The 112,918-nt window shown below is 62.7% G+C and carries 103 protein-coding genes and 2 tRNA genes (2 of these 105 only partly in view); 31 read left to right on the top strand and 74 right to left on the bottom strand.

The genetic code is table 11. From position 1 onward, the window contains the following. The 7 genes from iolB to ACPJXG_RS16765 form a co-directional block, all read right to left on the bottom strand. Positions 1 to 166: the 5' portion of a 5-deoxy-glucuronate isomerase gene (gene iolB, locus ACPJXG_RS16735; RefSeq protein WP_425251735.1), read on the bottom strand. The gene continues 635 nt to the left of window position 1, outside the view; the window shows 166 of its 801 coding nt (coding positions 1-166); the start codon lies at positions 164 to 166; its stop codon lies beyond the left edge, outside the window. Further along, positions 163 to 1,083, bottom strand: coding sequence for a myo-inosose-2 dehydratase (gene iolE, locus ACPJXG_RS16740; RefSeq protein ID WP_425251736.1), 921 nt, complete (start codon positions 1,081 to 1,083; stop codon positions 163 to 165). The genes iolB and iolE overlap by 4 nt, the downstream gene beginning before the upstream one ends. After that, the gene (gene iolD / locus ACPJXG_RS16745) at positions 1,080 to 2,909 is read right to left on the bottom strand and encodes a 3D-(3,5/4)-trihydroxycyclohexane-1,2-dione acylhydrolase (decyclizing) (protein ID WP_425251737.1); all 1,830 of its coding nucleotides are present in this window, start codon (positions 2,907 to 2,909) and stop codon (positions 1,080 to 1,082) included. Before iolD ends, iolE begins: the two co-directional genes overlap by 4 nt. Continuing rightward, positions 2,906 to 4,852, bottom strand: a complete 1,947-nt coding sequence (locus tag ACPJXG_RS16750; protein WP_425251738.1) for a bifunctional 5-dehydro-2-deoxygluconokinase/5-dehydro-2-deoxyphosphogluconate aldolase — start codon at positions 4,850 to 4,852, stop codon at positions 2,906 to 2,908. Before ACPJXG_RS16750 ends, iolD begins: the two co-directional genes overlap by 4 nt. An 8-nt stretch (positions 4,853 to 4,860) precedes the next feature. Further along, positions 4,861 to 5,646: an ATP-binding cassette domain-containing protein gene (locus ACPJXG_RS16755; protein WP_035817902.1), complete on the bottom strand. Its 786-nt coding sequence runs from the start codon at positions 5,644 to 5,646 to the stop codon at positions 4,861 to 4,863. Positions 5,647 to 5,649: 3 nt separating this feature from the next. After that, positions 5,650 to 6,783: an ABC transporter permease gene (locus ACPJXG_RS16760; RefSeq protein WP_051959538.1), complete on the bottom strand. Its 1,134-nt coding sequence runs from the start codon at positions 6,781 to 6,783 to the stop codon at positions 5,650 to 5,652. 173 nt (positions 6,784 to 6,956) lie between these two features. Then, entirely contained in the window at positions 6,957 to 8,006 is a 1,050-nt protein-coding gene (locus tag ACPJXG_RS16765) for a sugar ABC transporter substrate-binding protein (RefSeq protein ID WP_035817894.1), read from the bottom strand. A gap of 219 nt (positions 8,007 to 8,225) precedes the next feature. Here ACPJXG_RS16765 and ACPJXG_RS16770 point away from each other — a divergent pair, with 219 nt between their 5' ends. Genes ACPJXG_RS16770 through ACPJXG_RS16780 form a run of 3 tightly spaced genes read left to right on the top strand, consistent with a single transcriptional unit; the run spans position 8,226 to position 11,134 of the window. Continuing rightward, positions 8,226 to 9,092 (top strand): MurR/RpiR family transcriptional regulator, encoded by an 867-nt coding sequence (locus tag ACPJXG_RS16770; RefSeq protein WP_034757651.1) that lies wholly within the window; start codon positions 8,226 to 8,228, stop codon positions 9,090 to 9,092. Next, entirely contained in the window at positions 9,085 to 10,077 is a 993-nt protein-coding gene (gene iolG, locus ACPJXG_RS16775) for an inositol 2-dehydrogenase (protein WP_425254756.1), read from the top strand. Before ACPJXG_RS16770 ends, iolG begins: the two co-directional genes overlap by 8 nt. 34 nt (positions 10,078 to 10,111) lie before the next feature. After that, the gene (locus ACPJXG_RS16780) at positions 10,112 to 11,134 is read left to right on the top strand and encodes a Gfo/Idh/MocA family oxidoreductase (protein WP_176388726.1); all 1,023 of its coding nucleotides are present in this window, start codon (positions 10,112 to 10,114) and stop codon (positions 11,132 to 11,134) included. 15 nt (positions 11,135 to 11,149) lie between these two features. On the opposite strand, the gene ACPJXG_RS16785 is transcribed toward ACPJXG_RS16780, so the two are convergent. Continuing rightward, the gene (locus ACPJXG_RS16785; protein ID WP_035826871.1) at positions 11,150 to 11,485 is read right to left on the bottom strand and encodes a DNA-binding protein; all 336 of its coding nucleotides are present in this window, start codon (positions 11,483 to 11,485) and stop codon (positions 11,150 to 11,152) included. After that, complete coding sequence (locus ACPJXG_RS16790; RefSeq protein ID WP_081922771.1) at positions 11,454 to 11,828, bottom strand: type II toxin-antitoxin system RelE/ParE family toxin; 375 nt, start codon at positions 11,826 to 11,828, stop codon at positions 11,454 to 11,456. The genes ACPJXG_RS16785 and ACPJXG_RS16790 overlap by 32 nt, the downstream gene beginning before the upstream one ends. A gap of 238 nt (positions 11,829 to 12,066) precedes the next feature. Here ACPJXG_RS16790 and ACPJXG_RS16795 point away from each other — a divergent pair, with 238 nt between their 5' ends. After that, a complete protein-coding gene (locus ACPJXG_RS16795; RefSeq protein ID WP_425251739.1) occupies positions 12,067 to 13,284 on the top strand; it encodes a hypothetical protein in 1,218 nt (405 codons plus the stop codon). Here ACPJXG_RS16795 and ACPJXG_RS16800 read toward each other — a convergent pair. Beyond that, on the bottom strand, positions 13,281 to 14,654 hold the full coding sequence (locus ACPJXG_RS16800) for an MFS transporter (protein ID WP_425251740.1): 1,374 nt from the start codon (positions 14,652 to 14,654) through the stop codon (positions 13,281 to 13,283). The two genes, ACPJXG_RS16795 and ACPJXG_RS16800, sit on opposite strands and share 4 nt — an antisense overlap. Before the next feature lie 122 nt (positions 14,655 to 14,776). Between ACPJXG_RS16800 and ACPJXG_RS16805 the strand changes: the two genes are divergently transcribed. Continuing rightward, positions 14,777 to 15,418: a TetR/AcrR family transcriptional regulator gene (locus ACPJXG_RS16805; RefSeq protein ID WP_425251741.1), complete on the top strand. Its 642-nt coding sequence runs from the start codon at positions 14,777 to 14,779 to the stop codon at positions 15,416 to 15,418. Between the two features lie 89 nt (positions 15,419 to 15,507). Then, positions 15,508 to 16,545, top strand: a complete 1,038-nt coding sequence (locus tag ACPJXG_RS16810; RefSeq protein ID WP_425251742.1) for a ParB/Srx family N-terminal domain-containing protein — start codon at positions 15,508 to 15,510, stop codon at positions 16,543 to 16,545. Positions 16,546 to 16,613: 68 nt separating this feature from the next. Here the strand turns inward: ACPJXG_RS16810 and ACPJXG_RS16815 are convergent, their stop codons facing one another. The 5 genes from ACPJXG_RS16815 to ACPJXG_RS16835 all read right to left on the bottom strand — a co-directional run bounded on the left by ACPJXG_RS16815 (position 16,614) and on the right by ACPJXG_RS16835 (position 22,502). Next, positions 16,614 to 17,723, bottom strand: coding sequence for an ABC transporter ATP-binding protein (locus ACPJXG_RS16815; RefSeq protein ID WP_035817885.1), 1,110 nt, complete (start codon positions 17,721 to 17,723; stop codon positions 16,614 to 16,616). A 9-nt stretch (positions 17,724 to 17,732) separates the two neighbouring features. Then, positions 17,733 to 18,608: a carbohydrate ABC transporter permease gene (locus ACPJXG_RS16820; RefSeq protein WP_034757607.1), complete on the bottom strand. Its 876-nt coding sequence runs from the start codon at positions 18,606 to 18,608 to the stop codon at positions 17,733 to 17,735. After that, complete coding sequence (locus ACPJXG_RS16825; RefSeq protein ID WP_034777935.1) at positions 18,605 to 19,489, bottom strand: carbohydrate ABC transporter permease; 885 nt, start codon at positions 19,487 to 19,489, stop codon at positions 18,605 to 18,607. The genes ACPJXG_RS16820 and ACPJXG_RS16825 overlap by 4 nt, the downstream gene beginning before the upstream one ends. Before the next feature lie 112 nt (positions 19,490 to 19,601). Next, complete coding sequence (locus tag ACPJXG_RS16830; RefSeq protein ID WP_035817882.1) at positions 19,602 to 20,855, bottom strand: ABC transporter substrate-binding protein; 1,254 nt, start codon at positions 20,853 to 20,855, stop codon at positions 19,602 to 19,604. Between the two features lie 357 nt (positions 20,856 to 21,212). Beyond that, entirely contained in the window at positions 21,213 to 22,502 is a 1,290-nt protein-coding gene (locus ACPJXG_RS16835) for a maltoporin (RefSeq protein ID WP_425251743.1), read from the bottom strand. Between the two features lie 345 nt (positions 22,503 to 22,847). Here ACPJXG_RS16835 and ACPJXG_RS16840 point away from each other — a divergent pair, with 345 nt between their 5' ends. Both ACPJXG_RS16840 and ACPJXG_RS16845 read left to right on the top strand, forming a co-directional pair. Next, positions 22,848 to 24,761, top strand: a complete 1,914-nt coding sequence (locus ACPJXG_RS16840; RefSeq protein WP_035817879.1) for a glucokinase — start codon at positions 22,848 to 22,850, stop codon at positions 24,759 to 24,761. Continuing rightward, positions 24,745 to 25,833 (top strand): LacI family DNA-binding transcriptional regulator, encoded by a 1,089-nt coding sequence (locus ACPJXG_RS16845; RefSeq protein WP_425251744.1) that lies wholly within the window; start codon positions 24,745 to 24,747, stop codon positions 25,831 to 25,833. Before ACPJXG_RS16840 ends, ACPJXG_RS16845 begins: the two co-directional genes overlap by 17 nt. Before the next feature lie 51 nt (positions 25,834 to 25,884). Here ACPJXG_RS16845 and ACPJXG_RS16850 read toward each other — a convergent pair whose 3' ends face one another. The 7 genes from ACPJXG_RS16850 to ACPJXG_RS16880 form a co-directional block, all read right to left on the bottom strand. Then, positions 25,885 to 27,525, bottom strand: a complete 1,641-nt coding sequence (locus tag ACPJXG_RS16850; protein WP_425251745.1) for a diguanylate cyclase domain-containing protein — start codon at positions 27,523 to 27,525, stop codon at positions 25,885 to 25,887. A gap of 222 nt (positions 27,526 to 27,747) precedes the next feature. Continuing rightward, the gene (locus ACPJXG_RS16855; RefSeq protein ID WP_425251746.1) at positions 27,748 to 28,017 is read right to left on the bottom strand and encodes a PfkB family carbohydrate kinase; all 270 of its coding nucleotides are present in this window, start codon (positions 28,015 to 28,017) and stop codon (positions 27,748 to 27,750) included. A gap of 123 nt (positions 28,018 to 28,140) precedes the next feature. Continuing rightward, positions 28,141 to 28,593, bottom strand: a complete 453-nt coding sequence (locus tag ACPJXG_RS16860) for a hemerythrin domain-containing protein (protein WP_425254757.1) — start codon at positions 28,591 to 28,593, stop codon at positions 28,141 to 28,143. 199 nt (positions 28,594 to 28,792) lie between these two features. Then, entirely contained in the window at positions 28,793 to 29,716 is a 924-nt protein-coding gene (locus tag ACPJXG_RS16865) for a carbohydrate kinase family protein (protein ID WP_425251747.1), read from the bottom strand. After that, a complete protein-coding gene (locus ACPJXG_RS16870; protein WP_176391016.1) occupies positions 29,713 to 30,927 on the bottom strand; it encodes an AGE family epimerase/isomerase in 1,215 nt (404 codons plus the stop codon). Before ACPJXG_RS16870 ends, ACPJXG_RS16865 begins: the two co-directional genes overlap by 4 nt. 68 nt (positions 30,928 to 30,995) lie before the next feature. Next, entirely contained in the window at positions 30,996 to 31,997 is a 1,002-nt protein-coding gene (locus ACPJXG_RS16875; RefSeq protein ID WP_425251748.1) for a tetratricopeptide repeat protein, read from the bottom strand. Then, positions 31,994 to 32,836, bottom strand: a complete 843-nt coding sequence (locus tag ACPJXG_RS16880) for a tetratricopeptide repeat protein (protein ID WP_176391014.1) — start codon at positions 32,834 to 32,836, stop codon at positions 31,994 to 31,996. Before ACPJXG_RS16880 ends, ACPJXG_RS16875 begins: the two co-directional genes overlap by 4 nt. Positions 32,837 to 32,970: 134 nt before the next feature. Between ACPJXG_RS16880 and ACPJXG_RS16885 the strand changes: the two genes are divergently transcribed. Beyond that, complete coding sequence (locus ACPJXG_RS16885) at positions 32,971 to 33,360, top strand: DUF1090 family protein (RefSeq protein ID WP_425251749.1); 390 nt, start codon at positions 32,971 to 32,973, stop codon at positions 33,358 to 33,360. Here ACPJXG_RS16885 and mmsB read toward each other — a convergent pair. From mmsB to ACPJXG_RS16900, 3 genes are all read right to left on the bottom strand, one after another. After that, positions 33,357 to 34,250: a 3-hydroxyisobutyrate dehydrogenase gene (gene mmsB / locus ACPJXG_RS16890; protein WP_425251750.1), complete on the bottom strand. Its 894-nt coding sequence runs from the start codon at positions 34,248 to 34,250 to the stop codon at positions 33,357 to 33,359. The two genes, ACPJXG_RS16885 and mmsB, sit on opposite strands and share 4 nt — an antisense overlap. Before the next feature lie 9 nt (positions 34,251 to 34,259). Next, on the bottom strand, positions 34,260 to 35,774 hold the full coding sequence (locus ACPJXG_RS16895; RefSeq protein WP_425251751.1) for a CoA-acylating methylmalonate-semialdehyde dehydrogenase: 1,515 nt from the start codon (positions 35,772 to 35,774) through the stop codon (positions 34,260 to 34,262). A gap of 97 nt (positions 35,775 to 35,871) precedes the next feature. Continuing rightward, entirely contained in the window at positions 35,872 to 37,086 is a 1,215-nt protein-coding gene (locus tag ACPJXG_RS16900) for an ABC transporter substrate-binding protein (protein ID WP_425251752.1), read from the bottom strand. 124 nt (positions 37,087 to 37,210) lie between these two features. Here ACPJXG_RS16900 and ACPJXG_RS16905 point away from each other — a divergent pair, with 124 nt between their 5' ends. The 3 genes from ACPJXG_RS16905 to ACPJXG_RS16915 all read left to right on the top strand — a co-directional run bounded on the left by ACPJXG_RS16905 (position 37,211) and on the right by ACPJXG_RS16915 (position 40,708). Beyond that, the gene (locus ACPJXG_RS16905; RefSeq protein WP_099402356.1) at positions 37,211 to 38,128 is read left to right on the top strand and encodes a LysR family transcriptional regulator; all 918 of its coding nucleotides are present in this window, start codon (positions 37,211 to 37,213) and stop codon (positions 38,126 to 38,128) included. A gap of 69 nt (positions 38,129 to 38,197) precedes the next feature. Beyond that, positions 38,198 to 38,728 (top strand): isochorismatase family protein, encoded by a 531-nt coding sequence (locus ACPJXG_RS16910; protein WP_099402357.1) that lies wholly within the window; start codon positions 38,198 to 38,200, stop codon positions 38,726 to 38,728. A gap of 108 nt (positions 38,729 to 38,836) precedes the next feature. Continuing rightward, complete coding sequence (locus ACPJXG_RS16915) at positions 38,837 to 40,708, top strand: hypothetical protein (protein WP_425251753.1); 1,872 nt, start codon at positions 38,837 to 38,839, stop codon at positions 40,706 to 40,708. A 6-nt stretch (positions 40,709 to 40,714) separates the two neighbouring features. On the opposite strand, the gene ACPJXG_RS16920 is transcribed toward ACPJXG_RS16915, so the two are convergent. The 3 genes from ACPJXG_RS16920 to ACPJXG_RS16930 all read right to left on the bottom strand — a co-directional run bounded on the left by ACPJXG_RS16920 (position 40,715) and on the right by ACPJXG_RS16930 (position 45,138). Continuing rightward, a complete protein-coding gene (locus ACPJXG_RS16920) occupies positions 40,715 to 41,884 on the bottom strand; it encodes a DUF1624 domain-containing protein (RefSeq protein WP_425251754.1) in 1,170 nt (389 codons plus the stop codon). A gap of 188 nt (positions 41,885 to 42,072) precedes the next feature. Next, on the bottom strand, positions 42,073 to 44,163 hold the full coding sequence (locus ACPJXG_RS16925; protein ID WP_425251756.1) for a TonB-dependent siderophore receptor: 2,091 nt from the start codon (positions 44,161 to 44,163) through the stop codon (positions 42,073 to 42,075). Positions 44,164 to 44,217: 54 nt separating this feature from the next. Further along, positions 44,218 to 45,138 (bottom strand): LysR substrate-binding domain-containing protein, encoded by a 921-nt coding sequence (locus ACPJXG_RS16930; RefSeq protein ID WP_425251757.1) that lies wholly within the window; start codon positions 45,136 to 45,138, stop codon positions 44,218 to 44,220. A 119-nt stretch (positions 45,139 to 45,257) separates the two neighbouring features. On the opposite strand from ACPJXG_RS16930, the gene ACPJXG_RS16935 reads away from it, so the two are divergent. Further along, a complete protein-coding gene (locus ACPJXG_RS16935; RefSeq protein ID WP_425251758.1) occupies positions 45,258 to 46,244 on the top strand; it encodes a zinc-dependent alcohol dehydrogenase family protein in 987 nt (328 codons plus the stop codon). A 70-nt stretch (positions 46,245 to 46,314) separates the two neighbouring features. Next, positions 46,315 to 46,524, top strand: a complete 210-nt coding sequence (locus tag ACPJXG_RS16940) for a tetratricopeptide repeat protein (protein ID WP_425251759.1) — start codon at positions 46,315 to 46,317, stop codon at positions 46,522 to 46,524. Between the two features lie 119 nt (positions 46,525 to 46,643). On the opposite strand, the gene bla is transcribed toward ACPJXG_RS16940, so the two are convergent. The 12 genes from bla to ACPJXG_RS17000 form a co-directional block, all read right to left on the bottom strand. Continuing rightward, a complete protein-coding gene (bla, locus tag ACPJXG_RS16945; protein WP_425251760.1) occupies positions 46,644 to 47,585 on the bottom strand; it encodes a subclass B3 metallo-beta-lactamase in 942 nt (313 codons plus the stop codon). Positions 47,586 to 47,664: 79 nt separating this feature from the next. Further along, positions 47,665 to 49,422 (bottom strand): M56 family metallopeptidase, encoded by a 1,758-nt coding sequence (locus ACPJXG_RS16950; RefSeq protein ID WP_425251761.1) that lies wholly within the window; start codon positions 49,420 to 49,422, stop codon positions 47,665 to 47,667. Further along, complete coding sequence (locus ACPJXG_RS16955) at positions 49,419 to 49,811, bottom strand: BlaI/MecI/CopY family transcriptional regulator (RefSeq protein ID WP_425251762.1); 393 nt, start codon at positions 49,809 to 49,811, stop codon at positions 49,419 to 49,421. Before ACPJXG_RS16955 ends, ACPJXG_RS16950 begins: the two co-directional genes overlap by 4 nt. Positions 49,812 to 49,878: 67 nt before the next feature. Next, positions 49,879 to 51,390: a hypothetical protein gene (locus ACPJXG_RS16960; protein ID WP_425251763.1), complete on the bottom strand. Its 1,512-nt coding sequence runs from the start codon at positions 51,388 to 51,390 to the stop codon at positions 49,879 to 49,881. A 73-nt stretch (positions 51,391 to 51,463) separates the two neighbouring features. Then, on the bottom strand, positions 51,464 to 52,810 hold the full coding sequence (locus tag ACPJXG_RS16965; protein WP_425251764.1) for a DUF3422 family protein: 1,347 nt from the start codon (positions 52,808 to 52,810) through the stop codon (positions 51,464 to 51,466). A gap of 99 nt (positions 52,811 to 52,909) precedes the next feature. Next, positions 52,910 to 54,118 (bottom strand): multidrug effflux MFS transporter, encoded by a 1,209-nt coding sequence (locus ACPJXG_RS16970; protein WP_425251765.1) that lies wholly within the window; start codon positions 54,116 to 54,118, stop codon positions 52,910 to 52,912. Then, on the bottom strand, positions 54,115 to 54,789 hold the full coding sequence (locus tag ACPJXG_RS16975; RefSeq protein WP_425251766.1) for a CerR family C-terminal domain-containing protein: 675 nt from the start codon (positions 54,787 to 54,789) through the stop codon (positions 54,115 to 54,117). Before ACPJXG_RS16975 ends, ACPJXG_RS16970 begins: the two co-directional genes overlap by 4 nt. 121 nt (positions 54,790 to 54,910) lie before the next feature. Beyond that, on the bottom strand, positions 54,911 to 55,381 hold the full coding sequence (locus ACPJXG_RS16980) for a copper chaperone PCu(A)C (RefSeq protein WP_402720994.1): 471 nt from the start codon (positions 55,379 to 55,381) through the stop codon (positions 54,911 to 54,913). A gap of 19 nt (positions 55,382 to 55,400) precedes the next feature. Further along, a complete protein-coding gene (locus tag ACPJXG_RS16985; protein ID WP_035817840.1) occupies positions 55,401 to 55,997 on the bottom strand; it encodes an SCO family protein in 597 nt (198 codons plus the stop codon). A 61-nt stretch (positions 55,998 to 56,058) separates the two neighbouring features. Further along, positions 56,059 to 56,457, bottom strand: coding sequence for a DUF2946 domain-containing protein (locus ACPJXG_RS16990; RefSeq protein WP_425251767.1), 399 nt, complete (start codon positions 56,455 to 56,457; stop codon positions 56,059 to 56,061). Positions 56,458 to 56,481: 24 nt separating this feature from the next. Further along, positions 56,482 to 57,075: a hypothetical protein gene (locus ACPJXG_RS16995; RefSeq protein WP_278318613.1), complete on the bottom strand. Its 594-nt coding sequence runs from the start codon at positions 57,073 to 57,075 to the stop codon at positions 56,482 to 56,484. Between the two features lie 62 nt (positions 57,076 to 57,137). Beyond that, complete coding sequence (locus tag ACPJXG_RS17000; protein ID WP_425251768.1) at positions 57,138 to 57,839, bottom strand: Crp/Fnr family transcriptional regulator; 702 nt, start codon at positions 57,837 to 57,839, stop codon at positions 57,138 to 57,140. Positions 57,840 to 57,953: 114 nt separating this feature from the next. On the opposite strand from ACPJXG_RS17000, the gene ACPJXG_RS17005 reads away from it, so the two are divergent. Continuing rightward, positions 57,954 to 59,588 (top strand): acyl-CoA synthetase, encoded by a 1,635-nt coding sequence (locus ACPJXG_RS17005; RefSeq protein WP_425251769.1) that lies wholly within the window; start codon positions 57,954 to 57,956, stop codon positions 59,586 to 59,588. A gap of 14 nt (positions 59,589 to 59,602) precedes the next feature. On the opposite strand, the gene ACPJXG_RS17010 is transcribed toward ACPJXG_RS17005, so the two are convergent. From ACPJXG_RS17010 to ACPJXG_RS17045, 8 genes are all read right to left on the bottom strand, one after another. After that, positions 59,603 to 61,018 carry an MFS transporter gene (locus ACPJXG_RS17010; protein ID WP_425251770.1) on the bottom strand — a complete coding sequence of 472 codons (1,416 nt, stop codon included), beginning with the start codon at positions 61,016 to 61,018 and terminating at the stop codon, positions 59,603 to 59,605. A gap of 77 nt (positions 61,019 to 61,095) precedes the next feature. Then, the gene (locus tag ACPJXG_RS17015) at positions 61,096 to 61,812 is read right to left on the bottom strand and encodes a ribonuclease T2 family protein (protein WP_425251771.1); all 717 of its coding nucleotides are present in this window, start codon (positions 61,810 to 61,812) and stop codon (positions 61,096 to 61,098) included. 69 nt (positions 61,813 to 61,881) lie between these two features. Continuing rightward, positions 61,882 to 62,982, bottom strand: coding sequence for a branched-chain amino acid aminotransferase (locus tag ACPJXG_RS17020; protein WP_425251772.1), 1,101 nt, complete (start codon positions 62,980 to 62,982; stop codon positions 61,882 to 61,884). 95 nt (positions 62,983 to 63,077) lie between these two features. Further along, positions 63,078 to 63,578 (bottom strand): Fur family transcriptional regulator, encoded by a 501-nt coding sequence (locus ACPJXG_RS17025; RefSeq protein WP_425251773.1) that lies wholly within the window; start codon positions 63,576 to 63,578, stop codon positions 63,078 to 63,080. A 132-nt stretch (positions 63,579 to 63,710) separates the two neighbouring features. Next, positions 63,711 to 66,044 carry a TonB-dependent receptor gene (locus tag ACPJXG_RS17030; RefSeq protein WP_425251774.1) on the bottom strand — a complete coding sequence of 778 codons (2,334 nt, stop codon included), beginning with the start codon at positions 66,042 to 66,044 and terminating at the stop codon, positions 63,711 to 63,713. Positions 66,045 to 66,149: 105 nt separating this feature from the next. Then, entirely contained in the window at positions 66,150 to 68,546 is a 2,397-nt protein-coding gene (locus ACPJXG_RS17035; RefSeq protein WP_425251775.1) for a TonB-dependent siderophore receptor, read from the bottom strand. A 94-nt stretch (positions 68,547 to 68,640) separates the two neighbouring features. Beyond that, positions 68,641 to 69,657: a FecR domain-containing protein gene (locus ACPJXG_RS17040; protein ID WP_425251776.1), complete on the bottom strand. Its 1,017-nt coding sequence runs from the start codon at positions 69,655 to 69,657 to the stop codon at positions 68,641 to 68,643. After that, positions 69,647 to 70,159 (bottom strand): sigma-70 family RNA polymerase sigma factor, encoded by a 513-nt coding sequence (locus ACPJXG_RS17045; protein ID WP_425254758.1) that lies wholly within the window; start codon positions 70,157 to 70,159, stop codon positions 69,647 to 69,649. The genes ACPJXG_RS17040 and ACPJXG_RS17045 overlap by 11 nt, the downstream gene beginning before the upstream one ends. 267 nt (positions 70,160 to 70,426) lie before the next feature. On the opposite strand from ACPJXG_RS17045, the gene ACPJXG_RS17050 reads away from it, so the two are divergent. The 4 genes from ACPJXG_RS17050 (at position 70,427) to ACPJXG_RS17065 (ending at position 74,187) form a co-directional block, all read left to right on the top strand. Further along, complete coding sequence (locus ACPJXG_RS17050; RefSeq protein ID WP_425251777.1) at positions 70,427 to 72,943, top strand: PepSY domain-containing protein; 2,517 nt, start codon at positions 70,427 to 70,429, stop codon at positions 72,941 to 72,943. Between the two features lie 110 nt (positions 72,944 to 73,053). Beyond that, positions 73,054 to 73,239 (top strand): hypothetical protein, encoded by a 186-nt coding sequence (locus ACPJXG_RS17055; RefSeq protein WP_100872551.1) that lies wholly within the window; start codon positions 73,054 to 73,056, stop codon positions 73,237 to 73,239. 151 nt (positions 73,240 to 73,390) lie between these two features. Further along, positions 73,391 to 73,546, top strand: a complete 156-nt coding sequence (locus tag ACPJXG_RS17060; protein WP_158300157.1) for a hypothetical protein — start codon at positions 73,391 to 73,393, stop codon at positions 73,544 to 73,546. Positions 73,547 to 73,788: 242 nt separating this feature from the next. Continuing rightward, positions 73,789 to 74,187, top strand: coding sequence for a bacteriohemerythrin (locus ACPJXG_RS17065; RefSeq protein ID WP_034757497.1), 399 nt, complete (start codon positions 73,789 to 73,791; stop codon positions 74,185 to 74,187). Positions 74,188 to 74,190: 3 nt separating this feature from the next. On the opposite strand, the gene ACPJXG_RS17070 is transcribed toward ACPJXG_RS17065, so the two are convergent. Next, entirely contained in the window at positions 74,191 to 75,057 is an 867-nt protein-coding gene (locus ACPJXG_RS17070; RefSeq protein WP_425251778.1) for a hypothetical protein, read from the bottom strand. A 311-nt stretch (positions 75,058 to 75,368) separates the two neighbouring features. Between ACPJXG_RS17070 and ACPJXG_RS17075 the strand changes: the two genes are divergently transcribed. Beyond that, a complete protein-coding gene (locus ACPJXG_RS17075; protein WP_425251779.1) occupies positions 75,369 to 77,603 on the top strand; it encodes a TonB-dependent siderophore receptor in 2,235 nt (744 codons plus the stop codon). Here the strand turns inward: ACPJXG_RS17075 and ACPJXG_RS17080 are convergent. Continuing rightward, a complete protein-coding gene (locus ACPJXG_RS17080) occupies positions 77,600 to 78,349 on the bottom strand; it encodes a nucleotidyltransferase domain-containing protein (RefSeq protein WP_425251780.1) in 750 nt (249 codons plus the stop codon). The two genes, ACPJXG_RS17075 and ACPJXG_RS17080, sit on opposite strands and share 4 nt — an antisense overlap. A gap of 94 nt (positions 78,350 to 78,443) precedes the next feature. Between ACPJXG_RS17080 and ACPJXG_RS17085 the strand changes: the two genes are divergently transcribed. The 3 genes from ACPJXG_RS17085 (at position 78,444) to ACPJXG_RS17095 (ending at position 79,957) form a co-directional block, all read left to right on the top strand. Further along, complete coding sequence (locus tag ACPJXG_RS17085; RefSeq protein WP_425251781.1) at positions 78,444 to 79,010, top strand: methylated-DNA--[protein]-cysteine S-methyltransferase; 567 nt, start codon at positions 78,444 to 78,446, stop codon at positions 79,008 to 79,010. Between the two features lie 58 nt (positions 79,011 to 79,068). After that, a complete protein-coding gene (locus tag ACPJXG_RS17090) occupies positions 79,069 to 79,443 on the top strand; it encodes a DUF1294 domain-containing protein (RefSeq protein WP_035817813.1) in 375 nt (124 codons plus the stop codon). A gap of 124 nt (positions 79,444 to 79,567) precedes the next feature. Beyond that, positions 79,568 to 79,957 carry a hypothetical protein gene (locus ACPJXG_RS17095; protein ID WP_219311326.1) on the top strand — a complete coding sequence of 130 codons (390 nt, stop codon included), beginning with the start codon at positions 79,568 to 79,570 and terminating at the stop codon, positions 79,955 to 79,957. A 60-nt stretch (positions 79,958 to 80,017) separates the two neighbouring features. Here ACPJXG_RS17095 and ACPJXG_RS17100 read toward each other — a convergent pair whose 3' ends face one another. Next, entirely contained in the window at positions 80,018 to 80,737 is a 720-nt protein-coding gene (locus tag ACPJXG_RS17100) for a hypothetical protein (protein WP_425251782.1), read from the bottom strand. A 164-nt stretch (positions 80,738 to 80,901) separates the two neighbouring features. Here ACPJXG_RS17100 and ACPJXG_RS17105 point away from each other — a divergent pair, with 164 nt between their 5' ends. After that, complete coding sequence (locus ACPJXG_RS17105) at positions 80,902 to 81,081, top strand: hypothetical protein (RefSeq protein WP_099379565.1); 180 nt, start codon at positions 80,902 to 80,904, stop codon at positions 81,079 to 81,081. 125 nt (positions 81,082 to 81,206) lie between these two features. After that, a complete protein-coding gene (locus tag ACPJXG_RS17110; RefSeq protein ID WP_425251783.1) occupies positions 81,207 to 81,419 on the top strand; it encodes a hypothetical protein in 213 nt (70 codons plus the stop codon). 67 nt (positions 81,420 to 81,486) lie between these two features. Here the strand turns inward: ACPJXG_RS17110 and cydX are convergent, their stop codons facing one another. The 5 genes from cydX to cydD form a co-directional block, all read right to left on the bottom strand. Further along, positions 81,487 to 81,603 (bottom strand): cytochrome bd-I oxidase subunit CydX, encoded by a 117-nt coding sequence (cydX, locus tag ACPJXG_RS17115; protein ID WP_034757467.1) that lies wholly within the window; start codon positions 81,601 to 81,603, stop codon positions 81,487 to 81,489. A gap of 22 nt (positions 81,604 to 81,625) precedes the next feature. Then, complete coding sequence (gene cydB / locus ACPJXG_RS17120; RefSeq protein ID WP_425251784.1) at positions 81,626 to 82,780, bottom strand: cytochrome d ubiquinol oxidase subunit II; 1,155 nt, start codon at positions 82,778 to 82,780, stop codon at positions 81,626 to 81,628. Positions 82,781 to 82,793: 13 nt separating this feature from the next. Beyond that, complete coding sequence (locus ACPJXG_RS17125; RefSeq protein WP_176388337.1) at positions 82,794 to 84,371, bottom strand: cytochrome ubiquinol oxidase subunit I; 1,578 nt, start codon at positions 84,369 to 84,371, stop codon at positions 82,794 to 82,796. A gap of 67 nt (positions 84,372 to 84,438) precedes the next feature. After that, on the bottom strand, positions 84,439 to 86,118 hold the full coding sequence (gene cydC / locus ACPJXG_RS17130) for a thiol reductant ABC exporter subunit CydC (protein WP_425251785.1): 1,680 nt from the start codon (positions 86,116 to 86,118) through the stop codon (positions 84,439 to 84,441). Then, on the bottom strand, positions 86,115 to 87,803 hold the full coding sequence (cydD, locus tag ACPJXG_RS17135) for a thiol reductant ABC exporter subunit CydD (RefSeq protein ID WP_425251786.1): 1,689 nt from the start codon (positions 87,801 to 87,803) through the stop codon (positions 86,115 to 86,117). The genes cydC and cydD overlap by 4 nt, the downstream gene beginning before the upstream one ends. Before the next feature lie 138 nt (positions 87,804 to 87,941). On the opposite strand from cydD, the gene ACPJXG_RS17140 reads away from it, so the two are divergent. The 3 genes from ACPJXG_RS17140 (at position 87,942) to ACPJXG_RS17150 (ending at position 89,673) form a co-directional block, all read left to right on the top strand. Next, positions 87,942 to 88,493: a GbsR/MarR family transcriptional regulator gene (locus ACPJXG_RS17140; RefSeq protein ID WP_170909696.1), complete on the top strand. Its 552-nt coding sequence runs from the start codon at positions 87,942 to 87,944 to the stop codon at positions 88,491 to 88,493. A 288-nt stretch (positions 88,494 to 88,781) separates the two neighbouring features. After that, positions 88,782 to 89,348, top strand: a complete 567-nt coding sequence (locus tag ACPJXG_RS17145) for a PEP-CTERM sorting domain-containing protein (RefSeq protein WP_425251787.1) — start codon at positions 88,782 to 88,784, stop codon at positions 89,346 to 89,348. A gap of 145 nt (positions 89,349 to 89,493) precedes the next feature. Then, complete coding sequence (locus tag ACPJXG_RS17150; RefSeq protein ID WP_176388334.1) at positions 89,494 to 89,673, top strand: hypothetical protein; 180 nt, start codon at positions 89,494 to 89,496, stop codon at positions 89,671 to 89,673. A gap of 70 nt (positions 89,674 to 89,743) precedes the next feature. Here ACPJXG_RS17150 and ACPJXG_RS17155 read toward each other — a convergent pair. From ACPJXG_RS17155 to ACPJXG_RS17180, 6 genes are all read right to left on the bottom strand, one after another. Beyond that, positions 89,744 to 89,818 (bottom strand) — tRNA-Arg (locus ACPJXG_RS17155). Between the two features lie 94 nt (positions 89,819 to 89,912). Continuing rightward, positions 89,913 to 89,989: transfer RNA gene (locus tag ACPJXG_RS17160), tRNA-Pro, on the bottom strand. A gap of 81 nt (positions 89,990 to 90,070) precedes the next feature. Further along, a complete protein-coding gene (gene glmM / locus ACPJXG_RS17165; protein WP_278318593.1) occupies positions 90,071 to 91,408 on the bottom strand; it encodes a phosphoglucosamine mutase in 1,338 nt (445 codons plus the stop codon). Between the two features lie 40 nt (positions 91,409 to 91,448). After that, positions 91,449 to 92,282 (bottom strand): dihydropteroate synthase, encoded by an 834-nt coding sequence (gene folP / locus ACPJXG_RS17170; protein WP_425251788.1) that lies wholly within the window; start codon positions 92,280 to 92,282, stop codon positions 91,449 to 91,451. 115 nt (positions 92,283 to 92,397) lie between these two features. Beyond that, a complete protein-coding gene (gene ftsH, locus ACPJXG_RS17175) occupies positions 92,398 to 94,278 on the bottom strand; it encodes an ATP-dependent zinc metalloprotease FtsH (RefSeq protein ID WP_035817778.1) in 1,881 nt (626 codons plus the stop codon). Positions 94,279 to 94,480: 202 nt separating this feature from the next. Further along, the gene (locus tag ACPJXG_RS17180; RefSeq protein WP_034757436.1) at positions 94,481 to 95,164 is read right to left on the bottom strand and encodes an RlmE family RNA methyltransferase; all 684 of its coding nucleotides are present in this window, start codon (positions 95,162 to 95,164) and stop codon (positions 94,481 to 94,483) included. A 42-nt stretch (positions 95,165 to 95,206) separates the two neighbouring features. Here ACPJXG_RS17180 and ACPJXG_RS17185 point away from each other — a divergent pair, with 42 nt between their 5' ends. Further along, on the top strand, positions 95,207 to 95,677 hold the full coding sequence (locus ACPJXG_RS17185) for a YhbY family RNA-binding protein (protein ID WP_010397237.1): 471 nt from the start codon (positions 95,207 to 95,209) through the stop codon (positions 95,675 to 95,677). A 155-nt stretch (positions 95,678 to 95,832) separates the two neighbouring features. On the opposite strand, the gene ACPJXG_RS17190 is transcribed toward ACPJXG_RS17185, so the two are convergent. The 6 genes from ACPJXG_RS17190 to ACPJXG_RS17215 all read right to left on the bottom strand — a co-directional run bounded on the left by ACPJXG_RS17190 (position 95,833) and on the right by ACPJXG_RS17215 (position 102,999). Continuing rightward, a complete protein-coding gene (locus ACPJXG_RS17190) occupies positions 95,833 to 96,276 on the bottom strand; it encodes a DUF4149 domain-containing protein (protein ID WP_176388331.1) in 444 nt (147 codons plus the stop codon). Next, positions 96,276 to 96,752 (bottom strand): transcription elongation factor GreA, encoded by a 477-nt coding sequence (greA, locus tag ACPJXG_RS17195; protein ID WP_010397233.1) that lies wholly within the window; start codon positions 96,750 to 96,752, stop codon positions 96,276 to 96,278. The genes ACPJXG_RS17190 and greA overlap by 1 nt, the downstream gene beginning before the upstream one ends. A gap of 168 nt (positions 96,753 to 96,920) precedes the next feature. Continuing rightward, positions 96,921 to 100,157, bottom strand: coding sequence for a carbamoyl-phosphate synthase large subunit (carB, locus tag ACPJXG_RS17200; RefSeq protein WP_176388330.1), 3,237 nt, complete (start codon positions 100,155 to 100,157; stop codon positions 96,921 to 96,923). Continuing rightward, positions 100,150 to 101,328: a glutamine-hydrolyzing carbamoyl-phosphate synthase small subunit gene (gene carA / locus ACPJXG_RS17205; protein WP_176388329.1), complete on the bottom strand. Its 1,179-nt coding sequence runs from the start codon at positions 101,326 to 101,328 to the stop codon at positions 100,150 to 100,152. Before carA ends, carB begins: the two co-directional genes overlap by 8 nt. Positions 101,329 to 101,623: 295 nt before the next feature. Then, the gene (locus ACPJXG_RS17210; RefSeq protein ID WP_034757420.1) at positions 101,624 to 102,028 is read right to left on the bottom strand and encodes a GlcG/HbpS family heme-binding protein; all 405 of its coding nucleotides are present in this window, start codon (positions 102,026 to 102,028) and stop codon (positions 101,624 to 101,626) included. Positions 102,029 to 102,087: 59 nt separating this feature from the next. Further along, positions 102,088 to 102,999 carry a patatin-like phospholipase family protein gene (locus ACPJXG_RS17215; RefSeq protein WP_425251789.1) on the bottom strand — a complete coding sequence of 304 codons (912 nt, stop codon included), beginning with the start codon at positions 102,997 to 102,999 and terminating at the stop codon, positions 102,088 to 102,090. Positions 103,000 to 103,185: 186 nt separating this feature from the next. On the opposite strand from ACPJXG_RS17215, the gene ACPJXG_RS17220 reads away from it, so the two are divergent. Beyond that, on the top strand, positions 103,186 to 103,635 hold the full coding sequence (locus tag ACPJXG_RS17220; protein ID WP_099402393.1) for a hypothetical protein: 450 nt from the start codon (positions 103,186 to 103,188) through the stop codon (positions 103,633 to 103,635). Between the two features lie 72 nt (positions 103,636 to 103,707). Beyond that, positions 103,708 to 103,995 carry a barstar family protein gene (locus tag ACPJXG_RS17225; protein WP_425251790.1) on the top strand — a complete coding sequence of 96 codons (288 nt, stop codon included), beginning with the start codon at positions 103,708 to 103,710 and terminating at the stop codon, positions 103,993 to 103,995. A 14-nt stretch (positions 103,996 to 104,009) separates the two neighbouring features. On the opposite strand, the gene ACPJXG_RS17230 is transcribed toward ACPJXG_RS17225, so the two are convergent. The 6 genes from ACPJXG_RS17230 to tssF form a co-directional block, all read right to left on the bottom strand. Further along, positions 104,010 to 105,356: a virulence factor gene (locus ACPJXG_RS17230; protein ID WP_425251791.1), complete on the bottom strand. Its 1,347-nt coding sequence runs from the start codon at positions 105,354 to 105,356 to the stop codon at positions 104,010 to 104,012. A gap of 54 nt (positions 105,357 to 105,410) precedes the next feature. Next, positions 105,411 to 106,244 carry a hypothetical protein gene (locus ACPJXG_RS17235; RefSeq protein ID WP_425251792.1) on the bottom strand — a complete coding sequence of 278 codons (834 nt, stop codon included), beginning with the start codon at positions 106,242 to 106,244 and terminating at the stop codon, positions 105,411 to 105,413. A gap of 552 nt (positions 106,245 to 106,796) precedes the next feature. Beyond that, positions 106,797 to 109,019, bottom strand: coding sequence for a T6SS effector phospholipase Tle3 domain-containing protein (locus tag ACPJXG_RS17240; protein WP_425251793.1), 2,223 nt, complete (start codon positions 109,017 to 109,019; stop codon positions 106,797 to 106,799). A gap of 42 nt (positions 109,020 to 109,061) precedes the next feature. Beyond that, positions 109,062 to 111,797, bottom strand: a complete 2,736-nt coding sequence (locus ACPJXG_RS17245; protein WP_425251794.1) for a type VI secretion system Vgr family protein — start codon at positions 111,795 to 111,797, stop codon at positions 109,062 to 109,064. A gap of 79 nt (positions 111,798 to 111,876) precedes the next feature. Continuing rightward, positions 111,877 to 112,908, bottom strand: a complete 1,032-nt coding sequence (gene tssG / locus ACPJXG_RS17250; RefSeq protein WP_425251795.1) for a type VI secretion system baseplate subunit TssG — start codon at positions 112,906 to 112,908, stop codon at positions 111,877 to 111,879. Then, positions 112,872 to 112,918, bottom strand: the end of a protein-coding gene (gene tssF / locus ACPJXG_RS17255; protein WP_425251796.1) for a type VI secretion system baseplate subunit TssF. 1,795 nt of this gene lie beyond the right edge of the window; only the last 47 of its 1,842 coding nucleotides appear in the window; its start codon lies beyond the right edge, outside the window — the gene reads right to left on this strand; its stop codon occupies positions 112,872 to 112,874. The genes tssG and tssF overlap by 37 nt, the downstream gene beginning before the upstream one ends.

Below are 112,918 nucleotides of genomic sequence, written 5' to 3' on the forward strand. Positions count from 1 at the left end.
TCAGCACGACGATGCACAGTTCGCGGCTACCCGTCTCCAGCTTCAGGGACTCGCCGGCGGCCAGCCGGTGCGCGGCGAAACCGACATGCGTCCAGCCGGCCGACTCGGGCGTCACCTCGACGATCTTGCCGCCGGCCTTGTTCGCTTTGACCAATAGCGGGCTCATGCCGCCTCCCGGCCCAGGCGCGGAATGGCCTCGACGAGCTTGGCCAGGTAGTCATGGCCCATCTTCGCGTATTCGTAGCTGGGGGCCACGGCCGGATCCTGCTCCGCTTCCACCACGAGCCAGCCTTCGTAGCCGTGCAGATATAAACGCGTGAGGATGGCCGGAAAGTCGATGCTGCCGTCGCCAGGCACGCTGAAAGCGCCATTGATGACTGCCTGCAGGAAACTCCAGTGGCCATTGCGCGCCAGTTTCACGACGTTCGGGCGCACGTCCTTGCAATGCACGTGGCAAATCCGTTCGATGTGTTTGTTGAGCACCGCCAGCGCGTCGCCGCCGGCAAACGTGATGTGGCCCGTGTCGAACAGCAAGCCGACCTCGGCTCCCGTCAAGGCCATCAATTGATCCACGTCGGCCGGCGTTTCCACGTAAGCGCCCATATGATGGTGGTAGGCCAGGCGCACGCCGTGCGCCAGCAGGTGGGCGGCAAAGGCCGTCAATTTGTTGGCGTATTCCTGCCATTGCTGCTGCGACTGGAAACGGGGGCGCTTATATAAAGGACGCGCTTCGCCCTGGATGGCGTCAGCCACTTCGCCGTAGACCATGACGGTGGCGCCGCTGTCGGCCAGCAAGCGCAAGTGCGATGCCACGGCGGCGATTTCCTCTTCCACCGAGCGATGGGCCAGGCGGCCCGAATACCAGCCGGAGACACACGCGAGGCCATACTTGCCCAGCACGGCGTTCAGGGCCGGGGCATCTTTTGGAAACTTGTTGCCCAGTTCAAAGCCCACATAGCCGATCTCGGCGCCCTCTTTCAACGCCGTTTCCAAAGGTGTTTCGCCGCCCAGGCTGGGCAAGTCATCGTTCATCCACGAGATCGGGTTGATGCCGATCTTCACATTCCATGTCGGTGCGTTCATTGTATTTGTCCTTGGCGGTCAAGTTCATAACGGGCGCGCGCAGCTTGCACGCCGGCTTGCGTGGAGACCTCGGGCACGGCCACTTCCCACCAGCAACCGCCCTCTTCGGTCGTGCGCGTGTCATCCGTATTGATGCAGATCAGGTAGGTGCGCGAAGCTGCCCGGGCGCGCAGCATCGCCTGTTCCAGCTCGGCAATCGAGTCCACGTGCTCGGACTGCGCGCCCAAGGATTGCGCATGCAGGGCGAAGTCGATACGGGGTGCGCTATCGGGCAACATATTGTTGAACGAAGGATTACCGCACGCCTGCTGCAGACGGTTGATGCAGCCATAGCCACGGTTGTCGAGCACGACGATGATGAGTTTTTTATCGAGCATGACGGAAGTGGCGATTTCCGAATTCATCATCAAGTAACTGCCATCGCCGACCATGACGATGACCTCTGCATCGGGCTTGGCCATCTTGACGCCGAGGCCGCCGGCGATTTCATAGCCCATGCACGAGTAGCCGTATTCCATGTGGTAGCCACCCGGCGTTGACGTGCGCCACAGCTTGTGCAGTTCGGCCGGCAGAGTCCCTGCCGCGCAGACGACGATGTCGTTGCAGGTGGAATCCTTGGATGAGCGTTGCACGGCGCCGATGACTTCGCCGTCGTACGGCAAGCCGGCCACCTCGCGTTTGCCGGTGATGCTTGCGACTGTCGCGCGCCACGCGTGGCCCGCCTGCTGTGCCCGGTTCATCCACTGGCCCGCGCTGTTCCAGCTGCCCAGCAGGCGCGACAGGCCTTGCAAGCCCAGCGTCGCGTCCGCCTGCACACCGAGGCCACGGCGTTTCAGGGCGTCAAAATGGTTGACGTTCAGGCTCACCAGTTGTGCTTGCGCAAACAGGGAATTGGAGCCCGTCGTGAAATCCTGCAGGCGCGTGCCGACGGCCAGCACCACGTCCGCCTCCGCCGCCAGCGCGTTCGCCGCAGGCGAGCCCGTCACGCCGATGGCGCCCAGCTGCAAAGGGTGGTCCCATGGCAAGGAACTTTTGCCGGCCTGGGTTTCCGCCACGGGAATGCCATGGTGCTCGGCAAACGCCTGCAAGGCGGCGCTGGCCTGGCCGTACAGCACGCCGCCACCGGCCAGTATCAGCGGCTGTTTCGCGTTTTTCAACAACGCTGCCGCCTCTTCCAGTTCCTGCTCGACGGGCGGCAAGGCGCGGAAACGCACGATGCGCGGCTCAAAAAAGTCGGCCGGATAGTCATACGCCATCGTTTGTACGTCTTGCGGCAAGGATAAAGTCACGGGACCGCAGGCGGCCGGGTCCGTCAAGGCGGCAATGGCACGCGGCAAGGCGGTCAGTAGCTGTTCCGGATAGACGATGCGGTCGAAATAACGCGATAAAGGTTTGAATGCATCGTTGACGGACACGCTGCCATCCGTGCCGTCTTCCAGCTGTTGCAGCACGGGATCGGGCGCGCGCGAGACGAACACGTCGCCCGGCAGCAGCAATACCGGCAGGCGGTTCACGTGGGCCAGCGCGGCCGCCGTCAGCAAGTTGGTGGCGCCTGGGCCGATGGAACTGGTGACGGCCATCATGCGGCGGCGCATGTGGGCTTTCGCATAGGCGATGGCCGAGTGCGCCATTGCCTGTTCGTTGTGGGCGCGGTAAGTCGGGAAGCTGTCGCGGTACTGGTACAGCGCCTCGCCCAGCCCCGCCACGTTGCCGTGGCCAAAGATGGCGAAGGCGCCGCCGAATAGCGGCTGTCCATCGTCCGTGCGCAAGGCAGCCAGGTAGCGCACGAGAGCCTGGGCCATGGTCAAGCGGATGGTGGCGCTCATGCTGCACGCTCCAGGCGGTTGCGCGTGCGTTGCCACAAGCTAATGAGCTGCTCGAAGTTGGCGCGCACTGCGGCGATCAGGCCCGCATCGTCGAGTTCCCCGGCCAGCCAGCGGCGGCTCGGTTCCTGGAAGATGGTGCGGCCGACCATGAAACCCTTGCAAGTACGGCTGGCACTGGCTTGCTCGAAACTGGCGGCCAGGGCGGCAATCGGTGCGTTCAAACCCAGCAACACGACGCCACGGCAATGCGGATCGCGCTCGTGCACGAGGGCATCGATGGCTTGCCATTGCTGGGCTGACATGCTTTCCAGCTTCCACCATTCCGGGTAAATGCCCAGGTTGTACAGGCGCTTGACGGCGCGCAAGACCGTATCGTCGCTTTGCGGCAAGGCTTCCGACGGTATGACTTCCAGCAACAGTTCGTGACCGCTCACTTGCGCCGCATCGTACAGGGCCTTGATCTGCGCTTCCTGCTCCAGACGGTTTTCCACGGCGTCGTCCGGATGCAGTTGCACCAGGCACTTGATCACGTGTTCCTTCGGCCAGCTGAGCAGGTGCGAACCGATGGAACGGCCCCAGTCGAATTGCAGCGGGTTCGATCCCGGCAACTCCACGGGGCGGCCGATCCACCAGCCCCGCCCCGTCGCATCGTTGAGCGCATCAACGCCATAGCGGCCATCGATCAGCACGCCCGTCTTGCCGGCCAGCTGCAAGGCTGTTTCCGTCTGCGCCACGGCTTGCACCATCAATTGCTTCAAGGCCGCAATGGCGGACTCGGGCGCGCCCGTCTGTTGCGCCAGCTCAAAGAATTGCGTGCGGTGGTCAAAGGCAAATACGCACAACTCATCCCACTGCTTGCGCGCCACCGTCGTGCGGTGCAAGCGCGACAAGGTCGCGTCCTGGTCCGGCTGCGTCAGTTTCGCCGCATTGGCGAGGAAATAGTCGAGCTCGACGGGCGATGGCATGGCCGGCGCGCAGCCGTGGCGCGACACGACCAGGGCGCCGCAGCCGTTCGCATAGCGGCAGCACGCCTCGTAATCCTCGCCGCGCAGCCAGCCTTTCAGGAAGCCGGACAGAAAAGCGTCGCCCGCGCCCAGCACGTTCAGCACTTCCACGCGCACCCCGCGGTAATTATAGGCGTCGTCGAGACTGGCCGGCACCACATTGTCGATGACGGCGCTGCCCAACGGCCCGCGCTTGACGACCAGGGTGGCCAGGGTGGCGGCCCGCACGGCGCGCAAGGACGCCATGATGTCGGCGCCACCGCCGGCGATCATGAATTCCTCTTCCGTGCCGACGATCAGGTCGAACTGCGGCAGGATGCTTTGCAGATGTTTGGTGACGCCTTCGTTCGAAACGAAACGCGTTTCGCCATCGGCCTTGCCCGACAGGCCCCACAGCACGGGCCGGTAATCGATGTCGAGCACGGTGCGCACATTGTTCGCGCGGGCCAGTTGCAAGGCTTGCGTGCTGACGGCGTGCATGGCAGACGTGGAGAAATGCGTGCCGGTGATCAACAACGCCTTGCTGGATGCAATGAAGGCCGCATCCACCGACGACGCGTCGATGGCCATGTCGGCGCAATTTTCACGGTAGAAAATCAGGGGAAAGGTGTTTTTATCCTTGATACCCAGCATGACTAAAGCCGTCAGGCGGTCGCGGTCGATGCCGACGTGGCTGACGTCGCAGCCTTCCTTCGACAAAGTGTCGGTGAGGAAACGGCCCATGTGGTCGTCGCCCACTTTCGACAGCATGGCGGACTTGAGGCCCAGGCGCGCCGTGCCGAAGGCGATATTCGCCGACGAGCCGCCCAGGTATTTGGCGAAACTGGTGGCGTCTTCCAGGGTGCTGCCGATCTGCTGCGCGTACAGGTCCACCGCCAGACGGCCCAGGCAGATGACGTCCAGCGCGCGGCCCTGGGCAAATTGTGTGGAATTATTCATGGCTATCCTTAAATCGTGACACCGTCGAGTTCACTCATCAGCGTTTGCATTTCCGCACCGCCCGCCATCATGTCAAGCAAGGCTTCCTTGGTCACCGTTTCCTTGGTGAAGGTGCCCAGCGACTTGCCCCGGTTCAGCAAGGTAAACGAGTCGCCGACCGGATACGCATGGTGCACATTGTGCGTGATAAAGATCACGGAAATGCCCCGTTCGCGCGCCTTGTAAATCAGTTTCAATACATTGAACGATTGCTTGACGCCCAGCGCCGCCGTCGGCTCGTCGAGGATCAGCACGCGGGCGCCGAAGTGGATGGCGCGGGCGATGGCCAGGCACTGCTTCTCTCCGCCCGACATGGTGCCGATGGCCTGGTGCGGGTCGCGCACCATGATGCCCATTTCTGCCAGCTTGGCGCGCGCCGTGTCAGCCGCATAATCGATATCCATCACGGGCACCAGGCCCAGCAGCTTTTTCATCGGCTCGCGGCCCATGAAGAAATTGCGCGCCACGGACAGCAATGGCACCAGCGCCAGGTCCTGGTAGACGGTGGCCACGCCCATGTCCAGCGCTTCGCTGGGCGAATTGAAGACGACGGGCTTGCCATCGACCAGGTATTGGCCATCGGTCGGCTTGTGCACGCCGGCCAGGGTCTTGATCAACGTCGACTTGCCGGCGCCGTTGTCGCCCAGCAAACAATGAACCTCCCCCTCGCGCAAGCGCATGGTGATGTTTTGCAGGGCCAGCACGGAGCCGAAACGCTTGCTGACATTTTCCAGGGCAAGAATATGCTCGCTCATGATTTATCTCGCTTCCGTGACGCGTGAGCGTACAAAGTTATTGAACAGCACCGCGATCAGCAGCATCACGCCGAGGAACACGCGGAACCAGTCCGAATTGATGTTGGTGTAGGTGATGCCGATCTGAACCACGCCGAAGATCAGCGCGCCGAAGCAGGCACCGACGACGGAACCGTAGCCGCCCGTCAACAAGGCGCCACCGATGACGGCCGCGATGATGGCTTCAAATTCCTTTTGCATGCCGCGGTCGGCGGCGGCCGAACCTACGTCGCATACTTGCAAGGTGGCAAACAGGCAGGCGCAGAAGGCCGTGAAGACGAACAGGGAAATTTTCACCTTGCGCACCGGCACGCCCACATTCTTGGCCGCGTTGGCGTCGCCGCCCACGGCGAACATCCAGTTGCCGAAGCGGGTACGCGACAGAACAAAAGCGGCACCGGCGGCCAGCACCAGCCACCAGGCGATGACTTTCGGAATGCCTTTCACCAGCGGCGAGCCGTCGTCGAGCACGGCAATCCAGCCATGCGCGCCCATCCACTGGAACAGGCCAGTGGCCACATTGCCGTGGAACAGCAGGCTGGCCAGCCAGTCCTGCGCCGCCAGGTCGCCCACGCCGCTGACGATGGTGCGGTTGGCGAACATGATCGACAGGGCCAATGTCAGGCCGCGCAGGATGAACAGGAATGCCAGGGTAACGATGAACGATGGCAAGCGCGTCTTGATGACGATGTAGCCGTTGAGCCAGCCGAGCGCCATGGAACCGGCGAAGGCGAACAGGATGGCGGCCCACAATGGCCATTGGAAATAGATCGTCGGAATGGCGATCATCATGCCGGCAAAGCCGATCATGGAACCGATCGACAGGTCGAATTCACCGGCGATCATCAACAGGCAGGCGCCGATGGCGATGATGCCCAGGTAGGACGCCACTTGCATCCAGTTGACGACGCCATCGAGGTTGAACATGCCGGAATCGCCGGCCGTGATGACGAAGAAGGCAAATACGAGCACCGCGCCGGAAATCGAGGCGAACTCGGGGCGGCCAAAAACCCGTTTGACCCAGCTGGTCGTGCCCACGCGCTCGTCGGCGGCGGCAACTGGCTTGCTGGCGGCGCCGGGAGGCGGAGGAGGATTCATGCCGGGGCTAGCCAGGCTGGATTTGAGCGCAGTCATACAAAGTCCTTTCAGTGATACTTGTACCAATTTCAATTACTTTCCTGCCAGCATCGCTGGCGCCAGGCGTGTTCCTCCCATGCGCCGCCCGCGGGAGGCGGTGCGGCGCTGGGCAAACCCGGTGGCGACTGTGTGGATTAGCGGTATTGGCCGGCGTATTTTTCGACCTTGGCGATGTTGTCCTTGGTCACGAAACCGGGGCCGGAGCTGATGTGGCGCGGGCCATAGATGGGCGTCAGGCCGTATTCCGCCAGGCGCGCCTGGTATTTCGGATTGGCGATCAGGATTTCCTTGACCTTGGCCAGGTCAGTGATCTTTTGCTGTTTCATGATGGCCATCACGGCGACAGGAATGTAGCCTTGCAGGTAGGGTTGCTGGTCGATGGCGAACTGGATGCTGCCATCCTTGATGCCCTTGGCGATTTCTTCCGACAAGTCGAAGCTGGCGAAGTACATCTTGCCTTTCAGCCCCAGCTTCTCGACGGCGCGCATGGCGGCTGGCGCCGAATCCGGTCCCAGCGCCAGCACGGCCTGGGTCTTCGGATTGCTGCGCAGATAAGCGCTGACCTTGCTTTCGATCACGCCAGGGTCGACGCCATTGGTATCGAGCGTGGACGATTTGAAGTCAACGCCGAGCGCATCGGCAAAACCGCGGCAGCGTTCGAACGACGAGGCATTCATCGCATAGTGATTCACGCACACGAAGGACTTGATGCCCGCTTCCTTGGCGCGCTTGCCGGCGCCCAGGCCCGCGTCATACTCGGGCTGGCCCACGTGCATGATGGCTTTCAACTGTTCGCTTTGCGCGATGGTGCCCGAATTGATGGTCACGAGCATGATTTTCTTGGCCACTACCGTGCCCAGCGGTTTTTGCAGCACGCTGAAGTCGGCGATATCGGCGATCAAGCCATCGTAATTGCGCGCGGCCGACTGCTCTATCAGGCGCGCCATGTCGGCCAGGTCGCCATTGGGCGGATTGCGGTAGTCGACGGACACGTTGAAGTCTTCACCGGCTTGCTTGATGGCGTTCTTGATGGTGTTCCACCAGGAATCGGAGTCCGGCGCGTGGCTGACCATGACGAATTTCTCGCCGGCAGCATGGCTGGCGCCCGTGCTCAAACCCAGGCTCAGGCCCAGGCTGGCGATGGCCAGGCACTTCATCAAACCCTTGCTTTTATTGCTATGCATGAATGTCTCCTAGACGGATTAATTTTTATAGTTGCGAGCTTTTATGAAGGGTGTCACCGGCCTGGCCTTGCGGCACACGAACCGATGCACTGCGCACAGCTTAGGCCACAAAAAAGACAAATGCAATAAAATTTTCAAAATAAATTTAAATAGAAAATCATTTCTATTTTCTGGATTCACTCCTATAATTCTCGCCAGAACCAGCCCAAAGGAAACAACATGGCAGCCACCGCCCCCATCGAACAGCTGATGCAGCACATTGCCGCCGAGTACGACAACCTGTCGCGCCAGCTGAAAGTCATCGCCCAATACATTGAAAAGCACCGCGCCAGCCTGATGCTCGAGCGCATCAGCGACATCGCCGCCGCCTGCGACGTGCAGCCGTCGGCCATCGTGCGCTTCGCGCAGCGCTTCGGCTACACGGGTTTCAGTGAAATGCAGGATGTCTTCCGCCAGGCTTATACGGACCAGGCCGGCGCCACGCCTGACTACCAGCAGCGCATCCGCAAGCTCATTTCCACGCGCGACGCGGCGCTGAGCGCGGGCGACCTGACGCGCGAATTCGTCGGCGCCAGCCGCGCCGGCCTCGACGATCTGGCCGCAGGCCTCGACGACGCGCAGCTGGAAGCGGCCGTCAACCTGCTGCTGAAAGCGGAAAACATCTATGTGATCGGCGTGCGCCGGTCCTTCCCGATCGCCTCCTACATCGCCTATGCGCTGGAACACACGGACAAGCGCGTGCACCTGATCAGCGGACTGGGCGGCATGCACCGCGAACAGATGCGCAGCGTGCGCGAACGCGATGTGGCGATCGCCATCAGTTTCTCGCCTTACGGCAAGGAAACCCAGCAGTGCATCAAGGCGGCGCAAGACAAGGGCGCCAAGGTCCTGGTGATTACCGACAGCAAGCTGGCCCCGCTCGCGCGGGCCGCCGACGCGCTGCTCACCGTCACCGAGGGCAGCGCCTTCGCCTTCCGCTCGCTGACCAGCACCATCTGCCTGTGCCAGGCGCTGTTCATCGCGCTGGCATACAAATTAGAGCTCGACATCGAAGAAATCCACACCCCAGGAGAACATGATGATTGAAGTAGCGTTGTTCGGCGCCGGACGCATCGGCAAAATCCACGCGGCCAACCTGGCTGCCCAACCCGGCGTGCAGTTCAAGTACGTGGTCGACGTCAACCAGGAAGCGGCCGCCGCGCTGGCTGGCCTGCATGGCGGCAGCAGCGCCACGGTCGAGGCGGCATTGGCCGACCCGGCCATCAAGGCCGTCGTCATCGCTTCCAGCACGGACACGCACGCGGACCTGATCCTGCGCTCGGCCGCCGCCGGCAAGGCCATCTTTTGCGAAAAACCCGTCGACCTGACCCTCGACCGGGCGCGCGCCTGCGCCGCCGCCGTCAAGGAAGCCGGGGTCCTGTGCATGCTGGGCTTCCAGCGCCGCTACGACCCGACATTCAATGCCGTCAAGACACGCATCGCAGCGGGCGAGATCGGCACGCCGGAATTGCTGGTCGTCACCAGCCGCGATCCGGGCCCGCCGCCCGTGAGCTACATCAAGGTGTCGGGCGGCATCTTCAAGGATATGCTGATCCACGATTTCGACATCTTCCGCTGGATACTCGACGATGAAGCCGTCAGCGTGAACGCCACGGGCAGCTGCCTGGTCGATCCGGCCATCGGCGAGGCGGGCGATCTGGACACGGCCGTCGTCACCATCCGCACGGCAAAAGGCCGGTTGTGCCAGATCAATGCCTCGCGCCGGGCCGCCTACGGCTACGACCAGCGTTTTGAGGTGCTGGGCAGCGCCGGCATGCTGCAAGCGGGCAACCACAAGCCGACGGAAGTGACGGCCTATGGTTCGGTGAATGTCAGCGTGGACAAGCCGGAAGATTTTTTCCTGGAACGTTACCGCGTGGCTTACGCACAGGAAATGGCGCACTTCTTTGACGCCCTCAGCCACGGCACGCCGCTGCGCACGACCGTGCACGATGGCTTGAAGGCGCTGGAACTGGCCGAAGCGGCCACCCTGTCGTGGCGCGAGGGTCGTGTTGTAAACCTCGCGTCGTGACCCTGTAAAAATACAAAAAAATACTGGAGACCAAATGTCATCCCCTACATTAAAAGTCGGCATCGTCGGCCTGGGCCGGCTGGGCCAGCGCCATGCCATCAACCTGGCGCAGCGCGTGCCGAATGCCGAAGTCGTGGCCGCCTGCAGCCCCGTGCCGGCCGAACTGGACTGGGCCGCCAGCACGCTCGGCATCACCACCGGCTATGCGGACTACGACACCCTGCTGGCCCATCCTGGCCTGGACGCCGTCTTCCTCGTCACGCCCACCTCGCTGCATGCGGACCAGATCATCGCCGCCCTGCGCGCCGGCAAGCACGTGTTTTGCGAAAAACCGCTGTCGCTGGACCTGGCCGATTGCCTGAAGGTTGAAGCGGAAGCGGCGCGCCACCCGCAGCTGACCATCATGATCGGCTTCGTGCGGCGTTTCGACGCCAGCTACCATGACGCGCAACAAAAGATCGCCCAAGGCCTGATCGGCAAGCCTTACCTTGTCCGTTCGCAAACCTGCGACCAGAACGACCCCAGCGGCGCCTTCATGCGTTTCGCCCCCACCAGCGGCGGCATCTTCCTCGATTGCAGCGTGCACGATATCGACCTGGCGCGCTGGCTGCTGGGCAATCCCGTGCCCAAACGCGTGTATGCGAGCGGCACCAACGCCATCCACACGGGATTGCAGGCGTTCGGCGATGTCGACAACGGCCTGGCGACGGTCGAATTTTCCGATGGCAGCATGGCCAGCTTCATGGCCTCGCGCACCATGGCGCACGGCCACGAAACCCTGACGGAAGTGTTCGGCACGGGCGGCCGTCTGGCCGTGGGCAGCAACCCGCGTCTGAACCGGGTGGAAATCTCGGATGCGCATGGCGTGCGCAATGAGTGCACGCCGGACTTCTATGCCCGCTTCGCCGACGCCTTCTTGATCGAGGCGCAGGAGTTTACGGATGCGGCACTGGGCCGGCGCACCTTGTCGCTGACCTTGCACGATGCAACGGAAGCGACGCGCATCGGCCTGGCCATGACGCAAGCGATGCGCGAAGCGCGCCCGGTGGAATTCTAGCCGCGTGCCAAGAACTCAGGCAGCCGGTGCGGGAAATGAACGTTCGGGCTGCCTGGGTTCGACGGCCAGCCGCAAGCCCATGGCATCGAGGATGGCCGTCAAGGTGCTCAGGGACGGATTGCCATCGGGCGACAGGGTGCGGTACAGCTGGGTAGGGTTGAGCTTGGCCGCCTGCGCCACGGCAGGCACGCCGCCAAAGGCGCGCGTCAGCTGGCGCAGCACGGCCAGCAGTTCGCCGTGGTCGCCATCGACGAGGATATTGTTGATCAGTTCAAGGGCGAGATCGGGATCATCGCGGTACAGTTCGGCCATTGCTTCGTCATGCGAGCGGTCTCTTGGTGGTTTGCTCATGACCTGTTTCACGTCCTCTTTCATGTCCTCTCTCCTTCCAGTCGTGCCAGCAGGCACAGGCGTATTCGATATCTTTCGGCTGCGTGCGCTTGTCTCCACCGCACAATAATAAAATGATCTGCCCGTCAGCGATGGCGTAATACACGCGGTAGCCGGGCCCCACATCGATGCGCAATTCCCACACGCCGTCGTGGCAAAATTTATGGTCGCCAAAATTACCAGGCATCATGCGCAGCACGCGCCGCACGATAGCCACCCTGGCCGTATTGTCGCGCTGGCGTTTCAGCCATTCCGTATATAAATCCCTGCCCGATGATGTCAGGTAGTGCCGGATCTCGTACATCATATTCGTCCATAAACGAAGAAAGATCAAGGAGAAAATCACGTGCACGCATAAAAAAGAAGACCACGCCATCTTGCTACCAAACCCGCGCACGCAGTCCGTGAATGCCGGGCTCACTGAGCTACATCAAGATGCGTTTTCCTAATTGTTATAAAGAAATGATGCCTCGCGTCCGTGCTTCACTCCAGCCTGTTGCGCTATACAATAAGCGCCTGCCCAACCGCAAAATCAGGCCGCCATGACGAACAACGACAGCAACTCCCCCCTTCACGCCGACGTGGCCGAACGCTACGTCAAGCTGGTCCTGGCCATGGGTCAGCACGATGCCTCGTATGTGGACGCGTATTACGGCCCGCCCGCATGGCAACAGGAAGCGGTAGAACAGCAACTGAGTTTGAGCGATATCCAGGCCGCGACAGACAAGGCGCTGGCCCTGCTGGCCGGTGAAACTTGCCTGCGCGCCGTCAACCTGCGCAAGCAGTTGCAAGCCGTGCTGGCCAAGGCGGACATGCTGCAAGGCGCACGCCTCGATTTCGATACGGAAAGCGCGCGCCTGTACGACGCCGTCTCGCCCCATCACAGCCGCGCATACTATGAAGCACTGGTGGCGCAGATCGACGCCCTGCTGCCTGGCGACGGCACGGTCAGCGACAGGGTCAACGCCTTGCGCGCGCAACTCGTCATTCCCGCCGACAAGCTGCGCGCCGTCATGGATGCGGCCATCCGCGCGGGCCGCGAGCGCACCTTGCGCTACATCGCCCTGCCAGAGGGCGAAGATTTCATATTGGAATTCGTCACCGGCAAACCATGGAGCGGCTACAACTGGTACAAGGGCAACTACCAGAGCGTGATCCAGATCAATACCGACTTGCCCGTGTACATCGATCGCGCCGTCGACCTCGGCTGCCATGAAGCGTTTCCGGGCCACCACGTCTACAACGCGCTGCTGGAATGCGACCTGGTGCGTGGCAAGGGCTGGATGGAATACTGCATCTATCCGCTGTACTCGCCACAATCCCTGATCGCCGAAGGCACGGCCAATTACGGCATCGAACTGAGCTTTACGGATGAAGAACGGCTGGCTTTCGAACAGCAGGTGCTGTACCCGCTGGCCGGCCTCGATCCGGCATTGGCGCCCCGCTATGCGCAACTCAATGCGCTGCTGGCCAAACTGAGTTACGCCGACAACGACATCGCGCGCCAGTACCTCGAAGGCAGCATCACGCGCGAGGAAGCGCTGGAATGGCTGGTCAACGTGCGCCTGTATCCGGCCGAGAAATCGGCGCAGCGCCTGCAGTTCTACGATGCGATGGGCGCGTACGTCATCAATTACAACCTGGGCCAGGATATGGCGAAAGCCTATGTCGAGCGCCAGGGCGCGACGCGCGCGGAACACTGGGCCGCGTTCCGCGATTTGATGTCTTCGCCGCGCGTGCCCAGCGGCTTGCTCGCCTAGGGCTGCCTGGCTGGCAGCCAGTACAGCGGCAAGGCCACCGCCAGGCATGCCAGCCCCGCCAGCAGCATGGCCAGCTGGAAGCCGGCGGCGAGTGCGGCAACCTGTCCCGACCGCTCCAGCATGGCGGCGGCACGCAAGCTCATCACGCTACCCAGCACGGCCACGCCCAGTGTCATGCCTGCCTGGCGCAAGGCATTCATGATGGCCGACGGCATGGCGCCACGCTCGCTGCCCACGCTGGCCATGGCCAGCAAGCCGGTGGCCGGCACGGCCAGTCCCATGGCCACGCCTAGCAAGCCGAACAGGGTACCGACGATGGCATACGGCGTCTGTGGCGCCAAGGTCGCCGTCGCCAGCAGCACCAGTCCCGCCAGCATGTAGCCACCCAACATCAGGCGGCGCAAAGGCACGTGGCGGCTGAGACGGCCAAAGCCCAGGGAAACGATGCCCATGGCGGCAAACTGCGGCAACATGCGCCAGCCGCTGGCTCCCGCCGCCCAGCCCTGGATTTGCTGCAAGTACAGCGAGAAAAAGAACAGGCTGCTGTAGCAAGCAAAGCCCAGCACCAGCGAGGCCAGGTTGACCAGCGCGAAGCTTCGCTCGCGAAACATTCGTAGCGGCAACAAGGGGCGCGGCGCGCGCGCCTCGACGGCAAGGAAGGCGATAAAGGCCAGCAGCGCGAACACCAGTGGCGGCCAGGCCGGCGTACTACCTGAACCCAGCGCGATCAAGCCATACGTGAGTGCGCCCAGCCAGGCGATGCTCAACACCTGCCCGGTCCGGTCCAGCGCCGCCTGCTCGCGGTAATGACGCTCCGTGATGCCCCAGGCGCCCAGCAGCATGGCCAGCAAACCCAGCGGCAGATTGATCAGGAAGATGCTTTGCCATCCCGTGGCCTCCAGCAGCATGCCGCCCAACAACGGTCCCAGAATCAGCGCCAGCGCACTGAAGGCCGACCAGCCGCCGATCACATGCGCCCGTTCGCGCGGATCCGGAAAAGCATGGCTGAGTATCGGCATCGCGCCTGGAATCAACAAGGCCCCCGCCACGCCCTGCACGGCGCGCCCGGCCAGCAGCAGCGGCAGGCTGGCCGCCAGCGCGCACAGTAGCGAACCGGCGGTAAACAATGCCACGCCCAGCAGCCAGATGCGCTTGTGGCCACGCCGGTCGCCCAGCGGGCCGGCCGACAGCATGCAGGCCGACAGGCAGAGCGCGTACGCATTGACCACCCACTGCAAACCCGCCATGTCCGTCGCCAGCGCCGTCTGCAAGGTCGGCAGGGCCACGTTGACGATGCTGATGTCGAGCGACGCAAGAAAAGTGCCCAGGTAGGCGGCGGCCACCAAGGCCGCGCGGCGATAACGTTGCATGGAGATGCTCCAATTCATGAGTTCCCCTTCATCATACATATCGACTGACCGTCAGTCAATTGAATGAAAGCAGCGTGCGCCATATGCTTGGGCTGCGCCGGCGCTTCATTTATACTGGGCGCATGACTACTTCCCACCCCGCCATGCCCGATGCCGCCGCCACGCCAGCGTCCGCCCGCCCGCGCACCAAGCCGGCCGAGATTCGCCTTGATGAATTGATGGCCGCCGCCGAGCAGCTGTTCCTGGACAAGGGCGTGGAAGCGACCACGGTCAGCGATATCACCACTCTGGCGGGGGTGGCGAAAGGCACGTTCTATCATTATTTTCCGTCCAAGCAGGAAATGCTGGCGGCGCTGGCCGCACGCTACACCAGCCGCTTCCTGGCCAGCCTGGAAGCGGCCGTTGACCTGTGCATGCCGCACGACTGGGAGGGCCGGCTGCGCGCATGGGTACAGGCCAATGTCGCTACCTATCTGCGTACCTGGCGGCTGCACGACATCGTCTACACGAGCCACCGGCGCAGCCTCGGCATCGAGCCGGCGGACAACCACGACAAGAACGCCATCCTGGCCCAGCTGGACGCCATCCTCGCTGGCGGCGCGGCAGCGGGCGCATGGCCGTTGCCGCAGCCGCGCCTGACGGCCCTGATGATTTACTCGGCCGTGCATGGCGTGACGGACGACGCCATCGCCGCACAACTGCAGGACAGCAGCGCCTTTGCCGCCGACGTCGCCGACGCCTGCCTGCGCATGCTGGGCCGCTGACGGCGGGCCGCATGAATTGACGCCAGCCTGCGCGGCATCAAGCTGCGGTGCATGGCATCAGCGATACTGTGTCTTTTAGCGAGGATGCAATGCTCCGGATTTTCCACCGTTCCCCTGCCCTGCTGCTGGCATTGGGCTGCCAGTCGGCATTCCTGCCGCCGGCACTGGCACGCGATGCCGCCACGCTGCCCGCCTTGAGCGCGCGCCAGCAGGCGCTGATGGCCACCGTCGTGGGCAACGCCGCCCATCCGCGCATCCTGCAGGTGCGCCTCGATGAACTGCATCCGACCCAGCCGGCCATCGGCTACGACCAGGTCTATTACAAGCTGGGACGCTATGCGGCCGAAGAAAAACACATCGCCGACATCGCCAAGCCGAAGAAATTCGCTGACCTGTGCGAAGCCAATGGCCAGCACGACGTTCTCCCCGGAACGGCCAATGTGCCAGGTGCCACCCTGGCCGCGCCACCGGCCGGCTACCGCTGCGAGGCGGCCGTGGGCAGCCGCCCGGGTGCCATGAAAAGCGTCGTCATCGGCCCGCGCGGCATCGTCTACCTGACCGATGGCCACCACACGTTTTCCACCTTCTGGGATGCCGATGGCGGGCGCAATCATCAATTGAAGGTGTGGGTCAAGGTCAGCGACAATTTCAGCGCGCTGGGCGAAGCGGCCTTCTGGGCCCGCATGCGCGCGGAGAACAAGGTGTGGCTGAAAGATGGGCGCAACCAGGCCATCACGCCGCAGCAACTACCATCGGCCATCGGCCTCGCAGCGCTGGGCGACGACCCATACCGCTCGCTCGTCTACTTTACGCGCGAAATCGGCTACGAGCCGCCGAAGCACGCCACGGAATTCCTCGAATTTTACTGGGCCGACTGGCTGCGCCGCAAACCGGCGCCGGACCTTGCGCGTGTCGACCTGCGCGATCCCGCCGCGTATGCGAATGCGATACTGCTGGCGGCGCAGGCGATGGTGGCGCTGCAAGCGGACGATATCGTCAGCGACGGCAAGCGCGCGGCGGACCTGGGCGCGCTGCGGGAAGTCAACCGGGAAGAATTCGATGAACTGATTGACGACAAGGGCAAGCTGCGCCAGTCCATCATGTACAAGAAATCGCTGGCACGATAAGCGCCTGCGCAAACAACAACGGCCCGCTTGTCACCAGGACAAGCGGGCCGTTTTTATGGAGACAACGCCTAGGCGATGCGTTCGCCGTTGGCCGGATCAAACATGGCCGCTTTCGACAGGTTGAACGACAGCTGCATGGTCTGCCCCGGCAGCACGGCTTCGCGCGGATGCGTGCGGCAAGTGACGGCGGCGCCGTTCAAACGCGTCGTCAGCAGGGTGTCGGGGCCGGTCGGCTCGACCAGGTCGATCAGGCAACCGAGCTCCTGGCCCACGTCGCCGTGCGCGCTGCTCATGTCCGTGATCTGCTCCGGACGCACGCCCAGGATTACGTCGCGGCCCGCATAGCTGCGCAGCTTGTCGGCCGCGAACGGCAGGGCAAGACGCAGGCTCTTGCCCGCGTTCTCGATGGCGACAAACACCTCGTTGCCTTCGATGACAGGCTTGACGGTAATAAAATTCATCGACGGCGAGCCGATGAAACCGGCCACGAACAGGTTGGCCGGGTTGTCGTAGATTTCCTGCGGCGTACCCAGTTGCTGCACCACCCCATCCTTCATGACGGCGATCAAATCGCCCATCGTCATCGCCTCGATCTGGTCATGCGTGACGTAGACGATGGTCGCTTTCAGGCGCTGGTGCAGCAGCTTGATCTCGGCGCGCATTTCCACGCGCAGCTTGGCGTCCAGGTTCGACAGCGGTTCGTCGAACAGAAACAGCGACGGCTTGCGCGAAATGGCGCGGCCCATGGCCACGCGCTGACGCTGGCCGCCCGACAGCTGCGCCGGACGACGATCCAGCAAGTGCGTGATCTGCAGGGTTTCGGCGACTCGGGCGACGATTTCTTGCTGCTCCGCCTTCGGCACTTTTTTCACGTTCAAACCGAACGCGATGTTTTCGCGCACCGTCATCGACGGGTACAGCGCGTAGGACTGGAACACCATGGCGATGTCGCGGTCTTTCGGCGGCAAGTCGTTGACGACCTTGCCGTCGATGAGGATTTCGCCGGACGTAACGCTTTCCAGGCCGGCCACCATGTTGAGCAAGGTCGACTTGCCGGAGCCGGAGCCGCCGACGAGGATCAGGAACTGGCCATCCTTGATCTCGATGTCGATGCCTTTCAAGACTTCGACGCCATTCGTGTACACCTTGCGGATGCTGCGTATCGATAAACTGGACATATTCTTTCCTTAACCTTTGACTGCGCCTGCGGTCAGACCGCGCACAAAATAACGGCCTGCGACCAGATAGACCAGCAGGGTCGGCAGCGCGGCAATCACCGCGGCGGCCATGTTGACGTTGTATTCCTTCACGCCCGTGGACGTGTTGACCAGGTTGTTCAAGCCCACCGTGATCGGCTGCGAATCGCCGCTGGCGAAGACGATACCGAACAGGAAGTCGTTCCAGATCTGCGTGAATTGCCAGATGATGCAGACGACGAAAATCGGACCCGAAATCGGCAGCACGATCTTGCGGAAGATCAGGAAGAAGCCGGCGCCGTCGATGCGCGCCGCCTTGATCAGCTCTTCCGGCACGCCGATATAGTAATTGCGGAAGAACAGGGTCGTGAACGCCGTGCCATACACCACGTGCACGAAGACGAGGCCCGTGGTGGTATTGGCCAGGCCAAATTCGCCCAGCAGGCGCGCCATCGGCAGGATCACCACCTGGAAAGGAATGAAGCAACCCACCAGCAAGGCGGCAAACAGGATTTCCGAACCGCGGAAGCGCCAGTGCGCGAACACATAGCCGTTGAAGGCACCCAGGAAGGTCGAGATCAGCACGGCGGGAATCACCATCTTGATCGAGTTCCAGAAGAACGGCTGCATGCCGTCGCAGGTAACGCCGGTGCAGGCCGAAGACCAGGCCTTGGACCAGGAGTCGAACTGCCATACGTGCGGCAAGGCCAGCAGGTTGCCGCTGCGGATCTCGTCGAGCGACTTGAACGACGTCGACAGGGTCACGTACAGGGGCACGATGTAGTACACCGCGAACAGGATCAGCAGCAGGTATAGCACCACCCGTCCCAGGGTGAGTTTGTTGTTACGTGTAGGTGTGTGTGTCATCTCATCGCCTTTGCGCTGCGCGTTTCCAGGTACATCAGCGGCACGAGCACGGCCACGATGGTGGCCAGCATCATCATTGCCGATGCCGAGCCCAGGCCCAGCTGGCCGCGGGTGAAGGAAAACTGGTACATGAAGATGGCCGGCACGGACGACGAATTGCCAGGGCCGCCAGCCGTCAGTGCGATGACCAGGTCGAAGCTCTTGATGGCGATGTGCGCGAGGATCAGCAGCACGCTGAAGAACACGGGACGCATGGCGGGAATCACGATGCGCCAGTAGATCGTCGGCAGGGACGCGCCATCGACTTGCGCCGCCTTGATGATCTCGTCATCGATGCCGCGCAGGCCGGCCAGGAACAGGGCCATGACAAAGCCCGACGACTGCCACACGCCGGCGATCACCACCGTGTAGATGGCCATGTCGGAGTTCACCAGCCAGTCGAAGGTAAACGAGGTCCAGCCCCAGTCGTGCATGACCTTTTCCAGGCCCAGGCTGGGATTGAGCATCCATTTCCAGGCCGTGCCGGTGACGATGAAGGACAGCGCCATCGGATACAGGTAGATGGCGCGCAGCGCGCCTTCGGCGCGGATTTTCTGGTCCAGCAGGATGGCCAGGAACAGGCCGATGGCGATGCTGCAACCGATGAACAGGACACCGAAGATGCCGAGGTTCTTGAGCGAGGTCCACCAGCGCTCGTTGTCGAACAGCTCATAGTATTGCACCAGGCCGGCGAACTCGTAGTTCGGCATCAGCCGCGATTCGGTCAGCGACAGCCAACCGGTCAAAAAGATAAAACCATAGACGAATACCAGGCTGGCGATGAGCGTGGGGCCCAACACCATCTGCGGTATCCATCGGTCGAATTGCTTGCGTATGGACATAGGAGAGCCGTAGAGAGAACTGCGTGTGGCGCCGGCCTGGTCGAAGCCAGGGCGGACGCCTGCGATGCATGCAATGCAGCGGGCGCCGGCGAGCGTGCCGGCGCCGTCGTGATTACTTCACTTTTGCCGCTTTGGCCAGGGCTGCAACCGCGTCTTTCGAGCTCATGTTGGTGTTCATGAACTTGGCGATGACGTCGGTCACGGCGCCTTGCGTGGCCGATGGCAGCGCCATGCCATGGGCGAACGATGGCACCAGACCGCCGGTCTTGTTGGTGGCGTCCATGTCTTCCATCGATTTCAGGGCGCAAGCGTCAAACTTGTCCTTCGATACGCCGGAACGCACTGGGATGGAACCCTTGTTCAGGTTGAAGATCGACTGGAACTTCGGATTCATGATGGCGTTGGCCAGGGCGATCTGCCCTTTCTTCGCATTTGCATCCTTTTGCGTGAACATGGCAAACGAATCGATGTTGAAGGTGTAGGCCTTGTCCGTGCCAGGCGCTGCCACGCACAGATAGTCCTTGCCCGGCACCTTGCCAGCGGCCGTGAACTCGCCCTTGGCCCAGTCGCCCATGAACTGGAAGCCGGCCTTGTTGTTGATGACCATGGCGGTGGCCAGATTCCAGTCGCGGCCGGCCGCATCCTTGTCGATGTAGGTCTTCACCTTGCCCAGGGTGTCGAACACCTTGAGCATGGTCGGGCCGGTCAATTCCTTCTGGTCCAGCTTGAGGATGGCTTTCTTGTAGAACTCCGTGCCGCCCACGCCCAGCGCGACGGATTCAAACACGGTGGCGTCCTGCCAAGGCTGGCCGCCGTGGGCGATCGCGATGCCGCCCGATTTCTTGATCTTCTCGGCCGCGTCGAAGAACGCATCCCAAGTGGTCGGGGTGGTGGCCACGCCGGCTTTTTTCAGCACTTCCGGATTGACCCACATCCAGTTGACGCGGTGGACGTTGACGGGAGCGGCAACATAGTGGCCCTTGTATTTCATGATGTCGGCGACGACTTTCGGCAGCACGGCATCCCATTTGCCTGGAATGGCGGCATCATCGATATTGGCCAGCACGCCTTCAGCGCCCCACTCCTGGATCGATGGGCCCTTGATCTGGGCGGCCGTCGGCGGGTTGCCGGAAATGACGCGGGTTTTCAGCGCGGTCGCGGCGTTTTCGCCAGCGCCACCGGCCACGGCGAAGTCTTTCCAGCCGAAGCCGCTTTCTTTCACGATTTGCTGCAACTGGCCCACGGACTTCGCTTCACCGCCGGAGGTCCAGTAGTGCAACACTTCCACGTCGGTCGCAAACGCGCTGCCGGCAAATGCCAGGGTGGTCAATGCGGCCAGTTGGGTAATCTTGAATTTCAGTTTCATCTCCACATTCCTTTTTTGATCAAGCTTTTAGGGGGCTTCGGCATACGGGGGCCGAAAAAGGTGAAATCTGCGCCTGTACCGGCGCTCTTGTGCTCAGACCCGCTTATAAACGGGCATCATCTTGGTGTAAAGACGGCGCCGTGATCCATGACATGACTACACTGCATTTATATCACGGGACGGCGCCAAAAACGCATCCGCGAAGGATGCGCCAGGTTGATCTGCACTTACAAACATCAACACTGAACAAAACCGTCGCGAGCGGCAGTGATTTGTGGCCGAGAAGCGCAGCCGTGCTGGAGCACGGTGAGCATCGCAGGCCGCAAAGCGCGCCGCGCAGCAGGTTTGGTTCGGTGTTTAGAACCAGGTTTCGACTTGGAAGCCGTACGAAGTGCCGCTGGTATTGTTGTTGTAGATCGGGCCGCCGTTGTTCGACGCGTTGACCGAGGCGGTGGCCGCATCGTTCCATTTGCCGTAGGTAACAAAAGCGCGCAGTTCAGGACGCGACCACAGGCCAGGACCGGCCGAGATCGTCGGGGCGATGGTCAGCTTGGTCAAACGCTTGGCTGGCTGGCCGCCCGATTGCGTCACGCGATCCGTGCCCAGTTCGCCCACAAGCTTGAAGTTGTTGGTGAATGCATACACGGGACGCACGCCGACCGAGGTCCAGGTCGAGGAACCGTTGGCGTTCGATTCGTCTTTTTGCCACAGGGCGACGAATTCCATGCCGAAGTTGGCCATCGGCTGGATCGCCATGTCATTGAAGATGCGCGTGCGTTTCACGTCCGAACCGAAAGTGGTGTCGCCCGAAGCGCCGAACTGCGCGCCCGTGCCGGTGCCAGGGCCGACGCCGTACTGCACGCCGAAGGTATTGCCGCCGCCGAACACTTTCGCCTGGCGGTGGAATGCCGACAACTGCCAGCCGTTATGCTTCTTGCCGTAGAAGTCGTTGTCCTTGCCTTCGCCGATGATGTAGGTCGCGGCCAGATCCAGGGTGCCGTTTTCATTGACGGGAATTTCACCGTAGATGAAGTTCTGGCGCACGGCCGAGGTGGTGCCGAGGATGGCGCCGTTATCGTCACGCTTGTTGACATCGTTGTCCTTGAAGAAGGCGTACGAGAATTTACCCGGGCCAGCAGGAATGCGGTCCAGGCCGGCGCCCGTGCCGTTCATGTTGATGTACTGCAAGTCCAGCATGTGGATGTCAGGACGGTAGTAGAAGCGTTTACCGATCCAGGCCGTGCCGCCGTTCAGGAAATCGAGTCCCTGCGCTTCGACATAGGCCTTGACGATGCCCAGCTTGTTGCTGCCGAAATCCGAGTTTGGCGCGTAGGCGTTGACCCAGACGGTGGCCAGATAGTTCACGCCGCCGGACTGGGCAACGGACTTGGTGTAGCCGAATTCCGTGTAGGCGTCGCACTCATTGCCCAGACGGTATTTCATGGTATTGCCACCCAGGCCGAAGCAGCCTTGCGAACCGCCGTCGCCCGAGGTATTGCTGCCGGCGCCAGCGCGCAGGTAGCCGTGGAAGCCTTCGGCGTCGGATGGGTACATTGGATCGGCGGCAGCGGAACCGCTGGCGATGGCTAAGACGATGGCAGCCGGCAGTGTCTTCAACACGGCCTTCAACATGTTGCGATGCAGCATGGTAAGTCTCCTCAGTAGTTATTTTTTATCTAGTCATTCGTGGCCGAATGTACTGGCCAGAATTCTTTCCAGCAGAGACATAGTAACTATACTACGAACAAATATCAACATATTATGTTGTAATCCTACGACTACTCTGCGACACTTTATTTGCGTACCGACAGGCGAGTTGACTGCCCTGTTTTTCCCGCTGGCGCCATCCGTTTCCAGCACTGCGGGCAAGCATTTGCGCAGGCGCCCCGCATTTTTCGGCACGCGGCACGTATACGAATTAAAATCCTTGGTTTTTGCCATAACGACAGTGCGCCGCCAAGACAGCGCACGCATACGAGACTAGGCACCGCCATGAAAATTGATGAAAAAATGGAAGTAGCAGGCAGCGATCCGGCGGAGCGCTTCAGTGAAGGGCCGCGCCTGCTGGCCGACATCGGCGGCACCAACGCCCGCTTCGTGCTCGAAACGCGCCAGGGCCACCTGGAAGCGGTGGCCGTGCTGCCCTGCGACGACTACGCATCGCTGCTCGACGCCATCACCGCCTATATGGACAGCAGCGAGGCGCGCGCCGCCGGTTCGGCGCGCGTGCGCCATGCGGCCATCGCCATCGCCAATCCCATCGACGACGACAATATCCGCATGATGAACCATCACTGGTTCTTCTCGATCGAAGCCATGCGCGCCACGCTGGGCCTCGACACCCTGCTGGTGGTAAACGACTTCACGGCGCTGGCCATGGCCCTGCCCTACCTGCGGCCCGACCAGCGCCTGCAGATCGGCGGCGGCATGGCGCGCGCCGACAGCGTCATCGGCCTGCTCGGCTCGGGCACGGGCCTGGGCGTGTCGGGCATGATCCCCGCCGAAGACCGCTGGATCGCGCTGGGCAGCGAAGGGGGCCACGTCAGTTTCGCCCCGTGCGACCAGCGCGAGATGGACGTGCTGTCCTTCGCCTGGCGCGAACTGTCGCACGTCTCGGCCGAACGCCTCGCCTCCGGACGCGGGCTGGAACTGATCTACCGCGCCCTGTCCGAGCGCGCCGGCATGCCCGATGCGCCGCCGCTGCTGGCGGCCGACATCACCAGCCGCGCGCTGAACAATGAATGCGACGTATGCCTCGAAGCGGTGGACTGCTTCTGCGCCATCCTCGGCTCCATCGCCGGCAACGTGGCCATGACCCTGGGCGCGCTGGGCGGCATCTATATAGGCGGGGGCATCGTGCCGCGCCTCGGGCCCCTGTTCGAACAGTCGCAGTTCCGCGCCCGCTTCGAGCAAAAGGGCCGCCTGAACGAATACCTGGCGCAGATCCCCACCTTCCTGATCACGGCCGAACTGCCCACTTTCCTCGGCATCGCCGCCATCCTGGCGCAAAAGCTCAAACGTGCCCATACCGGCGCGCCCATGCTCGAATCCGTGCGCCAGGCGCGCGGCCGCATGAGCCCATCGGAATGCAAGGTGGCCGACTGGGTCTTGAAAGAGCCGAACGCCATGCTCACGCTGCCGATCGCCGAAATTGCCCAGCGGGTTGGCGTCAGCCAGCCGACCGTCATGCGCTTTTGCCGCTCGGTCGGCGTGCAGGGCCTGGCCGACTTCAAACTCAAGCTGGCGTCGGGACTGACGGGCGGCGCCATCACCGTGGCGCACTGCCATGTGGAGATCTCGGATTCCGACGCGGAACTGGCACGCAAGGTACTGGGCAATAACGCTTCGGCCGCGCTGGCCATGCGCGACATGCTCGACGTGAAAGCGCTGACGGCCGCCATCGAGCTGCTGCGCGGCGCGCAGCGCGTGGAACTGCTGGCCGTGGGCAGCGCCCGCGTGGTGGCCGACGACATGCAGCACAAGCTGCTCAACCTGGGCATCGTCAGCAGCTTCTTTGCCGACCCGCAGGCGCAGGAAATGAGCGCCGCCATGCTGAAACCGGGCGACGTGGCGCTGGTCATTTCCCGCTCGGGCGCCCTGCCCGACCTGCTGCGCACCGTCAAGGTGGCGCAAGGTTGCGGCGCGCGCGTGCTGGCCATTACGGCCAGCGGTTCGCCGCTGGCCAAGCTGGCCGACGTGCTGCTGACCCTGAACCACCCGGAAGGCAATCTCAATTTCGTGCCCATGATCGTGCGCCTGCTGCAGCTGATGATGCTCGATATCCTGTCGGTGGGACTGGCGCGGCGCGACACGGCGCAGCGCACCAGCGCCGCCGAACTGGAAGAGGGTCAATTGCACGGCATGCGCATCAGCGGCAAGCTGAAATTCGGTGGCCACCTCGAATAAGGCGGCGCACGCCGCCCTTGATACCGCCAGCGGCGCCACCGTGCATGACGTGGCGCGCGTGGCCGGCGTCTCGGCCATGACGGTATCGCGCGTGATCAACGGACGCACCAGCGTCAGCGCGGCCACGCGCGACAAGGTCGAGGCGGCGATCGCCAGCCTGCGCTACCAGCCCAACCTGGCGGCCAGGGCGGCCCGCACGGGCACCCTGCGCATCGGTCTGTTGTACAGCAACCCCAGCGCCGCCTTTCTCAGCGAATTCCTCGTCGGCGCCATGGATCAATGCCGCCAGGGCGGCGGCCAGTTGCTGCTCGAACGCTGCGAAGACATCAACAGTCAGCGCGCCGGCATCGATTGCCTGGTGGCGGCCGGCGTGGACGGCATCCTCGTGCCGCCGCCCCTGTGCGATTCGCCAGAAGTGCTGGCGCAGCTGAACCAGATGGGCATCCCCGCCATCGCCGTGGCCACGGCGCGCCCCTCGCCCGGCGTCTCGGCCGTGCGCATCGACGACTACGAAGGGGCGCTGGCCATGACGCGCCATTTGATCGCACTGGGCCACCGCGACATCGGCTTCATCGAAGGCGACCCGGCGCACACGCCCGCCCTGCTGCGCCGCCAGGCCTTCGAGGACGCCATGCGGGAAGCGGGCTTGCAGGTAGCGCCGCACAGGGTGGCGCAAGGCTACTTTACGTATCGCTCGGGACTCGACGCGGCGCGCCAGCTGCTGGCGCAAGCACCGCACCCGAGCGCCATCTTCGCCAGCAACGACGACATGGCCGCCGCCACCCTGGCCGTGGCGCACGGCATGGGCTTGCAGGTGCCGGCGGAATTGAGCGTGTGCGGCTTCGACGACACGCCCGTCGCCACCACCGTCTGGCCCGAGCTGACCACCATCCACCAGCCCATCGCCGACATGGCGCGCGCCGCCGTCAATCTCGTCATCGACGAGATACGCCAGCGCCGCGCAGGAGAACCCGCACCGGCCACGCATCGCCTGATGGAATTTACCCTGGTCGAGCGGGCATCGTCGGACAGGTATGCGCCGCCGGCGGCAAAGGGCCAGCGCAGGCCTTGACGCTGCCAGAACCGGTGATGCCAGCCATTCGCCTTGCCGGCGCGCCCGGCCCTACACCGCCTCGGTCAAGGCTTGGCTGCCGATGGAGGTGATGGCATAACCGTTGCGGCCAGCGTTTTTTGCCTGGTAGAGCGCAGTATCGGCTGCCGTCAACAATGTCCCTGCCGTCGTATCGCCCTCGGCGCTGAACGCCAAGCCGACACTGGTGCTGACATGCAGACCGATACCGCCGCAATCAAAGTGCACGACCATCTCTTGCACGATTTTCTTGCCCAGTATCGCGAGCTCGGACTGATCACTCAGTTGTTCAAAAATGATGACAAACTCGTCGCCTGCAAGGCGCGCTACCGTGTCCGAGGCCCGGACGCAAGCTTTGAGCCGTTGGGCAAATTCAATCAACACCAGGTCGCCGATGCCATGCCCATAGGTATCATTTATTTTTTTAAAATAATCGATATCCAGATAGGCCAGCGCCAGGCCCGTACCAGCGCGCCGGGCGCGCGTCAATGCCGCGGCCAGCGCCTCGTCAAACATGCGCCTGTTGTGCAGGCCGGTCAGCATGTCAGTACGCGCCAGAGCGGCGAGATTGCTCTCCGCGGCTTCCCTCTGCAGCGACAGCGCGTAGAATGCACGGCTCAGTTTTCCGAACTCGTCTTTGCGGGCGATATCAAACACCGCAATATCAGCATGGCCGGAGCGTATGCTCGCCACATGCCGGCCCAGATCGCCCAAGGGACGCAAGAGCAGCATCACCGCCAGCCAGCCGGCACAACTGGCCAGCAAGGCGACGCATGACGAAGCAATCATGACTTGGGCATAGATATCGGTGATCGGTGTGAATGCCTCGCTTTCAGGGTAGACGGCACCGATGATCCAATCGGCCGCATGCAAATGCTTGTACGTGAGAATGGCCTGCACGCCCAGCTTGGTTTTACCCTGCGTCCAGCCGTCGAATCCACGCAATGCGGCCAAGGTGGAAGGCGTAGCCCCACCCTTCTCCTCACTCACCCGCTTCAGGACGCGCGCCGCGTCCGGATGGTGGAGTATCGTGCCGTCGTCGGTCAACATGAACAGATAACCGCTTTTGCCCGGCTTGAGCTGCTCCCATTGGCCAAAAAATGTCGGGCTTTGCAAATTGATACCGCCAGCGATCACATACAGCAATTTGCCGGCTTCGTCATAGATCGGTTCGGTGACCAGCACAATGGGCTTGCCCGACAGCTGGCTCTTGAATGGACGCGATATCACGCCTTCCCTGAGTTTCACGGTATCGATAAAATATTCCCGCGCGGCGAAATTGAGCTTGCCGACCACGCGCCGGTCATTCATGCTGGCAATTAATTTCCCCGTAGCATCAAAGGCGACGAGATTGAAAAATTCCTCGCGCAGGGTTGGATGCTTTTCAATAAATGCCTGCATCCGCTGCGGATGTTCAACCACATCCGCGGATAGCCCTTCCGCCAGCACCTTGAGCAGTGCTTTCTTCGCATTCAAGTCTTCGTCGATATATGCCGCCGCACTGGTCAGCAAGGCATATTGCTGATTGCCGATGACGGATACCATCTGCCCTTGCGCGACAGACAGCGATGTGAGCGCAACAGAGCCCGTCGCGCACAGCACCAGCACGCCCACGAGCACCGTCATCTTGAATTTGAAGCTCCTGGGATTGAAAAATTTCCAGATTTTATGCATGCGGCCTTCCTTCTCAGCGCCCATGCTCTGTAAAGCACACGGATCCGGCCAGGTGGCGCCATGCATGGCACTGGGAGAATGGCATATTGGTCAGCGGATGACCTGGCGCCTATCCCTGCAGATGAATACCGTTCCCAAGACAGGCTCTTGACATGGCGAGAGAGCAAATCTTACACCTATTCTTGCAAGAAGGGCGCCCTGGCGCCGCTGAATACGCACAAGCTACCACGCCATCACAATATAGTGCGCTCCAGCAACGATTCCACCAATTGCACCGACGGCGAAACGCAAGTGCTGGCCCCCATCGGCCTCTGGCCGGGACATCAGGCTGGACAGCCAGCCGCCGATGCTGGCGTCGCCCGCCCCCACCGAGTCGACCACCTCGATGACGGGCGGCGCCGCCTGCCATGTTTGCTCGCCCCGGTACAGCGCCGCGCGTATATAAATACGTCGATTGCAGATTCCTGCTGCGCAAGGTGGCAAACGCGCCATCGTTATCGTTGTAGCTGATCTTGACGCCAGCCGCATTGAGTTCCTTGATGGAATGGGGCCGACGGGGGCCTGCGCTTCAATGGAGCACAGGCCGATCACGAAGTGAGCGCACGGCCATGGCGTTCAAGCCTGCATGTCCGGCAACGCAATTTCCGCCTTGCGCGCCGCGATCTGGCTGGCCATGGCTTGCAGGTCGAGTTCCGCGTCGCGCGCGCGCGGGAAAATCTCGCCCTCCTCTTCCAGCACGTGGTGATCGATTTGCTCGGACAAAACCTTGACCTTGGCGTCGTACAAGTCTTCGCCCGGCGCCATGGCAACGATTTGCGCGATCAATTCCTTGGCCGATGCGTGCTCGACGACGGCTTCGTCGATCAAGTCTTCATTCGAGCGGCTGGCATCGCGCACGGCGGGATAGAAAATTTCTTCTTCCACCATCGCATGCTTGCTCAGTTCCTCACAGATCTTCAGGGCCAGCTTGCGCTTGCTGGCCAGCGAACGGTCGCTGAGGGCCTCATACTGCTCGAACAGTTCTTTCGCGGTTTGATGGTCTTGCGTCAGCAGCTCGATCGCGTCCATGTCCGGCATGCCTGCCTGTGTTTGGGAAACGGAAGCTGCCTGAGGTGATTGGGTGGCCATGATGTTGTCTCCAGTTGTACACATGAAGTCCCCATTCTAGACAGCACCCTGTGATAGCCATGTAGGAGCATGGCTTACGACAAGGTAGGCCGAACGTAAAGGTGCCTACCTTGTTGATGCAGATCACGCCTGGTCGGACTTAACTGACGACCGTGCGCGCCTCCAGCGATTCCACCAGTTCCACCGAAGGTGGCGCGCCGCCGGCCGCCAGGCAGGCGCCCGCGCCCGCCGCGACGGCAAAGCGCAAGTGCTGGCCGCCATCGGCGTCAGGCCGGTACATCAGGCTGTACAGCAGGCCGCCGATGCTGGCGTCGCCCGCCCCCACCGAGTCGACCACCTCGATGACGGGCGGCGCCGCCTGCCATGTTTGCTCGCCCTGGTACAGGGCCGCGCCCTGCGCGCCGCGCGTATATAAATACGTGGCGTGCGGATTCCAGCTGCGCAGCATGGCAAACGCGCCATCGATGTCGTCGTGGCGGAACAGGCCCGCCAGGTCTTCATCGGACACCTTGATCACGTCGGCCAGCTGCGTCATGCGGCGCAGGGTGGCGTCGTAGCGTTCATCCATCATGATGCGGAAATTCGGGTCGTAGCTGATCTTCACGCCAGCCGCCTTGAGTTCCTGCGCCAGCGCCACCAGCTTGCCCGCCAGCGGTTCGCGCGCCAGGCTGATGCCGCCGAAATGCACCCATTGCGCGCCCTGCATCCAGCCGGCCGGCAAGCGCGCCGCGTCGAAATGCAGGTCGGCGCTGTCGTCGCCGATGAAGTAATACGTGGGCGGATGCAGTTCATGCACGATGGCCAGCAGCGGCGACTTCGCATGGCGCTGCAAAAAGCGCATGTCCAGGCCCGCCACGTCGGTGGCAGCGGCCAGCGCGTCGCCAAAGACGTCGAGGCTGACGGCGCCCGCAAAGGCGCTGGGCACGCCCAGGCGTGCCATCACGCGCGCCACATTCCAGGTCGAGCCGCCCACCTGGCTGCTCCAGGAATCCGCGCCCGTGCGCAGCATGTCCGTCAGCGCTTCGCCGGCCGATACAAAAGTTGGAAAAGAGGTGGCGTTCATGCGGCACCGCCAATCACGTTCAGCACTTCATGGCAGGCGCCCATGGTGTGGTAATCGGTCTTGCCGGCCGGGCTTTTCTCCTTGCTGATCTTGCCATTCTCGGGCGTCAGAATGCGGTACCAGGCACCGTGTTCATGGTCGACGAAGTGCTGCCAGCTGTAGTCCCAGATCTTGTCATAGCTTTGCCAGTAGGCCTCGTCCCCGGTGCGCGCGGCCAGCACGGCGGCCGCGGCGAAGCTTTCCGCCTGCACCCAGAAGTATTTGTCGCCGTCGCAGATTTCATCTTGCGGGCCGAAGCCGTAATGGATGCCGCCATGCGCGCCATCCCAGGCCTTGGCCAGGGCCGTGTCGTACAGTTCGCGCGCGCGCGGCAGCAGCCAGTCCGACGGACCGGCCATGAATTGTGAATGGCGCTCCATGATCAGCAGCAGCTTGGCCCATTCCGTGAAGTGGCCGGGCTGGTAGCCCCACGGACGGAAGATATTGCTCTTGTCGTGCAGGTTGTAATCCCAGTCGATGGCCCAATCGGGCGTGTAGTGTTCCCAGATCATGCCGTTTGCCAGGCCCGCCTGGCGCACCGTGATGTTGTGCGCCAGCGTCTCGGCGCGGTGCAGATAGCGTGCCTCGCCCGTCGCTTCGAACGCGGCCAGCATCGCTTCGCACGCATGCATGTTGGCGTTCTGGCCACGGTAACCATCCAAAGTAGACCAGTCGGCGCTGGCCACATCCGCGTACAGGCCGTGTTCGGGCAGCCAGAAACGCTGCTCCATCAGCTCAAACGTTTCGTCCAGATAGGCGCGCGCTTCCGGCAAGCCCGCCTGCAAGGCGTGGGCATACGCCAGCAGCACGAAAGCGAGGCCGTAGCAGTGGTTGGCGCCGTCTTCCACCTGCTTGACGCCATCTTTCCACGACAGTTGCCAGGCGTAGCCGCCCGTGGCCGGGTCGCGGTGCGCGTCGCGCAAGAAGGCCACGCCGTGGCGCACGGCCGCCTGGTATTCGTCGCCGCCGAAACGGCGGTACGCCATGGCGTAATTGAAGATGAAGCGCGTGCTGCTGACCAGGTGGCGCGTGCTGGCGTCGTACACCGTGCCATCGTCGAGGAAGAAGTGATAAAAGCCGCCGCTGGGGTCAATGGCGCGCGGGTGATAAAAGTGCATCGTGTGCAGGATATGCGCTTCGAGCATCGCCTTGGAGCGGAAATCGGGATTCATCGGTCTCTCATGATATTGTTATCGATAACAATGATGATAGCATGCCGTTTCCGCGCCGTCATGCCCCCTCAGGGAGTCTTGGCCAGCCTGAGCTTTTCGCGCCACAGTGCGGCCTGCGCGGGGTCGGCAGCCTGTCCCAGCTCGCCCTTGTCGTACACCTTGACCAGCCGTTCGATGGCCTCCACGTCGCCCTGCTTTGCCGCCAGCAGATACAACTCGAACGGCTCAGGAGCCGGCCCTTGCCGGGTCGGCCCGCCGCGGCCCTGCTCCAGCAGCCGCGCGAAACCCGTCTGGCCCGGCGGGCTTTTGGCGATGGCCGCCATCTCGTACCAGCCCAGGGCAGCTTCGTCGCTCCGCGGCACGCCCTGCCCCACTTCATATGAATACGCGACATTGTTCAAGCCGGACGGATCGAGCGCCTTGGCCGACTTCATGTACCAGCCGAACGCCTCCTTGCGCTGCGCCTCGTCCTTGGCCGTCATCATTAGTCGGTAGCCGATTTCATTGTAGGCGGGAATGAAGCCTTTCTCGGCATAGAACTTCAGCCAGTGCAGCGCATGCGCCTGTTCTTCCGGGCTGCTGTGGATGTTTTCAAAGTGCTGGGCCACGGTGAAATTGGCCAGTTCCACGCCTTGCGCGGCGCCCTTACGCGACCAGAATTCGCCCAGCTTGCGGTCGATGGCCATGCCCTGGCCCAGGGTATAGGCCACACCCAGGAAAGCCTGCGCCGGGCCGTAGCCGCCTTCGGCCGATTTCCGCAGCCACGCCAGGCCGGCGTCAAGGTCACGCGGCGTGCCTTCGCCCTGGTGCAGCATCTGCGCCAGCTCCAGCTGCGCGGCGCTATCTCCCGCTTGCGCCGCCAGCCGCGCCTTGTCGAAGGCGACGACCTTGTCCGGCGACAGGTCGGCCGGGCGGTTGATCACGGCCTGCACCTTTGCGCGCATGGCGTCCTGGCCGGACATATCGAATTCCACCAGCGCCGGATGCTGGCGCGGTGCTTTGGCGGACGCCTGTTGCGCCAAGACGGGCTGCGCCAACGCAAGGCTCAAGATGAACAACATGGTCTTCATTTGTTTTCCTTTTCAGCCAATTTGCCGCGCCATTCGGCGGCGTCTTCGGCATTCGCCTGCTGTCCCAGTTCGCCGTTGACGTACACGTCGACCATGCGCCGCATGGCGGGCACGTCGCCGCTCCATCCCGCCCGTTCGTACCAGAGCAGGGCCAGCTTGTCGGACTGTTTCACGCCCAGGCCCAGTTCATGTGCGCGGGCCAGGTTGCGCATGCCGGCCGGCTCCTTTTCACGCGCTGATCGGTCAAACCAGTGGAAAGCCTCGCCGCGGTCCTGCTCATCGGTGGCGGCGCGCATCAGGTGCTCGCCCAGCGCATTGTAGGCCGGCACAAAGTGCTGCTCGTTCGCCGCCGCCTTCAGCCAGGTGATGGCCAGCGCCTGCTCTTCGGCACTGCTGTCGCCATCGATGAATTCCAGCGCCAGGATGGTTTGCGCCTGTGCGTCGCCCTGCGCCGCGCCCTTGCGCAGCCAGTATTCACCCTGCACGCGATCGACGGGCACCTTGCCACCGACAGAATAGGCCAGGCCCAAAGCCGCTTGCGCCGGCGCATAGCCGCCCTCGGCCGACTTGCGTATCCAGGCCATCGACTGCGCCATATCTTGCGGCGCGCCCACGCCCAGCTGCAGCATGCGCGCCAGGTCCAGCTGCGCCTCCACGTCGCCCGTTTCCGCCAGCCGCCGGGTCTCGGCAAATTCAGCGATGCTTTCCGGGCTATGGGTAGTCACATCGGCCCGTGCCTTGATGGCGAGCAGCTGCAGATCGAGCAAGGTGGGCGAAGTTTGCGCCAGGACGGGCAGCGGCAGCAGAAAAGGCAGCAGACAGAGTAATTTCTTGGGCATGCGGTGGTATCGGGAGGAAGAAAACACGCATGGTAGCCGATGGCCGGCCAGACAGGCGCGCACTGCAGGCGAAGTTTGACAGGGCATCCCGGCGGGCTTACATTGCACGAGCTTATCACTTATACAGGAACGCCATGAACCGCCTCGCCACCACCGCCTTGACCCTGCTGCTCGCCGCGGCCTCCGTGGGCGCCAGCGCCGCAGACACCCAGCTGGCCGGCTGCGCCGCCAAGCGCGAAAGCATCCGCAGCGAATTGCACCAGGCGCAGGAACAGGGCCTGTCCGACAAGGTCGCTGGCCTCACGCGCGCGCTCGACGAAGTCAACGCTCACTGCCGCGACAACACCCTGGTCGAACGCCACAACAAGAAGGTGCTGAAGGCGCAGGCGAAGGTCAACCAGACGGAGCGTTCGCTGCGCCTGGCCCAGGAAGCGAATAAACAGCCGAAGAAGATCGCCAAGCTGGAAGGTAAGCTGGAAAAAGCCAGGGCGGAACTGGCCGCCCTGCAGGCGCAGCAGCCTTAGGCTTTGTCGCCCAGCATTTGGTAGATGCTGGAAAAGTCCAGCGCGCCAGATCCCGCCTTGCTGTGCAAACTGTATAAATTGCGCGACAAGGCGCCCAGCGGCACACTCGCTCCGCTGGCCAGCGCGCTTTCCACGGCCAGCCCCAGGTCTTTCAGCATCAAATCGACGCCAAAGCCGCCCGTATAGCCGCGCGATGCGGGCACGTTTTCGGCCACGCCGGGACACGGGTTGTACACGTCCAGGGTCCAGTTGCGACCCGAGCTTTTCGCCATCACGTCCGACACCACCTTCGGGTCCAGGCCATTGGCCACGCCCAGGCGGATCGCTTCGCTGGTGCCGATCATCAAAATCCCCAGCAGCATGTTGTTGCAGATCTTGACCGTCTGGCCGCAGCCCGAGCCGCCCGCGTGGAAAACCGCCTTGCCCATGACGTCCAGATAAGGCCGCGCCGCCGCCAGCGCGGATTCTTCGCCGCCCACCATGAAGGTCAGGGTGCCGTTGGTGGCGCCCGCCGTGCCGCCGGAAACGGGCGCGTCCAGCATGGGCATGCCCTTTTCCTCGGCCGCGCGGCCCACCTGGCGCGCCGCCTCGGTGGAAATCGTCGAACAGTCGATCAGCAAGGTGCCGGGCCGCGCCTGCGCCAGGATGCCCGTGTCGCCAAGATAGGCTCCCAGCACGTGGCGGCTGGCCGGCAGCATGGTGATGACGATGTCGGCCGCCTGGATCGCCGCCGCCTGGTCGTCGGACACCAGGCCGCCGCCATCGGCGAACTGCCGCACGCTGGCCGGCACCAGGTCAAAACCCGTCACGGCATGGCCGGCCCGCACGAGGTTTTGCGCCATGGGCAAGCCCATGTTCCCCAGGCCGATGAAAACGATATTGGTCGCCATGGCAGCCCCTTATTTCATCGAGATGGTGGTATTGACGCCGCTGCCGCCATCGTCCGGGGCGAACCAGCGCGCCGTGACGGTCTTGGTCTGCGTCCAGAAGTACAAGGCTTGCTTGCCGTTCGGGCCCAGATCGCCCAGTTTCGACGCGCGCGAACCCGTGAAGCTGAAATAGGCGACAGGCACGGGGATGGCCACGTTGATGCCCACCTGGCCCACGTCGATCTCGTTCTGGAACTTGCGCCCAGCCCAGCCGGACGACGTGAAGATCGAGGTGCCGTTGCCGTTCGGGTTGGCGTTGATGAAGGCGATGGCCTGGTCCAGCGTGTCCGTCTCGACCACGCACATGGCGGGGCCGAAGATTTCCTGCGTGTAGACGGCGTTCGATGCGGCCACCTTCGAGAAAATCGTCGGGCCCATGAAGTTGCCGCCCTCGTAGCCAGCCACCTTGTGGCCACGGCCATCAAGCAGCAGCTGCGCGCCTTCGTCCACGCCCGCCTGTATCAGTTTTTCCGCCCGCTGCATGGCCGCTTTGGAGACCATCGGCCCCAGGTCGGCCGTGCGGTCGCTGCCCGGCCCCACTTTCAGCGCTTGCGAACGGGCGACGATTTCCGGCAGCCAGGAGCGGGCCTCGCCCACCAGCACCACGACGGAATTGGCCATGCAGCGCTGGCCGGCCGCGCCGAACGCCGCACCGATCAGGTTATTGATCGCCTGCTCCTTGTTGGCGTCGGCCAGCACGACGCAATGGTTTTTCGCGCCCATCATCGATTGCGCGCGCTTGCCCGATTCGCTGGCGCGGCGGTACACATGCGTGCCCACGTGGGTGGAACCGATGAAGGACACGGCCTTGATGTCGGGATGGTCGCACAGCATGTTGACGACGTCGGCGCCGCCGTGCACGACGTTCAGCACGCCGGCCGGCAAGCCCGCCTGGTACATCAGTTCGACCAGGTACATCGACGAGGACGGGTCTTGCTCCGACGGTTTCAGCACAAACGTATTGCCGCAGGCGATGGCGATCGGGAACATGAAGCATGGCAGCATGACGGGGAAGTTGAAGGCCGTGATGCCGGCGCCCACGCCCAGCGGCTGGTAGATATTGTAGACATCGACGCCGGTGGCCGCGTTTTCCGCGATCTCGCCCAGCTGCAGGGTGGCGATCGAGCACGCGTGTTCCACCACTTCCAGGCCGCGCATCACCTCCCCTTCCGCGTCGGGCAAGGTCTTGCCGTGTTCGCGCGTGATCAGTTCGGCCAAAGTACCGATGTTTTCGCGGATCAGGTGCTGGTACTTGAGCATGATGCGCATGCGCGCGGCCAGCGGGGTATTCCGCCAGGTTTTAAAGGCGTCCTTGGCCGTGGCGACGGCCAGGTTGACTTCGTCGGGCGTGGAAAACGGCACCTTGGCGACGATTTCCTGCGTGGCGGGGTTGATGACGTCGCGCCATTCCGTGCTGGTCGACGCATGGTGCTTGCCGGCGATGTGCAGGGGGATGGCTGGGATTTGGGTGAGGGCTTGGTTCATTTGTTTGGCTCCGTGATTGATCAGTTACCCCAAGAGCAGATTCCGGGGTCGGACCCTGAGGGTCCGACCCCAGCTTTTTCGCCGTTAGGGGTGAAAATTATTTTTTAACGAGGTTGCACGCCGCCGCATCCATAGTCTTGAACGCCTGGTCGGCAGGGATGGTCGACAGCACTTTCAGGTAATCCCACGCGCCTTTCGATTCTGCCGGGGTTTTCACCTGCACCAGATACATGTCGTGGATGACGCGGCCGTCGGGGCGGATGGAGGCGTTGTTCATGACGGCGTCCTTGATCGGCAGTTCGCGCATTTTCTGGGCGACGATTTTCGAATCGTCGCTTTTGGCCGCCGCCACCGATTTCAGGTAGTGGTAGACACTGGAATACACGCCCGCCTGCACCATGGTCGGCTTGGCGCCCTTGTTGAGCGCCTCGAAACGCTTGGCGAACGCGCGGCTGCGGTCGTCGTAATCCCAGTAAAAACCGTCCGCATAGACGAGGCCCTGTGCCGTTTCCAGCCCCAGCGCGTGCACGTCGGAAAGGAACACGAGCAAGGCGGCCAGGCGCTGGTCCTTGCCGCTGCCGATGCGAAATTCGCGCGCCTGCTTGATGGCCGAGACCACGTCTGCGCCGCCATTGGCCAGGCCGATCACCTGCGCTTTCGAGCCTTGCGCCTGCACCAGGAAGGACGAGAAATCGGACGCGTTGAGCGGATGGCGCACGGCGCCCAGCACCGTGCCGCCATTGCGCTTGACGACGTCGCTGGCGTCTTTTTCCAGCGAGTGGCCGAACGCGTAATCGACGGTGACGAAGTACCACGATTTCTGACCCAGTTTCGTCAGCGCCGCCGCCGTGCCGGCCGCCTGCGAATAGGTATCGAACATCCAGTGGAAGCCGTTCGGCGAGCAGTCTTCATTGGTCAACCGTCCCGTGGCCGGGCCGCTGAACATGGCGATGCCGCCCTTCTCTTTCATCAGCTTTTGCACGGACAGGGCCACCGAGGAATTGGTCAGATCGGCGATGGCGTCGACCTTGTCGCGGTCTATCCATTCGCGTGCCTTGGAGGCGGCGATGTCGGCCTTGTTCAAATGGTCGGCCGAGACGATTTCGATCTTCATGCCCTTGCATTCGGCTTTTAAACAATCCTCGACGGCCATCTGGCTGGCGACGACGGAGCCGCGCCCGCCCATGGCCGAATACGGGCCGGACATGTCGGTCAGGATGCCGACCTTGACGACGCCATCGGAAATCTGCGCCTGCGCGCCAAAGGACAGGGTGAGCGCCAGCGCGCCCATGGCCAGAACGGTTTTTTTCATGCGTGTCTCCTGAGGGGTGAGGGTTTTTCTTATATGTATATCTGCATTCTGCATGTGTAAAAATATGCGCTCAAGTGAAATTAATGCATAATTCCTTTGCAAAAATGCACAGAGAGGATCAGCCATGCTCGATTGGGACAATGTACGGGTCTTCCTGGAACTGACGCGCAGCGCCGGCCTCGTCGATGCGGCGAAAAAGCTGGGCATCGACCATTCCACCGTGTCGCGGCGCATGCGCAAGTTCGAGGAGCAGGTGGGCACGCAGCTGTTCGACCGCAACTACGTGGGCTACCAGCTGACGCCCGAAGGCCACCGCCTGATGGAATACGCGGAAACCATGGAAAGCACGGTGTTTGCCGCCACCGAAGAACTGGGCGAACATAACCGGCTGCTGTCGGGCCAGGTGCGCCTGGGCGCCACCGAGGGCTTCGGCGCCATCGTGCTGGCGCCCCACCTGGCGCAGTTTTGCGGCCGCTACCCGCACATCAGCGTGGACCTGATCGCCGTGCCCCGCTTCGTCAGCCTGTCCAAGCGCGAGGCGGACGTGGCCATTTCCATCGAGCGCCCCCTGTCCGGCCCGTACGTGGTGACGAAGCTGTCCGACTACCGGCTGAAACTGTACGCCACGCCGGCCTACCTGGCGCGCCACGCACCGATCACCAGCGTGGCGCAACTGGCGCAGCACCCGATCATCGGCTATGTGGACGATCTGGTCTTCAGTTCGGAACTGCGCTACATGGACAACGTGGCGCCCGATTCCCTGCGCGCCTTTCGCAGCACCAGCGTGATCGCCCAGTACCACGCGGCGCGCGCGGGCCAGGCGCTGGCAATTTTGCCCTGCTTCGTGGCGCAGCAGTCGAACGAACTGGTACCCGTGCTCGATGGCGAGATCGACCTGCTGCGCGCCTTCTGGATGATTTCACCGAGCGAGCGGCGCAACATCGCCAGGGTCAGCGCCCTGTGGAACTACCTGCGCAGCGCCATCGATTTGAATCACGCCTATCTGATGGGCGAAACAGCCGTGCCCAGCTGGCCAGCTTGAGCACGCTGCGGCGCGCTACACTGTCGCCACATACTAAAAGGAGAACGCCATGCTGATAAGGAGAACGCCATGCTGATGGATGCGAACCAGGCTGTGCTGGTCATTGTCGACCTGCAAGGCCGCTTGATGCCGGCCATCCACGATGCCGGTCTGGTGCTGGCGCAAAACCTGCGCCTGGCAAAGATCGCCCGCCTGCTCGACGTGCCCGTGCTGGGCACGGAACAAAACCGCCAGGGACTGGGGCCGAACGTGGAAGAGATCGCCGCCCTGTGCGAACGGACCTTGCACAAGACGCATTTCGGCGCCTGTTACGATGGCTTGCAGGAGATGCTGCCCGCCGGGCGCAGACAGATCGTCGTCACCGGTTGCGAAGCCCATGTGTGCATGCTGCAGACGGCCATCGGCCTGCTGCAGCTGGGGTACGAGGTCATCATCGCCATCGATGCCGTCGGTTCGCGCCAGGCCGCCAGCCGCGACGCGGCGCTGGCCCGCCTGGGCAAGCTCGGTGCGCATCTGGTGACGGTGGAGATGCTGGCCTTCGAGTGGCTGCGCGACTGCAAGCATCCGCGTTTCCGCGAAGTGCTGGCACTGATTAAATAGCTGGCCCGCCTTTAATCCAGATCAAGTCCATCGGCCATTCATTTGCTAGCTTGGTAACAGCGCCGCCATTCCGAGCGGCGCGCCGTCCACATCAGCAAGGGAGCCATCATGGCCTACATCCTGCGGGGCAAGCTGTGCGGCTTGATCTGTGCCGAGTGTCCTGAAGCCTTATCCCACGTCATCGTGCGCCTGTACCGGCCGCGCGAGTCGCAAAACGTCACGGCGCTGGCCATGGCCAGCGCCAAGGAAACCTTCGCCATCCTCACGGATGAAGAGGTGCAGGCGAAGGCGCCTTTCCTGCTAGCCGAAGCACGCACGGATGACGACGGCAATTACAGTTTCACTTTGGACGACGATTATCAGGGCGAGGCCGTCGAAGTCGACGTCCTGTGCCCTACCGTGCCGCAATTGAAACCGGGGCCGAAAGACCCCGTGCCGCTGCAGTTTTCCATCACCACCATCCAGCCCCGCTGGCGCCAGGTAGAGAACGACTTCCTCGCCATCTGGGACTATTGCCTGCCGCAACGCTTCTGGTGCCTGGTGCGCGCCCGCTTCGGCGCCTGGACCATCTGCGGCCGATTGCGCACCTGCGACGCTCCCCACGCGCCGATCGCTGGAGCAACAGTGCGGGCCTTCGACGCCGACTGGCTGCAGGACGACGCGCTGGGCCAGGCCGTCACGGACGCCAGCGGGCGCTTCCGCATCGATTACCTGACGTCGGACTTCACCTTGACGCCCTTCTCTCCGTTCATCAACGTGGAGTTCGCCAGCGGCCCCGACGTGTATTTCACGGCGCAGCTGGGCAGCGTGACGATTCTGTCGGAAACGCAGGCCAACGGCCGCCAGCCGGGCCGCGAAAACGTGGGTCACTGTTTCTGCGTGGAATTGTGCTCGAAGGAAGTCTTGCCGCCCGACGTGGAAGGCGTGCCCCACTGGCAGCAAGTGGAAATCTTCGACATCCACCCGTTCCCCTCGCTGGCCGGCTTTTCCCCGCAAGGCTATGCGGGCGGCCCCGGCGCCTCGTATGTGTTCGCCGGCGGCGCCACACTGAAGGGCAATTGCCCGCTGCGCAACAGCGCCATTCCCGCCAACCCGCTTGAATACCGCTTTCTCATCGGCGAATGGACCTGGCCAGGCGGCAGCGACGACCCGGCAGCCATCCCTTCAGTCGCGCCCGCTAGCCTGGCGCCGTTGACGCAAATCATCGGCACGCACGTCGGCTATGTGTTTTATACGAACGGCTTGGGTCTCGGCGATTCGGCGCCCGTCATCATCGACGCGGGCGACTTGAAACCGGGCGGCTGGATACGGGTGGACGGCAAGCCCGTCACCGTGGACATGCGCGACGGCACCACGGCCGTCGTCAACGTGGCGCCCAACATCTTCCTGCGCACGTTTGACTTGCTGACCGTGAATACGCCAGCCATCACCAGCCTGCACCCGGCCAAGTTGCCGGGCGGCTTGCCCATCCTCGACGCGGGCCGCAGCCTGAGCGCGGCCGAGAGCGAACCGATACGCCGCTACCGCCTGGGCTTCGAGGTGCGCGACGGCATCAGCCTGGCGCTGGTGGCCACGGACGGGCTCGATTCCATCGTCTTCGACAACTCGCCCGTGATCGTGGCGCTGGACTTGGAAGAGCTGCGCAGCAATGCCTGCAATCCCATCGCGGGCGGCCTCGTGCATATCCTGTACACGATCGATCACCCGCATCTGCGCTTTTTCAATATCACGATTTCCAACAACAACGGCATCACGCACCCGCCGCCACCGCTGCCGGCCGCCACATTCACCCCACCGCCACCACCGAGCAATTACCTGTTCCGCGGCGGCGCGGGCGGGCCTCATTTATCGGGCAACAACGGCGGCTTCCCCGTCAACGTGGCGCTCGATCCACCGTGCGCCTACCGGGTGGCCATCGGTTGGCAGACGCGGCATTACCTGGCGTCGGCGCACAGCATTGACCGCCTCTACTGCAAGTAGGCGAGCTTAGAAGTAGCGCACCCACGCCTGCTTCGACGTGCGCTTGTAATTGGCAAACGCGCGGCAAGGGAAATACAGCACGGGCATCAGGGCCAGCGCAATCAGCCAGACTTGCCAGATGTGCTCGACGCCATAGCGGGCGCCGTGATTGGCGCCCAGCACGGCCGTCAAGGTAGTGCCGATGAGCAGTAACAGATACAGGTGCAGCAGATAGTAAAACATGGGCGCGCCGCCAAAGGTGGCGCAGGCCCGCGTAAACCAGTTATCGACGCTTTCCAGCCAGGCCATGCCCAGCAAGCCCAGGCCCAGGGTGAACAGCAAAAAGTCCAGCGATGGCGGGTACTTGGTGAAGTTCAGCACGCTCATCGCCGTGCGCAAGACCGTGTCGCCGGCCACCCACGGCAGGGTTTCGCCATAGAGATTGAAGCCGCGCAGCACGGCCAGCAGCAGCAAACTGCCACCGCCCAGTGCCAGCAGCAGGTGCCGACGTCCTTCGGCGGACACCCCGCGCGCATACAGGGGCCCGGCCGCATAGCCGAGCACGATCACGCCTATCCATGGCAGCAGCGGATAGCTGACCTTGATTTTCATGGCGCCATCGGCCACCAGATAACCGCGTTGCAGCAGCAGCGTCAGCAGATAGTAGCCAAGGCTGCCTTCTTCCGCGTGCAGCCAGGTAAACAAATGCTGGCCCGCGATGATCGCCACGCCCAGCACAAGCAGCACTTTCAACGGGAGTTTATGCAACACGGCCAGCGCCATCATGGCCAGGCCGATGACCCAGATCACCTGCAGATACAGGATCGCCGGCGTGAAAGTACCCATCCAGGCAAAGTTGACGAAGACCAGTTCCAGCACGACCAGCAGCAAGCCCCGCTTGAACAGGAAACCGGTAGCGCTGCGCGGACCGGCGGCCGGATGCGCGTACAGCCAGGCGGACAGACCCGTCAAAAAGACAAACATGGGCGCGCACACGTGAGCGGCCAGGCGCGTGAAGAACAGGGCAGGATCGACGTGGGCCGCATCCATCGGGTCACCCACCTGGTGGTGCAGGAAGAACGTTTCGCGCACATGGTCGAACAGCATGATCAGCATGACGAGGCCGCGCATGACGTCGATGACGGCGATGCGGGTGCGCAGGGTGGCGGGGGAATTTAGGGATGTGGAAACAGTCATCAGTTTATGTCTATGTATTGGTGCGTTTATGTGTTGGTGCATTGGAGTTTCGCTGACGTTACTTGCAACACAGGCAAAAATCTGGGGTCAGACCCGTCGGGTCTGACCCCGGCTTTATGCTGCTGGTTCTAAACAATACCGCGGCAGGTAAAGTTTGTTTATTCCAGCGGGAAAACTGGATGAACACATCAAAACCTGTAATGCGCATTCAACGTCACCGCACGCTCCGCCCCCGGCGCCACCCACAGCTGGCTATACGAACTCGCATAGTAGCTGCGGTTGAACAGGTTTTCCACGTTCAGGGCCAGGCGCAGTTTGGCGTTGGGAGAATAAGACGCCAGCAGCTTGGCCGTCGTATAGGCCGGCAGGGTAAAGCTGCTGCTGACGGCCACGTCGCCCAGGCGCTCGCCCACGTATTGCAGGCCGCCGCCCACGCTGGCCGTGCCCGCGCCCAGCGCGAATTGCTGCGTGGCCAGCAGGTTGGCGCTGTGGCGCGGCACGTTGGCGAAACGGCTGCCCGTCACGATCGTATTGTCGCCGCGCGTAACGGTGGCGTTGGTGTAGGCATAGGCGCCCGAGACGCGCAAGCCGCGCACCACTTCGCCCGACACGTCGAGTTCCAGGCCACGGCTGCCCACCTCGCCCGCCGCGATGGCGAAGTCCGTGTTGGCGGGATTGGTCGTCAGCACATTGCTCTTGCGGATGTCGTACACAGCCACGGTGCCCGTCAGCTTGCCCGTTTCCAGCTTGGCGCCCAGCTCATACGAGCGGCTGCGCTCGGCCGGGAAAGCCTGGTTGGCGATGCTGATGCCGCTGTTGGGCCGAAAGCCCTTGGCCGCGCTCGCATACAGCGACCACGCCTGCGACGGCTGGTAGACGAGGCCCGCGCGCGGACTGGTGGCCGACAGCGACTGGCGGTTGCTCACGTTCAGGCGATTATTCGTCACGTCCTGCGTGTACGTATCGTGGCGCACGCCGACCAGCGCCTTCCATTGCGCGCCCAGGTCGACCTGGTCCTGCGCATACAGTCCCCGCGCCCTTTGCCCTTCCTGCGTGTCGATGGACAGGGCCAGCGGAGCGGCCTTGCCGCCATACACAGGATTGAAAATGTCGATGGCATAGGCATTCGCGGCCGAGGGATTGCGGCGCAGTTGCACCCGGTGGTCGTCGAAGTGATAGGCGTCGACACCGGCCAGCACCTCGTGCGCCAGCGCGCCCGTTTTGACCTTGCCCAGCACTTCAACGCGTGCCGACGCGTCGGTGGCCGAAAAATCGCGGTGGCGGCGCTGGCGGTTCAAGGTGCGGCCATCGGCCAGCAGCTTGCTCGCCTCGGTCGAATAACCGCGCAATTCGCTGTCGCGGTAGGACGCACCCGCCTGCACCGTCCAGTCATCGGACAGCGCGTGGTGAATGAACAGTTGCTGCCCCAGCGACTTGACCGTCATGGGGCCGTCGTCCGGTTCACCCAGGAAGCGCGAGACGGGCACCGCCCCCAGCTTGCCATTCACGGCGACGACGCCGCGGTCGAACGGGGCGCGCTGCCGCACTGCTTCGATTTCATACGACACGGTCGTGTGCTCGCCCACCAGCCAGAGGAAGGACGGAGAAAACAGGCTGCGCTCGACTTTCACCGTATCGCGGAAGCTGTGCCCCTCTTCATGCGCGGCGTTCAGGCGGTAGGCGATGGTGTCGCTCAAGGGTCCCGTCAAATCGACGGCGGCGCGGCGCGTCTGGAAACTGCCGAGTGACATATCGGCACTGTATTCAGGCGCGAACTTCGGCTTTTTCGTCGTGATATTGACCGTGCCGCCCGGCTCGCCCCGGCCGTACAGGGCCGATGCGGGACCTTTCAGCACTTCCACTGCCTGCGTATTGCCACCGTCGCGCATGCCGTTGTAGCCGCGGCTGGAACTGAAGCCGTTGACCATGTAGTCGGAACCGAAATTCGGGTCGCCCGTGAAGCCGCGCATGGCGTAGCTGTCCCACAGGCCGCCCAGCGGACTTTGCTTTGCAATACCGCTGGCCAGGTCCAGGGCGCCAGCCAGGGTCGTCACGCCCGCGTCGCGCAGCAGGTCGCCGGTCAGCACGCGCACGCTTTGCGGCAAGTCCATCAGCAATGCGTCCGTCTTGGTGGCGCCCGTGGCGGACAGGCTGCGGTAGTGCTGGCGCTCGGCCTTGACGGTGACGACATCATCGGGCTGCGCACCATCGACTGCCAGTGACCAGGGGCTGGCGGCGGCCAGCAAAAGCGCCACGGGGCGGCGGTAAAACACGGACATGGGATTCCTGACTATGGATAATTCAATGCAATAGGCTTGCATTATAATTGATAATCAATTCTCATTAAAGCCTTCATCAACAATCTGTGCCAAAAACTCCACGAACACTTGCACCTTCGCCGCGCGCAGCTGGCGCGGGTGGAACAGCGCCCACAGATCCGGCCCCCGCGTGCGGAACGCTTGCAGCACGGGCACGAGGCTGCCTTCACGCAGCGGCTGCAACACGGAAACAGACAGCGCCTGCACGATGCCGCAGCCAGCCTGGGCGGCGGCGATCATCGATTCGATATGGTCGAAGGACAAGGCGGCCGGCGGCGTGTGCGCATACGCCGCGTCGCTCCCCTCTCCCTTCTCGGCCTGGAACAGCCAGGGCCGCACCTGGCGCGCTTTCGGATACACGAAATGCAGGCAGGCAAACTGGTCCAGCTCCTGCGGCGTGCGCGGCAGGCCATGCCGGGCGACAAAGGCGGGCGAGGCGCAGCACAGATAATCCATGATCAGCAGGCTGCGCGCCACCAGCGACGAATCCTGCGGTTCGCCGATGCGCAGCATCACGTCGATACCCTCTTCCACCATATCGACCAGGCGGTCGCTGACGGTCAGGCGCAGCGCGATGTCGGGATAGGCGGCGATAAAGCGGGGCAAGGCGGGCGCCACCAGATTGCGGCTGATGCTGCTGGGCATGTCCACGCGCAAGCTGCCCGAGGGTTTCCCGGCAGCTTGTTCAAGACTGGACTCCAGCGCCGCCATGTCGGCCAGCAACTGGCGCGCCTGCGCATGGCAGTGCTGGCCTTCCGCCGTCAGCGACATGCTGCGCGTGGTGCGCTGCAAGAGGCGCACGCCAAAGTGTTTTTCCAGCGCCGCCACCTGGTTCGTCACGGACGAGGTCGAGATGCCCAGGCGCTGCGCCGCCTTGCTGAAACCGCCCGCCTCGACCACGGCGCAAAACACCTGCATCGCTTCCAGCCTGTCCATGCATTCCCTCCTGTTTGACTATGATTATCCACGATATCGAAATAGTGCATGCGGCCACGCCCCATTTTTCTTTGTGCCGGCCCCGCCTAGACTGGGGGCATCAACCACAGGAGAACCCCATGCAAGCCCTCGTCCTCACCAGCTTTGCCGCCCTAATGACCGTCGAAAACCTGCCCGTGCCGCAGCCCGGCCCCGGGCAAGTGCTCGTGCGCATCGCCGCCAGCGGCGTCAATCCGCTCGACACGAAAATCGCCGCCGGCGCCGCCCCGCACGCCCGGCCCCGCCTGCCCGCCATCCTCGGCATCGACGTGGCCGGCACGGTGGCGGCCGTCGGCGATGGCGTGACGACTTTTCACGTTGGCACAACAGTCTATGGCATGGCCGGCGGCATAGCCGGCGTCCAGGGCTCGCTGGCCGAATACGGCGTCTTCGATGCAGCGCTGCTGGCGCCCGTGCCGCCAGCGCTGAGCATGCGTGTAGCGGCCGCCCTGCCCCTCGTCTTCATCACGGCCTGGGAAGGCTTGGTCGACCGCGCCCACGTGAAGGCCGGCGACAGCGTGCTCGTGCATGGAGGCGTGGGCGGCGTGGGCCACATGGCCGTGCAACTCGCCGTCGCCCTTGGCGCCACAGTGTATGCCACGGGCAGCGCGGCCAGCCGCGATGCCATCGAAGCGCTGGGCGCCCGCTTCATCGATTACCGGACCAGCACGGTGGACGACTACGTGGCCGAACACACGGGCGGCGCCGGCTTCGACATCGTCTACGACACGGTGGGCGGCGCCACCCTCGATGCCAGCTTCCGGGCGACACGCCTCTACGGCGGCCATGTCGTCAGCTGCCTCGGCTGGGGCACGTTCGCCCTGAGCCCGCTGACGGCGCGCGCGGCGACGTACTCGGGCGTGTTCACCCTGCTGCCCCTGTTAACCGGCGAAAATCATGCACGCCACGGCGCCATCCTGCGCGAAGCCAACAAGCTGATCGAGGCGGGCAAGCTGCAGGTGCGGCTCGATCCACGCCGCTTTACCCTGCGCACGGCACACGAAGCGCATGTGGCGCAGATGGACGGCAGCGCGCGTGGCAAGCTGGTGGTGGATGTGCAGGATTGAACGCCCGCTTGTTTCCCGCGCGCTCAAGCGTTAATATGCAAGCATTAACTTGCATATTAAGGAGCCGGGCATGCGTGAAAATCTGGAAAAACTGCTGGCGCAGGGGCGCGACAATGCCCTGCTGCGCTTTGGCCTGGGAGATGCTTGCCTGAAAGACCAAGACGCCGAGCAAGCCGCCCTGCACCTGGCGCAAGCCACCGTGCAGCAGCCCGGCTATTCCGCCGCCTGGAAACTGCTGGGCAAGGCCTTGCACCAGCTGGGCCGGCTGGATGAAGCGTAGGCTGCGTGGACCACCGGCGTGAGCGTGGCCCAGCAGCAAGGCGACTTGCAAGCCGTCAAGGAAATGACGGTATTCCTGAAACGCCTGCACAAACAGCGGCAGGCGGCAGAGTAAAAAGCTTAATGCGCGTGCGCCGCGCCTTTGGCTTCGGTTGGTAACGCCACGCCCCGTTCTTTCGCCAGCTTTTTGGCCAGCAAGCCGCCCGCTTCGGCCGCATAGGCGCGGCAGGCGCCGGCGTCGATCAGGGGATTGTCTTGACCGCTGCGCCTGGCGGCCTTGCCCAGCACGTCCGTCGTGCCCGGATGCACGGGGATGATGATGTCGCATGGCAAGGCAGCCACCTTGGCGATGCTCGCTTCGAACGAGGCCGAGATATCGGGCGTGCCGCCTTTGCCCGCGCCTTTGCCCGTATAGCGGAAATCGCCGCTCGAATACGGGTTCAGGCTATCCGCATACACGACGTCCAGGCAGCGCTGGCCTTCGCACGACGTCCACGTCCACGTCGTGCCGCCTGGCGTGTGGCCCGGCGTCATGTGGGCCGTCAAGGACAACGGTCCTACCTTGACGGTATCGCCCTCGCCCACCAGGCTGACCTTGCGCACCTTGGCGACGTGCACGACGGGATCGGCCTGGTACTGCGGATCGTCTTTGCCGTTGGTGCCGCTTTGCAGCACGGGGGCGGCGGCCGCGCTGGCCATCACGGTGGCGCCGCTGGCCCGCTGCAGCGCGGCAATGCCGCCCGCATGGTCCCAATGGGCATGCGAATTGAGGATGTATTTCACATCCTCGATGCGAAAGCCCAGCGCCTTGATGTTCGCCACGATCAAAGGCGCCGATTGCGGCAACGCGCCGTCGAGCAGGATATGGCCCTGCGGACTCGTCACCAGCACGGCCGACAGGCCGGCCGTGCCCACATACCAGGTATTGCCAAAGACATTGAACGGCTTGACGGGCGCGTTCCATTCCTTGCAATTGTCGCAATTCACCGGTTTATCTTGCACAGTCGCCGGCGTCTTCGCCTGCACCGTACCAGCCGCCATGGTCGCAACCGTAGCCAGCATCAACTTCGCCAATAGTGTCATCTTCATCTCCAGAGTGTAAAAAGATGGGCGCCCGCACTGGCGCGCCCGGGGGGGGGTATCAATGCATGCGACCGGTCCTGTCGGCCAGGGTGTCGCGGATGTGTCCGGCGTCAAGCGAGCGCCGCTGCGCGCCGGCGGCGTCCAGCAGCACCACGGTGACGTGCTTGCCGCCGCTGCGCATGCGCATGGTCAGGCAGCTGCCCGCCTCGTGGCTGCTGCCCGTCTTGGACAGCACAATGTCCCAGCCTTTGCCGCCCACCAACGGGTTGGTGTTGTGCAAAGTGCGCAGCTTGCCATTGACGGCCACGCTCGCTTGCGGGTGGCTGGTGATGCGCGCGATGTCCGGATAGCGCGCGGCCGCCGCGACGATCTTCGCCACCTCGCTGGCCGTGGATGTGTTCGCCGGCGAGCTGCCGACGGGGTCCAGCAAGGTGGTGCGCGTCAGCCCCAGGTGGCGGATCTTCGCTTGCAAGGCGTCATTAAAAGCCGCGCTGCCGCCCGGATAGGTGCGCGCCAGCGCGGCGGCGGCCCGGTTTTCGGACGGCAGCAGCGCCAGTTGCAACAGCGCGCCGCGCGACACGGCCACGCCATCGGCCAGCAGGCTGTGGCGCTGCAGCGACGCGTCGCCATCGGCGCGCACGATGCGCACCTGCTCTTCCTTATCCTGCCCCGCGTCGAGCACCACCATGGCCGTCATCAGCTTGGTGATCGAAGCGATCGGCACGACGGCGTCCGCGTCTTTCGCCATCAATACCTTGCCGCTGGCGTCATCGAACACCAGCATGTGTTTGGCGCTGACGGGCAAGTCCAGCATGCCGGCGGCGGCCTCGGCAAGGATCGCCCCGCTGACTTCGGGCTTGCCCTGCGTCTGCAGCAGCAAGGTGGCACAGGCCAGCAGCAAGGCGGGCACGGCCAGCTTCCAGCTGCCGCTGTCAAGGCCAGGCGCCATCAGGCGTTCGATACGCGTGAGCAACGCCCCGCCCCGGGCCGACATCAGCAAGCCGGAGTGCTGCGGCGCGGCCGTCTGCAAGGACAGCGCATGCAGCGCCGTGGCCAGTTGCTGCGGATCTTTTAGCGCTTGCGCGGCCAGGGCGTCGGCCACCTGTTCCCGTTCGGCCCGCATGCGCGCCGACAACCACCAGACGACGGGGTGAAAAAACAGCAGCGCCTCGGCCACGCTTTGCAACAGATTGACCAGGTAATCCCAGCGCCGCACGTGCGCCAGCTCATGCGCCAGCAGCGCTTCGAGCAAGGCGACGGGCATGCCGCTCAGCAAGGCGGCCGGCAGCAGGACGACGGGACGCCAGAAGCCCACGGTGACGGGACTGGCCAGCCCAGCGTGCAGCTTCAGCGGCGGCCGCCCGTGCAGGCCCATGCGCAAAGCCAGCGCATCGAGGCGCGCCTGCCAGATGGCGGGTGCGGCCACCGCCTGGCGGCGCAGCTTGCCGACCCAGGCCAGGCCCAGGCACAGCCGCAAGCTCATCAGGCCAACGCCGGCGCTCCAGGCCAGCACCAGGGCCGGCATCCACGCTTGCAGCGCGGCACGCCAGGCGGGCGGCGCGGCCATGGGCAGCTGGACCAGCGCTGTGCCGGACAGGAGCGAGAGCAGGTGGACGGTGGGAATACACAGGCACAACAGCAGCGCCAGCGCGCAAACGGCATAGCGCCAGCGCGCGCTGGCGTGGCGCAGCAGCCACAGCAGGACGGCGGACATTGCGCCGACGATCACGCCCTGCCAGACAAAATACAGCAAGACCCAGCCCAGCGCAGGGACAAGCTTGCCCAACTCAATGCCCAAGCCCATGTCCAGGTTCATGGCGCCTTGCCATCCTTGCTGCGCAGGATCTTTTCAATTTCCAGGCGTTCCGCGTCGCTCACGTGCTCGCGCAGCGCCGTCAGCACGAGCGCCTTGCCGGAACCGGAAAACACCTTGCCTATCAAATCCTTGAGCAAGCTGGTCTGTAACTTTTCCTGCGCTTCGACGGCCGCATACAGCTGCGGCCGCTGGCTTTCATCGCGGCTCAGCAAGCCCTTGCCATGCATCAGCTGCAGCTGGCGCAGCACGGTGGCGTAACTGGCGGCGGCACGCTCGGCGGCCAGGGCGTCATACACGGCGCGCGCGTCGGACGGACCGCGCTGCCACAGGATGCGCAGCAGGTCCAGTTCAGCGGCCGTGGGATGGGGAGTGGAGGTATTTTTTAACATGCCGCCAGAATACCGATTCTAGAACTCAATGTCTAGAACTTTTTTTCTATATCGCTTGGCGATGGCCCTAGAACTCGCGCAAGCGGTCGAATAGGTCCAGCAAGGCCGGCTCATCGACCAGCGCCGGCCCCAGTTGCTGCGCCAGCTCGGCCAGCAGCTCCGCCAGCACCGTGTAAATTTCCTCGCGCTCGACCGTCTCGATGATGCTGGCGCGCCGCTCGATCTTGTTGAATGCATCGACATAGGCGATGACCATCGCTTCCAGCGCGGCGGCGGCCGCCGTCGCCTCCATGGCGGCATCGATGCCGCGCGTTGCGGCCAGCATGTTCTTGTAGGCCAGCGCCGCCTTTTTCGCATACGCGGGGGAAATATGCTCGCGGCCATCCCAGTCGCGGAACGGGTTGAGCAGGTTGTCCGCCAGCCATTCCGGCTTGCGCGCCTTGCTCACCGACAAGTCCAGTCCCAGCGCCGCCGCCCTCTTGTAGCCGGCCTTGACGGCCTTGGCCACATCGGCGGGCAAGCTGGTCAGCCACAAGGCCGACAACTGCGGCAATTGCGTGGCTGATGGAAACTCTTGCGCCGTGTAACCGAACAGATCATAGGCGGTGAACATACGCAACTGGGTCAGCTGCACCAGGCTGGCCATCTGCGACGCCAGCCCCGGCTTGCCCCAGATGCGCAAGGCCGTCAAATGGGGAAAGCGCTGCGCCACCTGCGCCAGGTCGACTTCCTTCATGCTGACCAGCGACAGGCCACCCAGCTGGCCGAGACCGTGGAACGGCGGCAGCGTCTGCGTACACTGCAGTGTCAGATGGCGGCCATCGGCGCCATCGTCAATGCGCAGCGCCGGCGATGGCGCACCGCGCAACGCGAGCAGGCCCAGGCCTTTGTTCAAGACCAGGCTGGTAACGCCATCGGGCTGCAGGATCAGCCGGCTCACGCCGCTGCCGCTGAAATCGAGCGCATGCACCGTCGATGATTGCCAGTGCAGCTCATTGATGAAGGGATTGCCCTGGATAAACTCCATCAGAGCCTGCGTGCCATTGCTGGTCTCGATGGACATCAGGCAAGGCAGTTGTTCCAGCTCGGACATGTCGCCCAGCGCCTGCAAGACGCTGTCATCGATTTTCGTCGCATCCTGGCGGAAAACGTGGCCGCCGACTGTTACTTCACGCTCCTCCGACGCGGCCTTGAACCGCTGGCGCCGCAGCGGATCGATGCGTTCCCAGTTGCGCTGGCGCAGCACGCTGTCGCCCACGTTCCAGCCGCTGCGGTAGCTGTTGACTTCCACATCCACCAGCGGCGCGATATTGCCAACAAGGGTATGGCCAGGCGGCACGTTCGCCGTGGCATAGCAGTGGTCGTGGCGATTATTCCAGAAGAAATAGTCGCACAGCAACGGCCGCATGGCTTGCACGGCCGCCGCATCGGGCAAGGCGTCGCCGGTCCAGTCCAGCTCAAGCACGGCAGCTGCGGGCCTGGACGAGGACACATCCTTGATGCGGGTGACCTGGCAAGCCACGTACTGCTGCAGCTCGGACGAAAACACACTGTAAACATCGCCAACATTCGGTAGCACGCAACTTCCTTTCAAAACACCTGACGGTCGAATGTTGAAAGATAGCAAAAATGACAGCGCAGCGTCGTCCTGTTCAGTTCGCGTGCAGCTTGTGGTGCATGCGGCGCAGGCCCAGCCACACGGCCGCTGCCACGAACGGCACCAGGGCGCCGACGAGGATTTCCGGATTCACGGGCAAGCCCATCACCTTGGCCGCCTTGCCCGTGTAGCTGAACAGGCCGATCACGTAGTACGAGATCGCCGCCACGGACAAGCCTTCCACCGCCTGCTGCAGTTGCAGCTGCTGCGCGGCGCGGGCGTTCATCGATTGCAGGATTTGCCGGTTTTGCAATTCCTGCACGATGCCCACGCGCGTGCGCAGCAAGTCATTCGTGTTGGCAATACGCTGCGCCATCGCTTCCTGGCGGCTGGCCATCGCTTCGCACGTGTTCATGGCCGGTGTCAGGCGGCGATCCATGAATTCCTCAACCGTCGGGATGCCTTCGATACGCACTTCTCGCAACTCGTCGATGCGCGCTTTCACGAGGCCCATGTAGGCTTTCGAGGCGGAAAAACGGTAGCTATTGTCGAGCGACAGCTTTTCAATGCGGGCCGCCAGGCGCGTGATGCGGTCGAGCAAGGCTTGCTCGGAGACACCGTCGTCGCTCTTGGCCAGGCCCGGCGCGTCGTCCGTATCGACCATGGCGGCGGCCAGCGTCGCCAATTCGTTCTCGATGGCGTTCAACGATGGCGCCGCCTGCATGGCGTAAGGCAAGCCCAGCAAGGCCATCATGCGGTAGGTTTCGATTTCCAGCACGCGCTGCACCAAACGGCCCGACTGCTGCGAGCGCATGCCCGCGTCGCGGATGACGAAACGGCTGAAGCCGTCGGACTGGATCGTGAAATCCGTCCACAATTCTCCGCCTTGCAATACTTTGCTGCCGGCCAGGGTATTGCCCTCAAATACGCGCGACAAGCCCTGCATGAAGATCTCGGCAGGCTCGGTCGCCTGCTCCAGCACCACGTGGGCCGCCACCATCAGCTTGCCCTTCAAGCCCACCAGCCACTGCTGCGGCAACTGTTCCAGGGGCATGCGCTCGAACGCCTGTTCCAGAGGCAAGGCGGCACCAGGATGCTCGGCGAAGGTAAACGTGGCAAATTCCGTGTGGCATTCCCATTTCAGGCGGAAGCGGCCAAAGTCATAATAAAAATACTTGGCTTCGGCAGCGGGCGGCGTGACGCCGAAATGCGTGCACAGGGCCGCCAGGGTGGCGTGCTGGGCCGCCATATTCGACGCACCGGACGCCGCACTGTCATCTTTATACACGGCCAGATGGGTGATCAGCTCGGGGGCATCGAGCTGCAAAAACGGCCGCGAGTGGATTTCCGCAGCCAGCGGAACGCGCAAGGCGTGGTTCAAACTGGAGTTAATCAAGTGCATGATAGCCAAAGGTAAAGTTGCAAAACTGCTTAGACCCGCGCGGGTCTGATTGTCACAGTGTAACAAAGCAGGAAGCATGCCTACCTTTTCAAACTTCGTTCATGCCGTTTTGGCAACGCCCATCGCACCCTGTTCCGCCTCCTGGCGGCTGCCCAGCCACCAGAACGCGGCGGCCAGCACGACGGCAGAAGCCTGTCCCAGCGCCAATTTAAATGCGCTGTCGAACAGCAGCGGTGCGACAAAACCGGACACCAGCGCAAACACCAGCATTTGCACGAAGTTTTGCAGGGACGCGGCCAGGCCCCGCATCTGCGGGAAAATATCGAGCGTGGACATGGTCATGCCCGGCAAAGCCAGCGACATGCCGAACGCGTACAGCATCACGGGCACGACGGCGAACGGGATGCTGGCAGCGAACCAGTAGTTATAAGCAATATTGAGCGCGCCCGTGGCCGCCATGGCCAGCAAGCCCCAGCGCACCAGCACGGCACTTTCCACCTTGTGCGCCAGCTTGCCGGACAGCGCCGAGCCGCCCACCAGGCCGGCCACCATGGGGATGAACATCCAGCCGAAGGCCGTTTCCGGCAGATGCAGCAACTCCAAAATAAAATGCGGGGCGGACGCGATGTACAGGGCGAAGCCGCCAAAGGCGAAAGCCACGGCCAGCGAACGCAACAGGAATGCCCTGTGGCGCAAGGCCAGCCAGTAATTGCGCGCGATATTGCCTGGGTGAAAAGGCTGGCGCTGTTCGACGGCCAAACTTTCCGGCAAGCCTTTCAGGCAGGCCAGCGCCAGCAGCACGGTGACGGCAAAAGTGAACACAAACGTCGATTGCCAGCCGTAGGCCACATGCAGCCAGCCGCCGATGATGGGCGCGATGGCTGGCGCGATGCCGAACACCATCATGATATTGGCCAGCATCTTTTGCGCGGCCGCGCCCGACAAGCTGTCGCGCACGATGGCTTGGCCGATGACCCTGCCCGCTCCCGCCGACGCGCCCTGCATGCCGCGGAAAAACAGCAGCCAGCCAAAGCTGGGCGCGAACGCGGCGCCGATGGAGCCCACGGCGAAGAGCAGCAGCGAAGCGAGAATCACGGGACGGCGGCCGAACGAGTCGGACAAGGTGCCATAAAACAAGGTCATGAAGGCGTAGGCGGCCAGGTAGACGCTCAGGGTCTGCTGCACCAGCACGCTGCTGACATCGAAATGCGTGCCGATCGCGGGAAACGACGGCAAGAAGGTATCGGTGGCGAACGGGCCCAGCATGGCCAGCCCGGCCAGCACCAGAGTCAGGTTGCGGGCCTTCATGCAAGCTCCTGCGCAACATGCTGGCGACGCAAGCCGTCCAGGGCCGCCAGCGAGAAAGCGGCAATGTGCCGGGCGATATCAGCGATGCCCGCCTCGTCATAGGTGATTTCCGGCACCACCAGTTCATGCACGATGCGCGAACGGGCATAAAACACCACCTGGCCAATCACGCTGAACACGCATTTCTGCACCACCTCGGCGGGCATGGCCGGCCCCACCACGCCACGGATCAAGCTCGTGAACAAGGCGTGCTGCGGACGCACGTTGCGCTCGGCCAGCTTGTGGATGGCGGCCGTCGGCTCGATCAGTTCGCGCGCCACCAGGCGGCTGAACAGGGACGCGGAACCCGAGCGCAGCATGTCGGAGACGAGCGCTTCTATGGCCAGGCGCAACTGCTCCACCGGCGGCAGCTGCGCCTGCGCGCTGGCGGCGGCCACGTCCGCAGCCGAGGCCTGCGCCAGCTCGCGCGCATAATCAAAAGCGGCAAGATACAGCTCCTCCTTGCCGTGAAAATAGTAATTGACCATCGCCACGTTGACGTGGGCCGCCTCGCAGATCCTGCGCACGGACGCGAGCTTGTAGCCATCATCGGCAAACAGCTGGACGGCCGCCTGCAGGATGCGCGTGCGCGCCGGTTCGCTTTCATTCTCGATCTTCTTGTCTTGCGTCATGCCATTCCCATCATTTAAACAGCTGTTTAATATTGTGCGGAATTATATCAAACAACCGTTTAACTTTCAGGCGGGCGCAAAAAAGCCCGGCGAACCGGGCTTCTGGCCAGAATGATGGCGATCAGTGCTTCATGGCAGGCATCGGGGCCGAAGTGGCGCCCAGCGGACGGGCCACGGCATTGACTTCGATGGTTTCTCGGCGCTTGTCCTCGCCTTCGACAACGAGGGTCAGCGGGATCTTGTCGCCCGCCTTCACCTGCCCTTTCAGGTCCAGCAGCATCACGTGGTAGCCGCCCGGCTTCAGCTCGACGGCTTTGCCGGCTGGCAAGGCGATTTCCTTGACCTGGCGCATGCGCATCATATTGTCCGTCATGCTCATTTCATGGATTTCCGCCACGCCGGCCACGGGAGAACGCACTTCCAGCAGGCGCATGGCTTTCGGCGCCGTGATCTGCATGAAGGCACCCGTGGCTTTTTGCTGCGGCACGGTGGCGCGCACCCACGGGTCGGAAATCTGCACGCTGGTTTGTGCGATGGCGGAGAAGGACAGCACGGTCAGGGCCGTGGCCAGCAGGGTTTTCAAATGGGTCATGATTATTTCCTCGGTATGGTTATAAGGTGTATTTCGATTTCATCAGGGTCTTGATATCCTGCACGCACTCGTCGCCCGTCAACTGGTGCTTCAAGCCCAGGCGCATGCGTCCCTCGGCATCGAGCACATAGCTGATGGCCGTGTGATCCATCGTGTACGAGCTGCCGCTCGGCACTCTGCGGTAGAAGACCTTGTAATTGAAGGCCGTCTGCGCCGTGTTCTTCGGGTCCGTGCGCAAGCCGAGGAAGCTGGGGTCGAAGGCGCGCATGTATTCGCCCAGCAACTCGGGTGTGTCGCGCTCGGGGTCGATGCTGATGAAGATTACCTGCAATTTATCGCCATCGGCGCCCAGTTTCTGGCGGATTTCCAGCGCGCGCGACAGGGCTGTCGGGCACACGTCCGGGCATTGCGTGAAGCCAAAGAAGACCATCACATATTTGCCCTTGAAGTCGGCCAGGGTGTACACCTTGCCGTCGGGGCCGCTCAACTTGAAGTCGGGCTTGTAATCGCCTCCCGTCAGGTCGAGGCCGTTGTAATGGGGTTTCGGCGCTGGTTCGCAAGCGGCAAGCGTAAGCAATCCCGCCGTACCGGCGAGAAGGAAAAGACGACGTTTCATGGCATTCTGGCCCGAGGGGCGTAGTGGATACGGTTAAGACGTGGAAGGCGTGACTGGGTGTTCAGGCAGCTGAAGGGGGACCGCGCGGGCTGGCGGCCAGCCACGCGAACGGGGCCTGCGGCGCCTGGTAAAACAGGGGCGGATACAGGTCGTGGCCCGTGATGACGGGCAGCGGCGATGCTGACGACGGCGGCAAACCCACGCTGCCCGCATGGCTCATGCAGAATGGGCAATGCTCGATGTGGTGCAGCACGGAATCGGTGGTGGATGTGGCGGCTGGCGCCAGGTCCGCCTGCGTATAGACGGCGCCGCTGGCCGAGCAGATCTCGACGGCGGCATTGTTCGCGTTCGCATGCAGCGAGGCAAAGGCATACGACAGGGACGGCGACAGCGCATTGAGCAGTATCGCCAGGCAGGCGAACCACATATGCCACTGTTTGCGCTTCAATAATGATCCCATGGCCCCGATTATAACGGAGTCTGGCTATCCGGGCGCCGGCCCGCGCAGGAACAGGCTGGGGCGCACGCCCGCCACGTCCACGCAGGCGTCGCAAAACGCGGGGATCGAGGCAAAGCCGGAGCCGGCCGCCACTTGCGCGAGGTCGCGCTCGCCCTGTTCTCCATCGGCGTCCGCTTGCGCCGCCGTGTGCAGCGCATGCGCGAGGCGCTGCTCGCGCACCAGGCTGAGCAAGGCCTCGCCCTCGGAAAACAATCGCGCCCTGGCCTTGTGCGGCGTCACTTGCCACAGGGTGGCCAGGCGCGCCGCCGTCCACTTGCCTTGCGGCGTATCAAAGATATGCTGCGCCAGTGCCTGGCTCCAACGCTTGCCGCCGCCGTGGCCGCCATCGGGCTCATCGTCTTCCAGCGCCAGGGTGAACACGGCCGGCTTGCCCCGCCCCGGCATCACGTCGCAGGCGAAGCGCAAGAAGGCGGGCACGACGAAGCTGTCGCCGCTGGCCAGTTTCTTGGTGGTGATTTCATTGTGCAAAGTCACAAAACCCTGGCGCACGGTAACGCGCAGCCTGAGCGGAAAGCGCAAGCCCAGCAAGTGCAAGGGATGATCGGAAACGAGGGCCATGCGTCAGGTCAATATGGTGAACGAGGCGCCAGCATGCCACACATCGCGCGTCCGGTCTGTCATCACAGCGACGCTACGCCATAACGGCGCAAGCCGTCGAGGTCGACGACGCGGATCGACTGGTAGGCGATGCTGATGAGGTTTAATGCGGCCAAGTGGCCCAGCGCCTGGTTCACGCGCTGGCGCGAAATGCCGGTCAGCAAGCCGATTTCTTCCTGCGACAGCTCAAGCACGCTGGAAGTGCGCGGATATAACATGGGGTGGAACAGTTGCGCGATGGCTTGCGCCACTTGCGCGTCGACGGCCAGCAGGCGCTGGTTCTGGATGGTGGCGATGAACTGGCCCATGCGTTCGTTCAGCTGGCGGATGACGAAGGCGTTAAAGGAAAGGCTTTCGGCCAGCAGCAGGTGAAACAGGTCCACCGGCACGAGGAGGATGCCCGATGCGCGCACGGCCACCACGTCGTAGCGGCGCAGTTCGCGTTTGAGCACGCTGCCCTCGCCGCACCAGCCGCCGGCCGGCACGCCGGAAAACGTGGCGCCGCGCCCATCGGCGTTGTAGACGGCCAGTTTGATCAAGCCCGTGTGCACGCCGATCCAGTGCACCGACGGTTCGCCGCGCCGCGTGATGAAGGCGCCCGCCTCGACATGCCGCAGTACGCTGCCGGCACGCAACAGGGTCTGATGCCGGGCATCGAGGGCCGTGAACCAGTCGTGGCTGTCGAGTTCCGGCATCGTACGTTCTACACTATCGTTGCTATCCATTCCATCCTTCAGACCTGTCACTAAGATGACAGTGATTTTCCAGCACCGGTGCTATGCTAACCGCTATCAATCCCGAAACAGGGAGCTACAAGATTCTTTTACCAGGAGACAAGCATGACAGCTGATTTCAACACCGGCCTCGGCAAAAACAGCGCCAACTACGCCGCCCTCACCCCGCTCGACTATATCGCCAGGGCAGCCGCAGTATATGGCAATCGCCTGGCAATTGCACATGGCGCCTTGCGCCAGACGTGGGGCGAAACGTATGCGCGCACGCGCCGCCTGGCGTCCGGCCTCGTCAAGCTGGGCGTGGGCACGGGCGATACGGTGGCCGTGATGCTGCCGAACACCCCCGCCATGGTGGAAGCGAGCTTTGGCGTCCCGATGGCGGGCGCCGTCCTCAACGCCCTGAATATCCGCCTCGACCTGGCTTCGCTGACCTTCATGCTGCGCCATGGCCAGGCGAAAGTCTTGCTGGCCGACACGGAATTTGCCGAACTGGCGCGCCAGATGGCGGCGCAGATTCCCGGCTTGCGCGTGATCCAGGTCAATGACGTGCTGGGACCGGAAGTGGACGCATTTGCCGAGCTCGACTACGAAGCCTTGCTGGCCAGCGGCGACCCCGATTACGACTGGCAGCCGCCTGCGGACGAATGGGATGCCATCGCCCTCAACTACACGTCCGGCACCACGGGCGATCCGAAAGGCGTGGTCTACCACCACCGGGGCGCGGCCCTGAATGCCCTGTCGAATATCCTGGAGTGGGACATGCCCAAGCATGCCGTGTATTTATGGACCTTGCCGATGTTCCACTGCAATGGCTGGTGCTTCCCGTGGACCGTCGCCGCGCGCGCCGGCGTCAACGTGTGCCTGCGCAAGTTCGAGCCAAAGCTCGTGTTCGACCTGATGCGCGAATTGCGCATCACCCACTATTGCGCCGCGCCCATCGTGCACGCGGCCCTGGCCAACGCGCCCGCCAACTGGCGCGACGGCATAGCCTGGACCGTGCGCGGCATGGTGGCCGGTGCGCCGCCGCCGGCGGCCATGGTGGCGAAGATCGAAGCCATGGGCTTTGACTTGATCCACTCGTATGGCTTGACGGAAGTGTACGGCCCGGCCGCCATCTGCGCCGAGCAGGACGAGTGGGCGGCGCTGTCGCAGGAAGAGCGGGCCGTGTTGAAATCGCGCCAGGGCGTGCGCTACCACTTGCAAAGCGCCGTGGCCGTGATCGACCCGGACACCATGCAGCCCGTGGCGGCAGACGGCGAACAGATCGGCGAGATCATGTTCCGTGGCAACATCTGCATGAAGGGTTATCTGAAGAATGAAAAGGCGACGCTGGAAGCGTTCGCGGGCGGCTGGTTCCATACGGGCGACCTCGGCGTGATGTATCCGGATGGCTATATCAAGCTGAAGGACCGCAGCAAGGACATCATCATTTCCGGCGGAGAAAACATTTCCAGCGTGGAAGTGGAAGACGCCTTGTACCACCACCCGCAAGTGCTGGCCGCCGCCGTCATCGCCCAGCCGGACGAAAAGTGGGGCGAAACGCCATGCGCCTTTGTCGAACTGCGCGAAGGCGGCACGGTGACGGAAGCGGAATTGATCGCGTTCTGCAAGAACAACCTGGCCGGTTTCAAGGTGCCGAAAGCCATTTATTTTGGTCCCCTGCCCCGCACGTCGACGGGCAAGATCCAGAAGTTCGAATTGCGCAAGCGCATGCAGTCGGACAAGGCCATCGACGTCTAGGCGCGTCCAGGCGCTTAGCTGCCCTTGCCGGTCAGCCACGCCGGCTGCGCCACCACCAGGCGCGAGAAGCTGGCGATGCTGGCCACGGCGGCGAACCCTGCCGCCAGGCACAGCGCATACGTCGTGCCTTTGGCGGCGGAAACCGTGAAGCAGTACGCGACCAGCGCCGCGCCCGTGGCTTGTCCGATCAGGCGGGACGTGGCCACCACGCCGCTGGCGCCGCCAGCCCGCTCGGGCGGCGCGCTGCCCATGATGGCTTTCAGATTGGGTGCCTGGAAGAAACCGAAGCCGATGCCGCACAAGGCCATGCGCCAGCCGATGTCGAACACGCTGGGGTGCGCCGGTATCCACACCAGGGTCAGTAAGCCGCCCGCCAGCGCCGCCAGGCCGATGCCGCCCAGCATGCCCGGCGAATAACGGTCGCTCAGGCGCCCGGCCACGGGCGCCATCACGGCCACCAGCACTGCCCACGGCGTCATCAAAAAGCCCGTCTCGACGGGCGAGCGGCCCAGGGTCACTTCAAAATAGAATGGCAGCGAGACGAAGGCCAGGCCCTGCGCGGCAAACGTGCAGATGGCCGTCAGCGACGACAGCAGGAATAATGGACGGCGAAACAGGTCGATCGGCAGCATCGGCGCCGCGTGCCCCGCCTGGCGGCGCAGCAGCAAGATAAAGAAGATCACCACGGCCACCAGTTCCGCCAGCAGGACGGCGCTGGACGCGTGATGGGCCGCATCGCCAAACAGCAGAATCAGCAAGCCGAAGGCGCCCACGTTGTACAGCGCCGTGCGCGCATCGAGGGTGTGGCCGGACAATTTGGTGGCCGGCAACATGCGGCTGGCGAGGAAAAACCCAATCACGCCCAGCGGCACATTGATGGCGAACAGCCAAGGCCACGATGCCGTCGCCAGGATCAGCGAGGCGGCCGTGGGCCCGATGGCGAACGCGACAGCCACCACCAGCGCATTGTTACCGAACGCGCGGCCCAGCAAATGCTTCGGATACAGGGCACGCAGCAGCGCCGTATTGACGCTCATCATGGCGCTGGCACCGACGCCTTGAAACAGCCGCGCCACCACCAGCGAGGGCAAGGACCAGGCCAGCGCGCAGGCGAGCGAGGCCAAGGTAAACAGAAGCATGCCGGAGATAAACACGCGCCGGTAGCCGGCGATTTCGCCGAGGGCGGAAAACGGCAGCAGGGTCGCCACCATGGCCAGTTGATAGACGTTGACGATCCAGACGGAAGCGGCCGGCGTCGTGTGCAGGTCGCTGGCAATGGCTGGCAAGGCCGTGTTGGCGATCGCCGTATCGAGCGAGGCCATGCCTACGCCGATGGCCAGCGCCAGCATGGCCCATAAACGGGCGCCCGGCGGCAAGCCGTCCTCGCCTACCATGACGGCTTGCGTGCGCCGCTGCCTAGTCTGCTGCATAAATACACTACCTGTTCATCTTGCTGATCCGGGCAATACACTAGCATGTATGCAAAAAACCTGCAGGACAGGCAAGCTTACTTCTGGCAATCGATGACCTTGAAATCTTTCGAATAACAGATGCGCAACTCGCCCGAGTGCTTTTCATAGCCGAGCCAGCGGCCCTTCAATTGCGGGTTGTGCTGCTTCATCCACTGGAACAGCTCGTTTTTCGGCATGGTGGAATCCGGCAACTTCAAGGCCTGGAACAGTTCGCGCTCCTTCTCGAAATACTGCTTGGCGGTATCGAAATCGCAGGCGCCATGCTTTTCCCATTCACCCTGCAGCAAGGCTTCGCCCGGTTGCATGCACATATAGGGCAGGATCTCCGACGGCGCCAGTTTCGGCAAATTGCCCTTGCAGTAGCGCGGATGCATGTCCGTCTTGCGCGGCGGCGTCACGGAAATGTCTTCGCAGGTGGCCGGATTGGCAGACTGCGCCCACAGGCCATGCACGATCCAGCCGAACTGGTTGCTCTCGGCGCACTGGAAGGCAGCCTTTTTCGACACGGCGCCACGACGGCGCTGGCTGTCGCAAAAGCCCGGCGACCACGACAGCGCCAGCATGAAGTAATCGGTGGGTACGTTCGTGCTTTGCTTGTAGCACGTGTTTTTCTCATCCGACGGCTTCACGTCGTAATCGTAGTAACTGACGTTGCGCGGAATGGCGCAACTGGCGTCGGCCGCATGGACGGCGCCAGCGGACAGACTGAGGAAAACGGCGGCCAGCGCGGGCAGGACAGTTCGAAATTGCATCAGGTTTCCCTTTCAGAATATAAAACGCCGGCAACTGGGTGCCGGCGCGGTATCAATCAAGCAAGCTGATTAGCAAACCTTGTGCATCCAGCCATGCGTATCCGGTGCCGTGCCATGTTGCAGACCCAGCAGCGCTTCGCGCAGGGCCAGGGTGACGGCGCCGTTTTCATTGTTGTTGATGGTCATTTCAAAGCCATTGGCCTTGGCCACGCCCACGGGCGTGATGACGGCGGCCGTGCCGCAGGCGAACACTTCGGTCATGCGGCCCGAGGCGATGTCGTCGCGCCATTGCTGGACCGACAATTTACGCTCTTCCGTGGCATAGCCGAGGTCTTTCGCCATTTCCAGCAGGCTGCGGCGGGTGATGCCTGGCAGCAAGGTGCCCGTCAGTTCCGGCGTGACGACGGTGATCTTCTCGCCATCCTTGTAGACGAAGAACAAATTCATGCCGCCCATTTCCTCGATGAATTCGCGGTGCACGGCGTCCAGCCACACGACCTGGTCGCAGCCCTTCTCTTGCGCTTGCGACTGCGCCATCAGGCTGGCCGCGTAGTTGCCCGCGCACTTGGCTTCACCGGTGCCGCCCGGCGCGGCGCGCACGAAGTCTTCGCTGATCCACACGGTGACGGGTTTCACGCCTTTCGGGAAGTAGGCGCCGGCTGGCGAGGCGAACAGCACGAACAGGTATTCTTCCGACGGACGCACGCCCAGGTACGGGTCGGTGGCGATCATCAGCGGACGCATGTACAGGCTCTCGCCCGTATTCTTCGGCACCCAGTTGCGGTCTTGCGCAATCAGCGCGTCGCCCGCTTCCAGGAACAGCTCGACAGGAATGGCCGGCATGGCCAGGCGCGCGGCGCTGCGGTTGAAGCGCTCCGCGTTTTGTTCCGGGCGGAAGGTCTTGATGCTGCCGTCAGGCTGGGCAAACGCCTTGTAACCTTCGAAGATGGCCTGGCCGTAGTGCAGCGACGACGCGGACGGGTCCAGCATCAACGGGCCGTAAGCCTTCAGTTCACCCTGCTGCCACTTGCCGTCGCGGTAAGGAATCACCACCATGTGGTCGGTAAAGATGCGGCCAAACGCCGGGTTGACCATGCGCGCGGCGCGCTCGGCGTCGGACAGGGGGTGGGCGGATGGGGTGACGACGAGATTCTGTGTGGAAGTGGTCATGGCAGCAGGAAACAAATAAGAGGTTCCCTATTGTAGCGCCTAATGCGCGCGGCGAGGAGGCGGATGGGCCAGCCGTTCTTGTTGCGCCGCATCAATCAAACGGCTGCCCGCGCCGGCCGGCCCCGCCCTGCCTGCGCTTCGTCGGCGCACTGGCTGCAACGCATCTGCACGGAAATCACGTTCGCGCCGATTTCCATGCCGTGCGCCACCGCCGTCTGGCGCAATTGCTCCACCAGCGGCGTATCCTGCACCAGCACGCTGCGTTCGCAGACGCGGCACACGAGGTAGCAGCTATCCGTTTCCACCTGGTCCGGCTTGATCAGGTAGCGCGCCTTGTTGCCGCTGGCACTCGCCTCGCGCTCGCGCAGCAGCAGGCCGGCCCCTTCCATCTCCTTGAGCACGCGGTAAATCGTGCCCAGGCTGACGGCAATGCCGATCTGCAGCAATTGCTGATAAATGCTTTCCGCATTCATCGCTTGCCGCTGCGTGCCGGCCAGCACTTGCAGGATGCAGATGCGCGCGCTGGTCGGGCGCAGGCGCACGGCGCGCAAGCGCTCGAACACGCGGCCATCGCCCTGGGTTTGAATGTCTTGCATGGGATTCTCCGCTGGTGCGTTCTGCTCTCCCTACCTTGCCAAGCGAAAACGTCAAAAGGGAACCGGAAAATGAAAAAAGGCGCCATTCCAATTGCTGGAACGGCGCCTTGCGCTACCTCAAACGGGCATACATCAGAACTTGATGTTGGCCGTCAGGGTCGCCGAGCGGCCTGGTGCCACGCCAGCGTAGTGCGGCGACGAGACCTTGTCAAAGTACAGCTTGTTCGTCAGGTTCTGGATATTCAGCTGCAGGGTCACGTTGCGGTTGACCACGTAGCTGGCCATGGCGTCGAAGCGCGTGTAAGCCGGTGCATATTTGTTGTTGGCCACGTTCGCATAGACTTTATCGACGTAGTTCACGCCGCCACCGACCGTGATGGCTGGCGTGACCAGGTAGGAGGTCCACAGCGACGCGCTGTTCTTCGGCGTGGTCGCGAACTGGTTGCCGTTGTAAGGCGATGGCGCATACACGGGCACAGCCGTCGTGCCCGTATTGACGTAGCCATTGTTTTCCAGGACGGCGTTCAGGTGCGTGTAGCCGCCGAAAACCGACCATTCGCGGGTGATATTGCCGCTCAAGCCCAGCTCGATACCCTTGACTTGCTTGTCGCCCACGTTTTGCGAACTGCCATCCGGTGCCGTCACGCGCGCATTGCTCATGTCGCTCTGGAAATAGGTGCCGCTCAGTGACAGACGGCCGCCTGGCAGCACTTCCCATTTCGTGCCCAGCTCGAAGCTCTTGCTCTCTTGCGGCTTCAGGTTCTGAATGGCTACCGACAGGCCGTCCAGGCCGTCGCCGCCGTCATTGCCCGGTGGCGTGGACGAGGTGCCGTAGGAAACATACACGCTGCTGTTGGTCGATGGCTTGTAGACCAGACCGGCCTGGTAGCTGGCAAACGTGGCGTGCACATTGGCGCTGCCGGCGGCGGTGGTCTTGCCGTCGAGCGTGTATTGTGGCGTGTTCAGCGAGCTCTTGTAGTCATCCCAGCGGATGCCCACGTTCAGCAGCCATTGCGGCGTGAACTCGATGGTATCGAAGCCGTACACGGAGCGCGTGTTGGTAACGATGTTGGTACGGGCCGGCGACACCGAGCGCGTGTAGACCCATGGGTCGTTGGCGTTCGGGTTGAGCAATGGAGCGCAGTTGTACAGGGTGGCCGCACCATAGGTCGGGCAATTGGAGCCGACTTTTTCCAGCGGGTTGTTGGTACCCGGGCTAAACAGATAGGAGCTGCGGTCCGTTTCTTCGCGGCTGATTTCCATGCCCAGCGTGTAGGTGTGCTTCACGCCGCCGGCCAGGAATTCGCCGCCCAGGCTGGTCGCGTTGGCCAGCGCGTCCGTATCGGTCGTACGCGTGTTGGCGCGGCGCCAGACGGTGCCGTACAGCATGGTGTTGCCCTTCGAATCGTCGGGCTGGGTCCACACGTAGTCGTTGCTGGTCTTGCCGTAACGGGTCACGTTGCGCAAGATCAATTTGTTGCCGAAGTCGTGGCGCACGTCGATGGTGCCGATATCGCTCTGGGTGTCGCGGAAGTCGCGGTTCAGCAGGCCATAGAAGGTGTCGCGCGGCACATTGACGGGCGTGCCGTTGCCGTTTTTCGACACATTGGCGCCCGACGAGAACGGGTTGTTGAACGGCAAGCCGGTATCCGGCAATTCGCTCGACTGCATGTGGTAGTAGCTGAGGGTCGCTTGCGTGGCCGACTTCAGGCCGAAGGTGATCGATGGCGCGATGCCCCAGCGGTCGCCATTGATGTAGTCGCGGCCGGCAACGTGGGCGTCGTGCGCCATCACGTTCAGGCGCACGGCCACGTCGTCGCTGATGACGCGGTTCGCATCCAGGGTGGCGCGGCGGTACTTGGCGCTGCCCAGGCCGACGGTGGCGTTGGTGAAATTGTCGGCTTTCGGCGTCTTGCTGATCAGGTTGACGCCGCCGCCTGCGGACGAGCGTCCACCGTAAGCCGAATTCGGGCCTTTGACGACTTCGATTTGTTCCAGCGCAAAGATTTCACGCGATTGCGAACCCGTGTCGCGGATGCCATCGATATACGTATCCGTTTGCGCGTTGTAGCCGCGGATAAACAGATTATCGCCCACGGGATTGCCGCCTTCGCCGGCGCCGATGGTGATGCCCGGCACGGTACGCAGCGCATCCGTCAGCGAGACGGCGCCCGTTTGCGAAATGATTTCAGCAGGAATCACCGTCACGGATTTGGGCGTGTCCAGCAGCGGCGCCGTCAGCTTGTCGCTGGCCGATTTGACCGGCGCCTGGATCAGGCGGTCAGCCGTGCCGATCACTTTAACTTCCTGCAACTGCTGCGGCTTGTCCGTCGTTTGCGCGTGCAGTGCCAGCGGCATGGCCAGGGTGGCAAATGCGGCCAGGGCCGTGCCATGCATGCGCGGCGTGGAAGTGGCGTGGTGCTTGCGGCTGCGGATGGTAACGCCCGCTTTGTCTTTCGATGTCATCGCTATCTTTCAATGTATCGGATGGAATAAATTGGCTGGCTACTGCCCCCCGGCAGTTGGCTGGCTCGTTGATTGCTTGGGTACTGCAAACTTGCTAATACAAAACTAGAACCGCCACAGTGCCGTCATGCGCAAGGCCCGGGGCGAACCGGGCGCGATGTTGTCGTTGCTGTGGGCAGAGGCGTAATATTTCTTGTTGAATAAGTTTTCCACATTCAGCTGCAGCTGGAAATGCCCGTGCGGCTTGAAGTAGACGGCGCCGTCGACACGCGTAAAACCGGGCAATACCACCGTATTCGACACCGAGGCGTACACGGCGCTGCGGGCGATCAGGCCCAGGCCGGCGCCCCAGGTGGGCGAAAAATCGTAGCGGTTCCACAGCGACAGGCTGTGCCTGGGCACATGCGCCACCGTGGCGCCCTCCACGGCCGTGGCCGCTTGCGTGGCCGTCAGCACAGCGCGCTGCCAGGCATAGCCGCCGGTGATACTCCAGCCAGCTTGGACCTTGCCATTGACGTCCAGTTCCAGGCCCTCGCTGCGCTGGCCGTCGACCAGCATCGCCCGCGTCGTATCGACGGGGTCGGTGACGGCCACATTGCTGCGTTCCAGCCGGTACACGGCCGCGCTGGCGGAGAGTAGCGGCGTGACCTCCCACTTGGCGCCCAGCTCCGCGTTGCGAAAACGCTCCGGCTCGAAGACGACATTGCTGGGCGTCAACGACGCCAGCTGTTCACCCGCGCGCGGCAAGAAAGACTGGCTGACGCTGGCATACAGCGACAGCGCTGGCACAGGCTGATAGATGAGGGCCACGCGCGGCGACCACGGCGTATCCGTGCGGGCGATGCGCGCACCAGTACGGTTGTTGACGAAATCAACGGCGAAGCGTTCGTAGCGCACGCCGGCAACCGCTTGCCAGCGGGGGCTGAAACGCAGCTGGTCCTGCAAATAGATGGCGGCCGTGTCGGCCACGCCATGGTTGTCCGCATCCGTGGCGCTGGGCCGGAAAGTCACGGGCAAGTCCGTCACGGGGTGCGATGTAGGCAGGCTGATGTGGGTGACGTTGTCGCCCAGGGTAGTGAAATAGCCGGTGTTGCGCAGATTGTCCGTCGTCTGGCGGCCCAGTTCCAGGCCCGCCGTCAGCCGGTGCCGCACGCTGCCACTATCGACTGTCCACTCGACGTCCGTCTGGTTGAACAAGTTGCGCCGCCGGGTGGCACTGTTGTATGCCAGCACGGTCACGTTCTCGCCATCGGCGCTGACGGGGCCGGGAAAGGCGTTCTGGTACAGCTTGTCGTAATCGGCCAGGCGCGTGCGGTTGCGCACGCTTACGCCGCCGCCCAGGTCGTGTTCCAGCGTCACGCCCAGCGCATCGATGTAGGCCCACGACGGGCTGCTGCCGGCGATGCCGAAAAACGTGGACGGGTCCGTCTCAAACGGCCGCCCCCGGTAAGAAGGCAGGCCCCGGTCCGTCACCCGGTCATCGCGAAAATGTTCATAGCTGGCCACTACGCTGGTGCGCGGCGACAAGCGCCAGGCCAGCACGGGATTGATGGCGCTGCGGCGCACGTTGACGCCCTGGCGAAACGAGTCGCTGTTTTCCGCCATGGCATTGACGCGCATGGCCACCTCAGTGCCGAACACCTGTTGCACGTCGAGCGCGGCGCGCCGGTTGCGCCAGCTACCCAGGCTCACCGTCGCTTCGCCATTGTTGGTCCATTGCGGCTGCTTGGTGGCGCGGTTGATGACGCCGCCACCGCCGCCACGGCCAAAGACCATGGCGTTCGGCCCCTTGATGGCTTCGACTCGTTCGATATTGTAGAAATCGCGGTAGTACTGCACGTCGTCGCGCATGCCGTCCAGGTAAAAGTCCGACGTGGAACTGTTGCCGCGCATCACGGCCGTATCGCGGTTGCCCTCGCCTGCGGCAGTGCCCACGCCCGGCATGTAGCGCATGGCGTCGGCCAGGCTGCGCATGTCCTGATCGCGTATCAGTTCGCCGCTGACCACGCTGACGGCCTGCGGCGTGTCGCGCAAGGCCGTGGCATTGCGGTTGGCGGCGGCAGAGCTGGCACGGCGGTAGCCATCGTCGTTGTCTCCCAGCACGGTGACAGGCGCTAGCACTTGCAGGCCCGCGCCCTCCCCGTCCAGGTCGGCGCGCAAGGGCACAGGCGCCTGGCGGACGATATAACTACCATCCGGCAACTGCACGGCCACCAGGCCCGTGCCCGCCAGCAATTGCTGCAAGCCCTGTGGTATGGACAAGCTGGCATGCACGCCGCCGCTGCGTTTGCCCTGCGTCAAGCCGCCTTCGGCCGACAGCAAGATCCCCGCCTGGCCCGCAAATTGGCGCAAGGCCTGACCCAGCGGCGCGGCGGCGATGCGGAAGATGCGTACCGTGTCTTCCGCCGCCGGCGCCATGACAGGCACGGCCAGCAGCGCGGCAGCCAGGGACAGCGGCAGCAGGCGGCGGGCGAACGGCAGGCAAGGTGGGAACAGCGGCACGGATTTCCTTTGTTATTGCATTGTTGAGCAGGCTACTTCTACCTTGCCAAACAACTTTTCAAAAAGGGAACCACTTTTTGAGAAATATTCTTATTTACTGTTTTGAGTGGGGATGCTGGGCTTCCACCGTGACCCACCAGTCGTGCAGCCGGTTGATCCTGACGGGCAAGGTCGCTTCCAGCGCCGCCAGGATACGGTCCGTGTCGGCCAGCGGATAGCTGCCCACCAGGCGCAAGTGCGCCACGTCGGGCGCGCAGCCCAGGTGGCCGCGGCGGTAGCGCGACAGTTGCGCGAGGAAATCATCGAGCCGCATCTGCTCCGGTTGCAAGCGGTACTCGATCCAGGCGGCCGCATTCGGATCGGCGGCAAACGGCTCGCCAATCAAACCGTCGCCAAAACGCACTTGCCGGCCGGCCGGCACGATGCGCGGCGCACCGCCATCGCGGGGCGCCACTTCGACACTGCCCTCGTAGACGGCCAGCAAGGTCGCATCGCCCTGCGGCTGCACGCTGAAACGCGTGCCCAGCGCGCGCAGGCGGCCGTGCACGGTGTCGACGACGAGCGGACGCGCCGGCTGCCGGCTGTCGCGCGCGCTACTGATATAAATTTCGCCGCCGTGCAAATTGATGCGGCGCAGCTTGGCGCTGTAATCGATGTCGAGGGAGGTTGCCGTATTGAGCCACAATTGCGAGCCGTCGGCCAGCGCCAGCTGGCGCACGCTGCCGATGGCCGTTTTTTCAGTCGCGCGCAGACTGGCGATCCAGCTGCGCGTATCGCGCCGCAGCAGCATGGCGCCGCCCAGGCCGCTTGTCAGGCACATCGCCAGCAGCCCCTTGACGAGGCTGCGCCGCTGGGCATCGCTCTGGCGCGGCCCCGCAGCGTCGAGCGCCTGGCGTGCCGGCTCGCCAGGCAGCAGGCGAAATTCCGCGCTGACGGCTTCCACCCGGCGCCAGGCGGCACGGTGGGCGGGCGAGGCGGCATGCCAGCGTTCCCATGCTTGCTGCTCGGCAGGATCGGCGTCTTCGCCGCACAGCACGGCGTACCATTCGGCCGCTTCCTGCAAGATGGCGTAGTCGGCCGGCGGCGTGGCAGGAGCAGGCTTAGGCGGCATCGTCCATGCACAGCATACATTGCAGCATGGCTTGCGCCATGTATTTCTTGACCATCCGTTCGGACACGTCCAACTGGACGGCGATCTGCGCATACGTCAGGCCATCGAGCTGCGCCAGCAGAAAAGCCTGGCGCGCGCGCGGCGACAGGGTCTCGAGCATGGCGTCGATGCGGTACAGCGACTCCACCACCAGTGCCCGCTCCTCGGGCGACGGCGCCGTCAATTCGGGACGGTTGGCCAGGGCGGCAAGAAAAGTGCGTTCCAGGGTCAGCCGGCGCCAGTGATTCACCAGCAAGCCATTGGCAACTGTGCTCAGATAAGCGCGCGGTTCGCGCAGGCTGTCCGCCGACTGCGTGGCCAGCATGCGCACGAAGGTGTCTTGCGCCAGGTCGGCTGCGCCATCGCGGCAGCCCAGCTTGCGCCACAGCCAGTTGTACAGCCAGCCATGGTGGCTGCTGTACAAATCACTAAAGAGATCGAGGGAAGGAGAAATGGTGGACACGGGCAAACGAACAAAGGGGCTGCCAAACTTGCCGGTCAAGTGGGTCAGCACTGCATCATGATCACGAATGAGAATGATTTTCATTTTCACACAATTTCACGACGATGTAAATTATCAAAACCATCATCCTTGCCCGGCGTGGACCTTTTGCGCAACATATGCCACTGCGGCATCATTTGCGAATGATTCTCGTTTGCGTTAAAATGTCAGCCTTCCTTCTTCCCGCCATGCCTGACGCACTGCATGGCGGCGCTATCGAAAGCCGCCATGACCACCTCCTCCCTTCCCCAGTTGCGCGCCAGCGCCGACGATGCGCCGCAGACTCGCCAGCTTGCTGCCGCGCAACAGCAACGCCGGCACTGGAACTGGAAGCAGGTGTGGTTTCAATTGCACTGGTTTATCGGCATCACGGCCGGCACGGTGCTGGTGATCATTGGCCTGAGCGGCGCCACCCTGGCCTTCAAGGATGAATTGCTGGACCTCATGAATCCTGGCGTGCGCCACGTCGCCGTGGAAACGCGCGCGCCGCTGACGCCAGCCCAGCTGAGCAACATTGCTGCCGTCGAACACGGCCAGCGCGTAGCCTCGATCACCATGTATGCAGAAGCGGGCGCGGCGCCACGCCTGTTCTTCGCGCCGAAGAATGGCCAGCGGCGCGGCGAGTCGATCTACCTGCACCCGTACACGGGCGCCACCCAGCCGGCGCTGGCGGGCGCGGAATTTTTCGAGTGGACGGAATCCTTGCACCGCTGGCTGCTGCTGCCGCGCGATCCGGGCCGGCAAGTGGCGGGCGCACTGGCCCTGTGCCTGCTGGGGTTGGCATTGTCGGGCCTGTATCTGCGCTGGCCCCGCCGTCCGCTGGACTGGCGCACCTGGCTGACCTTCGATCCGGCCCTGAAAGGCCGTTCCTTTTTGTGGAATCTGCATGCCGTGGCCGGCACCTGGTGCCTGGTCGTCTACGTGGCGCTGACCTTGACGGGGATTTACTGGAGCTACGACGTGGTGCGCGACAATATCGACGCCTGGGCCGGCAAGCCGCCGCGCGCAGCGCAATCGCCCAAGCGTGTAGCCAAAGAGAAAAAAGATGCGCCCGCCGTCGACATCAGCCTGGCCTGGACCAGCTTCCAGCAGCACGCCGCTGGCTGGACCCTGGCCAGCGTGCGCCTGCCCACGCGCGCAGGTGAAGCCGTGCAATTCACGTGGCTGGCCAGCGATGCGCCGCACGAACGGGCGCGCAGCCGCATGAGCATTGCACCGGCCGACGGCACGCTCACGGAAAGCGAACCGTACAGCCAGCAGGCGCTGGGATCGCGCCTCGTCAACATCATTTATCCGCTGCACATGGGCACGTATTTTGGCTTGCCGGGCCGCATCATCGTCACCGTGGCCAGCCTGGGCCTGCCCCTGTTCGCCGTCACGGGCTGGATGCTGTATCTGGGCCGCCGCAAGGCTAAGCGGGCTGTGCAGGCGCAGCGCGCCATGCTGGGCGCCGGCGCAGCGAACAAGCAAAATACCGGCTTGCCGACGCTCGTCGCCTACGCCAGCCAATCGGGCCAGGCCGAACGCCTGGCCCTGGAAAGCGCGCGCGCCCTGCAGCAGGCGGGCGTGGCCGTCGACGTGCAATCGCTGGACCGCTTTGACCCCGCGCAATTGCGCCAGTACGAACGGGCACTGATCGTCGCCAGCACCTTTGGCGAAGGCGAGGCGCCGGACGGCACGCGCCGCTTCGCGCGCCTGTTGCAAGCGACCACCGGCATGCCGCTGGCGGGCCTGGAATTCGGCATGCTGGCCCTGGGCGACCGCCACTACAGCGCCTTCTGCGGCTTTGGCCATGCGCTGGCGCAACAATTGCAAGCGCTGGGCGCCACTTCCCTGTTCCCCTTGATCGAGGTGGACAAGCACGACCCCGCCGCCTTGGCCGGCTGGTCCAAGGCGCTGGCCCGCTGCAGCGGCAGCGCCATCGACGCCATCGGCGTGCAGGAAGAAGCGTCGTATGCCGAGTGGCGCCTGGCGCGCCGCGTGCTGCTCAACCCGGGCAGCCTGGGCGGCGAACTGCATGAAATCACCTTGACGGGCCCGGCCGGCGCCACCTGGGAAGCGGGCGCGCTGGCGGAAATCATTCCCTGCAACGCGGACGGCAGCGATGGCGAGGGTAGCCACCCCGACAATGCCCATCACGCGCCGCGCAGCTATTCGCTCGCTTCGCTGCCATCCGACGGCGAAGTGCAATTGCTGGTGCGCCAGGAGCGCCATGCGGGCGATGACAACCAGGGCCATGGCCTCGCTTCCGGCTGGCTCACCCGCTTCGCCCCGCTAGGCAGCCCCATCCGCCTGCGCCTGCAAGCCAATCCCGCCTTCGCGCCGGCCCTGGTCGACGTGCCCTGCATTTATATCGGCAACGGTTCCGGCCTGGCAGGCCTGCGTGCGCACCTGCGCGCGCGCCATCGGGCGGGGCTGGCCCGCAACTGGCTGCTGTTCGGTGAGCGCCAGCAAGCTTTTGACAGCATCTGCGGCGCAGAGTTGCAAGGCTGGCTCGACGCTGGCCACCTGGCACGCCTGGACAAGGTCTTTTCGCGCGATGGTGAACGACAATACGTGCAGGATCGCCTGCGCGCCAGCGCGAATGACCTGCGCGAGTGGCTGGCGCAAGGCGCCATCGTCTACGTGTGCGGCAGCCTGCAAGGCATGGCCACAGGAATCGATGCTGTACTGCAAGAAGTGCTGGGCCAGGAGGGACTCGACGCCCTGCTGGCGGCCGGACGCTACCGCCGCGACGTGTATTGATCTGCCTCAGCCAATCGCCAGCACGGCCCGGCTATGTGGGCAGGCGCACTGTCGGCGCCAGCCATCGGGATAGAGTGGAGACATTCCCCCCACCGTCTGCGAGGCTAGCCATGAAAAACCCCTGGATGAGCATGTACCTGAGCGCGGCCAACCGCATCGCCAACACGGCGCGCGGCCACGCGACAGCGGCCGTCAAGCGCGAGGCGGCGAAAAATACGCGGCAACTGACGCAAGTGTGGTTCGATTCCTTTCTGCCGCCAACAGGCAAGGCACGGCGCAGCCGCAAGGCCAAATAAGCCCGTGGCAACAGGCGAACTGGTGCAGTGCATCACAGCAATAAGTTGAAGTTACGACCAGATGAACTAAACTGCAAGCATGGTAGTGCATAAGGAAGTGACCGGCAGGCGCCGCATCCCCGCGCCGCCGCCGGGACACCGGGAGACGACCATGTTGACGCTCAAAGTGCTGGCCTGCCTTGCCTTGTCGGCCTTGCTGCTCGCGCCCCTCGTGCTGAGGGATACGATGCAATTGTCTGCCGGGCAGCAACTGCAAGTGCCGAATGTCGATGCCCATGCCATGTGGAGCCATTGGCCTCGGCAATAAGACGCGCGGCTGAGAAAACGCCGCTGGCTGCGCTGCTTTCAGCGGAGCTCGCTAGTGGCGTTCACATTCAAAAACCGCTTTGTTGCCGGTGGGAATTTGTTCTCTTTACCGATCAGTTTTTCTAGTTTTCCTCAAACGCTCTTCACTGCACATTTGATCCAGGTCATGGATTTCCCTCTTCGCCGCGTCCACACTGGAACAGTCCGCTTCGCACCGCGACGGACTTAACCTGGAGCATCGGCATGGGTAAATCGCATTGGAAGGATGAGATGGCACTGGGGGTTCCCGTCATCGACGAGGCACACGAGGCGCTGTTTCAGGAGCTTGCGCGCCTGCAGCAACTGGGCGACCAGCATTTCAGCGTGGCGTTTCGCGAGCTGATTGCGGCCGTCGAACGCGATTTCCGCGAGGAAGAGGATTTGATGGAAGAAATCGCCTTTCCCTCGCTGGCCAACCACCGGGAACAGCATGCGCGCGTGCTCAGCGGCTTGCACCATGCCTGGGCCGCCGTCGATGAAGGCGACCTGGAACAGGGCCGCCATGCGCTGTCGCTCTTGCCGCAATGGCTGATCTTCCACCAGGCCACCATGGACCTGGCCTTGGCGGCGGCGCTGGAACTGGTGCAGCGCCAGCCGAACTAGTCGCTACAGCAGCAGCACCGTGGCCTGCTCGGGCATGACGACGCGGTAGTGTCTCGGGTATTTGTCTTCACCGTCGAAAATCTTGCAAAACACGGGCTGGTTGATGTCGTTGACGGCCGCCTCGTTCATGGGCAAGGTGGCAATCAATTGCTCGCCATCCATCAACTGCAAGGCGCTGCCCCGCTCGGCTGCGCAAAAGGCCAGCGATTGCACGTCGCTGGCGAACGGCCGCTTGTACCACGGCGTGATGGCCCGCACGGCGCGCCGGGCGTCCTGCAAGACTTGCCCCACGCGCGTGACGTTCCACGCATCGCGCGCCACGGACGGCTGGAGGACGATATTCGCCGTCAGCTCGCCCCTGCCCTTGTTCACCAGGAAAGCACCATCCTGCGCGGCGATGTCATCGTTGAGCGGCACGACGAACACGCCGCCGCTGGACACCTTGATCGGCACGGGCGCGCCATAGCCTTGCAAGGCCACGCGCACGTCGTCAATGGTGGCGCTCAGCTTGGCAGGAATCAGGCGCAGGGCCATCACCACGCTGCCGCTCGACACTTGCCACACTTTCCTGGCCGTCAGATAACTTTCGCGATACGCCGTGAAGCGCACGCGCGGCGCCTTGGCGTCGCTGCTGGCCGTGATCGTCACCGTTTGCGACGGCAAGGCGTCCTCTGCGCTCGCCGTTACCTCTGGCGCTGATGCTGCGGATGCGGCCGGCGCAACGGGCGGCGATACAGGTGGCGATACGGCGGCGGGCGGCACGCTGGCACTCTGCAGCGGCGCGGGAACAGCCGGCGGCGGCGCGTGCTCCTGGGCCTGGCCCAGCGACACGACACACAACCATCCGGCACAAGCGATCCATGTACGCATGCATTTCTTTCAATGAGGAAAATATTTTATCAGCGCCTGCATTATCGCAGAAGGCCAGCCGATGCGCGCCATAGCCCCAATTGCACTCTTTTGGTGCGAACGCTTGATTATTTGGCAAATATCCTCTATATTGATAATGATTCTTATTCACAAATGTAACAGGAATCATGCTCATCTTTCCACTGCCAGGCGCGGGTGGAACTGCTATCCAAGCCAGACCACGGGCCAGCGTCACGCCATCCCCCCCAGCTACTGCGCACCTCGCCAGACGAGATAGGAACACACACGACTAAAAATACTCCAGGAAAATTATGCAATCGATCACCATCGTCTCTTCTTCGCGCCAGCCCGCCTTGCGCCCCCTGCCCCGTTTATTACACATCGCTCTGCTGAGCCTTGCCGCCGGCGTGGTCTTGCCGGCACACGCAACCGACGACGCCGCGGCCGACGTCACCATGCCGGCCGTCACGGTGCTGGGCCAGTCGATGGCCACCACGGAAGGCACGCAGTCGTACACGGCAGGCGAAACGCGCAGCGCCACGCGCATGGACCTGTCCCTGCGCGAGACACCGCAATCGGTCAGCGTCATCACGCGCCAGTTGCTCGACGATCTGGGCGCCGTGCGGCTGGACCAGGCGCTGGCGCAGACGACGGGCATCCAGGTGGGCCAGAACGACACGGAGCGCACGACCTTTTATGCGCGCGGCTTCGGCATCAACAATCTCCAGATCGATGGCATGGCGCGTGGCGGCAATGCACCGCTGCAAGACACGATTTTGTACGACCGCATCGAGGTCGTGCGCGGCGCCACCGGCCTGATGGGCGGCAAAGGCGACCCGTCGGCCACCATCAACATGATACGCAAGCGACCCACGAAAACCTTCCAGGCCAGCGCCGGCCTGATCATGGGCCGCTGGGATGACCAGCGCTTCGAGGCCGACCTGTCCACCCCGCTGAACGCGGAAGGCAGCGTGCGCGCGCGCACGGCCCTGGCCTGGCAAAAACGCGATTCCTACCTGGACATGTATCACGAACGCAAGACGGTCGGCATGGTCATCGTCGAGGCGGACGTGCGTCCCGGCACCCTGCTGACGGCCGGCGTCGACTTCCAGGACAACAAGCCAACAGGTGCCACCTGGGGCGCCGTGCCCTACTGGAACGCGGACGGCAGTCTGGCGAACTTGCCACGCAATACCAGCTGGACGACGCCATGGAGCACCTGGGCCAACAAGCAGCACACGGTATTTACGTCGCTGGATCAGCGCCTGCCCGGCAACTGGAATCTGCACCTCGGCTATGCGCGCACGGAAAGCACGAACCGCACCACCGTTCTCTATGCAGGCAAGGGTTATCCCGATCCCGCCACCGGCGAAGGCATGGAACTGTGGACGGGCGCCTGGGGTGCAGGCAAGAAGAACAGCGACAATTTCGACGTCTACGCCAGCGGGCCATTTACCTTGCTCGGACGCAAGCACACGGCCATCGTCGGCTGGAATGGCAATAACGGCCAGGACAATTCGATAGGCGGCAAGGCGAAAATCGACTATGAACCTTTGGTCCCTGATTATCGCAGCTGGACGGGCAACATCCCCCGCCCCGTGTTCCACCCGGACGGCTCGCACACGAAAAAAGTCACGCGCCTGGCGGGTGCCTATGTCGCCACGCGCCTGAGCCTGGCCGACCCGCTGCACGTGATCATCGGCGCGCGCAGCAGCACTTACCGCACGGATACACGCGATTACAACACGCAAGGCGTGTACACGGGCAGCGGCGACTTTGTGGAAACGCGCAATGAAGTCACGCCCTACGTGGGCGCCGTGTTCGACATCAACAAGCAGTATTCGGCCTACGCCAGCTTCACGCAGCTGTTCAATCCGCAATCGAGCAAGGACCGCAACAACCAGTTCCTGGCGCCGGAAACGGGGGACAATGCCGAGCTGGGCATCAAGGGGGAATTCTATGAAGGCAAGCTGAATGCGTCGGCCGCCCTGTTCCACACGAAGAAAAAGAATCTGGCGGAACTCGACCGCACGGTGCCGCCCGGCTTTTTGCTGCCCGATGGCGGCCAGGCCATGGTGGCCAACGGCGCCGGCGTGACGGCCAAGGGCGTCGAGTTCGACGTCTCCGGCCAGATCACGCCGGCCTGGGAAGCGAGCGGCGGCTATACCTATCTGCACGCGGCAGAGGCCGACGGCCGCCGCGCCGCCACCACGCAGCCGCGACATTTGCTGCGCCTGGCCACCAGCTACCGTTTCGATGGCCAGCTGGCCGGCTTGAGGGCGGGCGCCAGCATGACGGCGCAAAGCGCCACCTACAGCGAATCGTGGTACGGCCGCCCGCCATCGGGCAGAATCACGAATATCCCGCAAGCGGGCTACGCGCTGTTCAACGCCATGGCCAGCTATGCGCTCAACCGCCACGCCAGCGTGCAGCTGAACGTGAATAACTTGCTCGACAAAAAGTACTACCGCAACGTGGGCTTCTTCGACGGCGTATTCTGGGGCGAACCGCGCAACATCAGCCTGGCGGTGCGCACGGCGTTTTAAGCACGCCAGTGTGCGGGCGCCGGCAAAGTAAAACCTTCGAGCAAGGGACCGCCCACGGGCGCCAGCACGGCGGCGACAACTTGCTCGAACGCGTGCTGGCCGGCCGGCAAGTCGCTGGCGACCAGGCGCAGCGCGCCATCGAGCTGGTCGGCGATGGCGGCGTCGAAGGCCTGCAGGCGGCGAAACAGGTGCTTGCCCTCGCCAATCCACTGGCCCGCCGCGCGCAAGTGCAGGTCGGCCAGTGCCGCGTACAACTGGCAAGCCACGGCCAGCGCCTCGCCCGGATGCCGGCTGTCGACCAGGTCTTCCACCGCGGTGGTGATGGCGTAGCGGCGCCGCAGTAAATTGTCGGCGTCCAGCACGGGCGGCCCGGCGGCGGCGAATGCTTGCGCCAGCGCCAGCAGTTGCGCGTGCTGCGGTCCGGGCGCGGCGATGTTCTCGCCTTCGAGCACCATCATCGCCAGCGGCACCCTGCCGCCTGGCGCGTCGATTTCCTTGCAAAAATACGTGAACGTGGCCACGTCGTGCGCGAACAGTTCCACCGTGCGCCCTTCGGCCACGAGGGTATCGCGCCAGGCGCAATCGACGTGGTCGAACAGCAGCAGCAAGTCGATATCGGAACTGGGCGTTTGCCGGCCCGTGGCGAACGAGCCGCCGATGATGGCCGCCACGGCCGTGGGGTAGCGCTGCCGCACCAGCCGCGCGGCAATCGCGCGGATATCGTCATAGCTGGGAATCGTCGTCAAAGCCAGTGCTCCGTGCTGAAAAACCCTATCCTACACGCAATATGCACGCTGCCGCCATCCTGCTACACTGGCGCTCTCCGATCAAGGAACCAACATGGAATACGATTGCATCGTGGTGCCCTCGCCCGTGGGCGAGCTGACCCTGGTGGCGCGCGGCGCGGCGCTGGCCGCCATCCTGTGGGAAAACGACAAGCCCAACCGCGTGCGCCTGGGCGCGATGCGCGTCGCTGACGGTTGCGCCGTGCTGCAGGAAACGGCGCGCCAGCTGGGGGAATATTTCGCCGGCACGCGCCAGCGTTTTGAGGTTCCGCTCGATTTTGCCGGCACGCCATTCCAGCAGGAAGTGTGGCGCGCGCTGCTGACGATACCGTATGGCCAGACGCGCAGCTATGGCGAGATCGCGCGCCAGATCGGCCGGCCCGCCGCCGTGCGCGCCGTAGGCGCCGCCAACGGCAAGAATCCCATTTCCATCATCGCCCCCTGCCACCGGGTCATCGGCGCCACGGGCGAGTTGACGGGCTTCGCGGGCGGCCTGCATGCCAAGGAAACCTTGCTGGCCCTGGAAGGCATCACCCTGTCCAGCGACCGCGAAACGCTGAAAACGGGCCACGCCCGCCGCCGCGCCATGCCCATCGATACGGCGCAAGGCTGCTTGTTTTAGGCTGCAGCATCGCGCCCCTTGTGGGATACTCACGCCCCCGTTCAAGCAAACACATCCTATGTCCTATCTTGTCATCCTGTTTTTTGTCGTTCTGTATTTGCTGGCCACCTTCTTTTTCCACATCCCCGCCCTCGTCGCCCTCGTGTATGGCGTGCTGAGCCTGAGCTGTTTCGTTGCCTATGCGATCGACAAATCGGCCGCAAAAGGGGGACGCTGGCGCACGTCGGAACGCACCCTGCTGCTATTGGGACTGCTGTGCGGCTGGCCTGGCGCCGTGCTGGCCCAGCAATGGCTGCGCCACAAGTCCAGCAAGCGCTCGTTCCGCATCGTGTTCTGGATTACGGTCGCCCTCAATATCGGCGCCTTCGTGTATTTCAGCATGCATTACGCGGCACCCGATATCGGCACGGAAGTAGCGCCCATTGAACTGTAAAACGGTTTTCCGCCAAGATGTAACAATTATTGCAGCGCATTGTTCTTGAAATGATCACCTGTCAGAATATCAATATTCACGATATTCAAGCTAATTCATTTACACGGGAAAATACTTTTCAAGCATGCGTACTTTGCAAATCCACCATTCCTTCTTGTTCCGCCTTGCCGCAGCGATTTGTTTCGCCATTACCTTGGCGGGCTGCACCAGCTATCGCTATATTCCGCCGGACTCGGATGCCGGGCGTCAATGCGTGACGAGCTGCGGGACCAATCAACAGATATGCATTGCCGGCAAGGAGCAGGTTGCTGCGGCCCAGGCACAAGCTTGCGAGATGCGCAACGTCAGTACGGTTTCCATCTGCCTGGCAGTGGCGAAAACCGATGCGGACCGGGAACTGTGCTCGAAGAAACGCCAATATTGCTCCTCCAGCCCTTCTGGAACGTGGCAATGCGAGTCAGACTACAGAGCCTGCTATACGCAATGTGGCGGCAGGATCGAAGAAAGCGAATAATCGATCGCAAGGCTGATGCCGCCGAACGAGAGGCCCGCGCGGCAGGCTTGATTGATCTTGTTACTCGCCCAGCAGGCGCAGCGATTCCAGCCAGTCCGCCTTCCATTCGCGCAGCAACGGTTGCGTGGCGAAGGCCTTCTTCAGGTGCGCCATCGGCACGCGGTGCACGTCGTGCAGGCCGAACGCCAACGTCACCGGATGCCACAGGTGGCTGTTCTTGCCGCCGCGCGAATTCTTGCGCACGCGCGCGCCATCGTCGCCAAAGATACCCACGCCGCTGGCCATTCCCTGGTCCAGGTCGACCTTGCCCACACCGGCAAAGGCCAGCAAAATCTGCTCGCGGCCCAGGCCCTTCAAGGCGCTGGGCAAGACCACGGGCGCCTTGTCCGCCTGCGCTTCAGCGGGCTGCGGATGCTGCAATTCCTTGAGCAAACGCAACAAATCCCGCTCCTGGAAGTGCAAGCCGTCCAAGGGCACGCGCAGTCCGGGCGCCTTCAGCTCGATGGCGATGTTGCCCGAGTCGCGCGTAAAACGCAGCCACACATCGTCCGCACCCGAAGCCAGGTGCTGCTTGTCGCCGATGAACACGATGGGCGCCGCATAGCGCGTCACGCCGTCATGGAACAGCTCGGCCCATGCTTCGCTGTAATCGAGCCAGACAAACGGCAAGCCGCCCTGCTCCAGCAAACGCGCCAGGGTCCACGGCGTGCCCGTCTCTTGCGCCAGCCAGGCACAGGCTTCGATTGCGGTGGCGCGGTATGGCAGGGATAGGGAGGTCATGGCGGTTCCATCGATAAAAGTGGAGCGCAGTGTAGCAGACGCCGTCACCGTCGCTTCGGCAGGCGCATCCGGCGCGCCATTCCTGCGCGATGTGCTAGGCTGGAAACAGCAGCACGCGCCACGGCCACCTCGGCAGCATGGCGCACCACCGCGAGGAGATCATCATGCATTCGAGCACCAACGCCGCCACCGCACCCGCCCCGCCGCCAGAGCGCGATTCGCCCACGCCGGCCAATGAAGGCCATGCCGAGGAAGCACTCGATGAAGCGCTGAAGGAAAGCTTTCCGGCCAGCGACCCGATCGCCATTGCCACCCCAAAACCAGCCGGCAAGACACCTTCCTGATACACGCCCCAACAGCCACCCTTGCGGTGGCTTCTTTTTTTGCTGAAACTGAATCCGGACGCCCCGCCCCCGCGTACATGGCTATGCCATGACCGAACGACGTTATCACGCGGAAAGGAATCGCCATGCAGCATTACAGCAAAAAGACGGATCCCATGGACCAGCGCCTGTATCTGGCCCAGCGTATCGACCGTGCCGATGCGCGTTTGCAGCGCATGCACGATGCGGCCGAGCGGCAACGCTGCGCGCAATGGATCACGGCCTGGGCCGTGGCGGCAGGTGCCGACGCGCCGCGCGGCATGAAACTGCGCATCCGTGGCGAATTCATCTTGCTGTAGCAAGCAAAAAGCCCCGCCGGGCATGGCGCCAGGCGGGGCTGTTCAGTCCGTACTGCGGCCAGTTGGCCTAGTCGCGGTACTGCTCGGGCGTCGTGTCGCCATCGGCGATTTCATACCACATCGCATTGAGCACGGCGAAGGTCGCCGCCAGCGGAAGACCCAGTATCCAGGCGAAATACCACATAGTTATATCCTTTCGTAAATTCTTAGTAGGCGTGACCGCTGTCGTCTTCAATGGCTTTGCCGTCAACCTTGCCCCACAGCACTTTATACACCCACGTCGTGTACGCCACGATGAGGGGAATGAAAACGGCCGTGACGACCAGCATGATGAACAGGGTCATGTGGCTGGACGAGGAATCCCACACCGTCAGGCTGGCGCGCGGGTCGATCGACGAAGGCAGGATGAACGGGAACATGGCCGCGCCCACGCCGAGGATGATGCCGGCGATGGCCGCCGCGCTGGCCAGCAAGGCCGGTACTTCGCGGCGCGCGCGCTGGAAGGCGAAAGCCAGCAGCGGGCCAAGCAGACCCAGTGCAGGGACGATCCAGGTCCACGGATGGGCTGCAAAGTTGAGGAACCAGGCGCCCACGTGCACTTGCGCCGTTTTCAGCATCGGGTTCGACGGACCGTCGACGACGACGGCGCTGGTGACGCGATAGCCATCGACCCACAGCCACAGGGCCACGCCGGCGGCCGCATACAGCACGACGGTGGCGATTGCCGCCACGCTGCCATAGCGGCGCGCCCGTTCGGCCACGGCACCGTCCGTCTTCAGCTGCAGCCAGGTGGCGCCGTGCATCACCAGCATGGCCACCGAGACGAGGCCGCACAGCAGCGCGAACGGGTTGAGCAGCGCAAAGAAGGTGCCGTCATAAAAGATGTGCATGTCCGGCGAGAAACGGAACGGCACGCCTTGCAGCACGTTGCCAATCGCCACGCCGCAGATCAGGGCCGGCACGAAGCCGCCCACGAACAGGGCCGCGTCCCAGCGGGCGCGCCAGCGCGGATCTTCGCGCTTGCTGCGGAATTTGAACGCCACGGGACGCACGATCAGCGCCACCAGGATGACGAACATGGCCAGGTAAAAGCCCGAGAACGAGACGGCGTACAGTTGCGGCCAGGCGGCGAAGATGGCGCCACCGCCAAGGATCAGCCACACCTGGTTGCCTTCCCACACGGGACCGATACTGTTGATGACGACCCTGCGTTCCAGGTCCGTCTTGCCGACGAAGGGCAGCAAAATACCCGTGCCCAGGTCGAAGCCGTCCGTGATGGCAAAGCCCACCAGCAGGATGCCGATCAGCAGCCACCAGATCAGGCGCAGGGTTTCATACGAAATCATTTCATGCAAAATCATGGTCTGGCCCTCCTCAGGCGCGTTGAGTATGAATGGCTGCGGCCGCAGGCGCGGGGGCCGGCGCCTTCTCTTCCGGCCCCTTGCGGATGGCCTTGAGCATGAGCTTCATTTCGATAATCAGCAGCACGGTGTAGATGGCGGCAAAGCCGGCAATCGTGATCAACAGGGTCGAAGCGCCCAGGTTGGAGACGGCCACGGCCGTCGGCAGCACGCCTTCGATGACCCATGGCTGGCGGCCCACTTCTGCCACGATCCAGCCCGCCTCAATGGCCACCCACGGCAGCGGGATGGCGAACACGGCCAGCTTCAACAGCCAGCGGTGCTTGTCCAGGGTGCGGCGCGTCGACAGCACGAAGAAGGTACCGGTCAGCAAGATAAAGAACATGCCCAGGCCCACCATCACGCGGAAGGACCAGAACAAGGGTCCCACGGGCGGCACGGTATCGAGCGCGGCCTTGCGGATCTGCTCGGGCGTGGCCTGGCGCGGATCGTCGACATAGCGTTTCAGCAGCAAGGCATAGCCCATGGACTGGCCTTTCGACTCGAACACGTCCTTCGCGTCCTGCGGCACGGGGGCGCCTGGCGCCACGCTGCGGATGGTTTGCAGCGCGTCATACGCCTTGATACCGTCCTTGATCAGCAACTCGCCACGATCGACCAGCTGCTCGATGCCGGGGATTTCCGTCGACAGCGAACGCGTGCCGATCAAGCCCATCACCATCGGGATGTGCACGGCGTAATGCGTCTCGCGCGCTTTCGCGTCAGGGAAGCCGATGGCCGTGAAGGCGGCCGGGGCCGGCTCCGTGGTCCACATGGCCTCGATGGCGGCCAGCTTCATTTTTTGATGTTCGGACGACAGATAGCCGCTTTCATCACCGAGCACCACCACCGACAAGGTGGCGGCCAGGCCGAACGAGGCGGCCACCGTCATCGAGCGCTTGGCCAGCTGCACGTGGCGGCCCTTCAGCAGATACCAAGCGGAAATACCGAGCACGAAGATGGCCGCGGCCGTATAGCCAGCCGACACCGTGTGCACGAATTTCGCCTGCGCCACCGGATTCGTCAGTACGGCGCCGAAGTCCGTCACTTCCATGCGCATGGTTTGCGGATTGAAGGCCGCGCCGACGGGATTTTGCATCCAGCCGTTGGCGATCAAAATCCACAGGGCCGAGAAGTTCGAACCGATGGCCACCAGCCAGGTCGTGACCAGGTGGCCGCGCTTCGACAGCTTGTCCCAGCCGAAGAAGAACAGGCCGACAAAGGTCGCTTCCAGGAAGAAGGCCATCAAGCCCTCGATGGCCAGCGGCGCGCCGAAAATGTCGCCCACATAATGGCTGTAATAGCTCCAGTTCATGCCGAACTGAAATTCCATGACGATGCCCGTCGCCACGCCCATGGCGAAGTTGATGCCGAACAAGACGCCCCAGAACTTGGTCATGTCACGCCAGATGGGGCGGTTCGTCATCACGTAAACCGTCTCCATGATGGCGAGGATCACTGACAGGCCTATCGTCAGCGGAACAAATATAAAGTGGTACAGAGCTGTCAGCGCGAACTGCAGTCTGGATAAAGCGACAATATCGAAGTCCATATGATTTCCTTGGTGTTTCCCTACTGTGTGTAAATTTGCTACCGTTCAAATACTGACCGCTTGCCCGTCAGTCCCCCCGCAAGCCCGCCATGGCTGCCTCAAAGGCTGGCGTGCCACGGCGCGCATCGCCCACGATGCGGCCATCGCGCAGGCTGACCAGCCGGTCCGCCTGCGCCGCTTCGCGCCGCAAGTGGGTGGCGATCAGCAAAGTACGTCCTTCGCTGCGCGCCCCCAGGCGCTGCAGGACGTCGATCGCGGTCTGCGCATTGAGCGCTTCCGTCGCTTCGTCCAGCAGCCACAAGGTCGATTCGTGCAGGAACAGCCGCGCCAGCGCCAATCGCCGCGCCTGGCCGCCCGACAAGCCCAGGCCGCCTTCGCCCAGCTTGGTGTCCAGGCCGTCCGCGAAGGACCGCACCTCGTCGTCCAGGCCGGCTGCCTGCAGCGCCGCCCACAGCTGCGCATCGCTGGCGTACGGGTCGGCCAGGCGCAGGTTGTCGCGCAAGCTGTCCTGGAACAATTCCGTCTTCTGCGTGAACAGGCAGGCGCGTCCCGCGTGGACACTGCCCGACAGCGGCGCCAGCTCGCGCGCGGCCAGGGCCAGCAAAGTGGACTTGCCCGCGCCGCTGGGGCCGATCAAGGCCACGCGCTCGCCATCGGCGATGTGCAGCGATACGTCATGCAAAATGGCAACATGGCTGCCCGCATGCGCGGCGCTCACGTGTTCCAGGCGCAAGCCCGGCGCGGCATCGACGGGCGGCTGAGGTACCTCACTATCCAGGCGCGGCGCCAGGCGGCGCATGGCCAGCAGCATGCGGCCCGCTTCCAGCGCGCCGCGGCGCAGTCCCGCGAACGGTTCCACGGCCGTCAGGGCGATCAGCAGGGCCAGGGCCGCCAGCGGCACGCTCATCGTTTGCTGTTCCACCAGCGCAGCCACGGCCAGCAACACGCCCGCCAGGGTCGCGCTGCCCGCCACGCCATACGCGGCGCCGGCGGCAGTTTCCAGGCGCAGCAGGGCGAAATCGGCTTGCGCCAGCGACCGGTCGATCTGCCCCAGCGCCGCGCACTGGGCGTCGATGCGGCCCGCCATCACGAGATCCGTCTGGCCCGCCACCAGGTCGATGGTGCCGGAACGCAGCTTTTCGATGGCGCGTGTACGCACGATGGCGGGACGGCGGGCGCGTTGCGCCACCACCCAGCTGATGCCGCCGCCGGCGGCCAGCAGCCACGCGGCCAGGCCCAGCCCCAGTTGCCACCGCATCACGCCCAGCGCCACGCCGGCCAGCAAGGCTACGCACAAGGCCGTGAAGGCAGGCACCAGCAGGCGCAAATACAGCGATTCGAGCGCGTCGATATCGGCCGTCAGGCGGAACAGCAGCTTGGCGGGCTGGCGCAGCAGCCGGCTGGCCGCTTCCGGGCGCGACCAGCCACGGAACAGCTGCACGCGGATGCTGGCCAGCGCGGCGAACGTGGCGTCGTGCGTGACGAGGCGTTCCGCATAGCGCGAACCCGTGCGGCCGATGGCCAGCAGGCGGATGCCGGCCGACGGGCCGAAGACGTCGAACAGGATCGCCGTCGAAGCGTGCAGGCCGGCAATCGAGGTGGCCGTGATAAACCAGCCCGACAAGCCCAGCAAGGCCATGCCGGACACCGCCGTCAGGGCCGCCAGCAAGGCACCCCCGATCAGCTTGCCGGGCTGTTCCAGCAGCAATTGCCGCAGCACGGGGTTCGATATGAGGGAAGTTTTCATGCCTGCCGCTCCTGCGCCGATGCCCGGGCATCGACCTGCACCGTGCGCTGCAGGCGGCCAGCCAGCACGGGGTCGTGCGTGGCGACGATCATCGTCTTGCCTTGCGCCAGTGCCAGCAAGGCGTCCGTGACGCGCGCCGCCGTTTCGCTGTCCAGGTGGGCCGTCGGTTCATCGACCAGCAGCAAATCGGCATGCGGATGCAGGGCCACGCGGGCCAGGGCCAGACGCACGGCTTCGCCGCCGGACAAGCCCTGGCCGCCATCGCTGAGCATGACGGCCGGCTGGGCCTGCGCCACGGCAGCCAGGTCGGCCAGGTGCAGCGCCTGCGTCACTTGCGCGGCGCTGGCGCCCGTGCGGCCCAGGGTCACGTTCTGGCTGACGGAGGCGGCAAACACGTGCGGGCGCTGGCCCATCCAGGCCATGCGCTGGCGCAAGGTATTGACGGTACTGTCGGTCAGGCGCACGCCGCCGATGCGGATGTCTCCGCCGCTGGCGGGCAGCAAGCCGGCCAGCAGCGACAGCAAGGTGGTCTTGCCGGTGCCGCTGGCGCCCAGCAGGGCCACGTGTTCACCGGCACGCACCGTCAGGTCGAAGCCGTCGAACACGGGCGCTTCGCCAGGGTGGGCAAAGCGCAGTTGATGGATGTCGATAGCGGGCGGCGGCGCCACGGCCATGGCGGCGGCGGAGACGACGGCAGACAGGACCTCCGCGCCGGGCAGCGGAACGCCGTCGGCCGCCAGGTCGTGCAGGCCGGCCAGGCCCGCTTCGCCGGCCGCCTTGTCGTGCCAGACGGCGGCCAGTTCGCGCAAGGGTTCGAAGAACGCGGGCGCCAGCAACAGGATGAACAAGCCCTGCCCCAAGGTCAGTTCCCGGCCCCAGGTGCCAAAATTGATGCTGCCCAACAGGGAGAAACCGATAAACGCGGCCACCATGGCCACGCCCAGCGCGGAAAACAGTTCCAGCACGGCGGACGACAAAAAGGCGATGCGCAGCACCACCATCGTGCGCCGGCGCACGGATTGCGATGAGGCATCGAGCCGTGCGGCCGTGGCGTCGATGGCGTCGAGCGCGCGCAGGGTGGCCAGGCCGCGCAGGCGGTCCAATAGAAAAGCGTTCATGCTGCCCATTTCCACCATCTGCGCGCGGCTGGCCGCTTGCGCGCCCATGCCGACGAGGGCCATGAAGACGGGAATCAGGGGCGCGGCGATGAGCAGGATCAAGGCGGCGATCCACGACAGCGGCGTCACCACGGCGAGGATCACGAGCGGCACCAGCATGACTTTCCAGCGCGCGGGCTTGTAGCGCACCAGATATGGCACGATGGCTTCGGCCTGTTCGGCGATGACGCCGGCCGCCTGGCCCGACTGCGCACGCTGGCGGTCCAGCGGCGAACGGCGCGCCAGCGCTTGCGCCACTTGCGCGCGCAAGGTGGACAGGTGCGCGCGCGCCGCCGCATACATGCGCCGCGCGCCCCACGCTTCGCAGCCGGCCCGCAGCACGCCCAACAGCAGCACGCCAGCGGCCGGCAGCAGGGCCGCGCGCCATGGAGCACCATCGAGCATGGCTTGCACGGCCCAGGCCAGCAAGGCCGCTTGCGGCAGCCACAACAAGGCGGCGCCGCCCTGCGCCAGGCTGGGCGTGCGGGGAAGGATAAAGCGGGGCAAGGACAGTGGCGTGGTCGGCATCTCTATACTTTTTGAGTTTTCAGAATTTTCTGTAAATTCGATATTTTGTATAATACTGCGAAACATGACATATATCAATTGACCCTGCGGGTGTGGCGTGAAAAAATTCAGATAATTATGAAAACTCAACATATCCAAATGACGCCGCTGATCCTGACCTTCGTCAGCCATTTCGGCGAGATGGGCAGCCGCTGGGGCTTTAACCGCACGGTGGGGCAAGTGTACGCCTTGTTGTTTGTCGCGGAGCATCCTTTACACGCGGATGAAATCGCGGAACACCTGAGTTTTTCGCGCTCGAACGTGAGCATCGGCCTGAAGGAATTGCAGGGCTGGGGCTTGATACGCCAGTCGCGCATCCCCGGCGACCGGCGCGAGTATTTTTCCTCGCTGGGCGATGTGTGGCAAATCTTCCGCGTGGTGGCCGCCGAGCGCCGCCGCCGCGAAGTGGCCCCTACCCTGACGGTGCTGCGCGAATCGCTGCTGGCGCCGGCCACGGAACCCGTCGACCAGTATGCGCAGGAGCGCATGCGCGAAATGTATGAATTGGTCGACCTGGCCAACACCTGGTTCGACGACTTGCAGCGCCTGTCGCCCGAATCGATGGCGCAGCTGATGAAAATGGGCGCCAAGGTGCAAAAATTGCTCAACGCCAAGGATCGCCTGTTTGGCGTCAGCAATAACAGCGACTGAAACCCGCCTCCCCTCTTCCCACTCAAGGCGTTGCCAGCACAAGCTGGCACGCCTTGTCACGCCATGTCTATTCCCGCACAGGCCCTCGCCAGCACAGCCATACATAGCCGTATGCGATGTTGTCAAGCATGCCAATAGTATTATTTAAATTGTATTAATTTATATCAAGACTAAGCTTGCATATGCGTACTCACGCGAAGGCGAACGGGCGACAAGTTGACCTCCCTGACAGGACGGCGCGCACCCTGAAGCAGTGAAATGCCTGCAATAAAACCAAAGGGGATTTTCATGAAAAGCATAACAAGCATTGCCATACGGACATCCATACTGGCCGCCCTTGCGGCCTTGATGGGCATGGCACAGGCAGCTACATGGATCGACGTGGGACCGGCCAGCGGTTTCAGCATCGAAGGCAGCACCGTCACTTACTCGCCGTCGCCAGCCACCATGGTGAAATACTATGACGACAATCTCGTGCCGCAGAGTCCAGCCAACATCCAGAGCCAAATCAACAGCGTTTTCGGCACCAGCCTGGGTGCGGCCGTCTCATTTTGCGACAATGCCACTTCGGGCTGTACCGCCGGCACCACGGCAGGCGCCAGCGGCGGGGGGAATTCCTTCACGAGCGCGGCGGCCTATGACTATCTGGCCATCCATTTCGGCCAGGGCGAACTGGTCTTCCACTGGGCCGCTCCCGTCGCAGCCGGCACGACCTTCACGGTAGAGGGCTTGCCCAAGGACCTGAGCAATTACCGCGCCTATGTTTCCGCCATACCTGAACCGGAAACCTATGCCATGCTGCTCGCCGGCCTGGGCCTGCTCGGCGTCCTGGCGCGCCGCCGCCAGGCAAAATAAGAGCATCGGGCAAGGCCCGCAACACGGCGCCGGCGCATCCATGTTTACAGCGCGCTTGCGCCGCGCCGCCCACTCTTTACACCGCCTTTATGCCGCTCCCGCTATGCTGGCCGACATCATCAGCCATCGTTGCGAGGGAGTTCACATGCATGAAACACCATTCCAGCCGCGCGCGCGCGACCTGGTCCGCCGGCATTTGCCTGCGCGCGAACGGCTGCGCCTGGCACGCCTGGCGAGCAAGAAAATGCTGTCGGTGTTGTCTGCGCTGCTGTGCGCCGTGCCGCTGCTGTATTTGCTGAGCGTGGTGCTGTTTGCGCAGCCTTAGGGCCGCGTGCTGATAGACAGGAAAGAGAGAAGATGCGGCCGCATGGCGCAAGCCGTGGCCAGTATGAAACTGGTCCGCCCAGAGGGAATCGAACCCCCATTCACGGTTTAGAAGACCGTTGTCCTATCCGTTGAACGATGGGCGGAGAGGTGCAGTATTTTAGTCCATGCGCGCCAGCAATGAAATGCCAGCGCGGAATAGAAAACGGGCTGTCATTTCTGACAGCCCGCTTATGACTTTGGTCGGAGTACAAGGATTCGAACCTTGGACCCCCTGGTCCCAAACCAGGTGCGCTACCGGGCTGCGCCACACTCCGAAGACAAGATAATAACGCCCCCACCCAATTTCGTCAATTGCCATAGACGAATTAGATGGAAATAACTATCGACGCCTGCCTTTACACAGCCACTTTATCGGCGATGCGGCGCGCCATGCTTTCAGCGTTCGCTTTATCCTTCGCTTCCACCATCACGCGGATCAGCGGTTCCGTGCCCGAAGCGCGGATCAGCACGCGGCCCGTGTCACCCAGCTCGGCCTCGACCAGTTCTTTCTCGGCCACCATGGCGGCATTTTTCTGCCAGTCGAAACCGGGCGCCACGCGCAGGTTGATCAGGGTTTGCGGGAACAGCACCAGTTCGGCCAGGCATTGCTGCAGGCTCTGTCCGCTGCGCTTGAGCGCGGACAATACTTGCAGCGCGGAGACGATGCCGTCACCCGTCGTGTGCTTGTCCAGGCACAGCAAATGGCCGGAGCCTTCGCCGCCCAGTATCCAGCCCTTTTCCTTCATGACTTCCAGCACGTAGCGGTCGCCCACCTTGGCGCGCGCAAAGCCGATGCCCTGCTGCTTGAACAGCACTTCCAGCGCCATGTTGGTCATCAAGGTGCCGACGGCACCGGCCACGGGGCCTGTTGCCAGGCGGTCCTTGACCATGACGTACAACAGTTCGTCGCCGTTATACAGGCGGCCCGTGGCGTCGCACATGATCAGGCGGTCGGCGTCGCCATCGAGGGCGATGCCCAGGTCCGCGCCGTGCTCGACGACGGCTTCGGCCATGGCCTTGGTTGCCGTGGCGCCGAAGCCCGCATTGATGTTGAAACCGTCGGGCTTGTTGCCGATGGCGATGACTTCCGCGCCCAGCTCATGGAACACGTGCGGCGCGATATGGTAGGCGGCGCCGTGTGCGCAATCGACGACGATCTTCAGGCCGCGCAGATCCAGCTCGTTCGGGAAGGTGCCCTTGCAAAATTCGATGTAGCGGCCCTGGGCATCGTCCAGGCGCTTGGCGCGGCCCAGCTTTTCAGATGGCACGCAGGCCATCGGTTCGTCGAGCGCCGCTTCGATTTCCAGCTCCACGCTGTCGGGCAGCTTGGTGCCCTGGCCGGAAAAGAACTTGATGCCATTGTCATGGTAGGGATTGTGCGAGGCGGAAATGACGACGCCAGCCGACAGGCGCAACGCCCGCGTCAGGTAGGCGATGGCCGGCGTCGGCATGGGGCCGGCCAGCATCACGTCCACGCCAGCGGCCGACAGGCCCGCTTCCAGCGCCGCTTCCAGCATGTAGCCGGAAATGCGCGTGTCCTTGCCGATCAGCACCGTCGGGCGGGTCTTGCCGCCTTGCGACTTGGCCAGCACCTTGCCGGCCGCATAGCCGAGGCGCATGACGAAATCGGGGGTAATCGGAGCCGTGCCCACCAGGCCACGAATGCCATCGGTACCAAAATATTTACGCGTCATAGTATTTCTCTTTTTGTTGTTTATGATAAATCTTACAGGCTCAGTGTGCCATGCGCCAGACCTTCAGTGCATCGACGGTTTCAGCTACATCATGCACACGGATAATTTCCGCACCTTGCGCTACCGCAGCAAGCGCACCGGCAACACTGCCGGCCAGGCGCTGCTCGACGGGACGTCCCGTGACGGCGCCGATCATCGATTTGCGCGACAGGCCGGCCAGCACCGGCAGGTCCAGCTCGCTGCGCAGCTGGCGCGTGGCGCGCAGCAAGGCATAGTTCTGCTCCACCGTCTTGCCAAAACCGAAACCGGGGTCAATGCACAGGCGTTCGCGGGCGATGCCGGCCGCCGTCATCGTGTCGATGCGTTCGCGCAAGAAGTCGATGACTTCGCGCACCACATCCTCGTACTGCGGCTGGGCTTGCATGGTTTCTGGCATGTTCTGCATGTGCATGATGCACAGCGCACAATCGCTGTCCCGCACGGCGTCGATGGCGCCTGGCGCGCGGAAACCGTTGATATCGTTGATCATGTCGGCACCCGCCAGGATGGCTTCGCGCATCACTTCGGGTTTATAGGTGTCGACGGACAGCGGCTTGCCGCAATCGCGCAAGGCGTACAGCACCGGCATGACGCGCTGCAACTCGTCCTGCAGCGGCAGCGGCGGCGCGCCGGGACGGCTCGATTCGCCGCCGATGTCGATGATGTCGACGCCGTCAACCATCATCTGCTCGGCGCGCGAGATGGCAAACTCCAGGTGTTGATACTGGCCCGCATCGGAAAACGAGTCAGGCGTGATGTTCAGGATGCCCATCACCAGCGCCTGCGTGCCGGACAGGTTGAAGCCGAAACGGCCGAATTGCAAATAGTGTCGCATGTGAATCTTTGTAGTCGTCAGGAAAAAACTGCCGCGGCAACGAAAAAGGGCAAGGATTGCTCCTTACCCTCGTTCTTGCCATACCCTTGCGCGCCGCCGGTCAGGGCGGCCGTTATCAGGCTGGTGCCGTCACGTTAGGCGAGATGCCGCCCGTGCCGCTGTCGCCCGCATTGCGGCGTGGCGGGATGACTTTCGGTGGACGCGGCTCCAGGCCGGCCATGATGTCATTGATTTGCTCTGCATCAATGGTTTCCCATTCCAGCAAGGCTTTGGTCATCATTTCGACCTTGTCTCGGTTGCCTTCCAGCAAGGTGCGCGCCAAAGCATATTGCTTGTCGAGAATGTTGCGGATTTCAGCATCGACCTTTTGCTGGGTCGCTTCCGAGATCGTCTTGGTGGCGCCACCGAAGAAACCTTCGTTTTCGCTGTCTTCGTAGACCATCACGCCCATGCTGTCGGACATGCCGAAACGGGTCACCATGGAACGGGCCAGCTTGGTGGCGCGCGAGAAGTCGTTCGACGCGCCCGTGGACATTTGTCCCACGAAAATCTCTTCGGCGATACGGCCACCGAACAGGATGGAAATTTCTTCCAGCATCTTGTCCTTGTAGGCGGACAAGTTGTCGTGTTCCGGCAGCTGCCAGGTCAGGCCCAGGGCCCAGCCGCGCGGCATGATCGTCACTTTATGCACGGGATCAGCCTTCGGCAGCAGCTTGGCGACGACGGCGTGACCGGACTCATGGTAAGCCGTATTGCGACGCTCTTCCTCGCGGATGATCATCGATTTACGCTCAGGACCCATGTAGATCTTGTCTTTCGCATCTTCAAAGTCGGCCATTTCGACCAGACGCTTGCTGCGGCGTGCCGCGAACAGGGCTGCCTCGTTGACCAGGTTGGCCAGGTCCGCGCCCGAGAAACCAGGGGTGCCGCGGGCCAGGATATCGGCTTTCACGTCGGTACCGATAGGCACTTTGCGCATGTGCACGTTCAAGATCTGTTCGCGGCCGCGGATATCGGGCAAGCCGACGGACACCTGGCGGTCGAAACGGCCTGGACGCAGCAAAGCTTTGTCGAGCACGTCGGCGCGGTTGGTGGCGGCCACGACGATCACGCCGGAGTTCGCTTCAAAACCGTCCATCTCGACCAGCAACTGGTTCAAGGTCTGTTCGCGCTCGTCATTACCGCCGCCCATGCCGGCACCACGGTGACGGCCGACAGCGTCGATCTCATCGATGAAGATGATGCACGGCGAATGCTTTTTCGCGTTTTCAAACATGTCGCGGACACGGCTGGCACCGACGCCGACAAACATTTCCACGAAGTCAGAACCGGAAATCGAGAAGAACGGCACCTTGGCTTCGCCAGCGATGGCGCGCGCCAGCAGGGTTTTACCCGTGCCCGGAGGACCGACCATCAGCACGCCGCGGGGAATGCGGCCGCCCAGTTTCTGGAACTTGCTCGGATCCTTGAGGAAGTCGACTACTTCGTTGACTTCTTCTTTCGCTTCGTCGCAACCGGCGACATCGGCGAAGGTGACGGTGTTGCTGGCTTCATCCATCATGCGTGCCTTCGACTTGCCGAACGAGAATGCCCCGCCCTTGCCGCCGCCTTGCATCTGACGCATGAAGAAGACCCAGACGCCGATCAACAGCAGCATGGGGAACCAGGAAACAAAAATAGTTTGCAGGAAGGACGCTTCCTCAGGCGGACGCACATCGAAATGCACGCCATTGTCGCGCAAGTCGCCGATCAGGCCCTTGTCGAGGCTGGTGGCGGTGGTACGCACCTTGGTGTCGTCCATCAGCTTGGCGGTGATCGACGAACCTTCGATCACGACATCCTTGACGCGCTTGGCTTTGACTTCATCCAGCAAATCGGAATAAGCGATGGCCTTGCTGCCGCCTGTGGCGCCATGACTGTCGAATTGCTTGAACAGCATGAACAACAGCAGCAATACGACTACCCAGATGGCAGATTTGGAAAACATGTTATTCACGAAGACTCCTTGGATGCAGTGCGCATCTCTTTACCTATAGCTAGAAACACGATTTTACTCGCAATAAGCGGGCCGTGCCAAAGCCCGCCGATCCGTGCGCGCGAAAAAATCGCGTTCACGCAAAAAAATGCAGTATAAACAATTTAGGCTTTTATGCCATCAGACGCTACTGCACTTCTCGTTCCCATGTGCGGATTCCCGCTTAAATATCAAGGGCGGAATCATCTTCTTCCACGGCATTTTTCAGCGGATTCTTGATTCCACGGCCCATCAGGAAGATTTCCGACGATTTATCGCGGCTGGCCTTCGGCTTTTTCTGCACCACGACCTTGAATTCAGCGCGGAATTTCTCCACGATCTGGCTGAAACCCATGTCTTTGAAGCATTTCACCAGCAGCACGCCAGACGGCTTCAGGTGCAATTGCGAAAATTCGATGGCCAGGTCGATCAAGTGTTCCATGCGCGCGGCGTCCGCCGTGGCGATGCCCGACAGGTTCGGCGCCATGTCCGACAGGACCAGGTCGACCTTGCGGCCCTGCAACACCACTTCCAGCTGGCGCAGCACGCGCGCTTCGCGGAAGTCGCCCTGGATGAAGTGGAAATCGGCTATTGGCTCCATTTCCAGCATGTCCAGGCCAATCAGGGTACCATTGACCCCGCCGCCGTCCTTGCCGGCCAGCTTGCGCCGCGTGTACTGGGCCCAGCTGCCAGGAGTGCAACCAAGGTCGACAATCACCTGCCCAGGTTTGATCAGTTTTTCGTCTTCATCGATTTCTTTGAGCTTGTATGCTGCCCGGGCGCGGTAGCCCTCTTTTTGCGCCAACTTCACATATGGATCATTTATGTGGTCGTGCAACCAGTTTTTGTTTAATTTCTTCTTTGCCATTCGCGTAGAATACTGCTTTTAAGGGAATTACTAAATATTATTATGCTAAAACTTACACCCGTAGAGCGCAGCGCACTGCGCGCCGAAGCACACGCGCTGAAGCCTATCGTCATTATTGGCGAAGCGGGCTTGACACCTGCTGTCCTCAAAGAGATCGACCTTGGCCTGGATTCGCACGGTCTGATTAAAGTCCGCGTGTTCGGCGACGACCGCGAAGCCCGCGTCGGAATGTACGATACGATTTGCGGCAATCTCGGCGCCGCCCCGGTACAACATATTGGCAAACTGCTGGTAATCTACCGTCCGAAAAAAGAAGTGGTTAAGGAGAAGGTCAGCGCCGGCAAAGGCATGCGCGAAGTGACCATCGTCAAGGCCAGCGCCAGCGGCACCAAGCGCCCGAGCGTGACGAAAGTCATGATCAAGGGCAATGAGCGCGTTACCGAAGGCGGTTCCATCAAGCGTGCCAAGCCACGTCAGAAAAGCGCCAAGAAAAGCGCACTGGGCAGCAAGTAAGCCTGTCGTTCAGCAGCCGCAAGGCAGTTGAAACAAGAAGCGGAGCACGGGATCTTCCCTGCTCCGCTTTTTTATTACCATAAACCCAACAGCAAAGGCTGGGGTCAGACCCTGAGGGTCTGACCCCGGTTTTTTTGCTTCTCGGGTTAAAACAATTATTGCTGTTTCCAGATCAGCACGCCCGCCAGCAAGCTTTGCACGGCAAAGATCAGCGTCGACACGCCATGCAGCATGCCGAAACGGCTGCGCATGGCTTCGTCCATGATACCCGACGGGGCTTGCGCCTTGAGCTCGGCCATCAGCGGCGAAATGCCGAAATGGCTGAGCAGCGCGCACACCAGCATCGACAGCACCAGCGCGCCCAGCAGGCGGCGGCGCTTGAGTTCCAGCGCGCCGGGCGCCCATTGCAGCAAGGCCAGCAGTACCACAGCGCAGGCGATGGACAGCCAGGCCTCGGCGCGGAACATGCTGCCGGCGATATTACCCGCCAGTACTCTGTCGCTCAGGGTGCCGAACAAGGTCGGCGCCACGATGAAGCCGATGGTCCACAAGCTGCCGGCCCACAGGGTGGCAACGAGGATGCGCACGCGGGCGAGCATCAGATGTACAGTACTTCCAGGATTTCGTATTCGCGCGGGCCGGACGGCGCCTGCACTTCCACCACGTCGCCGGCATACTTGCCGATCAGCGCGCGGGCGATCGGGGACGTCACGGAAACCTTGTTCTTTTTCAGGTCGGCTTCATCGAGGCCGACGATCTGGTACGTGACTTTCTGGCCCGATTCCAGGTCTTCCAGGTTCACCGTCGAGGCAAACACCACGCGGCCTTCCGCGTCGAGCGCGGTCGGGTCGATGATTTGCGCCGCACCCAGTTTGCCTTCGAGCTCGGCGATGCGGCCTTCGACGAAGGCCTGGCGTTCCTTGGCGGCATCGTACTCGGCGTTTTCCGACAAATCTCCGTGCGAACGCGCTTCGGCGATCGCATCGATGACGATGCGGCGTTCCTTGGTCTTCAAATGATGCAGCTCTTCCTTCAGAAGTTCTGCGCCGTATTTGGTCAATGGGACTGAGGTCATGTTATCTCTACTATCTGCTAGTTATCGGCGCCGTTGCAGTGTGTTGCCACGTTTAACGGCCTTACCAAGTGAAAACCACAGAGGCCGCGCGCTACTCTGCACGGAACTCTGTGGTTGATAAGCATGCAGTGTACCGCCTAACGGCGGTCACTGCAAATGGCGCGCGGACTACGCTTGCTGCAGGGTCTTGTGCAGACCTTGCAAATCGTACACACGCAGCTCATCCAGGTGGCGGATGCCTTCGACGGCCGCTTCCGCGCCGGCGATGGTGGTGTAGGTCGTCACGCGCGACGCCAGGGCCGACGTGCGGATGGCCCGCGAATCGACGATGGCGCTGCGCTTTTCTTCCACGGTGTTGATCACCAGCACGATTTCATGATTCTTGATCATGTCGACCACGTGCGGACGGCCCTCGATCACCTTGTTCACTGGCGTGACGGCGATGCCGGCAGCAGCGATCACGGCGGCGGTACCCTTGGTGGCGACCACGGTGAAACCGGACTCGACCAAGTCACGCGCCACTTGCACGGCGCGCGGCTTGTCCGACGCTTTCACGCTGATGAAGACCTTGCCCGATTTTGGCAGGTTCACGCCGGCGCCCAGCTGCGATTTCACAAACGCTTCGCCGAAGGTCAGGCCCACGCCCATGACTTCGCCCGTCGACTTCATTTCAGGGCCCAGGATGGTGTCCACGCCCGGGAACTTGACGAACGGGAACACGGCTTCCTTGACGCTGAAGTATGGCGGCACGACTTCCTGCGTGATGCCTTGCGACGCCAGCGACTGGCCAACCATGCAGCGCGCGGCAATCTTCGCCAGTTGCAGACCGGTGGCTTTCGAAACGAAAGGCACGGTGCGCGACGCGCGTGGATTGACTTCCAGCACGAAGACGACGTCTTTCATTTCGCCATCGATCTCTTGCTTCTGGATCGCGAACTGCACATTCATCAGGCCGACCACATTCAAACCCTTGGCCATCAGCGCCGTCTGGCGTTTCAGTTCATCAATGGTTTCTTGCGACAGCGAGTATGGTGGCAGCGAGCAAGCCGAGTCGCCCGAGTGGACGCCTGCCTGTTCGATGTGCTCCATCACGCCGCCGATGAACGTCGTTTCGCCGTCGGAGATGCAATCGACGTCGCACTCGATGGCGTCGTTCAGGAAGCGGTCCAGCAACACTGGCGAATCGTGCGAAACCTTGACGGCTTCGCGCATGTAGCGCTCGAGGTCGCGTTGCTCGTGAACGATTTCCATGGCGCGCCCGCCCAGCACGTACGATGGACGCACGACCAGCGGGTAGCCGATTTCCTGCGCCAGCGCCAGGGCGTCGGCTTCCGTGCGCGCGGTGCGGTTAGGCGGCTGGCGCAGTTCCAGCTTGTGCAGCATTTGCTGGAAACGCTCGCGGTCTTCGGCCGCATCGATCATGTCGGGCGAGGTGCCGATGATCGGCACGCCATTCGCTTCCAGGTCCAGCGCCAGTTTCAATGGCGTCTGACCGCCGTACTGCACGATCACGCCCACCGGTTTTTCGATGGCGACGATTTCCAGCACGTCTTCCAGGGTCAGGGACTCGAAGTACAAACGGTCGGAAGTGTCATAGTCGGTCGAAACCGTTTCTGGGTTGCAATTGACCATGATGGTTTCGTAGCCGTCTTCGCGCATGGCGAGGGCAGCGTGGACGCAGCAATAGTCAAACTCGATACCCTGGCCGATACGGTTCGGGCCACCGCCCAGCACCATGATCTTTTTCTTGTCGGTCGGATTCGATTCGCACTCTTCGTCGTACGTGGAATACATGTACGCCGTATCGGTCGAAAATTCCGCTGCGCAGGTGTCGACGCGCTTGTAGACGGGACGGATGTTCAGCGCATGGCGCTGCTGGCGCACGGCCGTGTCGGTCGTCTGCAGCAAAAAGCCCAGGCGGCGGTCCGAGAAGCCCTTCTGTTTCAACTTGTACAGGGTGTTCTTGTCCAGGTTTTCCAGCTTCTGCGTGTCCAGCCACAGTTCCAGGTCGACGATTTCCTTGATCTGGATCAGGAACCATGGGTCGATCTTGGTCAGATTATGCACTTCTTCCAGAGTAAAACCTTGGGCAAACGCATCGCCCACGTACCAGATGCGCTCAGGACCAGGCTCGCCCAGTTCTTCTTCGATCTTTTCGCGGTCCTTGGTCTTTTCGTTCATGCCGTCCACGCCCACTTCCAGGCCGCGCAAGGCTTTCTGGAACGATTCCTGGAAGGTACGGCCAATCGCCATCACTTCGCCGACGGATTTCATTTGCGTCGTCAGGTGGTGGTCGGCGGTCGGGAACTTCTCGAACGTGAAACGGGGAATCTTCGTGACGACGTAATCGATCGATGGTTCGAACGAGGCCGGCGTGGCGCCGCCCGTGATTTCATTGCGCAGCTCGTCCAGGGTGAAACCGACGGCCAGCTTGGCAGCGATCTTGGCGATCGGGAAGCCCGTCGCTTTCGAGGCCAGGGCCGACGAACGCGATACGCGCGGATTCATCTCGATGACGATCATGCGGCCATCGACCGGGTTGATCGAAAATTGCACGTTCGAGCCACCGGTGTCGACGCCGATCTCGCGCAGCACTGCCAGCGAGGCATTGCGCATGATCTGGTATTCCTTGTCCGTCAGGGTTTGCGCTGGCGCCACCGTGATGGAGTCGCCCGTGTGCACGCCCATTGGATCGAGGTTTTCGATCGAGCAGATGATGATGCAGTTGTCCGCCTTGTCGCGCACCACTTCCATCTCGTACTCTTTCCAGCCCAGCAACGATTCTTCGATCAGCAACTCTTTCGTCGGCGACGCTTCCAGGCCGCGTTTGCAGATGGTTTCGAATTCTTCTTCGTTGTAGGCGATGCCGCCGCCGGAACCGCCCATGGTGAACGATGGACGGATGATGGTCGGGAAGCCCAGGGTGCGCTGCACGGCCCACGATTCTTCCATCGAGTGCGCCACGCCGGAACGGGCCGAACCGAGGCCGATCTTGGTCATCGCGTCCTTGAACTTGGAACGGTCTTCGGCCTTGTCGATGGCTTCCGGCGACGCGCCGATCAGCTCGACGTTGTATTTTTCCAGCACGCCATTGTTGAACAGGTCCAGCGCGCAGTTCAGCGCCGTCTGGCCACCCATCGTCGGCAGGATCGCGTCAGGACGCTCCTTGGCGATGATGCGCTCGACGACCGACCAGGTGATCGGTTCGATGTAGGTGACGTCGGCCATTTCCGGATCCGTCATGATGGTCGCAGGATTGCTGTTGACCAGGATGACTTTGTAGCCCTCTTCGCGCAGGGCCTTGCACGCTTGCGCGCCGGAATAATCGAATTCGCAGGCCTGGCCGATCACGATCGGGCCAGCGCCAATAATCAGAATACTTTTAATATCTAAACGTTTAGGCATTTTTCTTTTTCTCCTCCGCAGCCATCAGGTTGATGAAGCGGTCAAACAGGTAAGCAACATCCATCGGGCCCGGCGACGCTTCAGGGTGGCCCTGGAAGCAGAAGGCCGGCTTGTCCGTGCGGGCAAAGCCCTGCAGGGAACCGTCGAACAGCGATTCATGGGTCACGCGGCAGTTCGCGGGCAGAGTTGCCGCGTCGACTGCGAAACCGTGGTTTTGCGAGGTAATCAAAACCTGTTTCGTTTCCAGGTCTTGCACCGGGTGGTTGGCGCCGTGGTGGCCGAACTTCATCTTCAAGGTTTTCGCGCCGGAAGCCAAAGCCATGATCTGGTGACCGAGGCAGATGCCGAAGGTCGGGATGCCCTTCTCGATCAATTCCTTGGTGGCCGCGATGGCGTAGTCGCATGGTTCCGGGTCGCCAGGGCCGTTCGACAGGAAGATGCCGTCCGGGTTCAACGCCAGGGCGTCGGCGGCGGAAGCTTGCGCCGGCAGCACGGTGACTTTGCAGCCGCGTGCCGTCAGCATGCGCAGGATGTTGCGCTTGACGCCGTAGTCGAAGGCGACCACGTGGTATTTCGCGTCCGCATCGGCCAGCTGGCCGTAGCCTTGGCCCAAGGTCCATTCCGTTTCGCGGTATTCGTAGGCGTCCTTGCTTGAGACTACTTTAGCCAGGTCCATGCCGGCCAGGCCGGGGAAGGAGCGGGCCAGTTCCAGCGCTTGCGCGGCGGAAGGCTCGTTGCCTTGCGTGCCGACGAGGATGGCGCCGCCCTGCGCACCTTTTTCACGCAGGATGCGCGTGAGCTTGCGTGTATCGATGCCGGCGATGGCGACGATATTTTCAGCTTTGAGGTAGTCGGACAGGGAGAGGGTGGAACGGAAATTGGATGCCAGCAATGGCAGATCGCGGATGATGAGGCCAGCGGCGTGAACCTTGGAAGATTCGACGTCTTCCGGATTGACGCCCGTATTGCCGATGTGCGGATAGGTCAGGGTGACCATCTGGCGGCAATAGCTTGGGTCGGTAAGGATTTCCTGATACCCGGTCATCGAGGTGTTGAAAACAACCTCGCCCGTGGTATGACCGGCGGCACCGATCGAAAAACCTTTAAAGATCGTTCCATCAGCAAGCGCTAATATGGCTGGAACGGCAGGGCCAGAAAAAAATGGCGGCAAGGGCAACTCCTGATAAAGTTACCGTAGCTGCGCCACGTCAGACCGACCGCCTAGTTACCCGAGCCAGATGCACTCAGGGTGTTTCAACGGTCATTTTGAATGAGGGGATGGGTAGTCGCTACGGTATATGTGTGATTGGCTAAACCTTTGAATTATAACCAAAAGGAAGCTTTTCCACAAGGAAGAAAATGCAGAAGGCCCGGCATTTTTTTGCGCAGCAACATAAATCCTGCGCCCCATGAAAAAAGCCGCCCGGCTTGCGCGGGGCGGCTTGCAAAGCAATACCGGTTACTACTTACACTAGCGCCGCAATGCCGGCCTTGGCGATTTGCGCGTCCTCGGCGGATTTCACGCCCGAGACACCGACGGCGCCCACATAGTGACCATCAAACACGATGGGCACGCCACCTTCGAGCAAGCCGTCGATTTCCGGCGCGCTCAGGAACGACACGCGGCCGCCATTGATCATCTCTTCATAGATGCGCGATTCGCGACGGCCCAGCGCGGCCGTCTTGGCTTTCGATGGGGCGATGTGCGACGAGATCGGCGCCACGCCATCCATGCGCTGCAGCCACAGCAGGTGGCCGCCGTCATCGACGATGGCGATCGTGACCGCCCAGTTATTCTTGACCGCTTCCGCTTCGGCGGCGGCAGCGATTTTCTTTACGTCGTCCAGGGTCAAAATCGGTTTCGATTGCATGGTGCATCCTTGTTATGTTGAAACAAAATTGTATACGAAATGCGCCGCGGCGCTATCCATCACTGCTCGCGTTTGGCTTTCAATTTTTGCTTGAGCTGCGCCATCACGGCAAAGGTCGCCTGCTCGCCCGCCAGGATGGCCTGGTTGCGGCTGTTGAAATCGTTGCCCTTCATGGTGCCCAGGCTGGGCTGGATCACCACGTCCGCATCTTTCAGCTCGAACTGGTTGATGCGCTGGCCCATGATGGCAAACGTCTGCATCAGCACTTCCATCGAGCTGATGGCCTTCTGCGTATCCGTTTGCGATGAAATATTCACGGCGATGATGAAATCGGCGCCCATGTCGCGCGCAAAGCGCACGGGCACGGGAGCGACGAGGCCGCCATCGACATAAGTGTGCCCCGCGATCGTCACGGGCTGGAACACGCCGGGCACGGCCGACGAGGCGCGCACGGCCATGCCGGTGTTACCGCGCTGGAACAGGATCGGCTGGCCATTTTTCAAATCGGTCGCCACCACGCCAAACGGTATCTTGAGTTTTTCCAGCGGCACGCCGCCGACAGCCTTGTTGACATAGCTTTGCAGCGCTTCGCCTTTCAGCACGCCGGACGACTTGCCGAACAGGGGCAAGGCCCAGTCGGAAATGGCCGCCTCGTCCATGTCGAACGCCATCTTTTGCAGGGCGAAGCCGGAGTTGCCCGCCGCATACATGGCGCCCACTACGCTGCCGGCGCTGGTGCCCGTAACGATGTCGGCCTGAATGCCTTGCGATTCGAGCGCCTTGATCACGCCGATATGCGCGAAACCGCGCGCCGCGCCGCCGCCCAGCGCCAGGCCGATCTTGATCTTGCGCGGCGTGACGACGATGGGTTCCGGCGGCGTCAATACTTGTATCGGTTTCGGGGCGGTGGTATCGCAGCCGGTCAGCGCAAAGGCGGCCAGGGCAAGCAGGGTCAGGCGTTTAGGGAACATGGTGGAGAGGGAGAACCGCGCGCGGCAGTGGCAATAAAGGAGAGCCGATTGTAGCGCAAGCGGAGCCGCCCGCACTGAAGGTGGTCTTAAATGTTTAAAAATGACAATATTTCGAACCGTGCGCACCACGCCGGCTGCTAGACTGGCCCCTGGCTTCCCACCTCCCCCACTTTCATTGAGCGGCTTATGAAAACAGACCTGTTCCACCTCATCGCGCACCCATGCTTGCTCGTTGCAGCCCTGCTGGGTGCGGCCTGCGCCAACGCCGCCCCCGTCGCGGCGACGGAGCGCCAGGATAGCATCGCGGCAAGAATGGAGGGCTTTACTTGTACGGGGAACATACAAATTCCCAATGATACGGAGAAACACACGATTGAGCTCAGCTTCGACGCCCCCGACCAGCACGGCGCGCAAGGCACCCACCTGGTTGACGGGCGCGGCAAAGCAGGCAACTTTTACGGTTGCCGGCAAAGCGGCGACAGCCTGTCTTGCACATATGACGCAGGGCCGGCCAGCGGCCCCCTGACCATGCGCTTTAGCGGCAACTTGACGCAGGTAAAGGGCGAGTTCAATTCCCCTTTTGAAAATAGCGCCACCATGCAATTTTCCGCACGCTGCCAAAAATCGGCGCCGTAGCGGCGTCCAGTTTGCCGAAATGGTCGTGGGCTGCATGCACGAAAACCTGCAGAACTTGCTCAAGGAAATAGTATGAATCGACAAGCCCTCGTGACAATCGACTTGAGCGATATCAACACGCCGCGCCAGTTGCATGCGGCACTGGCAGCCGCGCTGGGCTTTCCTACCTTCTACGGCATGAACTGGGATGCCTTCCACGATGCCATCACGGGCCTGGTGGACATGCCGCAACAGCTGGAGCTGCGCGGCTGGCCAGCCTTCGCGGCACGCCTGCCCGGCGAAGCGGCCATCCTGCAGCGCATTCTGGCGCGCATGGCGCAGGACATGCCGGCCCAGGCGGCGCAGGTGCGCCATGCCTGAGCCTGCGACATTTTCTATTTCGAATACCCCTGCTCATTGAATTGCCCAGCATCCAGAGTCGCCCAGGCATGACGGATGCCCCACCACATCAGATAGGCATTGCCGCCGCCGCGCGCGCGGAACCACGGTTTCACGGGGTCGATGGGCCGCACCTTGGCCGGCGGCAGTATCAATACACCAGTCGTCTGGCCGGCGTCGCCGGTGCCCGCCACCAGCACGTTCTGGCCAAAGTGATTCGCCTGCGCGATGCCCAGCGCCACGTTCGTCAGGGCCGTGGCGGCGCCCATTTCGCCCAGCAAGGCCGGTGTATTAAAGCTTTGCTGGAGGAAATCGAAGGCCGGCAATTCCATCGTCAAGGTTTGCGCCAGGTGGGCGATGCGGTCGGGCGACGCTGGCCGAGTGTTGTTCGCGTCGTGGATTACATAACCAATATCTACCTCGCTCTTGCGTCCATTTCCTGCCGCCTGCGCCAGCGTCGCCTGCCACGCCTGCACGGTGGGCGGCGGCAAGCCCTTTTCCGCCCTAAAAGCGCTGACCTGCCGCGTGGCCGGATAGCCTATCCACGCCAGCGCATCGCGCTCCGTTTTGTAATGGGGACCGGCCAGCACCAGCAAGACCATGTTTTCATTGATCTGCTCATCTTTCGGAAAACTGGGCGCATCCCAGCTCATCACCCACACCGTTTCCTTCGGATGCGCCTGCAGATAATCGAGGGCGGCGGCCAGGGAAATGAATCCGGCATTCGCGCCACCGGCCGTCACGCGCACATCGGGCGGGGTGGATTTGGTCCAGGAGTTGGGGAAATTCGGGTTGCCGATTGAAAAAGTATCGATGATTTCCTCGCGCAGGGCGGCGCCAGCCAGGAGAGGATCAAAGCGCGTTGCAGGCAAGGCATATTCAACATGAATACCCGCCAGTTCGTTCCAGCCTTTTTTGCGTTTGAAGTCGTGGGCGTTATAAAAATAGGTCGGATTGGAAAAATACATACCGTGAAATATCGAAATCATATTTGAAACATATGATTTATGAAAATTCCTAAAATTGCTCTTACTTTTTTCTATCTGCGAAATGTCTGAAACAAACCTGATTTTTGAAAAAATCTCTGGATATAACTCCAACATATCATCCTTCTTATTCGGATTAACTTTCCCAAGGGTCCATAGCAATTGCCACTCAGTCGGATAATCTTGGCGTTGAAGCGGGTTCAACCATTTCACTCCCACCACTTGCGCCATGAAGGGCTGGGCAATTACTTTTTCATTCTCACGGTCATCTTTGCTCGCCGGATGCGTCACGCATGCCGATAAAGCCAGGCCCGCCAGCAGTATCGCCAAGTTGCGAAAGGAAAAGAGAAGGTTCATTTTTCACCCTGGTCAGTTCATCGAAAACGCCATCTGGCGCGCCATTCCCATCGCCTACTTCGAATATCCCTGCTCATTGAACTGTCCCGCGTCCAGCGTGGCCCAGGCATGCTGTATGCCCCACCACATCAGATAGGCATTGCCGCCGCCGCGCGCGCGGAACCACGGTTTCACTGGGTCGATGGGCCGCACCTTGGCCGGCGGCAGTATCAATACACCAGTCGTCTGGCCGGCGTCGCCGGTGCCCGCCACCAGCACGTTCTGGCCAAAGTGATTCGCCTGCGCGATGCCCAGCGCCACGTTCGTCAGGGCCGTGGCGGCGCCCATTTCGCCCAGCAAGGCCGGTGTATTAAAGCTTTGCTGGAGGAAATCGAAGGCCGGCAATTCCATCGTCAAGGTTTGCGCCAGGTGGGCGATGCGGTCGGGCGACGCTGGCCGAGTGTTGTTCGCGTCGTGGATTACATAACCAATATCTACCTCGCTCTTGCGTCCATTGCCTGCCGCCTGCACCAGCGTCGCCTGCCACGCCTGCACGGTGGGCGGCGGCAAGCCCTTTTCCGCCGTAAAAGCGCTGACCTGCCGCGTGGCCGGATAGCCTATCCACGCCAGCGCATCGCGCTCCGTTTTGTAATGGGGACCGGCCAGCACCAGCAAGACCATGTTTTCATTGATCTGCTCATCTTTCGGAAAACTGGGCGCATCCCAGCTCATCACCCACACCGTTTCCTTCGGATGCGCCTGCAAATAATCGAGGGCGGCGGCCAGGGAAATGAATCCGGCATTCGTGCCGCCCGCCGTCACGCGCACGTCGGGCGGTGTGGATTTGGTCCAGGAGTTGGGGAAGTCCGGATTCCCGATGGAAAAAGTACTTGTAATTTGCTTGCGCAAGTCGTCACCTGCAAGAAGGGGATCAAACCGTTCTGCAGGCAAAGCGTACTCAACATGGATACCGGCCAGTTCATTCCAGCCTTTTTTGTGTTTGAAGTCGTGGGCGTTATAAAAATAGGTGGGATTGGAAAAATACATTCCATGAAATTTTGTTATTATTTGCCTGACATACTTAATATGAAAATTACTAAAAGTAATTTTTCCTTCGTTCGAAGATGCTATCCCTGAAACTGATCTGACATTCGAAAATATAGTCGGGTATAACTCCACCATGTCGTCTTTTTTATTTGGACGCACTTTTCCCAGAGTCCACAATAACTGCCATTCCGTGGGGTAATCTTGTCTATGAAGCGGATTTAACCATTGCACCCCAACTACTTGGGCAGTAAACGGCATGCCGATACCAGCAGTACCAGCTTTGCTTTTATCGATCATTGGTTCCGATTTGAGTGCGCATGACGATAGCCCTAGCGTCGCCATGATCGCCGCAACAGAAGTAAATATGAAATTCTTAGCCATTTCCCCTCCTGCATAAATATTTTGAAATATAAATTAAGGCACATTGTTTTCACGTGAATCCCTTATTTTTTTGGGCATTACTCCATCTACTGATTTTCTTACCCACTTCGAAGGTGCGGCACCATTCACTTTGCCCTCGTAAAAATATTCAATACACATATTTATATGTTCAGGGCCTGCAAGATCGTCAAGAAACCGCCAATCCGCCATCGTCCGCAACTCCCGCAAATCCGTTTCCAGCAAATGACAACAGCCCACGGCCACGTCATACGCCAGCGCCTTTCTGGAGTGTTCGCTGTTGGTCAGGATGGTGGAGTGATCGGTGGCATAGGTGCCGACATTGCCAGCGAGTCCCGCCTGGATTTTCCGCTGGCGCCATGCCGTGTGTTGCGCGCTTGCCGTCTCGGGATGGTCTTCTTCCGTGACTTGTTTGCCTTTCTCGACCTTGCCTTCGCGCTTGGCCATCATGCGCAGGGAAGCATGGTATTCGTATTGCAGGGCCGCTTCGCTCGCCTCGTTGCCGCGCGCCGCATCGGTGCGCTGTTGTTCGCCATGCAGGCCACCGCGCGGTATCTCCAGCTCGCGCTCGCCATGGAACGGGTCGCCCGCCGGATGGGCGGCAGCCTTGTTGCGATTCCAGCCATGCGGATGCAGTCCCATGTCAAAGCTGGGGCAGATCTCGCCAAATAACTTCGCCTGCGGAAAGAAGGTCTCCGGCAGGTCGGGCGCTTCCAGCGGGATTTTCCAGTACTTGTCGGGCGAGGCATTGATACGCTTGCGCATCAATGCGGTGGCCATGATGGCGATGGGCGCAAACGCCACGGTGAGTATCCGGAACAGCCAGTTCTCTTGCGCTTCCACCCCCTTTTCCACGCTATAGGTGGAAATCATGGAAGGCGGATTCCAGAAATGGTCGCTGCCAAAATCGATGGCAGGACGATGGTCGCCCCAGTAGTCGTACGCGCCTTTTACGCCGACGGGAAAACCCTCGGCAAACACGCGCTGGGTCAATATTCCCTCCCCGCCCGCTCTGGCGATTTCACCCGGATCGAGCTTGCCCTGGCGGTCTTTCTTCGGCAGGCCATTCTTGTCCAGCACAGGGCCGGCCAGGCCGCGCCAGCCGATGCCTTGCACCGTCAATGATGAGATCACCTGGTCGTGCGGATTGCAATACAGGGTCACGCGTCCCACGGTGGCGCCCCGCACGCCATAACTGTCAATATCGTGCTGCGCCTTGAACGGGTGGTGCGCACTGCTCATGGCCTGGTCGATTTTCCCGGCTGGCCATTGTGCGGCGCGCCGCTCGCCGATGAGGGCAAAGAAGGCCGCCAGCGTGTCGAAGCGCGCCGCGGCCGTCTGGCGGCCAGTGCTGCCGTCGGCCGCCGTCAGGTTCGACGACGTCCAGTTCTCCGCCATGTTGTCTTCCACCACGCTGTACGGCGGATTGCACAGGACATAATTATCGGCAATGCAAGGCCACATCCTGCCTTGGGAGTCCGCCACCTTGGGCAGCCGCTCGCCCAGAAAGGCCGCCGCCATGCTGACCATATTGCCCTGGCTATGGCATACGATGGTGATCGGCACATCGGCCTGCTTTTTCCGGATGGCCTCGATCAGCCGCGCCAGGCGGTAGGCGGCCAGCACGAAATACGGCCTTGGCGGACAGGCGTACACCTGCCTGTCATTGGTCGGATTCATGTGCTGGATCTGCATCCACAGGAAAAGTTGATCCGACAAGCCTTCGCCCCACAAGTCCGGCAGCGAACTGCAGCCATTGGCGAACGGTCCGCCGCCCCAGTAATTCTGCTCGTTCAGGAAAATGCCGTCGCCATACGTCTGCAACTCGATATCATTGGCTGCGTAACCCCAGCGAAAGCGGATCACGGGCGAATAGCCATCGCCCTCCATGAAGGTTCTCGGTTTCATCAGGGGATTGATGAAGCCGTCGCGCGTCAGCTGCTGCAAATAGCGGGCCGGCGTCATGGCGATGCCCTCCTGGGCGCCGCGCCCGGCATCGTGTACGCGCCGGTGCAGGCGTGCATTCAATCCCGCGCACAGACCGGTTTCCGCCTCGTCATACCACTCGCCATCGGAGTTGACGCCATGCACGAAGATCATGATGCCCGGCAAAGGCAGGCGCGTGGTAATCGGCAGCGTGTCATGGTCGAAGCGCAGCAGGCCGTCTTTTTCGCCTATCTGCAGGTATTTGCTTTCATCGAAGGGCAAGGAACCCGCCTTGGGCTTGTGTACACTCATGCTTGACTCCCATTCATGACGCAGAAGGTGCAATATCGATGCTCAGTCGCGCGGCCTGAAAATACGCACCTTGAGTTTTTCCAGGCTGTCGCCCACGATGGCCGCGCCCTTGCCTTCGCTGTCGGCATCGACCACTTGCTGCGCGCCATCCTCGCGCTCGACAACGATCTTGACGCCACTGACGGGACTGCCATCGAGGCCGGAAAGCACCTGCGGCATGCGGCCCAGGTCGCCCTCGTTAAAGCTCGGCAGTTCAGCCTTGCTGCTGGCCGGCCCATTCCAGTGATGGCCGTCGGTCTTGATGGTCAGCGCACCCGGACCACCGAGTTCCACGCTGCCGCCCGCCAGTTTCAGATAGGCGCCGCCGGCCGTCATGAAGGTGATTTCATCCTGCGCCATGCCGATCAGGCGGGTATTCGCCGTCAATTTCAGGGCCTTGGCGGCGTTCAGCTGCATCTCGTCAAACTGGCTCTGCATGAGAAATTTTCCATGGTGCGCAATCTGGGCGATACCGCCCTTGTGGGCAAACACGGATACGCCATCGCCGGCCTGTACGCTGCAGCGCTGGCCCGCGATCACGTGCACATGCTGCTGCGCCACCGTGTCGACATTCACGCCGGCGTAGCTGACGATGGTCTTCGGACTGCTCAGCGCCAGCCCCGCAGGCGCCGTCAGGCTGGCAGTGGGCGCCTCGGCAGCAGCGACCTCCTCTTGCAAGGCGGCGGCGGGCGCCACGTCGACCGGCAGCGCCTGATGCGCGCCAGCGTACTCGCCCAGCGATTTGAACAGGTTCAAACATTCCTGCATCAGGGCCACATGCTCCTCGGCCGATAACTGGCCGCCTGCGGCGTCGAGCCGCCGCCAGGCCGACAGCAGCAGTGCCTTGCCGCTGCGCACGGCGCCGCCATGATCGCTGCGCAACTCGAAACCATCGCCGCGCTGCCGGCCCGCGCCGCCTGCGCGCGGCTCGACGAGGAAGCCCAGGTTAAGCTCGGTGGCGGCGTGATCGCTGGCCAGCTGGGCACTGATCTGCCCGGGCGTATCGTCGAAACGCAGCTGATTGCCGCCCTGGCCGCGCACTTCGCGGCTGCGCATGCCCGCCAGGTAGCGGTTGCCCGGCAGCGCGCCGCGCTTGCTGAGCGCCGGTGGCGGCGCCACGGCGTTGAACAATTGTCCCAGCACAATGGGCCGGTCAGGGTCGCCCGCCAAAAACCCGATCAGCACTTCCGACCCGACTCTCGGCAAGGCCAAGGTGCCGCACTGGTGCGCGCTGCCCTGTCCATCGCCAGCCCAGTTGCTGACGACGCGCAGCCAGGCCGTGTCGCGCTCCGTGTCCGAAGCGCCGGAACCTTGCGCATGCGCATGGTCGGCGGCGCGGGTGGCGGGAAAGCGCACCTTGATGCGCCCTTGCTCGTCGCAATGCACTTCTTCGCCGCTGGGCCCGACGACGATGGCGCTTTGCAGTTGCGGCTGGGGCACGTCGCGCTGCGGATCGAATGCGGGAACCAGGACCACGCTGGCGCGCACGCAACTGAAGCGCATGCGATAACGCGGCGTTTGTGGCCCGAATGCTTCTTGCCCCGGCCAAGCGCTGGCGGCGAACAGGCGCGCGATGCGCGCATCCAGGGCTTGCGGCAGATTGTTGCTGGCATGCACTTCCAATGCCGTGACCAGGAAACGCCGGCCATCCGGCCGATGCTGGTCGATCTCGGGATGACCTTCCAGGCTGAACTGCTGGCCCGCGCACATCGAACGCACCACGCCCTCGCCATGAAAACACTTGGTTTCCACATCGTGGCGCGCCATCGCCAGCAAACCCAGCTGTCGAAAATCCTCAGCATCATTGCCCAGGTGCGGCGTCGCCACAGAATAATCGTCGAGGCTGGCGGCAAAACTATTGCCGCTGGCCCCCTGATCCGCCATCCCGCCAGCGTCCACCTGCATGAACTGGCGGTTGCGCGGCGCCGCATAATCCCAGCTGTGGTAGCCGGCACTGCCGGCTTGCAAGGTGCGCACGGCGCCCCAGGCCGTGATGGTATCGCTCTCTTCGGTGGCGTCGGCGCGGTGGTAGCGGATCACGGGCGCCACATTCTCAGGCAGGCGGCCGCCATCATCGAACAGCAACAGGACGTGCGACGGCATGGCGTCGGACGCCCCGCTCTGCGCGGCGCCAGGCTGGATGACCCAGGAAATGCCGCGCCGCCGCAGCAGGCGCCGGATGAATGCGGCATCGGATTCATTGTGCTGCATGGTCAATTCACGGGCCGGAAAAGGACGGCCGGCCAGGGCCTGATCGATTTTGCAAGCAAACGTGGCGCCGATGATGGTGTTGCCTAGCCGCCATTCGGCAATCAGCAATTCGACGATCTCCAGCTCCGTCTTGCCACGAAAAACCCGCGTGTTGCGGCGTTTCTCCATCAAGGTCAGCGTATCGTGCAGCACCAGCTGGTAGGTGGCGAGGCCGCCATCGCTCAGCCCGGCGGAAGCCTGCGCGACGATGCCGCACACGCTGCGCAATTGCCCCATATCGGTGACAATCTGCAACTCCGCCGGGACGCCGATGAACTGCTTGAGCGGCAAATGCGCATCGAGCGAGACGCAACGTATGGTGTACTCGAGGCTGGCGCAAATGGCTTCGCGGCCGTCTACCTGCTGCGGCAACAGGACATCGTCGTTGACGCCGTCCGCATACGCCAGCCGCAGGCGCAACGGACGGTTACTGGAGTTCAACTCCTTCGCCGCCAGCATGAACTGCATGAAGTCGTCCGCGCTATCCATTCACTCTCCCTGAATGCCGATACACATCGTCCCAAGCTCATCAGTATTCATACATTTACCAGCGGCCAGTTGCGGCGCATCAAGCGGCACCGGGAAATCGGATCTCATAGCGCATGGCGTCGCAGTCGCTGCCTGCCGCTCCCGCCAGCAAACGTGCTGCCTGCCCCAGGCGGGCTGCGCCCTGCTCCATCCTGGCCGTCAGGCTGCTGCCGCGCACATCGGCAGCGCGCAGGATCAAGCGGATTTCGTATTGCACGCAAGGCAGGCCAAACAGGCTCAACATGCTTTTCAACGCCATGGCGCCTGAGTTTCCAGGCAGAAAATCGTCGAACCGTGCCCGCGTCAAAGGGCCCAGGTACAGGCGCACGCGCAAATCCCGGCGCCGGCAGCGCGCACCGAGCATGGCGCCCTGCCCCAGGCTCACATTGCTGCGATTGAGCAGGGAATGCTCATCGCTTGGGCGCAAGTGCCAGGTGCTGATGAAGGACTCGATGCGCAAGGGCACACCGAAATAGTCGCCCAGCACCCCGGCCATCAATTCGGCGCTGACGGGCCGCTGCCGCAGCGCCGCAGCGTAGTAAGCGAGCGCTTCCGGCGGCAATGCGCCACTGCTTGCCTGGTGCGACGGCCAGGCGCCAGCCAGCGCCAGCTGCAGTGACAGGAACCCAGGGCGGCCGCTTGCGTCGACCTGGCACTCGATCCGGCTGCCGGCCCAGGCCTGATACAGCAGCACGGGAGCGCGTTGCGACAGGGCATCGAGAAACGCGCGCGCGCCGGCATTGCCCGTCGCCCGCTCCTGGCGCACCAGCCGCTCCGTATAGTGCAGGGGCAAGGTGCCGTTCACACCCAGTAAACCCGCGAAACTGGGGCGCAGGTGCAGGCGGCCATGCTCGCTGTCATGCCACACCGCCTCGATCTCGCAGGCAGGAAACACCAGCGCAACGCTATGATGGAAACGCACGCCATCGTGCAATGCGGAATCGGCGCACGCCCCCTGCCGGCATAGCCAGCGTTCGAGCAAGCGCACCGTCTGGAAGAAGCCGAAACGGTATGGCGCCTGGGACAACAGCGCGACTACGCCAGCGTCTGCTGGCCATTGCGGGGCAGGCATCGCAGCAACT

The organism is Janthinobacterium sp. NFX145 (assembly GCF_049810325.1).
GTDB lineage: Bacteria > Pseudomonadota > Gammaproteobacteria > Burkholderiales > Burkholderiaceae_D > Janthinobacterium > Janthinobacterium rivuli.

What these genes read in the sequence shown, in the direction of transcription:
- ACPJXG_RS17110 (WP_425251783.1), top strand. Translation starts at nt 81,207, where the DNA reads ATGCAGCATTACAGCAAAAAGACGGATCCCATGGACCAGCGCCTGTAT.
- ACPJXG_RS16975 (WP_425251766.1), bottom strand. Translation starts at nt 54,789, where the DNA reads ATGACGCAAGACAAGAAGATCGAGAATGAAAGCGAACCGGCGCGCACG.
- ACPJXG_RS16815 (WP_035817885.1), bottom strand. Translation starts at nt 17,723, where the DNA reads ATGTCCAGTTTATCGATACGCAGCATCCGCAAGGTGTACACGAATGGC.
- ACPJXG_RS17010 (WP_425251770.1), bottom strand. Translation starts at nt 61,018, where the DNA reads ATGCAGCAGACTAGGCAGCGGCGCACGCAAGCCGTCATGGTAGGCGAG.
- ACPJXG_RS17225 (WP_425251790.1), top strand. Translation starts at nt 103,708, where the DNA reads ATGAATCGACAAGCCCTCGTGACAATCGACTTGAGCGATATCAACACG.
- ACPJXG_RS16955 (WP_425251762.1), bottom strand. Translation starts at nt 49,811, where the DNA reads ATGTTAAAAAATACCTCCACTCCCCATCCCACGGCCGCTGAACTGGAC.
- ACPJXG_RS17020 (WP_425251772.1), bottom strand. Translation starts at nt 62,982, where the DNA reads ATGACCACTTCCACACAGAATCTCGTCGTCACCCCATCCGCCCACCCC.
- ACPJXG_RS17100 (WP_425251782.1), bottom strand. Translation starts at nt 80,737, where the DNA reads ATGACCTCCCTATCCCTGCCATACCGCGCCACCGCAATCGAAGCCTGT.
- ACPJXG_RS16950 (WP_425251761.1), bottom strand. Translation starts at nt 49,422, where the DNA reads ATGAACCTGGACATGGGCTTGGGCATTGAGTTGGGCAAGCTTGTCCCT.
- ACPJXG_RS16830 (WP_035817882.1), bottom strand. Translation starts at nt 20,855, where the DNA reads ATGAAACTGAAATTCAAGATTACCCAACTGGCCGCATTGACCACCCTG.
- ACPJXG_RS17150 (WP_176388334.1), top strand. Translation starts at nt 89,494, where the DNA reads ATGCATGAAACACCATTCCAGCCGCGCGCGCGCGACCTGGTCCGCCGG.
- ACPJXG_RS17075 (WP_425251779.1), top strand. Translation starts at nt 75,369, where the DNA reads ATGCAATCGATCACCATCGTCTCTTCTTCGCGCCAGCCCGCCTTGCGC.
- cydD (WP_425251786.1), bottom strand. Translation starts at nt 87,803, where the DNA reads ATGCCGACCACGCCACTGTCCTTGCCCCGCTTTATCCTTCCCCGCACG.
- ACPJXG_RS17185 (WP_010397237.1), top strand. Translation starts at nt 95,207, where the DNA reads ATGCTAAAACTTACACCCGTAGAGCGCAGCGCACTGCGCGCCGAAGCA.
- ACPJXG_RS16765 (WP_035817894.1), bottom strand. Translation starts at nt 8,006, where the DNA reads ATGCATAGCAATAAAAGCAAGGGTTTGATGAAGTGCCTGGCCATCGCC.
- ACPJXG_RS17215 (WP_425251789.1), bottom strand. Translation starts at nt 102,999, where the DNA reads ATGTTCCCTAAACGCCTGACCCTGCTTGCCCTGGCCGCCTTTGCGCTG.
- ACPJXG_RS16995 (WP_278318613.1), bottom strand. Translation starts at nt 57,075, where the DNA reads ATGGCCCTCGTTTCCGATCATCCCTTGCACTTGCTGGGCTTGCGCTTT.
- ACPJXG_RS16910 (WP_099402357.1), top strand. Translation starts at nt 38,198, where the DNA reads ATGCTGATGGATGCGAACCAGGCTGTGCTGGTCATTGTCGACCTGCAA.
- ACPJXG_RS16865 (WP_425251747.1), bottom strand. Translation starts at nt 29,716, where the DNA reads ATGAACGCCACCTCTTTTCCAACTTTTGTATCGGCCGGCGAAGCGCTG.
- ACPJXG_RS17095 (WP_219311326.1), top strand. Translation starts at nt 79,568, where the DNA reads ATGCGTACTTTGCAAATCCACCATTCCTTCTTGTTCCGCCTTGCCGCA.
- ACPJXG_RS16925 (WP_425251756.1), bottom strand. Translation starts at nt 44,163, where the DNA reads ATGTCCGTGTTTTACCGCCGCCCCGTGGCGCTTTTGCTGGCCGCCGCC.
- ACPJXG_RS17085 (WP_425251781.1), top strand. Translation starts at nt 78,444, where the DNA reads ATGGAATACGATTGCATCGTGGTGCCCTCGCCCGTGGGCGAGCTGACC.
- cydX (WP_034757467.1), bottom strand. Translation starts at nt 81,603, where the DNA reads ATGTGGTATTTCGCCTGGATACTGGGTCTTCCGCTGGCGGCGACCTTC.
- ACPJXG_RS17030 (WP_425251774.1), bottom strand. Translation starts at nt 66,044, where the DNA reads ATGACATCGAAAGACAAAGCGGGCGTTACCATCCGCAGCCGCAAGCAC.
- ACPJXG_RS17230 (WP_425251791.1), bottom strand. Translation starts at nt 105,356, where the DNA reads ATGAACCTTCTCTTTTCCTTTCGCAACTTGGCGATACTGCTGGCGGGC.
- tssG (WP_425251795.1), bottom strand. Translation starts at nt 112,908, where the DNA reads ATGCCTGCCCCGCAATGGCCAGCAGACGCTGGCGTAGTCGCGCTGTTG.
- ACPJXG_RS17025 (WP_425251773.1), bottom strand. Translation starts at nt 63,578, where the DNA reads ATGCAAGACATTCAAACCCAGGGCGATGGCCGCGTGTTCGAGCGCTTG.
- ACPJXG_RS17220 (WP_099402393.1), top strand. Translation starts at nt 103,186, where the DNA reads ATGAAAACAGACCTGTTCCACCTCATCGCGCACCCATGCTTGCTCGTT.
- ACPJXG_RS16900 (WP_425251752.1), bottom strand. Translation starts at nt 37,086, where the DNA reads ATGAAAAAAACCGTTCTGGCCATGGGCGCGCTGGCGCTCACCCTGTCC.
- ACPJXG_RS17000 (WP_425251768.1), bottom strand. Translation starts at nt 57,839, where the DNA reads ATGGATAGCAACGATAGTGTAGAACGTACGATGCCGGAACTCGACAGC.
- ACPJXG_RS16825 (WP_034777935.1), bottom strand. Translation starts at nt 19,489, where the DNA reads ATGTCCATACGCAAGCAATTCGACCGATGGATACCGCAGATGGTGTTG.
- ACPJXG_RS16810 (WP_425251742.1), top strand. Translation starts at nt 15,508, where the DNA reads ATGCTCCGGATTTTCCACCGTTCCCCTGCCCTGCTGCTGGCATTGGGC.
- ACPJXG_RS16785 (WP_035826871.1), bottom strand. Translation starts at nt 11,485, where the DNA reads ATGAGCAAACCACCAAGAGACCGCTCGCATGACGAAGCAATGGCCGAA.
- ACPJXG_RS16800 (WP_425251740.1), bottom strand. Translation starts at nt 14,654, where the DNA reads ATGCAACGTTATCGCCGCGCGGCCTTGGTGGCCGCCGCCTACCTGGGC.
- ACPJXG_RS17245 (WP_425251794.1), bottom strand. Translation starts at nt 111,797, where the DNA reads ATGGATAGCGCGGACGACTTCATGCAGTTCATGCTGGCGGCGAAGGAG.
- ACPJXG_RS16940 (WP_425251759.1), top strand. Translation starts at nt 46,315, where the DNA reads ATGCGTGAAAATCTGGAAAAACTGCTGGCGCAGGGGCGCGACAATGCC.
- ACPJXG_RS16935 (WP_425251758.1), top strand. Translation starts at nt 45,258, where the DNA reads ATGCAAGCCCTCGTCCTCACCAGCTTTGCCGCCCTAATGACCGTCGAA.
- iolD (WP_425251737.1), bottom strand. Translation starts at nt 2,909, where the DNA reads ATGAGCGCCACCATCCGCTTGACCATGGCCCAGGCTCTCGTGCGCTAC.
- ACPJXG_RS16930 (WP_425251757.1), bottom strand. Translation starts at nt 45,138, where the DNA reads ATGGACAGGCTGGAAGCGATGCAGGTGTTTTGCGCCGTGGTCGAGGCG.
- mmsB (WP_425251750.1), bottom strand. Translation starts at nt 34,250, where the DNA reads ATGGCGACCAATATCGTTTTCATCGGCCTGGGGAACATGGGCTTGCCC.
- ACPJXG_RS16970 (WP_425251765.1), bottom strand. Translation starts at nt 54,118, where the DNA reads ATGAAGGCCCGCAACCTGACTCTGGTGCTGGCCGGGCTGGCCATGCTG.
- ACPJXG_RS16920 (WP_425251754.1), bottom strand. Translation starts at nt 41,884, where the DNA reads ATGACTGTTTCCACATCCCTAAATTCCCCCGCCACCCTGCGCACCCGC.
- ACPJXG_RS17140 (WP_170909696.1), top strand. Translation starts at nt 87,942, where the DNA reads ATGACGCCGCTGATCCTGACCTTCGTCAGCCATTTCGGCGAGATGGGC.
- ACPJXG_RS16990 (WP_425251767.1), bottom strand. Translation starts at nt 56,457, where the DNA reads ATGGGATCATTATTGAAGCGCAAACAGTGGCATATGTGGTTCGCCTGC.
- carB (WP_176388330.1), bottom strand. Translation starts at nt 100,157, where the DNA reads ATGCCTAAACGTTTAGATATTAAAAGTATTCTGATTATTGGCGCTGGC.
- greA (WP_010397233.1), bottom strand. Translation starts at nt 96,752, where the DNA reads ATGACCTCAGTCCCATTGACCAAATACGGCGCAGAACTTCTGAAGGAA.
- bla (WP_425251760.1), bottom strand. Translation starts at nt 47,585, where the DNA reads ATGCTGGCTACGGTTGCGACCATGGCGGCTGGTACGGTGCAGGCGAAG.
- ACPJXG_RS16880 (WP_176391014.1), bottom strand. Translation starts at nt 32,836, where the DNA reads ATGCCCAAGAAATTACTCTGTCTGCTGCCTTTTCTGCTGCCGCTGCCC.
- ACPJXG_RS16855 (WP_425251746.1), bottom strand. Translation starts at nt 28,017, where the DNA reads ATGGCGCGTTTGCCACCTTGCGCAGCAGGAATCTGCAATCGACGTATT.
- ACPJXG_RS16850 (WP_425251745.1), bottom strand. Translation starts at nt 27,525, where the DNA reads ATGCATAAAATCTGGAAATTTTTCAATCCCAGGAGCTTCAAATTCAAG.
- ACPJXG_RS17040 (WP_425251776.1), bottom strand. Translation starts at nt 69,657, where the DNA reads ATGCCGCCTAAGCCTGCTCCTGCCACGCCGCCGGCCGACTACGCCATC.
- ACPJXG_RS16790 (WP_081922771.1), bottom strand. Translation starts at nt 11,828, where the DNA reads ATGTACGAGATCCGGCACTACCTGACATCATCGGGCAGGGATTTATAT.
- ACPJXG_RS16885 (WP_425251749.1), top strand. Translation starts at nt 32,971, where the DNA reads ATGAACCGCCTCGCCACCACCGCCTTGACCCTGCTGCTCGCCGCGGCC.
- ACPJXG_RS17065 (WP_034757497.1), top strand. Translation starts at nt 73,789, where the DNA reads ATGGGTAAATCGCATTGGAAGGATGAGATGGCACTGGGGGTTCCCGTC.
- ACPJXG_RS16750 (WP_425251738.1), bottom strand. Translation starts at nt 4,852, where the DNA reads ATGAATAATTCCACACAATTTGCCCAGGGCCGCGCGCTGGACGTCATC.
- ACPJXG_RS16985 (WP_035817840.1), bottom strand. Translation starts at nt 55,997, where the DNA reads ATGAAACGTCGTCTTTTCCTTCTCGCCGGTACGGCGGGATTGCTTACG.
- ACPJXG_RS16875 (WP_425251748.1), bottom strand. Translation starts at nt 31,997, where the DNA reads ATGAAGACCATGTTGTTCATCTTGAGCCTTGCGTTGGCGCAGCCCGTC.
- ACPJXG_RS16820 (WP_034757607.1), bottom strand. Translation starts at nt 18,608, where the DNA reads ATGACACACACACCTACACGTAACAACAAACTCACCCTGGGACGGGTG.
- ACPJXG_RS17050 (WP_425251777.1), top strand. Translation starts at nt 70,427, where the DNA reads ATGACCACCTCCTCCCTTCCCCAGTTGCGCGCCAGCGCCGACGATGCG.
- folP (WP_425251788.1), bottom strand. Translation starts at nt 92,282, where the DNA reads ATGCGACACTATTTGCAATTCGGCCGTTTCGGCTTCAACCTGTCCGGC.
- ACPJXG_RS16870 (WP_176391016.1), bottom strand. Translation starts at nt 30,927, where the DNA reads ATGAATCCCGATTTCCGCTCCAAGGCGATGCTCGAAGCGCATATCCTG.
- ACPJXG_RS16860 (WP_425254757.1), bottom strand. Translation starts at nt 28,593, where the DNA reads ATGGACGCGATCGAGCTGCTGACGCAAGACCATCAAACCGCGAAAGAA.
- ACPJXG_RS16755 (WP_035817902.1), bottom strand. Translation starts at nt 5,646, where the DNA reads ATGAGCGAGCATATTCTTGCCCTGGAAAATGTCAGCAAGCGTTTCGGC.
- ACPJXG_RS16760 (WP_051959538.1), bottom strand. Translation starts at nt 6,783, where the DNA reads ATGAATCCTCCTCCGCCTCCCGGCGCCGCCAGCAAGCCAGTTGCCGCC.
- ACPJXG_RS17070 (WP_425251778.1), bottom strand. Translation starts at nt 75,057, where the DNA reads ATGCGTACATGGATCGCTTGTGCCGGATGGTTGTGTGTCGTGTCGCTG.
- ACPJXG_RS16895 (WP_425251751.1), bottom strand. Translation starts at nt 35,774, where the DNA reads ATGAACCAAGCCCTCACCCAAATCCCAGCCATCCCCCTGCACATCGCC.
- ACPJXG_RS16805 (WP_425251741.1), top strand. Translation starts at nt 14,777, where the DNA reads ATGACTACTTCCCACCCCGCCATGCCCGATGCCGCCGCCACGCCAGCG.
- iolG (WP_425254756.1), top strand. Translation starts at nt 9,085, where the DNA reads ATGATTGAAGTAGCGTTGTTCGGCGCCGGACGCATCGGCAAAATCCAC.
- ACPJXG_RS16835 (WP_425251743.1), bottom strand. Translation starts at nt 22,502, where the DNA reads ATGCTGCATCGCAACATGTTGAAGGCCGTGTTGAAGACACTGCCGGCT.
- ACPJXG_RS16840 (WP_035817879.1), top strand. Translation starts at nt 22,848, where the DNA reads ATGAAAATTGATGAAAAAATGGAAGTAGCAGGCAGCGATCCGGCGGAG.
- ACPJXG_RS17105 (WP_099379565.1), top strand. Translation starts at nt 80,902, where the DNA reads ATGCATTCGAGCACCAACGCCGCCACCGCACCCGCCCCGCCGCCAGAG.
- ACPJXG_RS17210 (WP_034757420.1), bottom strand. Translation starts at nt 102,028, where the DNA reads ATGCAATCGAAACCGATTTTGACCCTGGACGACGTAAAGAAAATCGCT.
- ACPJXG_RS17055 (WP_100872551.1), top strand. Translation starts at nt 73,054, where the DNA reads ATGAAAAACCCCTGGATGAGCATGTACCTGAGCGCGGCCAACCGCATC.
- ACPJXG_RS16980 (WP_402720994.1), bottom strand. Translation starts at nt 55,381, where the DNA reads ATGACCCATTTGAAAACCCTGCTGGCCACGGCCCTGACCGTGCTGTCC.
- ACPJXG_RS17240 (WP_425251793.1), bottom strand. Translation starts at nt 109,019, where the DNA reads ATGAGTGTACACAAGCCCAAGGCGGGTTCCTTGCCCTTCGATGAAAGC.
- glmM (WP_278318593.1), bottom strand. Translation starts at nt 91,408, where the DNA reads ATGACGCGTAAATATTTTGGTACCGATGGCATTCGTGGCCTGGTGGGC.
- ACPJXG_RS17190 (WP_176388331.1), bottom strand. Translation starts at nt 96,276, where the DNA reads ATGCTCGCCCGCGTGCGCATCCTCGTTGCCACCCTGTGGGCCGGCAGC.
- ACPJXG_RS17090 (WP_035817813.1), top strand. Translation starts at nt 79,069, where the DNA reads ATGTCCTATCTTGTCATCCTGTTTTTTGTCGTTCTGTATTTGCTGGCC.
- ACPJXG_RS16915 (WP_425251753.1), top strand. Translation starts at nt 38,837, where the DNA reads ATGGCCTACATCCTGCGGGGCAAGCTGTGCGGCTTGATCTGTGCCGAG.
- ACPJXG_RS16905 (WP_099402356.1), top strand. Translation starts at nt 37,211, where the DNA reads ATGCTCGATTGGGACAATGTACGGGTCTTCCTGGAACTGACGCGCAGC.
- ACPJXG_RS17015 (WP_425251771.1), bottom strand. Translation starts at nt 61,812, where the DNA reads ATGCAATTTCGAACTGTCCTGCCCGCGCTGGCCGCCGTTTTCCTCAGT.
- ACPJXG_RS16770 (WP_034757651.1), top strand. Translation starts at nt 8,226, where the DNA reads ATGGCAGCCACCGCCCCCATCGAACAGCTGATGCAGCACATTGCCGCC.
- ACPJXG_RS16780 (WP_176388726.1), top strand. Translation starts at nt 10,112, where the DNA reads ATGTCATCCCCTACATTAAAAGTCGGCATCGTCGGCCTGGGCCGGCTG.
- ACPJXG_RS17180 (WP_034757436.1), bottom strand. Translation starts at nt 95,164, where the DNA reads ATGGCAAAGAAGAAATTAAACAAAAACTGGTTGCACGACCACATAAAT.
- ACPJXG_RS17005 (WP_425251769.1), top strand. Translation starts at nt 57,954, where the DNA reads ATGACAGCTGATTTCAACACCGGCCTCGGCAAAAACAGCGCCAACTAC.
- cydB (WP_425251784.1), bottom strand. Translation starts at nt 82,780, where the DNA reads ATGATTTTGCATGAAATGATTTCGTATGAAACCCTGCGCCTGATCTGG.
- ACPJXG_RS17145 (WP_425251787.1), top strand. Translation starts at nt 88,782, where the DNA reads ATGAAAAGCATAACAAGCATTGCCATACGGACATCCATACTGGCCGCC.
- ACPJXG_RS17060 (WP_158300157.1), top strand. Translation starts at nt 73,391, where the DNA reads ATGTTGACGCTCAAAGTGCTGGCCTGCCTTGCCTTGTCGGCCTTGCTG.
- ACPJXG_RS17125 (WP_176388337.1), bottom strand. Translation starts at nt 84,371, where the DNA reads ATGGACTTCGATATTGTCGCTTTATCCAGACTGCAGTTCGCGCTGACA.
- cydC (WP_425251785.1), bottom strand. Translation starts at nt 86,118, where the DNA reads ATGAAAACTTCCCTCATATCGAACCCCGTGCTGCGGCAATTGCTGCTG.
- iolE (WP_425251736.1), bottom strand. Translation starts at nt 1,083, where the DNA reads ATGAACGCACCGACATGGAATGTGAAGATCGGCATCAACCCGATCTCG.
- ACPJXG_RS16795 (WP_425251739.1), top strand. Translation starts at nt 12,067, where the DNA reads ATGACGAACAACGACAGCAACTCCCCCCTTCACGCCGACGTGGCCGAA.
- ACPJXG_RS16965 (WP_425251764.1), bottom strand. Translation starts at nt 52,810, where the DNA reads ATGCACTTGATTAACTCCAGTTTGAACCACGCCTTGCGCGTTCCGCTG.